The organism is Chitinophaga cymbidii (assembly GCF_007992715.1).
Taxonomy (GTDB): Bacteria; Bacteroidota; Bacteroidia; order Chitinophagales; family Chitinophagaceae; genus Chitinophaga; species Chitinophaga cymbidii.
Genome location: NZ_BKAU01000004.1, coordinates 1 through 115,343 on the forward strand (window position 1 = coordinate 1; position 115,343 = coordinate 115,343).

Consider the following 115,343-nt stretch of genomic DNA (forward strand, 5'->3'; position numbering starts at 1 on the left):
ACCGTGTAGGAGATATTATCAGAAGTTTGCAGATTGCTCAGGGTAGCATTGGTAGCGGTGAAATCCGTTAATGCAAAACCTGTTACCGCTTCACTGAACGTAACTGTCAGTGTGAACGGTGCGTTGGTTGACGGTGTGCCGGAAAGCACAACGGTAGGGGCAGTAGTATTGACGAATACGCCGCTGGTGTTGCCAGGGTTATTCAATGCGGGCAGTGCGTTGTTGCCCACTGCATCCTGCACAGTACCGCCGGCCAGCTCTACATTTCCGCCTAACGCAATGCCGTCCATGTCCAGATCACCATTTTGCACTGTATAGCTGAACGTCAGCTCATTGCCCGTAGAACCGCTGGTGTAAGTTGCCTGCCGGGTCACGGCGCCAATAGTAACTTCGATGTAAGGGGGGCCTGTCACTATCACATTTTCACTGTAAACAACTTCAAAGGTCAGCACGTCATTGGCTTTATAGTAGCCGTTGGCGGGGACGGTCACCGAGTTCACTACAGGGGCAGTGGCATCTACCAATACACCGGAGGTTGGCTGTATGCCCGCGAGTGTAAGGGAGGCGTCGTTGCCAGCCGCATCGCGCAGGGTGGCTCCGGCCGCCTGAAGCTGCGCGCCAACGGCTACACCGTTGGCATCCTGTTCACCATTTTGTATAGTGTAAGCGAAGGTAAGCGCAGTGGAGCCTGACCCTCCCGTGTACAACGCCTGTACAGTTGTACTCCCGATAGTGATGGGCAGTGATGGTGTACCGCCCGCTACTGTTACCGCCTCGTTGTAGTTGACGGTAAATGTTAACACCTCGCTGCTTACATAAGTCTTATTGGCCGGTACATTTACCGTAGTGATGGCAGGCGCGGTTTGATCATATGTAAGGTTGAGCGTATTGGAGGCAGCGTTGCCGTTGTTCCCGATATTTTGCGCCGCGTCGGCAGGCAATGACAGGGTGATGGCGCCATCAGCAGACGGGGTTACCGTAATTGTGTAAGTAATGTTGTCTGTTGTAGACAGACTGCTCAGGGTGGCATTTGCGATGGAGAAGTCCCCCAGCGTCAAACCTGTTACCGCTTCGCTGAAAATAATAGTGACCGGGAACGGCTGGTTCACGGGCGAGGAAGCGGTGGTGGATAATGTAACGGAGGGGGATGATGTGTTCACAAACACACTGTTGGTGGACGCTACGTTCTGCAATGCGGGCTGCGCATCGTTGCCCGCCAGGTCCCGCATGGTACCGCCGTTCAGCATAATATTGCTGCCCAGCGCAATACCGTCCATATCCGTATCTCCCGCCTGTACGGTGTAAGAGAATGTATGCGTATCTGTTCCGCTTCCGGCCGTGTGCGCCGCCTGTACGGTAGCGCTGCCAAGTATCAGTTCCACGTAGGGCGTTCCGGTCACAACTACATCTTCACCAAACTGCACGGAAAAGGTAAGCGTAGTTCCCTGGTTATAGTATCCGTTGGCCGGCACGCTCACGGTGCTGACGGCCGGTGCGGTAAGGTCTATCGTCCAGTTAAAGCTGGCGGGTGCAGCATCTATGTTGCCGGCAGCGTCTACAGCCCTTACGGTGAAGGTATGCGGGCCTTCGGCCATACCTGTGAACGTAAGCGGGGTAGTTGCCGGCGTAAAGGCGCCACCGTCCAGTTGAGCTTGAAAGATAGCGGGCGTTTCGCTGGATGTGAAGGTGAAAGTAGCGTTCGCACTGTTGGTGAGGACGGGCGGGCTTGTTACGATGGTAGTGTTTGGCGCGGTTGCATCCAGTGTTACCTGGTCTTGCAGCGGTGTTATATTTCCCGCAGCATCCCTTAACCGCATGTACACGGTTTTGGTCCCGTCTCCGGCAGCGAGCGTCCACGGGGTGCTGGCGGCCAGCGGCGTGTAGGCGCTCCAGGTAACGTTGTCATTCGAAAAGCTGGTGGTATAGGCGGGTGCGGTACCATCCGCGGTAATAGTAAGCGTTACGTCGGGATCGTTGGTAGCGGCTGCGCCGCCATTAATGGACAAGGTGCCGGTGGGAGCCGTTTTGTCAATCGTATAAGTTTCACCGTTAGTAAACGGAGCATTGGTTATTATACTGCTGATACCACTACCCGTTACATTCAGCCGCAGTGTACCGTCGCCGGTACCCGTATTAACGGTGACGGTATAGGAGGCGCCGCTTCCGGCTACGCTGGCAACGCTGGCGCCGCTGACGGTACCGGTGGCGGTAAGGGAGAAAGCGGCAGGGGTAACGTTGCTGACGGCACTGCTGAAAGTAACTGTGTAATCTACCCCGGTTGCGTTGGTAGGATTTGCATCAGCCCTTGTCACGCTCTGAACGGAAATTCCCGGTGGGCTGAGTTTAACCAGGCGGCCGCCGGTAGGAGAGCTGCCGTCACCAATAAATACCTCTCCCTTGCTGTTAACAGCCAGCCCCCAGGGTACAGCCAACCCGTCTATACTCATGCCGCTCAGCAGCACATCGCCTGCCGGTTGTGTTATATCCGCGCGTTTCACTACGCGGTAATCAGTACCATTGTATTCCGTCGTATAGAAGTTGCCGTCGCCATCAATGGCAATTGCGCTGTAAAACCCTCCGGAGGCCACAACAGTAGAGGTGGCATAGCCGCCAGCTGCGTTCATGCGTATGATCTGGCCGTCATTGTTCTCATGAAGGTCGAGAACATAATAGTTATTTGCCCCATCTATAGCTACTCCCCAGGGCCAGGTCGATGTGGCGCCGGGGTGAACTGTTATGGGAAGCGTCAGCCAGGTGCCAGACTGATCTTCCTGGCCTTCAGGCCAGCTCCTCAGGCGGTGCCTGTCCGGTGCAAAAACATATTCTATCGTCATCAGGGTATTGTCAGACTGCATGCCAAGCGCTGAAAACCATGCACCGCTTTGTATCATCTGGGGCGTATAAGTACCACCTGCTCCAGGGGTTAGTTTGATGATCTCCCAATTGTTGGACGGGTTGGGGTTGGTCACGAACACCACGCCGGCGGCATTTACAGCAAGGCCCCAGGGCAGCCTGCCCGGCCCGAAGGCCAGCCCGCTATAGATGACGGTAGGCGTGCCTGTACCGTTGGTATATTTGGCTATTTCGCAACTAGTACCGTTGTAACGTACCACGTAAACATTATCATCAATATCGCAGGCCACCGCGGAATAATATCCGCCGGTCTCCATCGTTGTCATGGTATATTGCGCCCTGGCGCCCGCGCCACCCAGCAGGGAAGCGAATGTAAGCAATAATAGTAGCCTGGTGTACCGGGTAAAAATATGCTGCATAGAATTTTGTTAAATACAGAGAAAAGGATTTTGCCATCCTGACACGCTGCCGTTGTGTATCTCCTCCAATTCCTTCGCATCGAAGCGCATGCCTTGTCCCTGGTCAAGAATGATCTTATGTATTTGATTATTGGTAGTAGTTATCTTAATAATGTTGGGTGCCGGTAATGCAAAACCGGAAGCGGGGTAGAAATTCTTTTCCCCGCAAGGGCCGCTGATGATGCCGGTACGCAGTTGCTGCTTCACCGCATCCCAGTCTTTTTTCTGCGCATGTGGTAATAGCTCTTTCCAAATCAGACCGGCCTCATATCCCATCAATGCATAGATATTGGCGGGTTGCTGCGCCAGTTGCTCAAATTGCTGAACAAAGGTGCGGTTGATCTTGTTCTCGTCTTCCCGCATCCACAACCGGGATGTATATATTTCGAGGTTGATATGCCTGATATCGTCCAGGATATCATCATATGCCATTGTTTCGTGTACAAGCAGCGGGATTTTCTTATGAAAACCGCTGGCGATCCATTTTTGGAAGAAGAGCCGGCCCATGCTGCCGCAGAAGATGGCGTGCACATACGGGGGATGCTCTTTTGCAAGGGATGCAAAAAAGCTGTCCAGTTCCATTTTGTAAGGATCGCTTTCGTCAAAAGGAAGTACGGTGAGCTTTAATTCCTGTCCGCCAACGGAAATAGCGCCCTGCCGGAAGGTGCTGTTGAAGTGATAACCCGCTTCGTACACCGGCATGATCATATGGCCGCCGCCGCCAAAGGTTCTTTCCGCCCAGCGGCCAAGTGCGTACTGGGATTGCCACAATTGGTGAGAGGCGTAAAATACGTCTGGACTGAGATAGGGGAAATGCGGCACGTATTCTCCCATATCAAAAAAGAATGCCGGCCGCCGCTCTTTTTCAATAAGTGGTATCATACCCGGCATAGCTTTGTAGCTGATGAGGCCGGACAGGATGTCTACACGGTTAAAAAAGAGCAGCTTGCGGGCTGCAGCTTCCGAAGCCTTCATGCTACCCATTTCCGTATATTCCTGCACAAACCGCACGGTATTTTGCCGCGCAGGATCAAGTCCCATGCCCAGCAGCCATCCTGTGAAGAGGTGCTGGGCATAGTATGGATAAATGCCGGAATAAGGGCTCAGAAAGCCAACGGTAATGGGAGTGATCATGAAATGCAGATCTTGGTGGTTCGTGCGATACGTTATATGATCAGCTTCTGGAAGGGAAAATGCCTTCCGTGGCGATCAGGTAATTCATTGCCAGGTACGGGTTCTGGATGCTGAACGGCTGGGTGCCGCCGGTCATGCCGATAACAACTGAACCGGTTACCTTACCAGGTGCCAGCGTGGTAGTGTTATCCTGTTTCCCGTAAGCGTTCATTGTTATGGCGCTGGGACCGCTGCCCGCAGGGGGCACCTGGGCGGGCACCAGGTCTATCGCCGGAATGTTGGTAGTGCCATTGGCAGTACTGGCGGATGGTACGGCGGCAAGCCCGCTGGAATCCGCGATATGGGTATGCGCGGGCATGTTGGGGATCAGCAGCGTGGTGCTTGTTGTTCCGGCCATCTGGCCGAGCACGTAGTTGGGAAGACCGGGGCCCTGACCCATGCCAATAGGTGCACGGCCCCTGAGGTCCGGCAATCCGAAAGTAGTTTGACCGTTACCGCCATAGGTAGTACCGAGCAGGGAGAACAAAGCTGTGTTCTGGGCAATGGACATGATCTGCCCCTGGCAGAAAGCCCAGCCTCTGATAGCGAAATTTCCACCGAAAATGCAAATTAGCGCGAGGTAAGGTTCCATAGATTACACTGGTTTAGGATTAAACAATATTTTAGGATAATGATTGTTTTGCTTTAATTATTTCAGTTAAAGACATCCTGGAAGACTGTTACAGACAAAGCATAAGCGCCTTTGCCGGGAATTTGACAATAATTTTCAAAAGGTTACTGGGCAACCGGGAAAACATTAGGACTTCGCAAGGGTCGAGTTGTGAAACGATGTTCAAATATAGGGTATATCTTCTTTTTTCAGGGAAAAATATTTCTTCCATACGGCGGCGGTTGCAAATGGGGGGATCGCGCAGCCGGAAATGCTCTTGTTTTGTTACGCTGCAAATCATTACCTTCATCATCAATTTAAATACCTATGAAAGAACGCAATCAGGGTAAGTGGATGATCGTTATCTTTAAACAAGAAACCCGCGTAAATTAAGGCTTACGCGGGTTTCTTTATTTTGACGTCGCTTCATCCATTTACCACACCACTTTCAACTCCGAACGCCTGTTCTGCCGGTATTCATCTTCATCACACGGAACCCCGTCCTTACACCCGTTCACCGGTTCCGTTTCGCCTTTGTTGGCATAATACAGCCGTTTCGGATCGATGTCTTTTCCGGCGAGGTAATCGATCACGGACAGGCAGCGCAGGGCGGACAGATAGGTGTTGTACTGGTCCGTGCCGCGGTTGTCCGCATAAGACGAGATAATGATCTTCCAGTCTTGCCGGCGTTTCATCACTTCCGCCGCTTTGTCGAGTATCTGCCGTGATTCCGCCAGCAGGCGGGCGCTGTTGTAATCGTACAGGAATTTCAGCTGTTCCAGGTTTTGTTTATCTGCTTCCTCTTCGGCGGTGAGCTGCCTCGGTGTGCCTGGCTGATGAGTAGCAACGCCCGGCGCGTGATGATTTTCGCCGTTTGCCGGCGGCCGCACGCTGTGATCGGTCACTTCCGGAGATTGGATGCCGTTCAGCCTGTTAAAGAGGTCTATGTCAACGAAACGATAGATGTCATCGCTGCCCATGCCGCCGTCCCTGTTGGAAGCAAAGTAACCTTCCGGCCCGTTGTTGTTCAGCACAAAACTGATATCGTCCGCACCGGAGTTGAAGGGCGCTTTCATATTCATGGGTGTTTCCCAGCTGCTCTTTTCTCCTTTAACGCGGAAGATATCATACCCCCCGAGGCCGGGATGGCCTTTGCTGGAGAAGTAGAGCACGTCGTCTTCATTCATTGTCGGGAATGATTCAGCGGCAACGGTGTTGATCTTGCCGCCACAATTCACGGGTGTACCCCAGCTGCCGTCAGCCTGCTTTTCACAATACCAGATATCTGTCTGTCCAGCGCCGCCGGGGCGGTTGGATACAAAATACAGGATATTGCCGGCGGCATTCAGTACGGCGTGGCTGGATGAATGGTGCGCCACGTTGATGCCGGGCAGCAATACCGGTTCGGTCCATTTACCGTCTTTTTTCACCGACTGAAATATCTGTAGCTGGCGCACTCCGTTCACAGGGCCTTTGCCGGTGAATGGCACATCTTTGCCTTGTATGTTGATGGTAGCATACAGCGTATCCTGGTGACTGCTCATGCAAACCGGCCCGATGTGGTAATCGTATTGGCCGAGCAGGGCAGGGGCCAGTTCTTCGAGGAACATCGTGGGGTTTCCCTGTTTGTTTTGCCGGTAGGCGTAGGCGTTATAGTAGGGTTGCTGTGTACGGAGGTCTTTTTCTCCGTTTCCTTCCCTCAGCAGCCGGTGATAGCCGCTGGACATCAGCAGCAGTTCTCCGCCGTTCATACCGGTAACAATGTCCGAACTGCGGGTATTCAGTTCCTTTACCGGGTTCATCTGCAGGGAAGCGGGAGCTTGCAGCCACAGCGCGGCGCTGTCGCAGCTTTGAAGCGCGATTGCTTTCAGCTGCAGGCTGTCTGCATGAGCAGTGTTGAACAGGTTGTATTGCTGCCTGGCGGAATCGTATTGTTCCAGCTGCCGCAGCGCTTCACCATAGGCGAAATAAGCGGAAGCGGGATGGTCCGGCCGCGTGACGATCTGCTGGTAGACGCCGGCGGCTTCCCGGAAGTTGCCTGTTTCCTGGAAACTGCGGGCCATTTTCATCAGCAGCGTCACCGGCGTTTTATCCCCTTTGCTGCGGGCCTGCCGTTTGTAGAGCGCGCCGGCTACCGCGTATTCTTCCCTTGCATATGCTTCTTCAGCCAGTTTCAGCACGCTTTTCTGCTCCTGTGCAAACAGGCTGCCGCCAAGCATCGTCAATAAGGCAATAGATAAACTGCGTTGTATCATACTGTTGAATGTATGTGTTTAAAAATAGCGTGGGTTTTGTAAGGAGAATTTTTTGGACGGGAACAGGATGCCGAGGGATATCTCATGAGAGCCGCCCTGGTAGCCGGCCAGCTTGTTCACGTTCAAATCGTAGGCATAACCGATGCGCAGCTTCGGCGTAGCGAAAAACTCCACCATGGCGCTGGCGGCATTCTGCTCTTCCAGGTCGCGCTGCAGGGCGGTCTTCTTCCACAGGTTCACGCCGGTGCGGTAGGAGCCGCCTACCCACAGCCTTTCACCGATCAGCAGGAAGGCGTTCAGGTCCACGTTAGTCGGACCTTTAAAATCTTCCTTGATAAGGATGGAGGGTTTCAGCTGCAGGTTTTCATTCAGCGTGAACATGGCGCCGGTGGTGAGATACATGTGCTGCGTTTTACGGATCGTGGCGTAGTTGTTTCCTTTCCAGCTGTAGCGCGTGGCGTCTGAATAAAGGGAGAACAGGTCCATCACGGAAACGCCGGCGTAAAAGCGCGATGTGTAATAGTAAATGCCGAAGCGCGCATCAGGCACCCAGGTGCTTTGTTTCCCGGTGGGGATGGCCACGTCGTCGTTATCGGTATACTGCAGCATCGTGCCATCAACGGAGTATTGGGAAACCCCACCGCCGATGCCAATGCAAAGGCGGCGGGTATTTTCTGCGTCCAGCGGAATGCGGTAGGAGTAGGAAGCGTAGAATGACAATGCTTCCTGCGGCCCCAGCTTGTCGAACATCATCTGAAGCCCGAGCCCCACTTTGTTCCCGCTGGCGGGCGTCACACCGTCTATCGATACGCTGCCGGTCTTTGGCGCGCCGGGGAAGCCCGCCCACTGATGCCGGTACGTCGCATTCAGGTAAAGGTCTTCCTTATAACCCGCATAAGCAGGGTTCACACTGAGCCCGTTGAAAACGTACTGGCTGAACTGTATATTCTGCTGCGCCATTGCGCGGCTTCCTGAAACGAGGAGCAAGATCATGATCCCTGCCCTGAGTATTTTTTTCATCTTTTTACTTTTAAGATCAGCAGATGATATTTTAGGTCTATCGGGTGATAAATACCCATCCTTTATAAATCTTCACGCCATCCGGTTTTCTCACTTCCAGTATGTAGTAGTAGGTGCTTTCCGTGAGGTCCGAACCATTCCAGTCGTTGCGGTAATCGTTCGACCGGTATACCTGGCCGCCCCAGCGGTTGAACACCTGTAGCTTCGAGCCGGGATATTTTTCCAGCCCGCCGATCACGAACCTTTCGTTCTTACCGTCGCCGTTCGGCGTGAATACGTTCGGGAAGCTGAGGTCCTGACCTTCTATCTGCAATCTCATTTCCGCCTTGTTATTGGTCAGATCCGGATCCGCCGAACCGCTGGTAACATCCGCTTCGGCCACCAGCTCGCCGCCTTCGGTGATCCGGCAACGTATTTCCAGCTGCACGGCATCTCCCGGCAGCATGTCGCCGATAGTCCAGAGTACCAGTTTATTGGCGGTGGCAACATCTACCTGTCCTCTTCCCGCGTTGGTGCTGGTGGGCAGCGCAAGCTGTACCGGAAGGGTGTCTTTCACGGCTACGCCGCTGGCGAGGCCGTTTCCAACGTTTCTCACCGTGATGCGGTAAGTGATCTCCTGGCCCAGGCGGTAAGGCCCGGTTACCGGCTGCACGATCTCTTTGGTGATCATCAGGTCGCCGACCGCAACATCTTCACTGGTGATGGTAACGGTAGCCTGACTGGCCGCGCCGATGGCCCAGGTGAAGCGGGTGGATTGCCCGCCGGTAATGGTGAGGGACACGGTTTCCGGATCTTCCACAAAGATGTCGTCCAGCACCTGTACCGGAACGGTTACGCTGTTTTCGCCCGCGGGGATCGTAATGGCCCCGGCGATAGCCTCGTAATCCGCGTCCGGCGTAGCCGATCCGCTGACCGTGTACTGGATGGTAACGGGCTCGGATGTACGTTTGCCTTCCGCGATGCTGATGGTGAATTCTCCGTTTGTAGTGGGTTCGGCTGCATTCGCGCGGCTGGCCGTTATTTCAAGACGGAGGTCGTTGTTATCATTGTCCGCGATGGTAGCCGTTGCGCTGCCGTTGCCCGTAAAGGCGCCGCCGGTGCTGGTGCCGCCTGTTAGCGTCACGATCACGGTTTCATCACCTTCTATCACGTCATCATCCGTTACGGTTACGGGAACGGCTACACTGCGGTCGCCTGCCGGAATGATGGCGGTGCCTGTGAGTGCTGTGTAATCCGTGCCTGCCGTGGCCGTGCCTGATACGGTGTAGGTTACGGTAACAGGGTGGGCGGCCGTGATGTCCTGCGGCAGCGATATGCTGAAGCCGCCGTTGGTGGCGGGCTCTGCCGCATCGCCAGTTTTACTGATCGTAAGTTCCATGTTCGCGGGGATATTGTCATCGTCCGCAATTTCCACGGTGGCGTTACTGGTGGAGGTGAAGGCGAAGTTGGTGCTGGTACCTCCGGTGAGTGTAACGATCACTGTTTCGGCGCCTTCAATGATGTCGTCATCAATAACGGTCACCGGTATGCTTACGCCAGGCTCTCCGGCCGGGATCACTACCGTGCCGCTCAGCGCCGTATAGTCTGCTCCGGAAGCCGTACCGCCAATGGTATAATTGACGGTGATGTCTTCGGATACGGTGATATCATCCGGCAGGCTGACGGTAAAGCTGCCGTTCGTGCCAGGCTCCGCGGCATCGCTGCCTTTGGTGACTTTCAGATCGAGATTGGCGGGCAGGGTGCTTTCGTTGTCCGCGATATTCACCGTTGCGTCGCCCGTGCCGGTGAAAGTGAAGCTGGTGCTGGTACCGCCGTTGAGCGTCATGACAACGGTTTCCAGCGGCTCTATCACCTGGTCGTCCGTTACAGTAACAGGTACGGTTACACTATGTTCTCCCGCCGCAATCGTTGCGGTGCCGGTAAGCGCGGTGTAGTCGTCTCCTGCCGTAGCCGTGCCGCCGATGGTGTAGTTCACGGTGATGTTTTCGGTGGTGATCAGGTTGCCGGGCAGGCTGATCAGGAAGCTGCCGTTAGTGCCTGGTTCCGCCGCATCGCCGCCTTTGGTGATGATCAGACCGAGATTGGCAGGTACGGTGCTTTCATCGTCGGTAATGTTAACCGTTGCGCTGCCGGTGGCGGTGAGCGTGAAGTTCGCGCTGCTGCCGCCGGTAAGGGTAGCTATTACCGTTTCTGTTGTTTCGATGAGGTCGTCGTCCGCAACGGTTACCAGTACGTCCACGCTGCTTTGTCCTGCGGGGAGCACTACGGTGCCGGTGAGGGCGGTGTAGTCATATCCCGCGGCAGCCGTGCCGCTTACGGTGTAGGTTACCGTTATGTCTTCTACGGACTGAACGCCGGAGGGCAGGCTGATGGTGAAGCTGCCGTTGGTGCCGGGTTCCGCGCCGTCTGCGTTTTTAGTGATGTTCAATACCAGTTTGGACGAATCAACATCATCATCCGTGATATCGATGGACGCCGTTTTATCCGGGCCCGGATCGAGGTTGAGGCTGGTACTGGAACCGTCTGTGATTTCCAGTGTAACGGTTTCCGTGCCTTCGATAAGGTCGTCGTCCTGGACGGATACCGGTACGTCCACGCTGTTATCACCCGCGGGGATAACAACCAGGCCGGGAAGCAGGCTGTAGTCGTCGCCGGCCGCGGCGGTACCGCTTATTGCATAAGTAACCGTAATGTTCTCTGTAGCGGTGATGCCATCCGGGAGAGCGATCGTAAAGCTGCCCGGTGTGCCTGGCTCGGCTGCGGGCGTAGTGCTGGTAATGTTCAACACCAGGTTGGCCGGCGTATTATCATCGTCCGATATGTCTACCGTTACATTGCCGGCGCCGGTGAAGGTAAAGTTGGTACTGTTGCCGCCGGTGAGCGTGAGCGCTACTGTTTCCAGCGGCTCTATCACCTGGTCGTCTATTACGGAAACCGGCACCATTACGCTGTTTTGACCCGCAGTGATCACGGCTGAGCCTGTCAGTGCCGCATAATCCGCGTCAGCGGTCGCGCTGCCTGCAACGGTGTAGTTAACGGTGATGTCTTCCGCGGCGGTAACGTCCGTAGGCAGGGCAATATTCACGCGGCCCGCTGAGCCCGGCTCGGAGGCATCGTTCAGCTTGGTGATGCTCAGCGTAAGGTTGGCCGGCGTGTTGTCGTTATCCGCAATATTCACCGTAGCGGCGGCGGTGCCGGTGAAAGTAAAGTTTGTGCTGCTGCCGCCGGTGAGGGTAGCTACTACGGTTTCGGTCGTTTCTATGATATCATCATCCGCAACGGTAACCGGAACGGATATACTGTTCTGTCCCTGCGGGATCACCACGGTGCCGGTAAGGGCCGTGTAGTCATCGCCAGCTGCGGCCGTGCCGCTCACGGTGTAGTTTACCGTCACGTCTTCCGAAGCAAAGACCGAGGGAGCCAGGCTGATGGTAAAGCTGCCATTGGCGCCAGCTTCCGCACCATCCGCATTTTTCGTGATGTTCAGTGTGAGGTTGGCCGGCAGGGCGCTTTCATCGTCCGCAATATTCACCGTGGCATTGCCGGTTCCGGTGAAAGTAAAGTTGGCGCTCGTGCCGCCGGTGAGCGTAGCGCGTACGGTTTCTGTTACTTCTATCAGCTGATCATCGCTGACGGTAACAGGAACGCTTACACTGTTCTGCCCCGCGGGGATCACAACACTGCCGCTGAGCGCAATATAATCATCGCCTGCAGTGGCCGTGCCGTCAACCGTATAAGTCACCGTTATATCTTCCGGCGCAAGGATGCCCAAAGGCAGGCTGATGGTGAAGCTGCCGTTAGTGCCCGGTTCCTCGCCGTCCGCACCTTTGGCGATCGTAAGCACCCTGTTGGCCGGGATGCCGCTGTCATCATCGGTGATGTTCGCGGTGGCGTTGCCGGTACCGGTGAAAGTAAAGCTGGTGCTTGTTCCGCCGGAAAGCGTCACGGTCACCGTTTCTGATGTTTCGATCTGCGGATCGTCCATTACGGTTACCGGCAGGTCCACGCCGTTCTGACCGGCGGGAATGATCACGGAGCCTGTGAGCGCTGCGTAATCAGCACCCGGGGTAGCGGTGCCGCCGGCGGAGTAAGTTACCGTTACGTCTTCCGAAGTAAGGATGCTGCCGGGCAGCTTGATGCGGAAGTTGCCGTTTGTAACGGGTTCCGCCGCATCGGTTGTTTTAGTGATCGTCAGCGCGAGGTTGGCCGGTGTGTTCTCGTCGTCGAGAATGTTGACGGTTGCGCTGGCCGTACCGGTAAAGGTAAAGCTGGCGGAGCTGCCGCCCGCAAGCGTGAGCATCACTGTTTCCGTGGGTTCCAGCAACTGGTCATTGAGTACAGCCGCGCTGACGGTTGTGCTATGCTGGCCGGCGGGGATCACCACGGTGCCGGAGAGGGCGGCATAGTCGTCGCCGGCGGTGGCCGTGCCGCTTACCGTGTAAGACACGTTGATGTCTTCCGAACTGGCGATAGCGGTCCCGGGCAGGCTGATCGTAAACTCAGCCGGAGCGGCGGAGCCTTCCGTTACATCGGCGCCGGCTGTTATGCTCAGTGTGCGGTTAGCTGGCACATCGTCGTCGTCCAGTATCAATACGGAAGCTGTTTCGCTGCCGGCGGCAGGGGTGTAGGGCGTTGTATTGGCGGGCCCGCCTGTGCCGCCGGTGATGGTAAGTTCGATGGTTTCTGTTTGTTCGATGATGTCGTCATCTTTTATCGTTACCGGTACCTCTACTTCGTTGAACCCGGCAGGAATAACCGCCGTGCCGGTGAATGCATCGTAATCCAGGCCGTCTGTGGCAGTACCGCCGCTTACGGTATAGCTGACGGTAATGTCGTGCGCCGCGGTAACACCGGCCGGCAATTTGATCTTCACTGCACCGTCCGTTCCCGGCTCACTGGAATTGAGATGCGTGGAAATACTCAGCACGCGGTTGGCCGGTATATCGTCGTCGTCCGCGATGTTAACAGTGGCCTCGTCCCCGGCCGGGTCAGCGGAGTAAGGGAAAGCGTTGCCGTCCGTCCCCCCTGTGAGATTGTAGGTGGCCGTTTCCGTTCCTTCGATGATCAGGTCGTTCAGTACACTGACAGGGATGGTCACACTGTTTTTGAAGGCAGGCAGCTCGAAGATGGGTACCTGGTAATCCGTGGCCAGGGTGGCCGTGCCGCTCATGTTATAGGAGAGCGTTATGACGGAGGCGGAAGTGTAGCCGTCCGGCAGGCTGACAGTAAATGCGCCATTGGTGCCCGGCTCGGCGCCATCCGCTGCAGGGGCCACTGTCAGCACCTGGTTGGCGGAGGTGGCGTCATTATCGGCAATGTTTACCGTGATGTTGCTAAAAACCGGGTCCGGCGGGAAAATATAGGCATTGCTGCCGTCTGTGGCACTTCCGGAAAGCAGGGTAAAGGTCATTGTTTCATCCGGTTCAATGATCTGATCATCGATGACGTTCAGGTTGACAACGATACTGTTTGTACTCGCCGGAATGACGATCGTGCCGAAGCTCTGGTAATCCTCTCCGGACACGGCGGTGCCGCTAAGCATGTACCCCACGGTAACCGGCCATGCGGAAGTAGATCCGGCGGCCAGCTGGAGGGTAAATGAACCATTGGCGGACGGTTCTTCGGCATCCGCTCCGCCTGTCACCTGCAAAGGCGTAGTGCTGGCGGCATTGGCATCGATGATGGTTACTGTGGCGCCGTTGCCGGATGGATCTATAGTGTAAGGGTGTGAAGCGGATGATGCGCCATCGAGGGTGAGAATTACACTTTCCGGCCCTTCGATGATGCCATCGTTAGAGGCATCCACATCAATGATCACAAAGTTGTCACCTGCGGGTATCACGATGTTGCCCCCGATGAGTCCTGTCAGATCATAATCGTTTTCAGGCGGAGTTTCCTTGGCGGTACCACTTAAAGTAAATTCTATCGTTACGTCTTCCGAACTGGCAACGCCCGGTGGGAAGGAAATCCTGTATTTCCCGTTGGTGCCGCCTTCAATAGCATCTGAAACCTTTGTAAGCAATACGATCCTGCTGCCGGTCATAGCATCATCGTCCGCAATGCTGGCGGTTGCGCTGCCGGCGGTGGGGCTGACGGTGTAAGCGAAATTTGCCGAGGAGCCACCCGAAAGGTTGAAAATTACTGTTTCGGAGCTCTCTATAATATCGTCGTCTGTTACATTCAACGGAACTACCACTGCATTTTCACCCGCAGGGATGATAACGGAGCCGGTTATCGCCGTATAGTCCGCCGCGGGAGTTGCCGTGCCTGCAATTGTATAGGCAATCGTAATGTTTTCCGCCGCCAGGATGCCCGTGGGCAGGCTGATGGTGAAAGAACCCGATGTGGCGGGCTCCGCGGCGTTTTGCGCGCTCACGGAAAGCGTCAGGTTAGCGCCGGTATTTTCATCGTCGTTGATGTTCACCGTTGCAGTCCCCGCCGCGGGATCAGGCGACAATGTAAACACGGCAGTACCGCCTTCACTGGCAACACCGTTCGTGATATCCAGTATCACCGTTTCCACCGGCTCAATGGCATTGTCATCGTCAACATTCACCGGAACGGTGACGCTGGGCTGACCGGCGGGTATGACAGCAGTGGTGGAAGGCCCGTTATAATCCACGCCGTTCGTAGCCGTACCGGCGATCGTATAGGTTACCGTAATGGGCAGGTAAGCAGTATATCCCGCGGGCAGGCTGATGGTGAAGCTGCTGTTCGTGCCAGGCTCGCTGGCGTCGCCGTTACCTGTTACGGAAAGCAGCCTGTTGGCGGTGACATAGTCGTTATCCTGCTGGTTGAGCACGGCCGTAGCCTGTGTAGTGCTTATCGTAAAGCTGCCCGAGGCCGGCGTACTGGCGCCCGTTAGCGTCAGCTCAATGGTCTCGGTCTTTTCCATGATCTGGTCGTCGATGGCCGTTACGTCGATCACCACTTTATTCTGACCGGCAGGGATCACGATGGAAACGGGGAAGGTTTCATAATCTACCCCGTTGGTGGCCGTGCCGCCGAGCGTGAAGGTCACGGTGATGTCTTCAGGTGCCAGCGTACTGCCGGGCAGACCTACAGTAAAGGTGCCGGTATTGGTGGGCTCCGAAGCGTTCAGTTGAGCTGTTACGCTCACCACGCGGTTAGCGGGCGTATCGTCGTCGTCCGCGATCTCTGCGGTGGCGTTGTCCGCAGCACCGTCGATCGTGTACGTATAATTAGTGGAAGTGCCGGCGGATAAAGTCACGATCACGGTTTCCGCGCTTTCGATCAATGCGTCGTTCTGCACGGTTACCGGAAGCGTTACGCTGCTTTCACCGGCTGCGATCACCGCTGTGCCGCTCAGTGCCGTATAATCGGCCGGCGCGGTGGCGGTACCGCCGATGGTGTAAGTGATGGTAATATTTTCCACGGCCACAGCACCTGCGGGCAGGCTGATGGAGAATCCGCCGTTGGTGGCCGGTTCTGCGGCATCCGCCGTTTTTGTTACTGACAGCACACGTTTGGCCGGGGAGAATCCATCTACCGTTACGGTAACGGTTTGGGCGGACGTACAGCCGTTTACGTTGGTCACCGTATAGGTGATGTCCGCCGTGCCGCCGCTTACACCGGTTACAATGCCACCGGCATCTACAGTAGCTACGGCAGTGTTGCTGCTGGACCATGTGCCGCCGGGCGTGGTATTGGAAAGGGTAGTGGTGCCGCCTTCAAACAGGTCTAGCGTACCCGTGATGGCAGGTACAACCGGCAGCGCATTCACCGTTACAGCGAGCGTTTGGGTGCCCGTACAGCCGTCGCCGTTAGTCAGGGTGTAGGTGATGGTGGCCGTGCCGGGAGCAACGCCGGTGACTACGCCTGTGGCGTTCACGGAGGCAATGGCGGCATCGCTGCTGCTCCATGTGCCGCCGGGCGTGATGGTGGCGAGGGTAGTGGTGCTGCCTTCGCAGACATTACCGGTGCCGGTGATGGGATCGATCACTACATCGCTGCGGGTGATAATGATATCGTCCGTACGGGTACAACCGTCAGGGTAACTCACCGTTACACTGTAGGTACCGGGCCCGCTGGCTGCCAGCGTTTTCCCCGTGCTGCCGTCGTTCCAGGAGAACGATGCCAGTGGCGAAGCGAAGAATCCGTTCGTGTTCAGTGTATGGGGGAATTCATCCGCGCAAAGCGTGATATCCGGCCCGAGGCCGAGGATGGGCGTTGAACCGTTGTACGGCGCAATGTCCCAGTTCGTATTGCCGCCGAGGTCTTCACTGTGTTCCAGTGCTTTGAACGGCGTAATGCCCGCCGCGGTAACGCCGCGCAGCCGCACGTAGTCAAACTCCACTTCTCCCGCTGTTTTTGTAACGGTAAAGGGGCCGGTGGATGACCTGGTGATCTCCGTCAGGTTACAGGGCGTACCGCTGCCGAACCATTCTTTTGTAATGGTGGTGTTGGAGCCGCTCAGGAAAGTATACGTTTTGCCGGGGGAAAATATCAGCGTATCGATCGTGTTGTCTGTACCGTTGATAAGTCCTTTTCCTTTAAATTCAAGGCGGCCGATGGTATTGCCAAGTGCTATGTAAGCCTGGGATGCAGTGGAGGTATTGCTGAACAGAAGATCCGCAATAGTTGCGTCCCTGATGCCAATATTCTGTGAGGAGCCGGTAGTTACGTCAACTTTGTTGTATACATTGCCGACGATTTTGAAAACCGGTGCCGTTATATGAGAACCGGATGCCTGCAGGGTACCGTTGCTGTAAATATATTGCCACCTGCTGGTAATGTTCGCATTCCTGATATCAAGACTCGTAGGGTTGTTGGCAGCATCGTCGGTGATTACACTTGCCACGATCGTGCGGCCGCTCAGATTCAGGCCGCCGCTTTTCAGCAACATTATCGAGTTGGCATTGTTGTAATTTCCAAGGAATGTAAGCGTGCTGCCGGCGGGCTTGTTGATTTCCATGCTAAAGGTGCCCAGGCTGGCGTTGTTGGGGGTCAGGGTGGTATTGGCGGGGCCTGTAAAGGTCACCCTGGCATTGGAGGTTACAGCCGGGTTCATTACCAGGTTCCCCCATATTTCCAGTGTAAGCGTTTCTGTTTTCGTGAACGTTGGAGCATTTGTGGCTCCCGTCCAGTCCATATTCCGGCAATAAGCGTTGCCCTGCGAGATGGTAACGGTGCTGCTGCCTGTTGTAAAGCTGCCGGCATCGAAGAATACGTCGTTGCTGACCGTTGGCACGCAGGCGCCGCCGGGGCCGCCGCTGGTAGTGCTCCAGTGCGCGGATTCGTTCCAGTCGCCTGAACCACCTACCCAGTAGCGCGGGCCTCCTGCTGAGGGTGTGATGTTAAAACCGGTATTGCCGCCAGCATCGGCGCCTGATACTGAAATAGGAACGCCGCTGCCCGTGGCGGTTATATTCTGCAGGTAAACATTGTCAAAGTCACGTGTGGAAGAAGGCGCAAAGTTAAGTGTTGCGCCCGTGCCCTGGAAATCCCTCAATTCGCCGAGACCGCTGCAATCAGGGTTATTGAAGCGGAAAAGGCCGGTGATGGTCTGCGTGCCCCGGAAAAAATAAGTCCGCGCGGGAGTCAGTAGCAGGTTGGTGATCGTATTATTGCCTCGAACGTGTACGCCGCCGCAGCGGATGTCCAGCGTGCCGATGGTATTGTTGCCGTTCAGCGCAATGAGGTCGTTTGTGTTAGGATTGGTATTGGTGAACACCAGTTCGCCGATGTTGGTGCCGCCGGAGATGTTCACCGTGTTCTGGAAGGCATCGCTATGTACTTTCGAGTAAGCAAGGCCATTCGCGGAAAAGAGGGCCTTGGAAGTGACAAACGAGCCGGCGCCATTGTTCACGGAAGTGCAGTTCCTTGCATCCATCGCCCAGTCATTCACGGTGATGGTGGCGTTGCTGATATCTATCGTACGTACGGTATTGGTCTGGCTTCTGATTTCGGCAATGTTTATTGTACGTCCGGGCAGCAGGAACTTCCCACTGGCCACTCTCAGGCTGCAGGCCGGGAATGCAATGTCGTCGGTGATGGTAATCCCGCCGTCCGTGCCGGTTTTTTCGATATTGAACAAAGGGTTGCCCAGGTTGCATCCATTGAAGGTGAATGTGGATGCTTCGGTACCTTTCAGTCTTATCACATCTCTTACGTAGGTGGTATGTACCGCTTGCAGGGTGAGGGTGGGGTCTAACACCACAGAGCCCCAAATTTCCAGCGGGTATCCGCCCGTCGCTAAAATGGGTGAATTGGCCACGTTCGTCCAGGTCATATTATGACACCAGCTGGTATTGGTTAAACTAACTGTCTTGCTTGCGCTGGTAAAACCGCTATTGGCGTCGAACACCACATCGTCTGTCATAAACGGCACGCAGGCGCCGCCCGGCCCGCCGGTGGTAAAGCTCCAATGGGCTTTGTCGTTCCATTCACCGCCGCCGCCTACCCAGTACAGGGTGGCGTTGCCGGCAGCCCGCGGCTGAATGTTCCAGCCGGTATTGTCGCCGCCGTCTACACCCACCGCCGTGATCGGAGTGATGCTGCCCGCAGCGGTGAGGCTGGTGATCAGAACGTTCCTGACATCGGCCGTTGCACCCGCCCCGAAGGTGAGAATGGCATTAGCATCCGCGCCCCTCAGTTCACCCAGCGCCTCACAGTCCGGCGTATTCGCCTGCATTAAAGTATTGATCGTGTTATTACCATGGAAAATGTAACCTTTCCCCGGCGCCAGTATAAGCTCATCGATCACGTTGCCCCCGCCTCTAAGACGCCCGCCTCCCTTAAATTCCAGGCGGCCGATCGTATTGTCCGATCCTATCCGCAGGGTCCCTGTATTTGCCGCCGCGTTGGTGAACGTCAGCTCCTCGAAGGTGTTGCCGTTGATATTCATATCGGGGTTGTTCCTGCCCGGGAACACTTTCGAGAACGTAAGGCCCGTGGAGTGGAACATATCCGAAGTAACGGAGGAACCTGCAGCACTGAGCGTCATATTGGAGCCCTGGGTATCCCAGCCCTGCGTTAATATGATCGTGGCATTGGTGATGTCCAGGCTCCTGACAGTAGCACCATTCCCCGTAAAGTTGGCGAATTCGTGGGTCTGCCCCGACAGGTTCAGGGTTCCGGCAGTCAGCACCAGGTTCTGCACCGCCAGGCCGGCAACGATCCCGTCCAGCAATGTGAGCGAGCCTCCGGGCTTGTTCACGATAAACGAGTTGTAAAGCCCAACGGTAGGAATCCTTACGGCCCCGTTCGTGCGGTAGGTAGCATTGCCGCTGCCGGTAAAGTTGATGGCCATAATAGCATAACGCACCGTGCCGGAAAGCTCCAGGTTGCCATACACATGCAACTGGTAGGAGGTATTATTCCTGAACATGGCGGCGGTAGTAACGCCCGCCCACGACATGTTCCGGCAGTAGGCATGGCCGGTGGTGGGCATGGTCACAACAGAATTGGCGACCAGGCCGCTATTCGCGTCGAAATACACATCGTCACCGGTGCCGGGAACGATCGATTTGTCGGCCGCGCCGCCTGAAGTGGAGGCCCAGTGGTTGAGATCGCTCCAGCTGCCCGCGCCGCCTACCCAATAGTAGTCATCGGCGTACGAACGGGACACAAATAATGCAAGAATGCTGAACAGAATTAGCTTTTTCATTCTAATACGGATATGAAAGGGGACAAAGAAATAGCCTGCCATCCTGCAATTTGCAGGTGGCAATAGATACGGGCTTGTTATGTTTCCGGGAAAAGTAAATTTTCTCTACATAGGACCTGGGTTTGATTTATAGGTTATGGTTTACTGACAAATTCGTATGAAAGCGGTAAAAGTAAATGTTGTGCTCCGGATTTCTTGTAGTAGTATTTCGACATGCGCCGCTTTCCATTCCTTTCAATCCTGCCATACCCCAAATTATTTTTTCTTTCGTTTGCTTTTAAATCTGGATTATATTCTTTACTTTTTGTTAAAACCCAACAACACCAAAATCCAGATCGTTATGAAAAGAACATTGCTACTCCACAGCCCGCCGGACTGAAGAACCGCGTATTGCAGGGAAGGAATACGGTCATTGTTCAACAGGTTCTTCAGATTATGAATTTGTTAATTGCGTGTTTCGCGAATGCACTTCTAGCCGGAATTTTTCAATTTTATCCCGCCGCACGACTTCTTGTATGATTCTCGGGAATGCAGCCGCCAGTGCGGCATGGCGGAGCTATGTCAATACATTTCGTCTATACGTTGTTGCCTGTCATTATTATTTACGTGAAAACCAATTTCTCATCATCAAAATCTACTTTATGCATTGCTCCAAAAACAGCGTTCATCTGCCGGGCCACCTCCTGCAAAAAGCACTGGCCTGCGTTGCGTTGATCTTTTTGGGTGGCGGCGCCGGCTGGGCGAAAGCCGGCATCCATGCGCCGCACCTGAACGCCATCGCTCCGGTGGCCGAACACCGGGTATCGGGCCGTGTTACCAACGGCGCTACCGGCGAGGGCTTGCCGGGCGTAAGCGTCGCCATCAAAGGTACCCGCACCGGCACGCTCACAGACGCCAACGGGAATTACGCCATCACTGTTCCGAATGAGGAGGCCATACTGGTATTTTCCTATATCGGTTTCCTCAGCCAGGAAGTGAACCCCCGCCAGCGCGGTACCGTTAACGTACAGCTGGAGGCAGACACAAAATCGCTCACCGCGGTAGTAGTAGTAGGCTACGGCACGCAGAAGAAAGTGAACCTTACCGGAGCGGTAGACCAGGTAGGCCCCGAAGTATTCCAGAACCGGCCGGTGCCGAACCTGGCGCAGGGGCTCGTTGGCGTAGTGCCTAACCTGAACCTCAAGATGCTGGACGGAAAACCTACGCAGTCACCTTCCTTCAACATCCGCGGTACTACCTCGGTGGGGCAGGGCGGTAGCGCACTGGTGCTGATCGACGGGGTGGAAGGCGACCCCCGCATGCTCAACCCCAACGACATCGAAAGCATCTCCGTACTGAAAGACGCGGCATCCGCATCCATCTACGGCGCCCGCGCGGCTTTCGGCGTAGTGCTCATCACCACCAAGACAGCAAAGGGCGGAAAAACCAACGTTACCTATTCCGCCAACTACGCCATCAAATCACCCACCGAAGTGCCGGACAACATCACCGAATCCTACCCCTGGGCCCAGGGGTTCAGCGATGCATGGTCCCGGTGGAACGACAACGGCAACACGCCTACGGCCGTCAACAAAACCATCAGCTTTTCTCCCGCCTACCTCGCGGAGATCAAAAGAAGATGGGAAGATCCCTCGCTGCCGAGAGTGGAAGTAAACCCCACTACCGGTGACTACGAATACTACTACAGCACCGACTGGTACCGGGAACTATATAAAAGGAACTTTGGCGCGCACGACCATAACCTCTCCGTTTCCGGCGGCAGCGACAAGGCTGCTTTTTACCTCAGCGGCCGGTTCAACGGGCAGGATGGTTTATTCCGCTACAACAGCGACGAATTCAAGGCGCACAATCTGCGGGCGAAAGGCAGCATACAGGTCACACCCTGGCTGACGGTGGAGAACAACACCGAGTATTCCGTTCAGAAATACCACCAGCCGCTGAACGTAGGCGAGGGAAGCGGGATTTACCGCAACATCGCGGACGAAGGCCATCCGCTGGCGCCGCTGCTGAACCCGGACGGCACGCTGTCGTTCTCAGCGGCCTATACGGTGGGTGATTATTACATCGGCCGGAACGCGATAGACAATACGCAGCGTTTCCTGAAAAACAAGATCGGCGCCAAGGCGCAGTTCTTCGATAATAAACTGACCGTCCGCTCGGACTTCACTTTCCAGACCACAGACATCGCTTCGCAGCAGAACCGCGTGCAGGTGCCATACAGCCGGACGAAAGACGTGATCGGTTATACCGGCACCAACACCAACGACCTGCAGGAGCGGAGAAGAACGACCAATTACCTCGCCACCAACTTTTATGCGGACTATGCAATGCAGCTCACCGGCGGGCATAACTTTAATTTCCTGGCGGGTTTCAACTATGAACAATCGCATTATACCAACCTGACGGCGCAGCGGAACGGTATTGTTTATGCGGATGCGGACGATATCAGCCTGGCGCTCGGCCAGCAGATCACCACTACCGGCGGCAACCAGAAATGGGCGATCGCGGGCGGTTTCTACCGTATCAACTACAACTTTCGCGAACGCTACCTGCTGGAAGTGAACGGGCGTTATGATGGTTCTTCCAAGTTCCCTACAGACCAGCAATGGGCGTTCTTCCCCTCGGCGTCGGTGGGTTGGAGAGTGTCTGAAGAGCCGTTCTGGAACGTGAGCCCGAAAGCATTGTCCAATGTAAAACTGCGGGCGTCGTACGGTTCCCTGGGTAATGGTAACATCGATCCGTATTCCTACAACGAAAAGTTCAGTATCAGGCAGTCCGGCCGCATCATCAACGGCATCCGGCCGCAAATGACCAGCCAGCCAGGCGTGGTGCCCGCGGGGCTTACCTGGGAAACTTCCACTACGGCCAACATTGGTCTGGATTTCTCCAGCCTGAACAACCGCCTGACGTTTACCGGCGATGTTTACCGCCGCTGGACGAAAGATATGTTCACCGAAGGCCCTACAGTGCCGGAAGTATTTGGTACCACGGTGCCGAAGGGGAACTATGCGGACCTCGAGACCACCGGCTGGGAGCTGTCCATTAACTGGTCAGACCAGTTCGAGATGGCGTCGAAACCCTTCCGGTACGGTGTCCGGTTTACGTTAGCGGATTCATGGGCATACATTACCAAATTCGACAACAACGAGGAGAAAAGGCTGACCGACTATTATGTAGGCCAGCGTATCGGAGAGATCTGGGGTTACCGGGTAGAGGGCCTGTTCAGGTCGGCTGACGAAATTTCAAAGTCACCTTCGCAATCCAATATTCCCAACACCAACACCCGTAAAAACTACCCGGGCGACCTCAAGTTCAAAAACCTGGATGGCGACAACGTGATCTACCAGGGCCTTAACCAGGTGGGCAACTCCGGCGATAAAACCATTATCGGCAACTCCGAGCCGCGCTATGTGTACGGTCTGACGCTTTCCGGCGACTGGAGCGGATTTTTCCTGTCCGCTTTCTTCCAGGGAGTGATGAAACAGGACTGGTATCCCTCGTCTGAAGCGCGCTTCTGGGGCCAGTATAACCGTCCATATAACGCATACCCGAGCTGGCATGAAAACAATATGTTCCGCGAAGAGCTGGGCAATTTTGACGCCTACCTGCCACGCCTCGTAGGGTATGTAGCCCAGGGCTCCGGCCGCGCGTTACAGGTGGCCAACGACCGCTTCCTGCAAAATGCGGCTTACATCCGGCTGAGAAACATACAGATCGGGTATACGCTTCCGCAACGCCTGGTATCCAGGATACACGCCCGCGACCTGAAAGTATATGTGTCGGGAGAAAACCTCTGGACGTGGTCGCCCTTATACAAGTGGACCCGCGATACGGACATCACCAGCATTTACGGCTCTGACCGGGACCTGAGCGGAGGCACCAGCGGCGATGGCTACAACTATCCCATGCTGAAAGCGGTATCAATTGGTTTGACCCTTAATTTTTAAATCATGAAGACTGGAAAAATATTCAACTACACCCTCGCATTGACGATGCTGTTGTCAGCCAGCTCCTGCGACCTGAAAGAGGAACCGGTAGACACAGCCACCAATGCCGCTGTTTTCGGGTCGGAAAGTGGCCTGGAATTATATACGAACTCGTTTTATGACCTGCTGCCGGGAACGGACGTAGGCGTATTCCAGGGGGATGACAATTCGGACCTGGTAGCCCGCAATGGCGTGGATAACTACCTGGCCGTGGGCGCTCTTTCCCCCATCACCAGTTCCGGCTGGAGCTGGACGGACCTGCGCAACATCAACTACTTCATTGAAAACGCCGAAAAGAGCACGGTGGCTACCAAAGGGCATTACCTTGGCCTGGCGCACTTCTTCCGCGCCCTGTTCTATTTCGAGAAAGTAAAAAGGTTTGGTGATGTGCCCTGGATCGATAAACCGATCGATATTACCGATGTTGAAAAGCTGAATGCGCCGCGTGATGACCGGTTTGAAGTGATGGACAAAGTGCTGGCGGACCTGAACTACGCGATCGAAAACATCAGCAGCACGCCCGCTGTTGATCCTACCTGCACCCGCATCACCCAGAACGTGGCCCGCGCATACAAAACAAGGATCTGCCTGTTTGAAGCGTCGTTCCGCAAATACCATACGGAATACAACCAGCAGGCTACGGCTGCCGCCTGGTACGGGGAAGTGGTAACGGAAGCGAACGCGATCAAAGGCTACTCGCTGCATGAAGGCGCGGCGCCGGACAGGGGCTACCGGGAGCTGTTCATCACCCGGTCGCCCTTCAACGATGAAACCATCCTCGCTGTGGCGCTGAGCAGCAACCTGCAGGTTTTCAGCTCCGCCAACCGCCGGTTCATCAGTCCCACCTACGGCAACCGTCCCAGCCTTACCCGCCGCTTCGTGAATACCTATCTCAATCTTGATGGAACACCTTTCACCAGCAACCCCGGGTACGCCACAACGCCGTTCGTGGACGAAGTGAAGGACCGCGATCTCCGGCTTAAACAAACGATCCGCCTCGGCGACTACCGCAGAACGGAAAACGGTCTTCCTGTTATTGCCCCGCCGAATTTTAGCCAGACCGTCACCGGCTACCAGCCCATCAAATGGTGTTACGACGAACGTTACCCGTATGATGACGAAAGCCGTAACGACAACGCCCATATCATCATGCGCTGGGCGGAAGTGCTGCTCAACAAAGCGGAAGCACTGGCGGAGCTTGGCACCATGACCGCCGGAGACTGGGCGGCCACCATCGGCGCGCTGCGCGAAAGAGCGGGCATCACCGGCCCCACGCTGACTACATTGCCAACGGTGGCGGACCCGTACATGCTCGCGTTCTTCGACAATAAATTCACGAATCCCGTGCTGCTGGAAGTGCTGCGTGAAAGAGGTGTGGAGATGATCTTTGAAGGTCTTCGTCCGGATGATCTGCGGCGCTGGAAACTCGGTGAGCTATTTGAAGACGCGCCGATGAACGGGATGTATGTTCCCGCATTGGGCGAGCATGATCTGAACGGCGACGGCATCATGGACGTGGTTTTCTATCAGGGCACCAAGCCGCCTTCCACCACGCCCGGTATTGCATTTGTGGATGTAAGCCCCTCCACCGCGGTGGGCCGTATACAACTGTCAAACGGTACTTCCGGTGAAGTGATGTGGAACCCCGGGGCCAGGGAATGGATAGACGCCAAATATCTCTACCCGATCCCGCAAACGGTGCGGGAGAGGAATCCCGCACTGGGACAAAATCCCGGTTGGCAATAAACAAAAATGGCCGGTCAGGGTAATGGCCGGCCATTTTTGTAAATACTGGCATTATTCTTTGGTCACCAGAAAATTTCCCGAATCCGGGATCTCTTTTCCATATCCCCAGTTGCCGGATAATTTCTTCTTCGCTCCATCCAGCTTTGCTGTTAAATTCATATAAGCATCCTGATCATGATAAACCGCCTTGAACACATCTTTGTTCAGGCTCCAGGTGCCGGGCATTACATACGGGTCGGCCGGATTTCCTGACTTGACCTGCAGGGTGCCATCGCGATGAATGACCAGCTCAAAGTAAAAGGCAGGGTCATCATTATCCTCGGCATACAGGCCATTCCAGTTCCCTTCCATTATTTCTCCGGGAGCGGGGCCATCTTTATCTTTTTTGCAGGAAACAAACGTGCAGGCTGCGATCAGTATGGCAGCCAGCAGCGATGAAATGTTGAACGGTTTCATAATTGCTGTTTTTACAACGTAAAGTTGCACTTCCGCGGAAGACAAAAAACGGCAGTTTAATGAACAGGGTATTTCAGTTAACCGATCATCGCGTTATTTGAAGTTGAACTTTGCCAGCGGTTCGTTACATATCTGCCGGGGCCGGAATACGAAACAACTTTTGCCGGAACGCCCACGGCGGTGGCGTTATCGGGAATGTCTTTCACCACAACGGCTCCCGCGCCAATAGATACATTGTCGCCGATCTTCACATCCTCCACAATACAAACAGACGGGCCAATGTAAACATTGTCACCTATAACAGCGGCTTTCCCGTGATTTGATCCGATAGTGGTGAACTGGCTTAAATTGCAGTTATTCCCGATAATTGCCGTCGGGTTAACGACGATGCCGATCCCGTGGCCGATAAACAGGCCATATCCTATTGAGGTATTACTGGGTATCTGGATGCCATATCTGACGGCGTATCTCCGCAGCATGAATTTCGCCGGTAACCGGAAGATGTTCTTCCGTGAGCTAAGCCGGAACCAGATGGAATAACGGAGGCAATGATTACCGCTCCAGATCAGCACTCCCAGGATTTTTGGAATACTGGGCGTCATATTATACCGGGTGCAGTCACTTTTAATGTATTCGAAGACGGCTTTTAAATCATTACCCATTTGATTTTTACTTTGACAGGTGTATAGGGATGTATCGGCAAATGACATCAAATATACACAAGAAAAGCCTTCAGGCCGCAAAACCTGAAGGCTTTCCCACGTCCTTACGCATTCTCCAGCGCGCTGATATCGAACTTTTTCATTTTCATATACGCCTCCATTACTTTCTGCGCTTTGTCCGGGTTGCTGAGCAATTTGGGCAGAATGGTGGGCACCACCTGCCAGGATATGCCGAACTTGTCTTTCAGCCAGCCGCAGCTGCTTTCGCTGCCGCCGTCGGCTGTGAGCTTTTCCCAGTAGTAGTCGATATCTTCCTGCGTTTCGCAGTCTATTACAAAGGAAACCGCTTCATTGAATTTGAACTGCGGGCCGCCGTTCAGGCCGATGAACTTTTTGCCGTCAAGCTCAAATTCCACCACCATCTGGTTGTCTGCTTTGATCTTTGAATTCCTGAAAATGGAGCAGTAGAACTTTGCTGCTGCCTGGGCCTGCCCGTCAAACCAGAGGCAGGGATAGATGTTGTTTGTCATGTTGATTATTTTTATTGATACCTCAAAATTATTCACATCCGCAACGGTGAAATAGAACGAAACTGACAAAATCACCAGGCCAGGTACTGGCTGGGCGTCATGGAAGTAAATTCTTTGAACGCGCGGATGAAGTGGCTCTGGTCTGCATAACCGTTGCTGTAGGAAATATCGGTAAGGCTTTTGAACCGGCGTGTGTTGAGCTGGCGGAAGGCGGCATTGAACTGGCTGATCCTTCTGAACTGTGTGGGAATAATGCCGATATTCTTTTCGAACAGGCGCTGGAACGTGCGCCCGGTCATATAGAGGTCCTGCTGCACTTCCACCAGGTTCTTTTTGGAAGGCGCCCCGGCGATCTTCTCAACGGCATACCTGATGACGCGCATATCCGTTTTGATCTTCGTCGTGAGGCGGAAGATATAGTTGTCCAGCAGCGAGATCATTTCGCTGCTGGAAGATGCGTTCAGCAATTGTTCCTGCAGGCCGGTTCTCACGGATGCCGGCAGCAGGTTGAGATCAACCGGACTGTCCGTCAGCTCCTGCGCGGACACGCCAAACAGCGCGTTCAGGGCGTATGGCTTGAAGAAATAGGCGATAAGGGTGAAGTGCTCGCTGATGGTAAGCGTATCCGGGAATACCGTTTGCCCGAATAACGTAAGGTTGTTGGTGGCGTTCCCTATCTTTCCTTTAGCCGTCTGGAAAAGCAGGGTAGGCATGCCATTGGGGAAAAGCGGCAATACAAAAGGCGTCGTTACCCGGAAATGCTCGATGACAAGTATTTCCTGCACATATTCCGCAATGCCCGGCGCCGGGGGAAGATAGGTTGCTTTCATATGCCAAAATTAGCGGATGGGCGCGTTTCTTCGGGGGTGAAACGCGACAATAACAGGGGGTATTTGTCTGCTTACCGGCAGAAACAGTGCTGATTTGCGGTGAGCTTTTAAAGAATGAGAAGTCAGCGGCATTTACTACCGGTATTCATCAGCCCATAAAGACGTTCAGCGTCTTCTTTGTTGCAAAGTGCTGTACCGGGATTAAGGGTTGCGGCTGTTCCGCAGGCTATCCCGAATCGTGCCGCCGCGTGGATATCCTGTCCGCGTTGCAGGGCCAGCACGATGCCCGCCACCATCGAGTCTCCGGCGCCTATCGTGCTCACCCGCTTCACTATAGGAGCGGGGATCTTTTCCGATATATCTGCGGTGACCAGTAATGCCCCCGCTTCTCCCATTGAAATGACGAACACCTGGCAGCTGCCTTGTCGTATCAGGCCGCGGGCGGCTGATACGGCGTCTGCTTCCAGCAAAGTTTCACAGCCGGTCAATGCAGCGAGTTCGCCCAGGTTGGGTTTTACGAGGTATATGCCGGCTTCTAATGCTTCCCGCAGGCCCTCTCCGGAAGTGTCGGCTAATAGCCTGACCTTTTTTTGCATCGCGGTTTCCGCGAGCGTTTTAAATATTCCCTGGCTTCCGTTCGGGGGCAGACTCCCGCTGAAGACGAGGTATTCAGTGTTGTCCATTTCAGCCTGAGCAGCCTGCATCAAGGACAGGTATTCGGCGCTGCTGACCGTGGGGCCCGGCATAATGAACCGGTATTGCCGTCCGGTAGACCGGTCGGTGATATTCAAATTTTCACGGGTTTCCCCGTGGATCTCCACCGGCAGGCCCGTAATATCTTCTTCCGCCAGCAACGCTGTAAGCCGCTTCCCGGAATTACCTCCCGAGAAGTAGAGAGGTAAGGCACGGCCGCCCAGGCGGTTAATGACCCTCGCTACGTTGATACCACCTCCGCCGGGCTCGAATACAGGCGCCGAGCACCGCAGCTTTTTTTCAGGTTGAAGGGAGCCTACTGAAGATGTTTCATCTACGGCCGGGTTCAGGGTGATGGTAAGGATGCGCTTCATACTGTGCTCAGTTGTACGCCAGCCGCTGTTGCTGTATCGCTTTGCCAACCAGGTACAGGAACTGCGGCTCGAAGTCCTTCTGATGATTCATCGGCCGCAAGCCATTATGATCGTCCCGGGCAAAACTCACTTCAGTGCCGTCGATATCAACGCAGATCTTGTAAAAGAAGCCTTCATGAATGATCCGTACCGGTAATTGCAGGACCTTGCCTGCATAGGTGATGTTAATCAGATATTGTTCGGTAGTCATTGTCATAAAATTTTGAAAGAATGTTAGCAGAGATTCATAATGAATATTTCGTAGAGCTTCAACAACGTCCAGATCAGTAGTTCACGCAGAAAGGGAAGGCCCAGATAAGCCAGCAAAAGCGTAATGCTCCAGGCTATTTCAGCGGAAGTAAGTACCGGTCTGATACGTTGCCGGGCGGCGGTGTGAGGATGAGCAGTTTGCATAACCTACAGTTTAAAAGTGAAATGTTCATGCTGTAAATCTCGTATAAACAGTAGCTGTTTGCAATGACGGTCAGAAGCCATTCCGGTGATGCCTGTCATCCATATCCATGGCATGGGTCATTTTGCGCCACTGGTAATAGCGGTGCACCGCATTTCCCGCACCGGTATTTGTAGCGGCGGTCTGCATGGTAATCCTTTTAAAATGGAATACAGCAGGAACGGTAAAACGCCGGAAGGAGCGGATGGTCATTTAAGTTGCAGGTTCCGCATTTCCTGCAGCAAGCGGGGGCCGTTCCAGTTGCCATTCACCATGAGGCGTCTAACGGTAAATTGAGGAAACTTGCTCGTGCTGCGGCCGGATAGCTGAAAGGCAATTTTAAACCCGTTTTCCTGTAGCTGTTTCACTATTGCTTCATTCCATTTCCCGAAGGGATACGCAAAGCTGGTGACTGCCGAGCCGGTGATCTTTTCCAGCGTTTCCCTGGACTGGTAAAGCTGCCGTTCTGCGCCTGGCAGGCCCTGATCACCGGAAGCCCGCGGATGATCCCAGGTATGACAGCCAATCGTATGACCTCGTGCATGCAGCTCATCCGGACAGATACTGTGATACCCGCTGTCTGATAATGTTCGCATTTGACCGAGCAGCTCATTTTCGCTTATATAGAGTGAAGATGATGCATGTGCGTGCCCGGCAGTGATATTATGATAACACAAAACGGGCACGCTGACGGGCTGCGGCGCAGCCCTGAGGAAAATCAGCATGATGAAGAGATGCAGCATTCCGGTAACTATGAACGGTGAGCAATGAATAGCGGCAGCTTGTGTTCGTTGATGATCTCTGCCGCAAAGCTGCGCCTGAACATCATGGACAGGTCAGAGCGCCCATAGGAACCGGTGACCATAATGGGGGCCCGCAATTCCCCCAGCAGCTTGCTGAAGTGATGTTTGGGCGTATTCTCCAGCTTCCTCACGGTCAGGCGGGGGAAATGCCGGGCAGTCAGCTCGGTGATAAGGTCTTTGTCGGGCAGCTCCACATGCTTTTTTTCCGTGGCATATACCAGCGTAGTTTCCAGCTTGGCCAATAAAGGGAACAGGCAGGCAAATTGTTTGATGGCAAATACTGAATCTTCGCTTCCGTCGTAAGCCAACACAACATTTTGTGGAATGGGGCAATTTTCAGGAACGGCGATTACAGGGCATTCCGAGTCCTGCACCATCATCCGGAGGTACTCATTTGGCGTTTCAAAGCCAAGCTGATGATAGAAAGATTCGCTGCCAAGTATCAGCACATCTGCGAAGCGGCTTTCCTTTCGAAGTTCCGGGATCGCCATATCGTAACGGCTTTTGTGAATCCTGTATTCAATCCCGTACCGCTGGCAATCGGATTCAAAAAGCTTTATGTTCTCCTCAATCACTGTTGCGCTGAATTCTTCCTGCAGGGGCATTGTAGCGGCAAAACGGCCGGTATTATAACTCCAGCTGGAAGAAATGTCTATTTGCGGAAGGAATGAACCGATGAGCAATAAAGGTTCGAGCTGGTTCAGGCGGCGGGCGAATGTAAACGCCCCTTTTGAATAATTGGTGCCGTCGAAGGCAAGGAGTACTTTTTTCATGGTGAATTTTTTTAGAATGAAAAGTGAATTTTCACCGGACAACAAGGGGCAGCTATTGATACTGGATGTAAACAGGAGAGGGGTATAACCTTAGCACTTCCTCCGGCTGCATCAGCCGTCCTCCGGTACGCACGTCGTTCCTGTAAAACAGTTTGAAACCGGTGAACTGTACCGGCTGTCCGGCTATCCAGGCATTGTAGGAATCTTTTTTCTTAGCCACGCCGCCAAAGCCGTCCATGTTCATCACGATCTGCACTTCCGGCCGCAGCTGAATGGATCTGTAGTTGGTCACCATTGCCTGTGTAAAGCGGTGCACAACCAGTATTTTCGGCGGAAGTTCGTAACGCTGTACCAGTTCGGCCAGGAACGCCGATACTTCATTAATATCCGCCGCATCCATGGTGCCGATCACGGAACATGGCACCTCCCCGTTTTTCATATTGTATTCCGGATCAATGCCAAGGTGAACATCCGGCTGCATGAGATATTCCGCTAAGGCCTTTGCTTCCACGATGGCGGCGCTGTGACCGGTCTGGATATCCAGGAATACGATGGCTTTCGCGGATCTTGCCATTTCAAGGGCTTTGTCGATTTCGGAGAAGGGCATCCGCAACCGGTATTGCCGGCTGTTGCCCGGAAGGCGCTGGGCGGTGACCGCAACGTAATGTAATGCGGGCAATACGGGAAGCAGGCTGTCTGCAGCCTCCCATTTCCTGGCTTCTTCCTTCAGCCTGCTCAACATCGTATCCCGCTGAAGCGCCCCAAGGATACCCATCTGCGCGGAATAGAGGTTACCGTAATATGCTACTACGCGGTGATAAGGCAACAAAGCGCCGGGAAGCGGCGTATCTGTTTGCACAGGCCATTTTGACAACTGGCCGTGCAGCAGGTGCCGCATGATGTCAGTATATTGAAGCCTCTCCGGTGGCAGGGAATCTTCCGGGGGGATTTTTCCCGGCGGGATCACAATGTGCCCCTCGATCCCGGCGGCATTATATTGTACTTTTTCACGGGAACAGGCAAGTACAAAAAGAAGATGGATGAAAAACGCAAGCAGTATAATTTTCCGGCGTGTCATAACAGGAAGTTTGACATCATGAAATCATGCAGGAGCGGCAGGCGGACTATCTAAAAGCCCGGCGCATTGGCATGCCGGGCTTTTAGGCCGGGGGAAAGCCATCCGTTATTGTACCGTTATCTGCCGGTCGGCTGTGGCTTTCAGGGCTTCTTCCTTTTTGGGCAGCGTAAGCAGAAGTACGCCGTCTGCATAAGCCGCGTCGATCTTGTCTGACAAAACGCTTTCCGGCAAGTCAAAAGAGCGGGAGAAACTGCTGTAGTTATATTCCTGCCGGGTAAACTTTTTCCCTTTCTCTTCCCTGGATGATGTGGTTTCCGCGCTGATCGTAAGCAGGCTGCCGGTCACATTGATGTTGAAGTCTTCTTTTTTCAGGCCGGGCGCCGCCAGCGTAATTTTGAAGTGGTCTTTTTCTTCGCTGATATTCACAGCGGGAACCGTCAGGAACGGCGTATTTTTTTTACCGTTAAAATCCAGCCATCCGGGGAAAAGTTCATCCCAGAAAGCGGGAAGCAGGCTGCCTCCCTTTGATAATGAAAGTGGTTGCATTGTACTCGTAATTTAAAGATGATAGGATAAAATTTATTGTTCGAATTTAGCTTTACAACTTCCCGGAAAAAATGATCCTCATACGGTCCGGGAATGATGGTGATCAGCGTGCCCCGGCTTACCGGCATCCTGCAGATTTTCTTCCGCCTCCCGGATAGTCTTTATGCCTTTTATCAACGCATCGGGGTTGAACGAAATGCTGTTGATGCCCAATGAAACAAGAAACGATGCGTAGCCGGGAATGTCGCTGGGCGCCTGCCCGCAGAACCCTACCGGTACGCCGGCGCGGCCGGCTTCCCGGATCATCTGAGAGATCATGAGCTTGCAGGCGGGGTCTTCTTCCGAATACAAGCCGGCAAGAATGGAAGAATCGCGGTCCACACCCAGCACCAGCTGCGTAAGATCATTGGAGCCGATGGAAAAGCCGTCGAATATCTCCGCAAAACCGGCGGCATTGACGACATTGGAAGGGATCTCCGCCATCACATACACCTCCAGCCCGTTTTCCCGTTGGCTCAGGCCATAAGAACGCATTACTTCCAGTACCTTGCGTCCTTCCTGCACCGTCCGGCAGAAGGGGATCATCACTTTTACGTTCGTAAGTCCCATTTCATCCCGTACTTTTTTTACGGCCTGGCATTCGAGCCCGAAACCTTCCCGGTACAAAGGATGATAATACCGCGATGCGCCGCGGAAGCCAAGCATGGGGTTCTCTTCTTCCGGCTCGAATGTTTTGCCGCCGGTCAGCTGCGCATATTCATTTGTTTTAAAATCGCTCATTCTCACGATCACATTCCGGGGATAAAATGCGGCGGCCACCATGGCAATGCCTGAAGACAGCCTGTCAATAAAGTATTGCTTTTTATCGCGGTAGCCCTGTGTCAATATTTCTATCTGGCGGCGCGCGGCATCGTCTTCCAGCACGTCAAAGTTTACCAGGGCCATGGGATGCACCTTCACGGTATGCGTGATAATGAATTCCATTCGCAGCAAGCCTACACCGTCACCGGGTCCGGCGGCGAGTCTGAATGCCTGGTCCGGGTCGCTCAGTATAAGTGTTACTTCGGTGCCGTCCGGCATCATCAGGCCGTTTCCCGCTTTACTGAGCACTTCGAAGGAAATCTTGCCCGGATATACAAAACCGGTTTTACCCTCGCTGCAGGATATGGTGACGGCGCTGCCGTCCCTGATGGCGGCGGTGGCGTTGCCGGTGCCAACAATGGCAGGAATGCCCGTTTCACGCGCAACAATAGCAGCGTGGCTCGTTCTGCCCCCGGAGTCGGTCACAATACCGCCTGCTTTTTTCAGCAGCGGGTCCCAGTCCGGCGTAGTGTTCGCGGTAATGATAATATCGCCTGGCTGCAGGGTTTCCGCTTCCAGCGGTGAATGAAGCAGGCGCGCGATGCCGGCTGCAATACCGTTGCCAACAGCTTCGCCTTTTACGATGGCTTCCGCGCGTTCCAGCAAGCGGTAATCTTTTTCCTCACTTTTATCCGCACGGGAATGCACCGTTTCCGGGCGAGCCTGAAGGATATAGATATCACCGGCGGAACCGTCTTTTGCCCATTCAATGTCCATCGGGCAGCGGTAATGCGTTTCAATGGCCAGCGACCAGTTGGCCAGCATGGTTATTTCCCCGCTTTCGAGAACGGGTGTCATCCTTTTGTCTTCCGGTGTATCCACGCGTTCAAGTGCCGGGCTGTCTTTCGCATAACGGAGGATGGTTTCTTTTCTACCCGTTTTCTGCATGATGATGGCTTGTTTACCCATCCGGAGCGAGGGTTTGAACACATAATATTCATCCGGTTCTACAGTGCCCTGCACAATATTTTCGCCGAGGCCCCAAACACCGGTGATCAGTATGATATTCCCGCAGCCGCTTTCAGGTTCGAGGGTAAAGCAGACGCCGGAGCAACCGGTGTCCGCTGCTACCATTTTTTGAACACCCACGGAGATGGCCACCGCAGCATGTCCGATCTTTCGTTCTTCCCGGTATTTAATTGCCCTGTCAGTAAACAAAGAGGCATAGCATTGTACAACAGCATGCAGCAGATCCTTTATGCCGGTAATGTGGAGAAAGGAATCGTGCTGGCCGGCAAAACTGGCGTCGGGCATATCCTCGGCGGTGGCGCTGCTGCGTACCGCTACAGACAGTGGCGTACCGGCGGACAGCTTTACATATGCCTGCACGATCTGTGCGGTAACAGGCTCCGGCAACCTGCCTTCCAGTATCCTTGAACGGATCGCGGCGCCGGTTTCATGCAGGTTCGCGTAGTTCTCACGGTCCAGCTGATCCAGCAGGTTAAAACAGTCCCGCAGCTTGTTGGCATCCATGAAATCCCTGAATGCCGCTGTTGTAACAGCAAAACCTTCAGGAACGCGGATACCGGTACGGGACATGGCTACGGTCATTTCACCGAGGGACGCATTTTTGCCTCCTACCTCCGGAACATCTGCAAGCCTGATGTTGGAGAAATCCATGATATAATTTTCCATGATAATGAATTGACGGTGTATCAAATCGGAGGGTTCCGGGATAGCAGCATCCGGAGGCCCTTCCAGTCATTCATATGGTCTGCCACGATCTTGAGTATGGCTACAAAGGGAATGAACAGCACCATGCCTGCCATACCCCAGATAATGCTCCCCGCGAGAATGGCTACCAGCGTTGCCCATGTACTGACGTTCAGTTGTACCGCTACCACTTTCGGAAAAATAACATTCGCTTCCAGGTATTGCACAAAAGAGAATACGCCGATCACTCCAAGCGGATACCAGATGGACTCATGGGTGGCCCAGGCGGCGGAAACCGGTAACATCGCACTGATGATGATGCCGAAATAGGGTATAATGGTCATGATCGCGGTAAGCATGCCGAATAATATGGCGTGAGGGATGCCCAGCGCCATCAATCCAAGGCTGTTCAATATGCCCACGATGATATATACCATGATCATTCCTTTGATATACCTGAAATAGGTGCCGATCACCTGTTGTATTATCTGTTCCAGCCGGCCTTCATACCGGGGGCCGAAAAACTGCCGGAGGAACCTGACGAACACCTGGCGGTGATAAAGGAATAAAGCCGCAAAAACGGGGATCATGAACAGCATGAACAAGGTATTGGCCGATACATTCACCATGCCTCTCAGCGCCGGGGCCAGAAAACTGACGAGGTTGCCGGCATGGTTCTGAAGCCATCCATCCTGTACTTCCGTTGTCAACTGGAAATTTTTCGCCAGCCACAGCTGGACTTGCCGGAAGACCTCTTCCAGCTTATGCGCGACCATTGGCCAATCCCGTATAAAGGTCCGCATCTGCCAGAGCAGGAGACCGATCAAAGCTGCAAAAATGACGGCAACAATGGTGATGCAAAAGGTGACGGAAATGATCTTTGTTACGCCTTTATTTTCCAGGCGCCGGGCTATGGGGTACATGACCATGGCGATCAGCAGGCCCATGAAAAGCGGAATGAAGAGCGTTTTCCCGAAATATAAGGCAGCGCTGCCCAGCACGGCGATCTGCAGATATTTGAGAACGTTTGTAATATTTCGGGTGGATGATATCATGGTGTTGATATAACTTGACAACCCGAATTTCTGATGGATACAATGAAAAAAGAATGATGGTGGTGACGGGTGGGGATGATGTACGTCATTGAAAGGCGAATCCGGCGGGAGCGGCCGGTGTTATTTTATTTTCCTGCCTTTCCCGGCTGAAACCTGATCTCGTCCGCATACCAGTTGATTCCCTTCCCGCGGCGCACCGGTATCACTGTAAACATCCATTTGGGTGGTACCTGCCAGTCCAGGTCAGGATCGAAGGCGCTCATCGGAAGTTTCACCAGCACGGTATTCCATCCCTTTTGAACTTTCACGGCGCGGGGCGGGCGGTAGTAAAATCCTTCATCGGTCATGGGCTCTTCCAGCCTGCCGGAGGAACGGCCGGGGTGCGCCCATTGCGGAGGCGCTATCACTTCCCCGTTGATCCATAACCTGCTTTTCATATAATCCCATTCGCCTTTGGGTGGCGTGGCATCGGCGCCTGAGCGGGAAAGATCTTTAAAGTTCAGCCACATTTGCATCACCGCATCAGCATCGCTCCAGAACCGCGTATAGGCATACCAGGTAGTGTTTTCTTCCGGCGTCGGAAGCCAGGCTTTAACGGGAGGGCCATGCGTATGCCACAACCATACTGTGCCACCGGTGGCCTGTACGGCAGGGGTGGAGTCCTGCGGCGAGGCGGTTTTCATTTCCGGCCAGTAGGATGCGCTTAGATCGCCGTTGTTATCGAAAGGGCCAAATAAATTCCATTTGATATGGGTTTGTTTCACATAAACAAACGGCAGCGTGGTAAAATATTTCCGTTTATGGTCTGTTAACCGTTTTTCGAATTGCGTAAATGCCTGCGCCCTGTCCGCCGAATCGGGACCTATGCTGAATACCACGCCGGGATAGCCTTCGCCTCTCCAGCTGCGTTCGGAAAAAGCCAGCATAGCAGGGTAAACAGGGTTCATGGTGATGAGGTCGGATTCCTGCCGTACTTTCCGGTCGTTCCACAGGCAAAATTCCGCGCCCAGTAAGCTGGAATCACCATAGGACTTTCCGCCCATCTGCCGGTTAAAAATGGTCACCACGCTGTTGAGCGGGTCAAAGTCGCTGATGTACAGGAAGCGGGAATCTATATACCGGGTGCCGCCTTTAACGTCTTCCGGCTTCCATAGCTGGTGGATCGTGCGATCGTCGTAATTGCCGCCGGGCGCCCATCCCACCACTTCCTTTTTATATTCCCGGATGATCCTTGTGATCTCCGGCAGGAACTGTTCGTTCGTTATTTTCACCTCGTCAGCGCCAATGTGCAGATAAGAGATGTCATAAGTGCTGCACACCTCGCGGATGATATCTGTTATGATGCCTACACCCCGCGGGCTTTGCATATCCACTCCCATGGCACGGGTGAATGCTTTGCTGTGCCCCGGCATATCTATTTCCGGCACCAGCATAATATACCTGTCCTTACAATACCGGATCAGCTCCTTCATCTGATCGATACCGTAAAATGATCCCTTATTGCGTAACATGTTTTTCGCCGCCGTCAGCTGCGGGTATTTTTTTATCTGCAACCGCCAGGCAACATCTTCCGTCAGGTGAAAGTGAAAAACATTCAGCTTGTAGCGGGCCATGATGTCTATCTGCTGCTTTAGCAGGGCAGGGGACTGGTAATTCCGGCCTACATCCACCATATATCCCCGCCATGCGAATGCAGGATAATCGGTAATGCGGCAGCCTTGCACAAATCCGTTACCGTCCGTCAGCTGGGAGAGTGTTTGCAGTCCGTTGAATATGCCGTGAGGAGTGTTGGCGGTGAGGATGATGGCGTTGCGGCTGACTTCCAGCCGGTAAGCTTCCGCGGCCAATCTGCCTGCCTTTACCGTATCCAGTTTTAGTGTGATGGAAAGCTTTTCCGCTGCGCTGGCCTCAACAATGCTTACAGTATGCGCCTTTTCAGCGATCATCTGTTGCAGGTGTACCGCTTCTTTTTTTAACGAAGGATGTGTTATGACGATAGCCCTGCATTTTTCCAGTGCAAACTGATCCGTGTTCCATTGTAACGATTGTGGTAATGGAATGACAGATGGCCGTTGGGCATTTGCGCAGACGGTGCTGAAACAGAGCAGTGCGGCCAGTAGGGTGCTTTTCATGTTCATACGATAGTACATTTTTGTACCTGTTTTCAAAAGGAGAATACTTTCCGATACAGAACGAACAAGCGCCCATAACTAGTCGTGCAAAATTCGTTTATCGAATATAAAAATACATAAACGTGACATTTTAGGAGAAGTTCTTTTGTTTATATTCGAAATAGTTTGTACTTAAAATCCCACTATTTCCATGAAGAAAATTTTATCATAATGATACCCAATTATCCCGGTAGTTTTGGCGCGAGTGGACATGTGAATGCAGTTTATTTTTGAGAACTTCACTAATTTTTAAAAAATGCGATATTTTAAACTGGTCTTATTGGCAATATGTTTTTTTTATGGGTGTGCCTCTCAAAAGCGCCAGCCACAGAAGGAAGTATGGACGGACACGTACAAAAACATAGTAGCTATTTCCGCTATTAAACAATCGAAGCCACAAGTCGATTCTAATGATGTTTCGCCGGCAATAAATTTCGACTTGATCGGGCACGATGATTTTGCAAAAGAGGCAGATAGCGTAGGGAAGGCATTTTATCAAAGTATTCTTCCGCCAACTGTGTACAGGGAAGAAGGCTTAAAGGCAGTCTTAAATCGAACTTTGTTGTATTATAAAAGCAAGGAGCTCGATAGGCTCGCTAAGTCCGCTTATAAACGCTATAAAGAAGTTCAAAAGAGAAATCAGAAAGACAATTAAGGTTCCAAACGTACACCACTTATACTTCCTGCAAGGCAGCCTTACAGGAAGTATAAGGCATTTATCACAACCGCGGCTCATTCTCAGATCAAATCTCCAACTGCATAAAAGTATTTTTTATCCCTCGTTGATAGGAGGTCTGGTAACGTTCTTTTATTTGTGTTATATTTACAATAACCAAAACAATCGCTTTATGGCTACGCAAACATCTTTGTTCACCTTCACGGGGAAAGCCGCCAACATGATCGGCTATTACCGCGATGGTAAACATTATTTCCGCAGCATGCCGGCCTCCGTCCGGCAGACCAAAGCCACTAAACGCGCCGCCCTGCGCTTCGGTGCAGCCAGCAAAAAAGGGCGCCTCATCCGCAGCGCTTTCGCTGATGCGCTGGATATTCCTTACGACGGCAGTCATATCAACCGGCTGAACAGGCTGCTGATCAAAGCCGGCAGGGAGAACAACGCCGCGCTGGCGGGCTTCCGGTTTAATCAGCACACGGGAACAGACCGGTTCTTCTGCATGGACCCCACACTCTCTGAAGACGGCGTATTGCATATTCCCGCGCAGGAGCTGCCGCAGTTCAAAGGTATCACCGCGTTTGAAGTAAAAGTGATCGCCACCCGCATCAGTTTTACAGAGCGCCGCGTAGTACGTACAGATACTGCCATGATCATGCTCAACACCCGCGAATCTTTCGCAGGTGCCGCACTGGATGTGGATGTACCGGGCAAGGGCACATTAATAGTGACTTTGCAGGTAAGAGGCATGAACGGCAACGCTCCCTCCAATAACAGGAAATACCTTGCGGCAGACATCATCGCCGTAAGAGAACCGGAAACAGCACAGGTCTTTCACAAGCCCTCACACGGGCAGCAGACCGCTTTACAGCAACGGTTACAAGCAATACTGGATGCATCAACCCCAATGCAGGCACGGCAAGAGCAGCAATCACAAGCGAATCATCCCCGGCATGTTATCCAAAGGGAATAGGTCTTCACCCGGCCAGAGCGCAATATTTTGGTGAACATCCGTTGAACGTTACAACCCACACCTTCACAAAAACATCGAAACCTCCATCTTTTCCTGCAATCTCCATCTTGCGGGAAGATTCTCCATGCCCTGGAAACACTGTCCCCCGCATTCTTCTACTGCAAATCAAAACCGTATCATCACCACATCAAGTCCACCTTGCCTTCAGCGATCTTTCGGTGTTCCCATACTGATCCCATACCGCCGCAGCATGGTAGCAGCAGAAAGAAAGATACGTTAACCCAAACCCCCGTTCCGTTAAAACCATCAGCGCCTGCGTCCCCGGCCACACTACCTTGCACGCATAAACCTCAAAAAAATCTAACGAAAATGAAAACTATGATCAAAACAGCCGCTATCGGGCTGGCCCTCACCGGAGCAGTTATTTCCGGTTGTAAAAAAATCGATGATTTTGTAAACAAAGGCTTCGACGCCGAACTGTTCCGCAAAAACCTCAAAGCTGCCTGCGACGGCAAAACGGTCGGTTATTCTTTTGCGATCAGCCAGAACGGCAAGATCGTGAAATACGATTTCGGTGGTGAAGCCCGCAACCCCAAAGACGGAGAAGTAGACTACGAGATACTGACCCGCCAGGGCACCGGCAGCTGTTCAAAAACGATCACCGCCTTCGCGATCCTGCAGGCGCTGGAAGACAAAGGCCAGAATGAAAAAGCACGCCTCGTTGACCTGTTGCCTGCATGGTGGAACATCCCTGAAGAGAACAATCCGCTGACTGTGGCTCTGTTGCTACAGCATTACGCCGGCCTTCAGCACGTAGGCGATGGCGATTACCAGGCCATACGCGCCACCATGCAGCAGCCCACAACAGGCTACGGCAAAGCCGCTTACGTTTACCGCAATGGCAACTATTCAATTTGCCGTGTACTGCTCTATTGCATCGTTAACGGCACCAAGGGCCTGGAAGGTCTGAGCGATGCGGCGGCGGACGAGGTGGTATCGCAATTCCACCGCACCTACGTACGTGAAAAGATCTTCAAGAAGGCGGGCATCCCGGACTGGTCAAAGATCAACGTAGGCCCCTGGAACGAATCCGGTACGATCACTCCGAAGAACATGGACAGAAGGATGACGCTCTATTACAATTTCAAACAACCCGGTCTGTCCGGCATCACAACCTACACCACTTACCTGGAAGCCGGTCCCGGTGGCTGGTACATGAACAGCCCCGAAATGGCAGCCGTGCTGGCGGCAGGAGAGGAAGGCAAGCTGGTGAGCGATACGATGATGAAAAAGATGAAAGAAGATTTTATGGGTTACGACAGAACGATCACCGGCAAACATGGTGCTTACTATTACAAAAACGGCGTGTGGGCTGATAGCCTGACGAGGGGCGTGTATACCGTAGTAATGCATTTCCCCAATAACGTACAGGTAGCATGGCACAGCAATGCCCGCAATACAAACCTGGGATCACCCGAAGCGCTGATCAAAAATGCGTATGACGACGCATGGCGCTGATGACAGTTATGGGAGGGGCTGCCATCGAGTTACTTTTGAGGCGGCCCCTTTAACTTTATATCCGTACCATGAAATGCTGGAAGGCTCTTGATTTAAACCTGTTGCACCGGCAGGGTAAATTCTTTCACTGTTTCCCCCAGATCATATACGCTGGTTTTGCCGCGCAACACTTCCGCCATGATGCTGCTTCCGGCAGCGCTGCGGTAGCCTCCCGCACAATGCACGACCACCGGTTTTTCTTCTGGTACTTCGCCTGCTCTTTCCTTGAGCTCATGGAGCGGGATGTGCAATGCATCCCTGAACACAGGCATGGCAGCTACTTCAGCCGCATTGCGGATGTCGAGGATCGTATAAGCAGCCTCGTTCAGTTTGAAATCCGCGATATCCAGCTGTTCCATTTTAACCGGGCCTTCCTTTAGTACAAATGCCCCTTTTATGAACGGCTCGTACCCGATCTTCGCAACCCGTGCGGCAAGCACGGAAAATTTTTCCGGATTTTCAGCAACGAGATAAAAGGTTTCACCGGGTTTCACCAGTGTTCCCAGCCAGGTTTCAAAGGCATTGCCTTCCTGCAGGTTAACCGACCCCGGCAGGGCGCCACTTTTGAAAATACCGGCAGGCCGCGCGTCGATAATGAGCGCACCCGGCTCCGGCACAACAGGCGTACTGGAAGTGCTGACCTTCGCGAGCGCATCTTGCAGGGTATCGGCACCTTTCCGGTTTACCTCCACATCATATCCGAAATAAGGAGGAATAAACGGCTGGTCGCTGATCAGTGCTGCAATAAACTGATCTTCCGTCATCTCTTGCAATGACCAGTTGGAACGCTTTTCATCGCCTATGGTGCTGCTGCTTTCCTGGCTGAGGGATTTCCCGCAAAGGGAGCCTGCGCCATGTGCGGGGTATACTTTCACGGCATCGTTCAGCGTGCCCAGCTTGTTGCGGAGCGAATGATACATTTGCCTGGCGAGCACCTCACGTGCCGCCATGATGCTTCCCGCATGCTCACGCAGGTCCGGGCGGCCGCAATCGCCCACGAACAGTGTATCGCCGGTAAACACCGCTTTGTCCGTTCCTTCATGCTCCAGTACGATGCTGATGCTGTCAGGAGAATGCCCCGGCGTATTCAGCGCCCTTAGTTTCACTTTTCCCAGTACGATCTCGTCCCCATCGTCAAAACCCGTATGCGGATAATACGCGCCCAGCAGCCGGGAACAGTAAACCGTGGCGCCGGTATGGCGGTGCAGTTCAAGGTGGCTGCTTACAAAGTCGGCATGCGGATGCGTTTCTATCACGCCTGTTATCCTGGCGTTGTGATTCCGCGCAAACTCCAGATAAGGCGTTATGTCCCGGGCGGGATCGATCAATATTATTTCCGATACGCTTTCATCAAGAACCGCGTAGGAATAATGCGCCAGCGGCCGGTCTTCGAATTGCTGTATTTTCATTATCTGATCATTTTAATCTGTATGCAAATTAGTACGATGATGGGAGGGAAACGGTGACCTCAGTCACCAAAAGCGGTGATGATTGTTTCATCAATGCGGCAGTTTTTCACGGTACCGGCCGTATACCCAGGTACCCGTAACCGCGCTCAGCAAAGTGACAGTTACCACGGTGGCGCCTGTGCCTATCTGGGCAAACAGCGGGCCGGGGCAGGCGCCGGTCAGCGCCCAGCCCAAACCGAATAGCAAACCGCCGAAGACCTGCCCTCTATGAAATTTTTTCTTTTGAAAAGTGATCTGTTCCCCGTTCATGGCCCGCCATCTGAATTTTTTGATCAACCAGACGGACAGCATGCCTGTAAGCACCGCGCTGCCGATTACGCCGTACATGTGGAAAGATTGGAACCGGAACATTTCCTGGATGCGGTACCAGCTGATAATTTCCGCTTTTACGAATACGATCCCGAACAGGAGGCCAACCAATGCATATCTGAACAAATAATACCATTTTTGTCCGGACCATTTTTCTGTGAGGCCCGCATAAACCGGTACAGGTATTTTCTGATGCTTCATCATATTTTCAGCAGTTTTTTTTAAAGAGAAAGAATAAGCGGCAGCAGCCAGTTCGTCATCAGCAGCCCGCCCGCCATGAAGCAGCAGGTCGCCACCAGCGAAGGCCATTGAAGCGTTGACAGGCCCATAATGGCATGCCCGCTTGTACAGCCTCCGGCATACCTGGCCCCGAAGCCCACCAGGAAGCCTCCGCCCGCTATTATTAGCAACCCCCGAAAACTGAAAAGCGATTGCCAGCTGAACAGGTCTTCCGGCATCAGCCCGCCGGTACCAATCCCGTAGCCAGCCAGTTCTTTGACCAGCGCAGGGTTCACCTCTACGGCGCCGGGAGCAGTTAGCCAGAAGGCTGATACAATGCCGCCCAGGAATATTCCCGCTACAAAGAACAGGTTCCAGGCTTCGCTTTTCCAGTCGTAATTAAAAAATGGAATTCGCGGAGAACAGGCCGCGCACATATGCCGGAGGGAAGAGCTGATGCCAAAGGATTTGTTGCCGAGCAGCAACAGGGCCGGCATCGTAAGACCTATTAAGGGGCCAGCCACATACCAGGGCCAGGGCTGCAGCAAAGCCGCAGCCAGATAACCAATGATCATTGCATGGATGTTTTAATAATGCAAAACTCATCCATGCCGCGGCCAAAATTGGTGACTTTGGTTACACAGGGAAATTTATTTCCACTGCATTGCGGTGAAGGCTTACCAGGCCCCGCTGCTCCATCTTTTTCAGCAGCCGGGAAACAACTTCGCGGGAAGAATTAAGATCGGTGGCTATTTCCTGGTGGGTCAGTTGTAATATGCTGTTGCCAAGCTTTGCAGATTGTTTGGCAAGGTAAAGCTGCAAACGTTCGTCCATACTGTGAAATGCTATGCTGTCCAGTACTTCCAGCAATTCCTCGAAACGGCTCCGGTAAGATTCTACCACAAAGCGGTACCAGCTTTTGTATTCACGCATCAGGTTTTCCATTTCCTCAATGGGCAGCATAACAACAACGGCATCGGTTTCCGCTTTTCCCATCACTTTGCTTTCCTTTGCGGACGCCGCGCAGATCATGGACAATGCGCAGGCGCTGCCTGGTTCAAGATCATACATGAATATTTCTCCTTCCGTTTCTCCTTCACGGTATACCCGTATGCGGCCTTCCGCCACCAGCATCGTATACTTCAGGAACTGCCCGCTGCGCATGAGTGTTTCGCCCGCGGGCACTTCACGGAGCATGCCGGTACGGGCGATGGCTTCGCGCAGGGAAGGTTCCAGGTCGGGGAAATGCAATTTCATATATCCGGCTATATCCGTTGTTTGCATGGGTTTAACGAATTTGCCCAAAAGTATGAAAAAAGGATGTCCAGGCAGCAACCACGCGCATTCTGCAAGCGGCCCCGGCTCCGTTATCCTTATAGATAACTTCTTTTCTTATGGGTACGCAGGCATCCAAAAAAAAGAATTAACAGAAATTTGTTTTTCTCCAAAACTTTAGTATGTTTGAACATTCATACATGAGTTTGAAGATAGACCATAAAAGCAAATTACCGCTCCACATACAGGTGGAAGAACTGCTGCGGGACCTGATCAGCCAGCCGGAATATCAGAACGGCTCCTTCCTGCCGAAGGAAGTGGAGCTGGCCAACCGGCTCGGCGTTTCCAGGAACACCATCAGGCAGGCCACCAACAAGCTGGAATACGAAGGTTTGCTCGCCCGGAAAAAGGGTGTGGGCACAAAAGTGGCGCAACGGCAGCTTTCCACCAGCCTGCAGGACTGGCAAAGCTTCACCAAGGAGATGTCCAAACGCGGTATCATCACCTCCAACCTGTTGCTGACGCTGGAAAAAGTAAAAGCCGATGAAAAGCTCGCCGGCTTTTTCAATATTGCGCTCAACACGCCCGTCTGCAAACTCAGTAAACTCAAAGGCGTAAACGGCGAACCGATCGTTTACTTCGAAAGTTACTTCCATCCACGTATCACCCTTACAGCAAATGACGACCTGAACCGGCCGTTGTATCAATTGTTGTCCGAAAAATTCGATATCGTTGTCGTGCGTTCCAGCGAACATATCAGTGCGCTGATGGCCGGCAATGTGGCTAAAAAGCTGCAGGTAGACCCTAAGTGCCCCGTGCTCTTCAGGGAACGCTTCGTGTACGATCCGGGCGACAGACCAGTGGAATACAATGTCGGCTTCTACAGGTCCGACAAATTCACTTATTCGATTGAAATCAGATCAGAAAGCTGATCCGTTATGACCTCCTTTTTTTGCTCCACGCAGGAAAAGGAGAATTTTTTTCTTCATTCTTAATATGTTCAAACATATGAACAATAATTATGTGATCGGTGCGGATATTGGTGGTTCCCACATTACGGCGGCTTTGGTAGATCTTGCCAATGGCGCGGTAGTCGATGAATCCAAGTACAAGGAACCCGTGAATGCCGGCGCCGGCGCAGAAGATATCCTTTCCCGGTGGACGGCCGCTATCGAGCATGTGCTCTCCGCCGCCAACAAGGAAGTGGCCGCCATCGGCATCGCCATGCCGGGGCCTTTCGATTATCCCGGTGGCATATCGCTGATCAAAGGTGTCGCCAAATACGAATCTCTTTATGGGCTTAATATCCGCACGGCACTGGAAGCGTCCCTGCAGTTTGAGAAAGGCATCTATTTCGAAAACGATGCCTCCTGTTTCGCCCTCGGCGAAGCCTGGGCGGGAGAAGGCGCCGGCTGCAGCCGGATGGTGGCGGTTACGCTGGGTACCGGTCTTGGCGGAACTTTCCTGCGGGATAACATCATCGTTCACGAAGGAAAAGGCGTGCCGCCGGAAGGATACATCTATCATCTGCCTTACCGCTCCGGCATTGCGGAAGATTATATCTCCTCCCGCTGGCTGCTGAACGAATATCAACAGCGCACCGGGCAGCGCCTGAGCGAAGTGAAAAGCATCGGGGAGCTGGCGGAGAAGGAGGATGCCACGGCATTGGCGCTGTTCACGGAACTGGGCCACGCTTTAGGCGAAGTATTATCTCCCTGGCTGCGGGATTTTGAAGCGGAGCGGCTGGTGATCGGCGGCAATATCCGCAAGGCACACCCTTACTTCCTGCCCGCACTGCAGGCTAGTCTGCGGAAAAACAGCATACAGACAAGCGTGCATATTTCCGGCCGCGGTGAAAACTCCGCGCTGTCCGGCGCCGCGTGGTTATGCAAATCCATACTCGGTCACGACAATAACAATGCGCGATAGAAAATGAACACTATGATGAATTGGAGAAAAACAACCCAACCCCTGCTGCCGGCTACAACGGCAGAAAAACAGCTTCCCCCGGCGGGTACGTACGACATGTACCCTTTCGCCCGGCTGGAAGCAGGCAGGATCCGGAGCGGATATGCCAGCCTTGCTGACTGGATGACCGGCCGTAATGTTATTTTGATTGACGGATATATCGGTAACGACTGGGAGTATATGGGCAGCTCCCTCGAGCGGGAGCTGACGGCTGCCGGCGTAGCCGTGAACCTCGTATACACCTCCACACTCATGAAATCTTCCGGTGAAATAGAAACGCTGGTAGCGCCTTTCCTCGGGGAGAAAGGAACGGTATGGGGGAGAAGGGCTTCCATTACTTTAAAAGACTTTTTCGATAACGAAAAATTACAAAATATACAGCCCGCCGCTGAAGGCATCACCCTTGTTATTGGCGTGGGCGCGGCACTCGCGGCGCTGCAGGCGCCGGTGGTGTATGTGGATCTTCCCAAGAACGAATTGCAATACCGCATGCGCGCCCGTACGGCCAACAACCTCGGCAAGCAGCATTGGGACGATAACCAGGAAACCTACAAGCGTTTCTACTTCGTTGACTGGGTGCTGCTCAATGCGCACAAGCAGCAGATACTGTCCCGCATCGAAGTGATCGCGGACGGTCAGTGGAAAGAAAAGATCAGCTGGGCCAGTCACGCCCACATCAGCGAAGGGCTGCAATACCTCTCCCGCAACGCTTTCCGCGTACGACCCTGGTTCGAGGCCGGCGCATGGGGCGGTGACTGGATGAAGGAAAAAATTCCCGGCCTCAACAAGGAAGAAGTGAACTATGCCTGGTCTTTTGAAATGATCGTTCCGGAAAACGGGCTGGTGTTTGAAAGCGATGGCAACCTGCTCGAAATAGCTTTCGACTGGCTGATGATGGAGCATTCAAAGGAAGTGCTCGGACAGGATCAGCAACGCTTCGGCATTGATTTTCCCATCCGCTTCGATTTCCTGGACACCTTCGATGGCGGTAACCTCTCCATCCAGTGCCACCCCCGTGTGCAGTACATACAGGAGCAGTTCGGTGAAACCATCACGCAGGACGAAACCTATTACATGCTGGATTGCAAAAAGGGCGCAAAGGTATACCTGGGCTTCCAGGACGATATCGATCCCGCCGCTTTCCGCCAGGCGCTGGAAGAAAGCGTAGCCGCTAACCAGGCGATCGACATTGAAAAGTATGTGCAGGTGCATGAGGCGAACAAACACGACTTTTTCCTGATCCCCAACGGCACGGTGCACAGCTCCGGGAAAGACAACCTGGTGCTGGAAGTCAGCGCCACGCCCTACATCTTCACCTTTAAAATGTACGACTGGGTGCGGCTGGACCTCAACGGCAAGCCAAGGCCCATCAACATCGATCACGCTTTCAAAAACCTCGACTTCAGCCGCAAAGGCGCGAAGGTAAAGGAAGAGCTGATCTCGAAACAGCAGGTGATAGATAAGGGAGCAGACTGGCAACTGGTGCACGCACCTACCCACGCGGAACATTTTTATGATCTGCACCGGATAGAATTTGCCAGCAGCGTTAAGGTGGAAACCGGCAACAAATGCCATGTGCTGATGCTGGTGGAAGGCCAATCCATACTCGTAGAAACCGCCAATGGATTCCGGCAGCGGTACAGCTACGCGGAAACATTTGCGATACCTGCCGCGGCAGGGTCTTACAGGATCATCAACGAAGGCGATGCTACCGCGAAGGTGGTAAAGGCTTTTGTAAAATAAAACGGAACAGTCCGGGGTATATATATACTCCGGACTTTCATCATCACAAAACAATTAAGGTATGAGAAAGGTAAATTGGATGCTCTGGTTGTTGCTGCTGGTTACAGTATCTCATCTCAGTGCGCAGGAAAGGAAAGATCTCGTCAGTTATGTAGATCCGCTGATCGGTACGGCGCATTGCCGCTGGTTCCATTTTGCGCCCGGCGCATCGCCATTCGGTATGGCAAAGCCGGGCCCGTCCACCAACGGGCATTATGGAAACCCCAACGGCTGGGAAGCCGTGGGATACGACTACAGGCACACCTCCATTGAAGGGTTCCCCAATTTCCACGAGTTCCAGGTAGGCGGCGTTTCACTGATGCCCACGAAAGGACAGCTCATTACCATCCCCGGCAAGCTGGAAGACTCTTTATCCGGCTACCGCTCCGCTTTTGACCGCGCGGACGAACATGCCACCGCGGGCTATTATTCCGTATTACTCAAACGTTACGGCATCAAGGCGGAAGTAACCTCCACCGAGCGCGTGGCCTTTCAACGCTTTACCTTTCCCGCCGGCGAAGATGCCCATATCCTTTTCGATATCGGCAACAAGCAGGGCGAAAGCGGCGAAGTGAAAGATGCGCGCGTTTACCTCACGCCCGACGGCCGCATTGAAGGCTACGTGATCACCCTGCCCGAGTACGTGCAGAAGTATCAGCGCGGCGCAGAGGTAGCCATGTACTTTTCCGCGGAGGTAGACAAAAAGCCCGCCTCCTTCGGTACGTTCTGCGGTGAAACGCAGAACGCCGGGGAAACAGCGATCAGCGGAAAAGGAGCGGGGCTGTACCTGACCTTTGCCACCAAAGACCGGGAAGCCGTTACCGTGCGCCTCGGCCTTTCCTATACCTCCATCAAAAATGCCCGCCTCAACCTGCAGGCAGAAGCCATTTCCCTGAACTTTGATCAGGCGCAGCAGCAGGCCCGCAAAAAATGGAACGACTACCTCGGCCGCATCACCGTAACCGGTGGCGCGGAAGCTGACCATGTGAAATTCTACACCGGCCTGTATCACGCGGTGCTGGGCCGCGGCCTCGCCAGCGATGTGAACGGCGCTTATCCGAAAAACACCGGCGGCGTGGGGCAGATCCCCCTGAACGCACAAGGTGTTCCCTTACATAACCATTACAACACAGACGCCGTATGGGGCGCTTTCTGGAACCTGACGCCCCTCTGGGCGCTGGCCTATCCCGAATATTATTCCGACTTCGTCAGCAGCCAGCTGCTGGTATACAACGACGCCGGCTGGCTGGGTGATGGCATTGCCTCCAGCAAATATGTGTCCGGCGTAGGCACCAACTTCGTGAGCCTCGTGATGGCGGGCGCGTATAACTACGGCATCCGTGATTTTGACGTGGCCAAAGCGTACGCCGCATCGCTGAAGAACGAGATCGGTTATGAAAACCGGCCGGAAGGTGCGGGTAAAGACGATGTGGAGCGCTTCCGGAAATACGGCTATGTGGACCATATCGATCCGGCTCCCGGCCAGTGGTGCTTCTCCGGCTCGCACACGCTGGAATATTCCTTCAGCGCTTTTGCCGTGGCCCAATGGGCAAAGAAGCTCGGGAAGAAAAGCGATTACGCCACTTTGCTGAAGCTCTCGAAAAGCTGGGAAAATATCTTTGACCCGTCAACAAAATATATGCGTCCCCGTTACGCCGACGGCCGCTTCGCAGACAATTTCAAACCCACCGAGCCCTGGCGCGGCTTCCAGGAAGGGAATGCGGGGCAGTACTCTTTTTACGTACCGCACGACCCGCAGGGCCTGATCAAAAAAATGGGCAAGGCGGAATTCAACAAGCGGCTGGACAGCATCTTCACCGCGGCGCAAAAAACAACTTTCGGCGGCGGTACTACCATCGATGCTTTCTCCGGCCTCAGCGCTCCTTACAACCACGGCAACCAGCCCTGCCTGCAGATGTCCTGGATGTTCAACTACTCCGGCAAACCGCATCTTACCCAGAAGTGGGTGAGGGCCATCTGCAACGAGTTCTACGGCACCGAGGGCATTCATGGGTACGGTTACGGGCAGGATGAAGACCAGGGTCAGCTGGGCGCATGGTACGTGCTGAGCGCCATCGGCCTCTTCGATGTACAGGGCGGCGCGGCAGCCAAACCGGAAATGCAGATCGGCTCCTCCCTGTTCAACAAGGTGGAGATCAAACTGAATAAAAAATATTACAAGGGCGACAAGATAGCGATCGTAACGCGCAATAACGGCGCGGAGAATATCTATCTGCACCGGCCCACATTCAACGGTAAAAAACTGCGGCGCAACGCCATTCCCTTCGAACTGCTGACGCAGGGAGGAACGCTGGAGTATGAACTGTCAGACAAACCCGCTGCGTTTTAATGCTGTGGGCTTTATATAAAAATCATTCCACTCTGATCAAAAAAATTATAGCCTATGCTATCACACAAAATCAAGCGCCCGCTTATGGTGCTGCTGCTGTTACTGGCAATAGTCAACAGCGCTTATTCGCAGGAATCTCGTACGATTACCGGCCGCGTTACCGATGAACAAACGAAGCAGCCGATACCCGGCGTATCCATTTCGCTCAAAGGCAGCGGTATTGGTACCGCCACAACTGCCGAAGGTAACTTCTCATTAAAGATCCCGGCGGGGAGCAACCAGTTGCTGGTATTCTCTTCCATCGGTTATGCCAGCCGGGAAGTAGCCGTTACCGATGCCGCCCAGCTGAACATATCGCTGAAACAATCCAGCAGCGTTTTGTCGGATGTGGTAGTGGTAGGCTATGGCACGCAAAAACGCACGAGCCTCACCGGCGCCGTGAGCGTGGTAACGGCAAAAGACCTGGAAGGGAAGCCTGTTACCAATGCCGTACAGGCGCTGCAGGGCGCCGCGCCTAACCTGATCATCCAGCAGAACGCCACGGAACCGGGCGCCGCCATGAACATCAACGTGCGCGGTGTAAGTACCGTCAACAATTCCAGCCCCCTGGTGCTGGTAGACGGTGTGCCGGGCTCGCTGGAACTGATCAATCCCAACGACATTGAAAGCGTCAGCGTACTGAAAGATGCGGCTTCTTCCGCGATCTACGGCTCCCGCGCCGCGAACGGCGTGATCCTCGTCACCACCAAAAAAGGAAAGCTCAACAAAGTGCCCCGCATTACCTACAACGGTTTCGCCGGTGCGCAGCAGCCTACCTTCCTCATCAAACCGGTAAGCGGCGTGGAATATATGCAGCTCAAAAATGAAGCGCTGATCAATTCCGGTCAGTCCGCGCAGTTCTCTCCCGCGCAGATCCGCGAGCAGGGTGAAAAAGGTACGGAGAAATGGTGGATGGACGAAGTGATGCGCCCCGCCGCGCTTCAGCATAATCATAACCTGGGCGTAACTGGCGCCGTTGGTAAGGTATCCTACCTTGTTTCCGGCGGGTACCTCGACCAGAACAGCCTTTACCGCGGGCCGGATTACGGCTATCAGCGCTATAACGGCCGCGCCAACCTTAGCACCCAACTGGGCAAATTGAAGCTGGGCGGTAACTTTGCTTATGCGAAGCAAAAGATCTGGGAGCATGCCTATTATTCCGACTGGCTGATCTCCACCGCCATCCGCATCCCCACCATCTATCCCATTAAGGATGCGGACGGCCATTACTTCCTCGCGCCCACCGCTTCCAACAACCCGCTCGCGCAACTGGAACAGGGCGGACGCCGGTTGTACAACAACGATAGCTACAACTATATGGCTAACGCGGAATACGCGCTTACCAGCCATTTGTCCGCCAAAGTGGTGTATGGTGCGGACATCCGCGTGAATAACATGGATGAGTTCCGCAAGTCCATCGACTACACGCCTTACTCCGGTTCAGACAACCAGAGCGCCAGAACGGTCAACCATGCCAGAAGCATACAGGACAACTTCCAGGCGCTCCTGAACTACGACCGCACTTTCAACAAAGTGCACGAAGTAAAAGGTTTGCTGGGGTATGCGACGGAAGGATGGAAGAACGAGTACAGCCAGACGCGCCGGCTCAACGTGGATAACGTAACAGGTGATTCCACCGCCGGCACCGAAACACTCACCGGCTTCAACGATACTTACGGTACCCGCGTGGACCGCTGGGCGCTCAACTCCGCATTCGGCCGGTTCAACTACGCCTACGACAACAAATATTATTTCGAGTTCAATTTCCGTTACGATGCTTCCAGCCGCTTTGCCAAAGGGCACCGCGGCGCTTTCTTCCCGTCGTTCTCCGCCGCATGGCGCATCACGGACGAGCCTTTCATGGAAACAGTGAAGCAGAAGGTCGGCGATCTGAAGCTGCGCGGTTCATGGGGACAGCTGGGTAACCAGCAGATCATTTCCAACTATGGCTACCTGAACGTATACACGACGGTGAGCAATATGTACGGCTTCAACAACCTGCCGCAATCAGGCTCTTCCTTTGCGGTAGGCAACCCGGTGATCACCTGGGAGTCCGCCAACTCCGCCAACATCGGTTTCGACCTCTCCATGCTGGACAACCGGCTGACCATCAGCTACGATTACTTCCATAAAATAACAGACAACATCCTGCTGCAACTGCCCGCCCCCGGCCTGTACGGCGCTACGCCGGCATTCCAGAACGCGGGCAAGGTGAAGAACCAGGGCTTTGAGCTGGCCGTGAACTACCGTGCAAAGACCGGGGAGTTCAACCATACCATCGGCGCCAGTCTTGCCGATAACCTCAACGAGATCGTAGACTTCAAGGGAAGGACCTTTATACAGGAAGGCGATGTGACCTATATCAACCGCGAAGGATTCCCGATCAGTTCTTACTACGGGTACCAGGCAGACGGCTTTTACCAGAGCCTTGAAGATATCAAGAACAGTCCCAAGCCTACTTTCGTGAACCAGGTAAAACCCGGTGACATCAAATATGTAGACCGCAATGGTGATGGCAAGATCGACAACAACGACCGTTTCGTGATGGGCAATCCATTCCCGCGCTACACCTTCGGGCTGAACTACAGCGTGACCTGGAAAGGTTTTGACGCCAGCATTTTCATACAGGGCGTTGGTAAAAGGAATGTATACCTGCGTGGTGAAGGCGTGGAAGCTTTCCACAACAACTGGGATAACGTATACTCACAGCACATCGACCGGTGGACGCCGAACAATCCGCATGCATCCTATCCGCGCCTGACCATCGGCACGGAATCCGTTAACAATGCGGCCAACTCTACCTTCTGGCTCACCAATGCTTCTTATGCGAGGCTGAAGAACGCGCAGCTCGGTTATACGCTGCCCGCCAGCCTCACCAACAGGGCGAAGATCCAGAAAGTGAGAGTATACCTCACCGGGCAGAACCTGATCACGCTTACAGGCATGAAGAACGGCATGGACCCGGAGCTGACGGAGTTTAACAGTACCCTCAACCTGAACCAGCTGAGCAGCGCCACCAGCGGCCGCATCTACCCGGTTCAGAAAGTATGGGCGGTAGGGCTGGATATCAACTTTTAACCACGTTTAAATGATCGCATTATGAGGATAAGCATATTTTGTTCAATTGTGATGGGGGCGCTGCTGCTCGGAGCGGCAGGGTGCAAGAAGCTCGACCTCGGGCCTTCCTACCAGGACACAGACCTGACCTTCTGGGAAAACCCGGATGCGGCGGAGCAGATCCTGAATAACTGTTACGCCGGTATGTATTCGGATGACTATTATTTCTTCAACGAAAGTCTGAGTGATAATTCCTTCAACTCCAGCTCCGTGAATGGCGGCGCCGTGCGCAGCATTGCCGCGGGCGCTTACGATGGCCGTACAAGCCGGATCGCGGGGGAGTGGAGCTATCACTTCGGCGGCATCCGCAACGTCAATAACCTGCTGGCGAACATAGACCGGGTGCCCAACCTGGATGGCAGCCTGAAGGCGCGCTACCTCGCGGAAGCCCGCTTTATCCGCGCCTTCCATTATTTCCATCTCGTTAACTGGTACGGCGATGTGCCGCTGATCAAACACGAGATCTCTTACGATGAAAGTTTCCAGATCGCCCGCACCGCCAAAGCGGAAGTGCTCAGCTTTATCCTCACAGAGCTGGATGAAGTGACCGCCACCTTGCCGCTGAACAGCGAATACGGCGACAGCGATAAAGGCCGTATCACCAAAGGCGCCGCCGCGGCCCTGAAAGCCAAGGTGCTGCTGTACGAAAGCAAGTGGAGCGATGCTGCCGAAGTGCTGGACGAATTCATGAAGGGCACTTATGGCGTATACACCCTGTTCCCTTCTTTTTCAGGCATCTTCCAGCCGGAAAATGAAAATAACAGCGAAGTAATTCTCAACATGGAATTTGTGCCCGTGCAGCGCACACAATCCATGCAACGTTTCTTTATTCCTTTTACCGAAGGCACCCTGATCACCGGTATGGCTCCCTCGCAGTCACTGGTAGATGATTTCATCATGACGAACGGAAAGGGCATCAGGGAAACCGGCTCCGGGTACAACGAGAACACGCCGTACGTGAACCGTGATCCGCGGCTCGAAGCCACCATTATCCATGATGGCTCTTCCTTCGTCACTAAAAAAGGGGAGACCGTTACCATCCGTACCGCGCCCGGCACCGGGGATAACGCGATAGACAAGGCGGACGCTTCCCAGACCGGTTATTACTTCCGCAAGTATTACGACCGCACGGCGGACGGTAATAACAACTCAGGTCTGAACCTGATCCTGATCCGTTATGCGGACGTTTTGCTGATGTATGCGGAAGCAAAAACAATGATGGGGCAGATGGATGAGGACACCTGGAATAAAACGATCAAAGCGCTCCGGCAGCGCGCGGGGTTCACCGATCCCGCCGCCCTGAATTTCTCCAACTATTCCGGCCTCGGCACTCCGGGCATGACAGACCTCGTGCGCCGAGAGCGCAGAACGGAACTGGCGCTCGAAAGCCAGCGGATATTCGATATCCGCCGCTGGAAAATTGCGGAAACGGTGATGAACGGCAACCTCTACGGCATGAAGGTAGGCAACAGCCACGTAGTGGTGGACCGCCGCGTGTTCGACGCCAGCAAACATTACCTGTGGCCGGTACCGCAGGCTGACATTGAAATGAACAATAACCTGCTGCCGAACAACGCCGGCTGGTGACCGTTCGCTTGCATAACCTATATCAACACTCATCAAAAGAAACTATCATGACACATACTTTCAAACTCAGGATATATAGCATGATGGCCGCAGTACTGGCCATCGGCACATTCGCTTCCTGCGAAAAAGAAGACACCATCAACAGCAATATTTCCACTGTGAAAGAATTGTATTACCCCGAAACGGGCAAGTACTACAAGCTGCAACCCGCCACCAACGCCGTGGTGACCTTTGAATGGAGTCCCGCCAAGGCCGAAGACGGCAGCCTGGTGATGTATGAAGTGGCCTTTGATACCGTAGGCGGAGACTTTACGCGCCCCATCTATACCATCGCCTCCAACGGCAACGGTGTGCAGAACTCCCTGTCGCTTTCCCACAAAGTGCTGAACTCTGTAGCCAGCAAAGCGGGCATTCAGCCTTCCACCTCCGGTTCCCTGCAATGGACGGTGATCGCCAGCAAAGGGCTCAATGAAAAGCGCGCGGATTCTTCGAGAGTGATCGTGATAGAAAGACCGGCCGGCTTTACCGAAATTCCCGCCAATGTTTTCATCACCGGTGAAGCCACCGAAGGCGGCGCGGACCTGGCTGCCGCCAAAGCCATGAAACTGGGCGCCGATGGCGTATTTGAAATATTTACCCGCCTGAAAGACGGTGCGTACACCTTTGTGGACCGCAACAGCGGCACGCCGGTGACCTATTCTATTCAGGGCCCCAGGTTGCAGGAAGGCGGAGAAAACCAGCAGACCGGTGAAAAGATCTACCGCATCCGCCTGGACTTTGCCAATGCCGCCGCTGAAATGATAGAGATCACCGATGCGGGCGTTTTCGCATCCGCCTACAATAAAGTGATCGGAAAGCTCACCTATGCCGGCGACGGCACCTGGGCCGCGCAGAACGTAGCCATCGCGTACTATGACTTCGGCAGCTGGAAAGACGACCGTTTCAAATTCCAGTTCACCACCGCGGATGCCAGCGGAACGCCCGGCGCCATGTACTACGGCAGCGTGAACCAGTCCAACTCCACGCCACCGGACGCCAACACGCCGGAGGCTTACTACACCGTAGTGGCCGTGGATAATTCACAGTGGGATTACACCTACAAATACCCGGCGGGAGCAGACGGAAAAACAGGGGACTTTACCCTGCAACTGAACGCACAGGGAGAATACTCCTACGAACTGACCGTGCATTAATTGCTGAATCATTAAAGTCATTTACATGAGATCGATCATTTTAGTTATAGCAGTCGCGGCGGTTTCCCTTGCAGGATGCTACAAGGAGCGGGAAGATGTACCGGTGAAGGTGGAGGGAGATACCACCACCGTGGAACTCACCTACAAGCTCAAGGCACGCCAGGCGCTCGATGACATATACAAAAACTACGGTATCAGCGGCAGCAACTACGTAAAGGAAAGCTTCCCCGCGCAGCCCGGCGATCCTAAGTATGCTTACCTCTGGCCGTATTCCGCCATGTTCACCGGCGCTACGCTGCTGAAGCAACTGGGTTATACGGACGCAACCGCGCAGGGTTATTACACCAGCACCCTGGCCGGCATGGCTGGTTACCTGGACGCTTCCAGAACGCCCGCCGCCTACCAGTCCGTTCCCGTGAGCGAAGGACTGGCGGATCGGTTCTATGATGATAACGCCATCACCGGCATCGACATGCTGGAAGCCTTCAAGGTTACCGGCGACGCGCAACTGCTCGGCAATGCGAAGCTCTGTTACACGTTCTGTGCCTCCGGTGAAAGCCCGGAAGCCGGCGGCGGCCTGTACTGGAACGAAGGCGTGATGGGCAATCCGGACGATCCCAATTACATCAAGGCCACCAATGTGACCGCGCTTTCTGCTACGCTGGCCCTGCAATTGTACCAGCAGGAAAAGAACGACACCTATCTTGAGTCCGGCAAACGCTGGTATAACTGGGTAAAGCAATACATGCTGGATCCCGTGGATAAGGCTTTCTGGAACTCCATCTGGATAAAGGACGGCAGCATCAACTATGCGAAATGGACTTACAATTCCGGCGCCATGATACAGAACGCAGCCCTGCTGTACAAGATCACCGGCGAAGAAGCATACCTCGCGGACGCGAAAGCATGGGCGCAGGCGTCTTACAACGTCTTCACCCGCGAAGTGCCCCAGGGACGGTTCTTTGTACCGCATGACCCCTGGTTCACCGCGGTGTTATTGCGCGGCTACCTGGAACTGTATGAGCTGGACGAGAACGCCACCTACATCAACACGCTGGTGCACAATGTGGACTACGCCTGGCAGCACGCCCGGCTGCCGGAAACGTTCCAGTTTTATGAAGACTGGTCCGGCTCCGACCTCGGAAGATATTATTCACTGCTGACGCATATTGGAATGGTAGAGATCTACGCCAGGATCTCGATATGGAAAAATGAACAATAATGAAGAGGACGTTATTCAGTATAGCCCTGACCGTTATAGTGATGTCGGCCGCCGCGCAGCAGGTGCAGACGGCGGATGAATACAAGCGGCGGGCGGAGGAAATGTTCCATCGCGTATGGACCCTGTACCGGGTGCCGCAGCACGGGCTTTTCTCCGAGTACTACCCGCAGCAGTTCAAGGATTCCCTCACCTATATGCAGGACGGCAATGTGCAGTCGAAGGAGGTGAGCTACCTGTGGCCGCTCAGCGGTGTAGTGTCTTCCGCCAATCTCATGGTGCGGCTGCCGGATGAAAAGGCTGCTTATCAACCTTACCTGGATTCGGTGATGACGGCGATGTACGCATACCGCGATACCACGCGCACACCCGCCGGTTACCAGGCCTACCCCTCGAAGTTCGAAAAGGTAGACCGGTATTATGACGATAACGGGCTGGTAGCCATCGATTATGCGGAAGCATACGAAAATACGGGCAACCCGGTTTATCTTGCCAGGGCGAAGGAGGTATTTGCCTTTATCATGAGCGGGTGGACGAGCGTGCTGGGTGGCGGGGTGACCTGGCTGGAAGGGCACGGAGATCAGAAGCCCGCCTGCAGCAACGGCATGGCTACACTCTCCGCCCTCAAGCTGTATCAGGCCACGAAGGACCCTTATTACCTGCAGCAGGGCATCCTGTTCTACGAATGGATGAACACGCATCTGCGCGATTCCGCCGGCCTGTACGTGAATGATATTAAAACCGCTACCGGCGCCATCAACCCGACTTATTACACCTATAATTCCGGGGCGATGCTGGAAGCGGCGGTGATGCTCTACGGGTTTACACGGGAGAAAAAGTACCTCCGCGATGCCAGGGAAACCGCTGTATCCGCTTACCATTATTTCGGCAAGCCGCAGAAAGACATGCGCAGCGAATTCTGCGATCTTCCCTGGTTTGCCACGGTACTGTTCCGCGGATACAGCGCACTCTATGCGGTAGACAAAGATCCGGTGTACCTGAAAGCCATCATCGCGCGGGTAGACCATGCATGGAACAACAAGGACCGGTACGGCCTGCTGAACCATAACTGGAGCGATCCGCGGGACGAAGCAGGCAAGCCCAAATGGCTGCTGGATGAATCCTGCATTGCGGAGCTGTACGCACGTATGGCGCTGCTGAACTTAAAATAATTACAATGTCAAGCAACATGAGCGTATTACGGCTGGCCCCCATTTTATTCGGCTTCTTCATCATGGGCTTTGTAGACGTAGTGGGCATTGCCACCAACTACGTGAAGAAAGACTTCGCGTTGTCGGACACCTTGTCCAACCTGCTGCCCATGGCGGTTTTTCTCTGGTTCCTGATCTTTTCCGTACCCACGGGCATGCTCATGAACAGGATAGGCCGCAAACGCACGGTGCAGCTGGGTTTGCTGGTGACGGGGCTGGGACTGCTGGTGCCGATGGTATCCTATACCTTGCCGGTGGTGCTCACGGCCTTCGCGCTGATCGGCATCGGGAACACGCTGCTGCAGGTGGCGCTCAACCCGCTGCTGACCAATGTGGTGAGCAAGGAAAGGCTCACCAGCAGCCTGACGGTCGGCCAGTTCATTAAAGCCGTATCGTCTTTCCTCGGCCCGATCATCGCGGCTTTTGCCGTTACCCGTTTTCATAACTGGCAATGGCTCTTCCCGGTATTTGCCGGCATCACGTTGCTGTCGCTCATTTGGCTGACGGTTACTTCGCTGCATGAAGACGGCCGTAAGGAAAATACTTCCACGATCGCGGATTGCTTCGCGCTGCTGGGAGACCGCGCCATCTTCCTGTATTTCCTCGGCATTCTTACGCTGGTGGGCATCGATGTAGGATTGAATGTTTCCGCGCCCAAGATATTGATGGAAAGAACGGGCATGGCCCTCGAGGCGGCAGGATATGTGGCGAGCGTTTATTTTGTTTTCAAAACCGCGGGTGCTTTCCTCGGCGCTATTTTGCTGGCTAAACTGTCCGCCAAACGCTTCTACCTGGTATCCGGCATAGCCGCCGTCGCCGCGATGATCGTATTACTGTTCGCGCGCGATGCCGGCATTATCTATGCGGGTGTTGCACTGGCGGGTTTTGCCTGCGCGAATATCTTTTCCATATTGTTCTCCTTTGCTTTACAGCGGATGCCCGAAAGGTCCAACGAAGTATCGGGCCTGCTGATCATGGGCGTTTCAGGGGGCGCCATTTTCCCGTTCCTGATGGGTGTGGCCTCCGATGCCGCCGGTGCGCAATGGGGCGCCGTGGCCGTGCTGCTCGTTTGCTGCCTGTATCACTGGATGCTCGCGGCGCGGCAAATGCGGTAGGTGCTTCTAACATTGCCTTCTGCGCCATTTTTCCGGTGACGGTCACCGTAGGAAGTGCTGAATTATATGATCCCGTGCAATACGCCGCCCTTTTTACCCATCTCGTCTACCCGCGCTTCCACAGCAGCGTCTTTGATCAGTGGCGGCGCATGATGGGGTTTGATGCGGGCATCCAGAATTATAGGCCCGTGGCATCCCCAGTGCTTGTGTTGTGTAAAGCTGTTAACGCCGTGTATATCATGCGAGGGATTACTGCGGGTAAATGTCACCCAAACGAAATTGGAAATGTTGTCCGCCGTGAAACCCGCATCATCACATAACACCATCAGCGGCAAGCCGTCCAGCTTTTCATTTTTGAGCGCTTCGTGGAGGATATTTATTTCGTTTGCGGTATGCGCCTCGCTGGCGTAGGATGGCGCTTCCACCGCCAGTACGCCCGGCATCACCATCTTATACTGGTGGAACGGGCGCGGCAGGCTGAACGTGGATGGCAGTTCCCGCCACAGCTCGCGGCGTTTTTCCCCCGCCGCGGCGATCGCTACCTTGCTGCCCGCATTCAGGCCGCTGCCGGTATAATCCAGCGTATCGATGGTCGTGTTGGTATAAAAGTGCAGGTCGCGCGCCGGATCGATGCGTTCCAGCATATGCGTCAGGAACCGCGCCACATCATGCACATGCAGCGAAGGATCATCTTCCTTCGCGCAGATGAACAGGTATTTGGCCAGGCTCAGCTGGTTGCTGCCCAGGATGTGATTGGCGATGGTCAGGATCTCCTGCGGCCTGCGTTCTTGCAGGTAAGGCGTATAACGCTCGCTGCCGATGGCGAACAGTAACGGATGTACGCCCGCGGCGTCTACCGCATGGATCTCGTGCACGCCGGGAATTTCTTTCGGGATGGCCGTGCCCGTGATCTCATGGATCAGCGCGCCGAAGCTGGTGTCTTCCTGCGGCGGTCTTCCCACTACGGTAAACGACCAGACCGGATTTTTTTTATGATATACCCGGCTTACTTTCATTAACGGGAAAGGATGGGTGAGGCTGTAATAACCAAGATGATCGCCAAACGGGCCTTCCGGTTTGTTCTCATGCGGCATTACCGTACCGGTGATCACAAAATCTGCATCGGCGGATATGCAATAACCTTCATCGTCATAAAAATACCGGAACCTGCGGTTGCCCAGTGCGCCGGCAAAAGTCAATTCGGACAATCCTTCCGGCAACGGCATCACTGCCGCCAGCGGATGGGCGGGAGGCCCCCCAACGAATATGCTTACTTTAAGCGGCAGCCCCTTTGCATTCGCTTTGGCCTGATGGATGCCTATGCCGCGGTGGATCTGGTAATGCAGGCCGATCTCCTCGTCCGGGATATAATCGTTGCCCCCCAGCTGAATGCGGTACATGCCAAGGTTGGCGTTCATTACGCCCGGCTTGTCCGCATCTTCCGTATACACCTGCGGCATGGTCACGAACGGCCCGCCGTCCATCGGCCAGTTCACGATCTGCGGCAGCGCGCTGACCTTCGTGCGGCCAAAATTAATGGGGGCGCCTTTGCCGCTTTTCATGGGCAGGGCGGACAGCGCCGTGGCTGCTACGTTCAGGTACCGGAAAGGGTGTTTGATGGCTTTTACAGGGTCGCCTTTGATGTCTACCAGCACCTTGATCTTTTCCAGCGTATCACGGAACATGAATTTCGACCGTTCCAGCGTGCCGAACAGGTTGGAAACCGCGGGGAACGGGCTGCCCTTCACATTTTCGAAGAGGAGGGCGGGGCCTTCGTGTTCATATACCCGCATGTGGATGGCCGCCATTTCGAGATAGGGATCTGTTTCCTGTTTGATGCGGATGAGATGACCATGCTGTTCCAGATCATTGATACAGTCTTGTAAGCTATTGTAACCCATTGTGCCGTTGGAATGTTGAACGGGTCAAAATTAGCTTATCTTTGGCAGATGTTTACCACCTATACCTGCCGCCGGCCAACGAATATCCGGCGCTTTTCGAACAGGGCCGTTTTCCTGCTGGTCCTGCTCACACAATCCCTGCTCTCCAATGCCCAGCACAATAACAGATCGAATTACCAGCTGCTCTGGCGCATCACCGGCCCCGGCATGCAGGAACCGTCTTACCTCTTCGGCACCATGCACCTGAAAGACAGCCGCGTGTTCGAATTCAGCGACTCCGTGCTCACCGCCCTGCGCAATACCCGCTCGTTTGCCATGGAAGTAGATATGGATTCCATCATGACCTTTATGCTGTCGCCAGGCGGGCCTTTGCTGGATACGGTGAACCATATGCGGCGTTTGCTGAATGCGGATGAATATCATTATGTGGACAGCCTGGTGCAGAAAAAGACCGGGGCGCCGCTGGATAAATTGAACCTGAAAAGATTGTGGTTCATAGAAAAGCTGCTCATCGACGAGGAAGAAGCGCTCAGTAAAAATGCGGGGCCTTCGCAAAAGCCGGAAAACATTTTCCTGGACGCATGGTTCCACCAGAAATCCACCGGCCTCGGCAAGCCCGTACACAGCCTCGAAAAGCTGCAAAACCAGCTGGGCATCTTCAGCGCCGATGCCACGGAAGTACAGAAGGAGGTATTCCTGTGGAGTATCGGTTATAGCAAGGATACCGGCAGAATGGAGGCCGATGAAGAGATACTGGACAGGAGAGTGGCTTTCCTCGATGCCCTGGTGAACCTTTATTATGACGGCGATCTGCAGGAGATCACCAATGTGGTAAGCAGCTGGGAAAACGACGGGGAAGATCTTCACCTGGAATCCCGCAACCACGAAATGGCCGCCAACCTCGCCCGGCTGATCGGCAAAGGCAGCGTTTTCGCCGCGGTGGGCGTGGCCCATTTACCCGGCAAGAACGGCATGCTCTCCCTGCTGAAGAACAAAGGCTTTACCGTTACGCCCGTAGCCGCCACGTTCACGGGCGTCACCAAACGCGAACGCAAGCGCCTGGACAGCCTGAAAGGATACCCGCTGAACAGGATCGCGGAAGGGTATAGCGTGGTATTGCCCGGCAACCCGATATCTTACCCGCTGCCCAATATGAACCGGAACATGTATACCGGTGGTAATGATAGTGAAGTAGGTTTCGCTTTTTGTATGGACATCCCGCAGCTGGCTGCCGACAGAAAAGAACTGGTAAACGCTATGATCAACAACATGGCCACGCAGGGCAATGCCGAACTGCAAAAGTCCTACCCGGTCACCTACCGCAATATGCCCGGTACAGAGGCGGTGATGCGGCAGCAGAAAATGCTGTTCTTCCTGCGCGTGTTCATTCACAATAACAGGGTCTTCCTGTTCATGCATACCGGCAGCGTGGCAGACAGCAGCAGCCGGAAAGACTTTTTCCAGTCCGTCCGTTTCTACGATATCGTAAGGCCCGTGACGAAGTACGACACGCTATCCCGTCCCCAGCTGGGGTTCTCAGCCATATTGCCTTCAGATGCCAGCCGGATGATCCTCGGCAGCGACACTGAACGCCCCGAAGAAGCCTATTCCGCGCTGGACAATGCCAATCATATTTCCTACGTATTCCGGACGGTGAAGATGCAGAGAGGATATTACAACACCAGCGACAAAGCCCTGCTCAACGGTCTGCAGACCGTGCTGGCTAAACAGGACAGCACCATGCATGCCGTAGATTCGTTGGTAACCAGTCTGGACGGCCTGCCGCGGTACCAGTACACCTACCGGCACGGTAACGGTTACACGTCCCGCCTGCACTTCATACCGCGCGGCAACCTGGCTTACTGCCTGTTCTGCACATATGACGACGCCCGCACGGACAGCAGCTACTGGCAGCGGTTCCTGAGCTCGCTGCACTTGCTTCCCCTGCACGCAAAGGCGCTATCGGTGCCGTTTGTATCGGAAGACAGCAGCTTTACCATAGCAGGACCGGAGCGCTTTACCGGTAATCCGCTGGAACACGGATATGGGTCGCAGGTGGAGAAAGGGCATATTTACAGCGCGATGGACAGCGCTTCCTACTCCATGTATATCATCGAGGAAAACAAATACGCACAATATTATCATATCGAGCCGGATTCGCTCGTAAAACCATTCGTTCATCCTTCCGACAGTACTTTTAAAGAAACCGACCACCGCCAGTATGCGGACGGCAACATGAAAGTTTATGAAACGGAGTTGAAAGGTCTGGAGAACGGCTTGCGCTGGTACCGGAAAGCAGTGGTCGCCGGTCATACTGTATATTGCCTGTCCGCCATACTGCCGGAGGAACTGGCATCCGCGAAGCTGGCCGCGCAATTCTTCGCTTCTTTCCGCCCCGGCACGAAAGAACAGGCAGATACTTTAAGATTGCAGCAAAAGAAACTCCATGTGTTGCTGAACGATCTCCAAAGCAGCGATACAGCGGTATTCCGCCGGGCGAACGCTTATCTGTTCCACCTGGCGCCGGACAGCACGGATGTGGAGCCGGTATTGAACGCCCTCAGCAAACCATTCCCCGCGGACACCGGCAATACCTATGCAAAAGTGAAGCTATTGTACAGGCTCGATAAAAAGGCCGGCAACGATGTATTGCATGCAGCGGAGAAATTGTTTGAAGTCACGCCGGATAGTGACCAGCGGAGAAATATCCTGCGGTATATCAACGGCATTGCTACCGATTCCGCCGTTCGTGTTTTCCTGCGGCTGGCCCCGCAACTGCCGGCAACGGGGGCTCCCGGCTACGGTACTTTCAATTATACTTTCCGGCAGGACAGCCTGTTCTACCGTTACATGCCCGAGATGATCGCCACTGCCGCGCGTTCGGAAAGCTTCCTGCAGGCGTTCACCACATTTACCTATAGTGACTCCATCTGGCTCGCCCCGAAGTTCGGTCAGTACAAGCTGGAAAGCCTGATACCGGGCATAGAGCGGACGTTCAAAAAGAAATTGCACGAATGGAAAAGTAAAAGGAATGATGAAGACAGTACCTGGATGTGGCAAAGCAGCCTGCTGACCACAGGCTATGTACTTGCATTGCCGGGAGTACCTTCCACCGTTGAAGGCAGCTTCCGCGAGCTGCTGGGGGACAGCGTTATATCACTCCGCGCCCTCGGCGCGCGCGGGCTGATAAGCCGCGGCATCAAGGTGCATGACAAGGCGCTCAAAAGCATCCTGGCGGACTACGAAATGGCGTATCCGTTCATCACCACCCTCAACGACCAGCAACAGCTGTCGCATATCCGCCACCTGCTGAACCAGGAACTGATCAGCCGCAGCTACGTGACTTCGTACCTCGCGGAAGAGTACGGCGTGAGCGACATCCGGCAGGTGTCCCGCATAAAGGTCCGGCATGGAAAAAAGCCCGCCGAATGGCTGACATTATATCGCTATAAAATGGATGAAGAAGAAGAATGGGAATATATCCTGAACGGCCCCCAGCCGCTGGACGCTTCGAAGCTGAACTTTGAACCGGCGCTGCTGGAATGGATCGAAAAGGATGTTGCGGAAGATGAAACGAAGCTGCAGGCCGCGGCGCAGAAAATTTACGAAAGCCATCAGGAGGAAGGCGGGGAATAAGCCCGCTTATAACCTTTGTATCCTTCAAACCAGATGACCGTTCCAAAAGCTACTGCCACGCAAAGCAAAATATCGGAAAAGGTCAATGGCAATAGTCCGAACAGTTCCCTTGCCATGGGAACGAAAAGTATAATGGCGCTAAACAACAGCGAGCTTATCAGCACCCAGGGCGCCAGTTTGTTTTTATACCGGAGGGTAGTGAAAAGGCTGTCTCTGAAAGACCGGTTGGTGAAAGTGAGGAGAACATTTGCCGCCAGCAGGGTGGAGAACACCAGCGTCCGGATCTTTTCCAGCGGCATATTCGTGCTTATGCCGGAATAGTAAAGTCCGAGTACGCCCATAGTGATCGTCAGGCCCAGGCATACACTGATGATCAGCTCTTCTTTTGTGAAAATGCCTGCGTCGCGCTTGCGCGGCGGCAACTTCATTGCGCTTTCCTCTACAGGTTCCCGTTCAAAAAAGATGGAGCAGGTGGGGCCCATGATCAGTTCCAGGAAGATGATGTGCACAGGACTGAATATATTCGGATACTTCCACCCCAGCAACACGGGCACAGAGGCTGTCAGGATAATGGGAATATGAATGGAAATAATATACCGCACCGATTTTTTCAGGTTGATGAATATTTTCCGGCCTTGCCGTACCGCTTCCATTATTCTCGCCAGGTTGTCGTCCGTTATCACCAGGTCCGCCGCTCCCCGGGCCATTTCCGTACCTTTTTGTCCCATCGCAATGCCAATATCGGCCGCTTTGAGGGCGGGAGCGTCGTTCACCCCGTCGCCGGTCATGGCCACTACTGCTCCGTTTGCCTGGAGGCTTCTGATCACTTTCTCCTTCGCCTCCGGGAACATCCGTGCGAATATGCTGGTGTGCCGCACGGCGGCGGCCAGCTCTTCCTGTGTTTGGGCCATGACATCATTACCCGTAAGGCAATTGCCTGTTATGTGGATGCCCACCTGCCTGGCTATGGTGACGGCGGTTTCCATGAAATCGCCGGTAAGCAGCTTTACATCGATCTGTGCATCATGCAGCGCCGAAATGGCGGCTTTTGCATTTTTGCGGGGAGGGTCATAAAGGCAAATGATCCCTGCCAGCTTCCATGCAAAATCATCTTGCCGCTCAGGCAGCGCTCCCTCCGGGCAAACGGCGCTTGCCACCCCGAGGATACGGTATCCGAGCGCAGCCTCCCGCCTGATCAGGTCACGCATGTTTGCCGCGGCTTCGTCAGCTATTCCGCAAACCCGCAAAATGCGCTCGGCGGCGCCCTTTGCGGCGGCAATGCGTTGAGCCCCTTCCCGGAATATATGCGTCATCATAGGAGGGTTTCCTTCCAGGGGGTATTCATCGACCTGTATCAACCCTGTCAACGGAAAATTTTCCGCAACAGGTGCAAATGCCATGAGAATGGCTTTTTCCATGGCGTCGAAAGGCGACTGTTCACTGGCCAGCGTGGCGAGGCCGAGCACTTCCGCAGCGGCAGGCGTGGAGGCTTCCTTTAATACCAGCATGCCATCTTCAAACCGGAAAACTGATTTTACTTCCATCCGGTTTTCCGTAATGGTGCCCGTTTTGTCCAGGCAAACAACGCTGACCGCGCCAAGGTTCTCTATCACCTGCGGGCTCCGGGAAATAATTCCCAACCTGCCGAGATGATAGGCGCCCAACGCCATGAACGAAGAAAATGCAACAGGTATTTCTTCCGGTATTGCAGCCATCGCAAGCGTCAACCCGAACAGCAAACTCTCCGCAAGTCCTCCGCTTCTGACGTAATTAGCGAGCCAGATCAGCACAAAAGCGCTGAGCCCGAACAGCGCCAGCCGTTTGACATAACGGCCGATCTGTTGCTGCAATACTGTTTGCGTGTAAGTATAGGCCGATACGGCTTTGCCTATTTTTCCCAGCGCCGTCCTGTTGCCAATAGCCGTGATCCTGGCGTAACACCGCCCGCTGTTGACGACCGTGCCGTGGTATAGAAGATCTTCGCCCGCCTGCGTGCTCTTTTTTACCGGGAAAGATTCTCCCGTTAGGATGGATTCATCTACCGAGAGGTCATTTTGCTGTACAACCCGGGCGTCCGCAGGCACAATATTCCCTTCCGCCAATATAACAATGTCGCCGGGCACCAGGTCCTGCGGAATGACGGAAATTTCCCGGCCGTCTCTCAACACTAGTGTCTTTTGCTGCGTAAACGTTTTCAATGCTTCGAGCGCGCGGTTACTGCGTAATTCCTGGTATACGGATATGGCGGTTACCAGCATAATGGCCGTTACCGTCATGTAACCTTCCGCCGGCTGCCCCAGCACAAAGTATAATACACCGGCAATGATCAGCAGGATGAACATCGGCTCCCTTACAACGGAAGCGATCACATGCCTCATATTCCCGGTCCGGCCGGTATATATGATGTTTTTCCCCTCGCTGGCTTGCAAAGCAGCGGCCTCGGCCTGGCTGATCCCTTTCAGGTGATCTGTTGGTATGACTTTGTCCGGCATAATGGATGATTCTTCCGGTAAAGATAACCGTAAAATGAAACAAGAGGGGATGACCACAGTCATCCCGGACAGGCACCACCGTCATTTTCAGGCGGCATGCATCGTCCTAATTTGCATGAAAACATTCGGTCATGAAAAAGGTAATCGCCGCGGTAGACGCGTTCAATTTTACCGAACAGGAGCTGAGGAGTTACAAGTACCTCGCGGAGAAAGCCCGGGGTGAACTCACCATCCTGTTCCTCGAAAACATCCTGGGTGAATCTGTTGTATTCGCAAATGCCAATGCGGAAAGCGGGTATTTTGACTATGATTCCCTGTTCGGAGAGGAGATCAGGGCGAGAGGGCTGAAAGCCGAAGCCAACAAACAAAAGTTGAAAGACTTTTATCGCGATAACGGAATGGACGTAGTAGTTCGTGAGCTAACCGGCGCGCCCGCCGCGGAAACGATAGCCGAAAGTCAGTTTGCAGACCTGCTGCTGATACGGAACACTACTTCCTTCGCTGTGCTCAGGGACTCCAACCCGCCCCGTTTCGTCAGGGACCTTCTCGCGGATGCGCATTGTCCCGTTATGATCATCCCTGAAAATGTACACTACATCAGGGAGATCGTTTTTTCCTACAATGGTTCGTTATCATCTTCGTATGCGATCCGCCAGTTTACGCTGTTATTCGGAGAACTAAGTGAAACGCCGGTGAAAGTTGTATATGTGGTGGAAAACGACGAAAAGCGGATACCCAAAGGGAAGCTGCTGAAAGAATATCTCAATCATCATTACGAGGAAGTTTCCTACGAATCTTTTACCGGCACGCCGTCCGCCGAGCTGATGGGGCTGCTGCTGCATGCGAAGAACAGCGTTGTCACATTCGGCGCATACGGCAGGAGCCGGACCTCCCGGTTCTTTCACCGGAGCGACGCGGACAGCCTGCTCCGCATCGGCAACGTTCCGGTTTTTATCACACATCCTTAAACCTTTGTTGTATGAACGGACTGATGCTTTACAAAGGAAAATACGGCGCCACGATGCAGTATGCCATGTGGGCCGCGGATGCGCTGAAGATCAGGATCGTCAGCGCTGACGACGCCAGGGAAGCGGATTTTGAAGGGATAGACTATGTGATCATCGGCACCAGTGTATATATAGGCAAGCTGCAAATAGCAGCATGGCTGGAGAAAAATGGACACTGGCTGAAAGACAGAAAGCTGATCTTTTTTATTGTTGCCGGCACGCCTGTAAGTCAGACCGCAACGCTGACAGGCTATTTCGTCAAAGGAGTGCCTGAAAAGCTGCGCGATGGCGCCAGCTGCTTTTTCCTGCCGGGACGCCTGCATTTTAAAGGACTTTCCCTGTGGGACAAGATATTGCTCTCCCTTGGCGCCCGTCTTACTGCTAAAGAAAAAGTAACGATCAGCCTGAAAGATTATAATGATGTAAAGAAAGAACACCTGGAGCCCTTGCTGCAGGAAACCCGTCACCTCGAAAACTGTCTGTCATGAAAGTATTTATCACGGAGGAATTCCTGATCAGTTCCATACAGAACGAATTCAGCGCTATCTATCCTCATCTGAAACTGAAATTTTACGTAAACCCGCACGGGATCTACGAAGGGTCCGCAAAAAATGAAGAACTCGCCCCGTCTACGCCCATCGACGAGATACGCAACATCCATACGGCGGCGTGGATAGACATGGGTAAAAACCAAACAGCAGCCGGCCTCGAAAGCGAGTTCGCCCGCTTGCTCGGGCTTAACGCCCAGGTATTCAGAAAATCGGGTAACGTATGGCTGGAAACCACCGCTACGGACGGCCGCACGCTCGGCGAACTGGAAGCATCCGCGGCCGGTTCTCAATTTGTTACCGCATTACCGGAAACAGATCAAAACGATATGTCATGAGAATCCTGCTCTTGCTGATCCCGGCCGCGCTGTTGCTGCCCGGATGCTATTCGATGCGCCTCACCGGAGCCTGGGAAGCGCCTCATCCTCCGCCCCGTAAATATCAAAAGGTCTTTGTACTCGGTATGATGCCGGATACCGCGTTGCGCCGGCGGATGGAGCTGCATGTGGCCGGAGACCTTGCCCGCCGGGGAATACAGGCTTTTACGGCCAGCCAGGATTTTGACCCCTTCGCATTCACGGCTACAGAAGACAAAGACCCGATGCAGCAATTCAGGGCGCGGGGGTACGACGGCGTATTGACCATTACCCTCCTGCATCAGTTCAACGAAGGATTTTTTCTGCCAGGCAGCCTGTATTACCTTTTATGCGATCAGTATGCAAAAGACTATTTAAGGCTTTATGCCCCGGAGTTTTACCGCGAGGCGGAGCAATATTCCTGGGAAAGCAATTTCTACGATGTGCGCGAAGGCACGCGGGTCCTGGCCTTGCAGACATACTCATTCAACCCCGGATCACTGGATAAAATGGCTCACCAGAACGGGAAGCTGATCACCAGGCAATTGTTCCGGCGCAACATATTATCCCGGCGCTAAGGCCGGGATAATCCGCCGTTATTCTCCCAGGAAAATGAATTTCCGGTAGATCTTTTTTCTTTTCGCGCGATATTTGAGCGCCGCGAATTTCTCCAGGTGCTTCAGCGCTTCGCCGGTATCATCGGTGATCAGGATATATTGCAGGTCTTCCGGAGAGATCATATGTTCGCTCAGCATTACCGTCAGCATATCTGAAACAGGTTCCCAGTATGTTTTGCCCATCAGTACGATCGGAAAATCAGGAATTTTTTGTGTCTGTATCAATGTAAACGCTTCATAGAATTCATCAAGCGTGCCAATGCCGCCGGGCATGATAACGAAGCCATATGAATATTTGAACATCAATACTTTCCTCACAAAGAAAAACCGGCAGTTGAAATAGGTATCCATCCAGGGATTCGGTTGCTGCTCGCGCGGCAGCCGGATGTTGCAGCCAACAGCCTTTCCGCCGCCTTCAAATGCTCCCCGGCTGGCGGCTTCCATGATGCCAGGGCCGCCTCCGGTCATCACCGCAAATCCAAGGTTGGCTATTCCACGGCCCATTTCCCGGGCGCTTTCGTAAAACTTTGAGCCAGGGCGTACACGCGCCGATCCGAAAACGGCGATGCATGGCGGAGCAAAGTGAAAGACCCTGAATCCGCGGATGAATTCACCCATTACTTTTAACAGGAAGAAGAATTCCCGCACTCTCGAACGGGGCCCTTCGAGAAAGTATTTTTCTTCGCGGAGCGGTGCTTCTTCCCTGGGCGTTGGTGGAACGGCAGTTTGTAACAGATCTGAGGGCATAACGGGTGTTTTTTGCAAAATCCGAAAGAATGTCCGGCAAGCCAATGGCTGCCATCATACCTTGTGATGACGGTCATCAGCCGTTCCGGCAGCCATATGATGCCCGTCATGCCCGCGGCTTCCGGCAGTCATTGTGAAGCTGACGCCATTTTATGAACTTCATACCAGTATGAAATATTTGTTTTGCATAACCTTTAAATTCTTTTTTATGAAAACCGAGGAATACAATATCAGTTTTTCATACCAGGATAAAGCCTGGCGGCTTCCGGTCAGGATCATTCGTCAGGGAGCAGATTACAAGATCAGTGTAAACATAGAAGGGAAGGAAGTTTGCTTTGCCAGAGACCCGCATAACGGACTTAGGCCGCTGAACCATCACAATGATTTTGAAGCGCAATTGCTATACCTGATCGGGCAGGAGGTGGAACAGCAACATTCAGCTTCGTTGTTGTAACCGGCGGCACACTTATTTTTTGGTTGGATACACCTATGGACCAATAACGGGCAGCTGTCAACTACCATGCTCATCATAGTGCTTTTCAGGGTAATTTCAGTGTACCAATAAGCTTATTGTTAACCAAAGACAAATTTATCCACCCACAAAACCCTTTTTTTATGAGATTAACCCGCTATTGCCGGACTGGAATAGTCCTGATGCTTATGATAGCCGCTTCCTGTACAAAAGAACAGAAGGTCACATCCCCCGACGGTAAGGTCACAAATGAAAATGATGTTGGTAAGAACGCGCAGATGATGGCATGTATGTATGGCATGGTAGGCTACTATGCCAATAGCAGCGGCGTGACGGATACCGTATGGGAGCATGCGTATGTAACGGATGGCGTGGCCCGCCTGGGCAGCAGTCCGTTCTTCGGAACGTACTGGACGAGCCTGCACACCTGGAGTTCTATTCCCTGGTACTGTTATCTGCTTCCCAACACGGTCGGCGATACCCTGGCCTTTTCCGTGCGGTTAAAAAATCCCACGACCGGAAGCGGCTCCGTTTCAGCCTGGGATGTTGGATTGTTTATGGTCGGGGACCAAAACACCGCCGGCGTTTCGCTGATCGGTAACACGCTGAACCAACACTACACCTATCTGCGGGTTGGTTCGGAAGACGTGGTCAATCAGGCTTCCCTGGTACGGACATTCGATAACTGGACGGTCGTAAAGCTGCAGGCGGTTAAAATTCCCGGCAGCACGCTGCATACGTTGAGCGTTTCGCTGGACGGCACCATTATTCAAAGTATCAACTATGATCCGGTCGCTGACGGCATCGGGCAGATCAGCAGGTTTGAAATTTCCTTTAAAGGATCGGGGAGTGTGGACTGGTTCCGGGTGTCTGGTTCCGGTTCCGGCACGGGTCTTTTAAGGAACGAGTTTGATGATATGTCGTTCTGGAGCGGCCTTGAATGGTACTGAAGATTTTACCGCATAGTAATGAAAGCGCCCTCAAAAGCTTGTAAGCTTCTGAGGGCGCTGCATGTTATCAAACATAGCGCAGGTTTTTTGCTGTACGGATGTCCATATCCGGACACTTTCATTCGGAAGCGAACATTTTTTACCCGAAACAGGAAAAACAAAGATTGATTTTCAGATATTTAATATCTGGCACTCTCTTCGCGGCCGGAATCGTAACTCAAAAAGCTATGATCAACAGCTATTTCAAAATCGCTTTCCGGAATCTGTGGCGGCACAGGATATTTTCCCTCATCAACATCCTGGGACTGGCTACGGGTATGACGGCCTGTTTCCTCATTTACCTGTATGTGAACTTTGAACTGAGCTATGATTCGTTTCACAGCAAGGCCGATCGCATCTACCGCATTGTCGCCGATATCAAAATGCCATCCGGCATGATTGATGACGACGGCCCCGCCTGGGCCGTGCCGCCTCATATCAAAAGCGAGTTTCCGGAGGTAGCCGACTTTGTCCGTATATCCAGCTGGGACAACATATCCGTGAGAAAGGACGATAAAAGATTCGTTGAAAAGAGCATCAACTGGGCGGATTCGGCTTTTTTTGAAGTGTTCGACTTCCGCTTGCTGAAAGGCGATCCGCGTACCGCCCTGAAAGAGCCCTACAGTATTGTGCTGTCCGAAACAGCCGCGGAAAAATATTTCGGTAACGAAGAACCCCTGGGCCAGACCCTGCTGCTGGCGGACGACGAGCTTGTTGTAAAGGTGACCGGCGTGATGAAAGACATCCCGGAGAACTCGCAGATAAAAGCATCGCTGATCATTTCGATGTCTACCATGACCTCACAGCCCGATGCGGGGCTGGATAACAACTGGAACGGTTACGGGGCCTTTGCCTATTTGCTGCTGAACCCGGGAACAGATGCAAAGGCGCTGGAACAAAAGCTCCCCGCTTTCCTCGAAAAGCGGAACGGCGCGGAAATGAAGCAGCTGCAGATGTACCCCACGCTGATACTTGAACCATTGAGAGATGTATACCTGTGGTCTACCCGCGAAGGGCAGCAGAAAGCGAATATCGTCAACGTATATATTTTCTCCGTCATTGCCATATTCATCCTGCTGATCGCCGGTTTCAACTTTATCAACCTCTCTACCGCCCGGTCTGCGGACAGAGCGCGGGAAGTAGGCATCCGCAAGGCAGTTGTGCGGAAAGGTGGCAGCTCATCCGGCAGTTTACAGGCGAATCCATGATCATCTGCGGTATCGCCTTTTTACTGGCCCTCGTTTTTTCCTCGATGTTGCTTCCCATGTTCAACCAGCTGGCCGGTAAAACGATCAGCCAGGGCATCTCCGGCGGCTTCCGGCACGTTTTGGCGCTGTTCTTCGCGGCCGCGGTGCTGGGTTTGCTGACCGGCCTTTACCCCGCACTGGTGCTGTCATCTTTCAAACCTGTTACCGTACTGAAAGGAAAGCTCCCCGCCGGCGGCAGCGCCCTGCTGCTAAGGAAGGCGCTCGTGGTATCGCAGTTCGCGATATCCACCGGACTGATCATTGCAACGATCATTGTATACAACCAGATGCGCTACATGCGTACCCGTAACCTGGGCTTCAATAAAGACCAGATACTGGTAATGGACACCTATGGCGATCCCGCCAAAAATGCGTTTAAACAGGCGCTCGCAGGGATTCCCGCGGTGAAGTCGGTAGCCATGTCCGGCAGCGTTCCCGGAAGCGGCCATGCCAGCGCCCATTCCGAGATCGAAGGTCTGCATGGCGATTTTCAGACCACCGCACTCAACCTGTATTTTGTTGATTTTGATTACATCCGCCAGTTCGGGATAGCGATGGCCGCCGGCAGAAGCTTCTCCCGTGACTTCAGCACAGACAGCACCAGGGCCATGTTGCTGAACGAAGCTGCGGTAAAGATGTTAGGCTTCGCCTCCCCGCAGCAGGCCATTGGCAAGCGCTTCCGGCAGTGGGGCGCGGAAGGTACGGTCATCGGCGTGATAAAGGATTTTCATTTTCATGCTTTGCAGCAACCGATCAAGCCGTTAAGCATGCGCTTCAGCCCGGAATATTTCCATCTTGTATCCGTGAACATCGCGCCGGAAAACCGGCCGGCGACCATAGCAGCCATTGAAAAGCTGTGGAAAGAGATGATCCCCGCGCGGCCTTTTAATTATTACTTTATAGATGAGTACTTCAACAGGCAATACCACAGCGAGGAGCAATTCGGGAAGCTGGTGCTGAACTTTGCTGTCCTGGCCGTTTTTATATCCTGCCTTGGCTTACTTGGACTGGCCGCCTACGCCACGATGCAGCGTACAAGGGAGATTGGCATACGTAAGGTACTGGGGGCTTCGGTGCGGGATATAGTAGGTCTTTTGTCAAGGGATTTTTTAAGGCTGGTAGCCATCGCCGCTGTGATCGCTTTTCCGTTGGCCTGGTTTGTGATGAACAGGTGGCTGCAGGATTTTGCATACCGTACGGGAATATCATGGTGGGTGTTTGTAGTGGCGGGGATGCTGGCGGCGCTGGTTGCTTTGTTCACTATCTGTTCCCAGGCTGTAAGGGCGGCTGTGGCCAATCCGGTGGAAAGTCTGAAGGTAGAGTAGTGTTACTGCTCTTCTTCCCTGATCTTCCGGATTTTTTCCAGTTCGATTACGTCCACCTGGTCTTTCGGGCGGTTCACTACTTTTTTATTCTGAATGAGATGATTGATATGCAGGAAAGGGATCGTAACATCTTCCAGGCTGGCAACAGAAGCCATTTGTAAACATTCATCAAAGGATAACTGTTCCAGTCCTTTCATTTCGCCAAGGATGTCCAGTTCGATTCCTCCACTGATTGTTATAGTTGAAAAGCCAGGTACAAAAGGTATTCTTTCCAAAGGTTCCAAATCACCATATCCTAGTTGCCGGAATGTTTCTCTCAGTCTTTTTCTATTTTCCGGGGTATCTTCCAGCCACATATCCAGGTCGTCTGTACTTCTGTTGAATCCATGAAAACGGATGGCAAATCCACCGACCATGATATACCGGACCTTATGCTCGTTTAAGGTCCGCCAAAACTTTATCAATTCCTCATCCAGAATATCCATCTATTTATGAACAACTTTTACTTTCTTAAATAAAGCGTTTACCCGTAACATCTGCGTAAAAAGATGCAGCTTCTCCATATCCGGACGATATATATCTTGCCGGAGGCGCTCCGCCTCGTTAGTAAAAGATACCCTGGACATTGAAGCGGATAATGGAGTGCTTTGTTTCTTTGTTGACATTAAATACGATTTTGACAATGCGATACCCAAATATAAAGAAAATATCAGGCTTGTTGTGCCTGGTCCGGCAGCAGGAAGTTCAAAAGCCCCCAGGCACAGAATCCTGGAGGCTTTCCAAACAAAACAGTCATCTTATTTCTTTGCCTTGAACGTATCCTCATTCTCCTTCTTCCTGAACGCAATGAGCCGCTCAATAAAATCCACCGGCAGCGGCTCGTTGTTCGGCAACTGGATCGCCGATTTACTGACCTTGTATTTTTTCAGCTCCTTCGAGAATTTTTCAAGGAGGGCTTCGCTGAACGGATGGGAAAGCGAAATATGTTTGGCATATGCCGAATAGTAGATCAGGTAACCTTTGTACTTGAAGCAGGGGATCTGGTAGCTGATCACTTCCTCCGCCTCCGGCGCCACTTTGTGAACGATCTCTCGGATGGCCTGCATTCTTTCCTGCAGCTCCGCGGGGAAGACGCTTTGATACTCGTCTATCGTTTTATAATCTGTTTTTGCCATGGGGGTAGTTATTTGGTTAATTTCAGTAAAAGTTCGTCCAGCCTTGTCAGCGTAGCCTTCAGGCCCTCTTCCATGCCCATCTGGATAACGGTTTCCAGCTCGGAGAGGGAGTTATAGGAAACGATGGTTTGCACCAGGGCATTGTCTCCCTTGTCGGAAAAAGTAACGTCCCAGGCCGCGCGGGGAAGTTCCTCGTTCAGCACGCCGTTTTCGTCGCAGAAGCCGTCCAGCGCCGTATAGGCGTCGATAGGCCGGATCTTCAGGTAGTCCATGCGGTTCCAGTACTCCGGGCCGGAAGGATCTACCATCACATATAACCAGTGACCGCCTTCCCGGAAGTCCATAAACTTCGTTTTGGTAGTAAATGGGGCAGGGGCGAACCATTGGTCCAGCAATTCCTGCTTCGTATAGGCATCCCATACCAGCTGGCGGTTTGCCAGGAATTCGCGCTTGATGGTGATCGTGTTCTTGTCCTTATCGACCAGGAAGTCGAATTGCAGATTGATCGGCATTGTTACTTGTTTTTTATAGTTAGGAGTAAGTTGTCAAGTTGCTTAAAACGGCCTTCCCATATCTTTCTGAACTGCTCCAGCCATTTATCGATCTCCTTCATCTTACTGACCTCAAGCTGGTAATAAATTTCCCTGCCGCGGTGCTCCTGCTTTACCAGCTCACATTCCGTGAGTATGCGCAGATGTTTGGAAACCGCCTGCCGCGTGGTATCAAAATGCTCGGCAATGGCATTCGGCGTCATCGCCTGTAAAGCAATCAGCGCAATGATCGCCCGCCGCGTAGGGTCGGCAATCGCCTGGAAAACATCTCTTCTCATTGCTGAACTTATTTATGAAATCGTTCGGTTGCGAATATATGTGCAACTTTTCGGTTTCGCAAATTTATTTTGACAGGGCTTAGGACCGCGGGTATACCGTTATTTTCGGCGGCGGCCCCCAGGACAGGAACGTTGCGCTTGTGAGGATATCAAACGGCGCGCAGGTGCCGCCCAGCTCGCCCGCTGTTTTGGCAAAGACCACTTCCGATATCTTATGATGCCGGATCACGTAGGAGCACAGGATGCAGGGCTCCACATTGGAATACAGCACAGCGCCGGAGAGGTCTGTGGTATTTTTCAGCGCATCGAGAATAGCTACGGTTTCGGCATGCCGGGTAACGTCTTTCAACTGGCGGCTCTTTTCGTACCCTTCACCGATGATCTTTCCATCCTTTACGATCACACAGCCTACAGGGCTTTCCCCTTCGTCCAACGCTTTCTGGGAAAGCGTAAGGCATCGTTTCATGTATTCCTTATGTTCATCCATGCGAACAAAATTACTGAATTGACGGGGATCACAAACCTGTCATGATATGCAGCGAACGCGCCGTACCGGCTTTCAGGATTCCTCAAATAGCCGCAATATTTTCCCCGTGCATTAACGATTTAGCAGTATGTTTGCAGTGCACAGTCTTTATATCTGATGTTTTTATTAGGTTAATATTTACGTCGATGGGACTCAAAGATCTACAATCATACGGCGACCACGCGCTGCTACAGTTATTACAGGAAGGTGATCATCAGGCTTTCCGGGAGATTTACAGAAGGTATTGGGATAAGCTTTTTTACTTAGCGGGAAAGAAACTCGGGGATCTTGCCGAGGCGGAGAGTATCGTGCAGGACGTATTCGTGGACCTCTGGCAGCGGCGTGAAACGCTGGCGGTGCAGCAGGGGCTTGACGGTTACCTTGTGGTGGCCGTCCGGTACCGCATGCTGAATTTTCTCGCGCGGCAGCATCGTGCGGACGAATACCGCCGTCACAATGCTCAACGGTTATCTGCCGGGGACCAGTCCACCGAAGAATGGCTTGGCTTCGAAGAGCTGCGCGGCTGGCTGGAAAAAATGGTGGCCGGTCTACCCGAGAAATGCCGCCTGGCCTACCGCCTGCGGGGCGAAGGCTATAGCCAGCGGGAGATCGCGCGGCACATGAACGTATCGGAAAAAACAGTGGAAACCCATATCAGCCGCGCGCTGAAAATATTACGGAGCGGATTGGGACAGCTGATGTCCAGGATGTGGACGCTGTTCTGAAATTTTTTTTATCCCGGTTCAGGGAAAGGTCTTTTTCGATTGACCTTGTATCAGATCGTAAGACTGATGCAAAATAATTCCACAAACGAACGCTACCAGGAGCTGGCCCGGAAACGGCTGTCAGGCGCCATTTCCCCGGAAGAAGCCGGGGAACTGGCGGAATGGCTTGCGCGTGATGACGGCCATCCGCTCGAAGTACCGCCGGAGGTAGCGGAGGATTTTGCACGGCATGAGAAAAAAATACGCGCCGGCATCGAAAAGCGCATCGGCAGAAAAAGCCCCGTCGTCCGCGCATTGCGTCTGACCGCCGCCGCAGCGGCCGTGCTGCTCATCATTACATCAGGCTACTGGTATTTCCAATCCGGCAAGCCTGTTCATCCACCTGCAATAACTGTAAAAAGCAATGACCGTCTGCCTGGCGGCAACAAAGCAGTGCTCACGCTCGGCAATGGCCGGCAGATCGTGCTGGACAGCGCCGCTGTGGGCACCCTCTACAACCAGGGCGGCATCCAGGCGGTGAAGCTGGACAGTGGCTGCCTCGCTTTCAACCAGGATGTTTCCGCATCGCCGTTACAGTTTCATACCCTCAGCACTCCCGTCGGCGGGCAATACCGGATCGTGCTGGAAGACGGCACCGGCGTATGGCTCAATGCCGCGTCTTCCCTGCGGTTTCCCTCGTCGTTCATGGGGAACGAGCGTGTTGTTGAAATTACAGGGGAAGCCTATTTCGAAGTGGCAAAAGATGTATCCCGGCCCTTCAGGGTCAACTTTAACGGCAACACCGTGGAAGTGCTGGGCACCCACTTCAACATCATGGCCTACCCCGATGAAGAAAAAAGCAAAGTGACCCTGCTGGAAGGCAAAGTGGCCGTCAGCAACCCTGCCGGCCGGCGCTTGTTGCAGCCGGGCATGCAGGCGCTGATAGGCAGCACCATATCTACCCGCCGGGCCAACGTAGAAGACGCGGTGGCCTGGAAGAACGGCTATTTTATTTTTGATAACGAAGACATCCACAGTATTGTACGCAAGCTGGCCCGTTGGTACGATGTAAAACCCGCGTACCAGGGAGACCTGACGGGCCTCACATTTTCCGGGACCATATCACGTTACGAAAATGTTTCCGGCGTGCTCAGCATGCTGGAGCTGACGGAAAGCGTCCGGTTTGAACTGACGAATGACGCCCTGCGGGTGTCCCGCTAAATAAACCGTTGAACAAACTGTTGAACGACCGCTGAACAAACCACTGAAAGACTGCTAAATCGAAGCTAAACGACTATATGCCATTTATTGTAAACCACCGCAATCAAGATCTATGCAACGGTTCCACCACTACCGGTTCCTCCTTTATGGAAAACTGACCTTCGCATTATGCATTATCGCGTTCATCCAGGTGCAGGCATCGGCCTACGCGCAAAAGATCACCCTGAACGTCACGGACGCGCCTGTTGAGCAGGTGTTGCAGGAGCTGAAAAGACAGAGCGGTTATAAGTTGTTGTACAACGATGCGCAGTTGGCCACCGCCCGGCCGGTCAGCATTTCGGTGAAAGACGCCACACTCGAGGAAGTGCTGCGGCTGTGCTTCGCGGGGCAGCCGCTGGATTATACCATCCGCGAGAACACCATCGTGATCAAGCCCCGCAGCGGCCCCGTGCAGCAAGCCTTTTCGGTGAAGGGAAAAGTAACCGGCGAAAATAACGAGCCGCTGCCCGGTGTGAACGTTGCCGTGAAAGGCACCACCAAAGGCACCGCCACCCGGGAAGACGGCAGCTATGTGCTCTCGGTGCCCGAAGGAACGGAAACGCTCGTGTTCACCTATATCGGTTATGCATCACAGGAGATACCCATCCAGAAAAGAGCCACCGTTGACGTGAAAATGGCGGTGGAGAACAAATCGCTCTCCACATTGGTAGTCGTTGGATATGGCGTGCAGAAAAAAGCAACGCTCACCGGCTCGGTGTCCGCCGTCAACAACGCGGAGATCGTTACCACCAAGAACGAAAGCGTGATGAACATGCTCACGGGCAAAGTGCCGGGCCTGCGCATCGTGCAGAACAGCAGTGAGCCGGGCTCGTTCGATAATAACTTCGACATCCGCGGCCTCGGATCACCGCTCATGATCATTGACGGTATTCCGCGCGACAATATCGCCCGCCTCGACCCGAACGACATTGAAAATATTTCCGTGTTAAAAGATGCATCCGCTGCCGTGTACGGTGTACGCGCGGCAAACGGCGTGATCCTCGTCACTACAAAAAAAGGCAAGACCGGCAGGAACCTCACCTACAACGGCACCTACACCTGGCAAACGCCCGCCGGCCTTCCCCGCTCGCTGGACGCCATCGGCTACATGACGCTCGTGAACGAGAAGCTGATGCACAATGTGAACGGCGGCCGCCTGGCCTACACCGACGCTGATTTCGAAGCCTACCGCAACGGCAGCAAAGTGAGCACGGACTGGTATACGCCCACCATCAAGGACGTAGTGCCGCAGATGCAGCACAACCTCAGCGCATCCGGCGGCGGCGAGAACGTGAACTATTACCTCAGCCTGGGATACATGGAGCAGGAAGGGTTTTTGAGAAGCAAGGACCTCAACTACAAACGGTATAACGTGCGCTCCAACATCAGCGGCAAGGTAACCTCCGATATCACCGTTGATCTCAGCATGAACGCCATACTCGACCAGAAGAACCAGCCTTACCAGGATTCCTGGTGGATCATCCGTTCCTTCTGGCGGCAGAACCCGCTGGAGCCGGTCTATGCCAACAACAACCCGGCCTACCTCGCCCATACGCCGGTGGACGGCACCAACCCGGTAGCGATGTCAGACAAGTCCATCGCCGGTTACAAGATCTTCATGAACCGCTGGTTCCAGTCCTCCGTATCCGCCACCTACCAGGCGCCGTTCCTGGACGGGCTGAAGTTCAAAGGCATGTACAGTTACGACTTCAATACTTACACCTACAAGGAATACAAGCAGCAGTACAACCAGTACACCTACGACGCGGCGTCCGACACCTACACCGCCAGGCCGCAACAATCGCCGTCCAGCCTCCGCCGCGAATATTTCGAACGGCCGAACACCCTCTTCCAGCTGTCCGCTACGTTCGACCGGAAATTCAACGGAACGGAACACGAAGTGAGCGCATTGCTGCTGTATGAGAACCAGGTGCGTTCCAGCGATAACTTTTATGCGCTGCGCGAGCTGTCCCTCGCCGTAGATCAATTGATGGCGGGCAACAGCAGCAATCAGCAGGGCAATATGTCCTCCGATTTGAACGACCTGTACCGGAATGCGAACCGCGCGCTGGTAGGCAGGCTGAACTACGCCTTCCGGTCGAAATATTTGCTGGAAGCCAGCTTCCGCCGGGACGGATCTTCCAAGTTCCCGGAAAATAAACAGTTCGGTTTCTTTCCCGGTATTTCAGTCGGATGGCGCATTTCCGAAGAGGACTTCTGGAAAGGTTCTGGCAAGCTCGGCTTTATCAATAACCTGAAGCTCCGTGCGTCTTACGGTGAAATGGGGGATGATGGCGCGGTGGCTTACCAGTTCATTTCTGGTTACACCTATCCCGCTTCGGGCAGCTACAACGAGTTGCCGCCGGGCGCTGTGTTCGACCGGGAGTTCATCAACTCCCTGCAAAGCAAGGGCATTCCCAATCCCTTCATCACCTGGTATGTGGCAAAGACCATGAACGTGGGTATTGATATCGATGCATGGCGGGGACTATTGGGCGCCACCGTGGAGATATTCCGCCGCGACCGCACCGGCCTGCTCACCACCCGCGCGCAAAGCCTGCCCGGCGTGGTAGGCGCCAACCTGCCGCAGGAAAACCTGAACAGCGACCGCTCGCAGGGCATCGATATAGAGATCAACCACGGGAACAAGATCGGGGAGTTCACCTACTACGCGAAAGCGATCTATTCGTACACCCGTACCCGTAACAGGTTTGTGGAACGCTCACAGGCCGGCAATTCCTACGAGAACTGGCGGCAGAATTCCAACGACCGCTTCAACAATGCCCGCTGGGGGCTGGGCGCCGGCGGACGGTTTTCCTCTTATGAAGATATCATCAAGAGCCCCACCTATGTTGGCAGAGGTACCGTCCCCGGCGATTATGCGTATGAAGACTGGAACGGGGACGGGATGATCAGCGACCTGGACGTGCATCCCATCGCTTACAACGGCATTCCGCTTATCAACTACGGCCTTACCCTCGGCGGTTCCTGGAAAGGGATCGACCTGAACCTGCTGATACAGGGCACCAATATGGTGAACATCGGCTACAATGAACAGCTGCGCGAATCCCTCTGGGGCGGCGGCAGCGGCCTGGCGTTGTTCCTGGACAGATGGCATCCCGCAGATCCTACGGCGGACCCTTATGATCCGAACACGGTATGGGTTCCGGGCAAGTACGCTTACACCGGTACGGTGCCCGATGAAAACTCCGCCTTCAACGTGCAGGACGCATCGTACATCCGCCTGAAGAGCGCGGAGATCGGATATACCTTATCGGAAAGACTGGCGGGAAAGGTAGGACTGAAAGGCGTGCGGGCGTTCGTGAACGGCTACAACCTAATCACCATTACTGATATCAAGTATGTAGACCCGGAGCATCCCGCCACTTTGTACAGCTACCTGTATCCGTTGAACCGTACCTTCTCTGTTGGCCTGAACGTTAAATTCTAGTGTTATGAAACCGCAAGGTTCCATCTGCCCTGTAAAAATTAAAAACTGAACAGATGAAAAAGATATTGCAACTTTCCATCGCCTGCATGATCGGCCTCGCCGCCTGCACGGACCTGGACATACCGCCCATGAACGTGATACAGGACAAGGACGTTTTCACCACGGAAGGCGGCATCAAAATATACATGGCGCGCTGCTACAGCGAGCTGCCTTTTGAAGACTTCCGGTATTCGCCCACCAGGGGCACCAATCACTTCTGGATCATTAATCCCACCAGCGCCAATACCGGCGAAGCATTGAGCCGCGATCTCACCAGCGCCACCGCGGAGCAGTTCAATTTCTGGGAACGCGCTTACCCGCTGATCCGGGAAGCCAATTATTTTCTGCAAACGCTGCCGGAATATGCCAATAACTTCCCGGAGGCGGACGTGAACCACTGGCTGGGGGAAGCGCGCTTCGTTCGCGCCGTCACCTACATGGCGCTTGTGAAAAGATACGGCGGGGTGCCGATCGTAGACAAGGTGCTCAACTATCCGGAACAAAGCATTGAGGAACTAAAGACGCCCCGCGCATCCGAAGAAGCGGTGTACGACTTCATTGCGGCGGACCTCGATTTTGCATACAACAATATGAAAGAAACGAGCGAACTGGGCCGCGCGAACAAATATGCGGCGGCGGCCTTCAAGTCCCGCGCCATGCTGTACGCCGGCTCCATCGCAAAATATAACCAGGTGCAGTTGTTCGACGGCAGCCAGAACCGCCTTTGCGGTATTCCCGCTGCAAAAGCCAATACGTACTTTAAAGCCGCGCACGATGCCGCCATGCTGCTCGAAGGCAAATACAGCCTTTATAAAAAGACCTGGGCGGCGGGCGATAAGGAAGCGCAGATGCAGAATTACATCAATCTCTTTTTTGATGAATCCAGCCCGGAAAATATCCTCATCAAAGGTTACAAATACCCTGAATCCGTTCACGGCTACGACGCTTACAACGTGCCCCGCCAGCTGATGGGCGGCAACGGTTATTCGTCGGAAGTCAATCCTACGCTGAACCTCGTGGAGCTGTTCGACGGCTTTCCCAAGAACGCGGACGGCACCATCATGACGCTGGACGCTTCCGGCAAATACATCCTGTACGACAACCTCCCCGATATCTTCGCCAATGCGGAGCCGCGCCTCCGCGCCACCGTGATCGTGCCGGGCGACATGTTCAAGAATGAAAGCATCGAGATATGGCGCGGCATTTATACCAGCAGCGTAGCGGGCGGCATCAGCCGCTTGCTGCCTGAAGGTTCCACCGCTCCTTATCCGTCCACGAACATCGTTTCTTCCCCCAACGCGCAGCAAACGCCGTACACGCTGCCCAACGGAGATAAAATGAATCCCGCCGGCAGAAGCGGCGTGTTCACGGCGGACGGCACCTGCGCCGTATCCGGTTTCTCAGTACGCAAATACCTCGTGCCGGACAAACCCACGGCGGAAGTGCTGGAAAACCGCGCCGACCAGACCTGGATCGAAATGAGATACGCGGAAGTACTGCTGAACCGCGCGGAAGCCGCTTATGAGCTGCACCTGGCAGGGCAGGGCGGTAACTATTTGCAGGACGCCTTCACCGTCATCAACGAAATACGCGAAAGGGCGGGCGCCGGTCTGCTGCCTTCCGCGGCCGCGCTGGACGATATCACCATCGTGCGGAACGAACGCAGAAAAGAGCTGGCGTTCGAGAACAAGATCTGGTGGGACCTTAAAAGGTGGCGCATCCTGGACAAGGAACAGAACGGCACGGTGTACAGAACGCTGATGCCTTTCTATGCGGCACAGGCCGGTAAATGGTTCTTCGATGCGCGTCCGGATGAAAGAAACGCCCGCTACACCTTTGACACCCGCTGGTATTACCAGGAAATTCCCGGTGGCGAGATATCCAAAAGCCAGAACCTGATACAGAATCCGGGTTATTAATGATTAAAAAGCAAGCCATGAAAAATTCGATCTATCATACCGCGTTATTCATTTTACTGCTGGCCAGCGCCTGCACAAGGGAGTATGACGACTACCCCGAACCCTCGGAAACGCTCGCCGGCAACATCCTGGACGCCGCCTCCAAAAAGAATGTACAGTCCGAAGCCGGAGACAGGGGCATGCGCCTCGTACTGGAAGAGCTGAGCTGGAGCGATACGCCCACGCCGTACTATTTCTTCGCCATGCAGGACGGCACTTTCCGGAACACGAAGATCTTCAAAGGCAATTACCGCATTTCCGTGGAAGGTCCCTTTGTGCCGCTGGTGCAGTACGACGGATCGGGGAATATTACGGTGGATAAACGGAAGACGATGGATATTGCCGGTACTTCCAATGTGGACTTTGAAGTAGAGCCGTTCCTGAATGTGGAATGGGTGGGAGAACCGGTTTACAACAGCACGGACCAGACGGTGAGCATACAGGTACGTTTTACGCGGGGCACCGCCAACACAGGCTTCCATCAGAATATCACCGACGTGTTCCTGTTCGTGAGCCCGAATACCTACGTGGGCAACAATAATTACGACAACAAATATTCCGCGCAGGTGAACTACAATGGTACGGACGGAAACGCCCAGCTGGGGCAAACGATCACCATCACCACGAAAGACAGGCTGCCGGGCAAACGCACCTGGTATCTTCGTGTAGGCGCGAGAGTAGATTACGGATTAAAGTATTATAATTATACTGACATCAAACCCATTATTATACCATGATAAAAAAAGCCATCACCATTGCCTGTTACCTCTGCTTTCCCGCGATCGCATCCGCGCAGCAAAAAACAGCATTCCAGACCAGTAGTCCCTGGATACCGGAAATAGATGTCCGGGCCGATATTGCTATCGTCTACGGCGCGAACGACCGCCGCGGAATGACGTTTGAGCAGCGCGTGCGGTCGTGGCGGGAACGCGGGTACCAGACGCATTTTATGACCGGCATCGCCTGGGGGCAGTACGCGGATTTCTTTACCGGCAAATGGGACGGCAAGAACCATTTCGGCATCGGACAGGTGGAGCGGGACGGTGATACGATCTGGCATGGCCGGAATGTGCCGTATGTGGTGCCGGACAGCAGCTTCATTGCCTACATGAAAGAAGCGGTCGTTAAAAAGGTGATCGACGCGGGCATCAGCCATATTCACCTGGAAGAGCCGGAATTCTGGGCGCGGGCGGGGTACAGCGGGGCGTTCAAAAAAGAATGGCAGCGTTATTACGGCGCGCCCTGGCAGCCGCAGCATACGTCGCCGGAAAACACCTATCTGTCCAGCAAGTTGAAATATCATCTCTATTTCAACGCTATTAAAGAAGTATCCACCTACGCGAAGGCATATGGTAAACAAAAGGGGATGGACGTAAAGGTGTATATCCCCACGCATTCACTGGTGAACTATTCCTCCTGGCGGATCGTGAGCCCGGAAGCAAGCCTGGCATCGCTTCCCAGCATTGACGGATATATTGCGCAGGTCTGGACCGGCACCTCCCGCGAACCCACCTTTTATAACGCGGTACGCAAAGAGCGGGTGTTTGAAAATGCATTTCTGGAATACGGATCGATGATCTCAATGACGGCGCCAACGGGTCGCAAAATATTCCTGCTGACCGATCCGATCGAAGACTGGCCGCGGGACTGGGGCGATTACAAACGCAACTACGAAGCTACTTTCACCGCCAAGCTGCTGTACCCGATGGTGGCCAACTATGAAGTGATGCCCTGGCCGGAACGCATCTACACGCGCCCGTACAAGCTGCCGGACAGCGATTCCAGCATCCTCATCCCGAAATACTATTCCACCCAGATGCAGGTGATGATCAACGCGCTGAACAGCATGCCGGTATCAGAGAGCCGCGTGTCCGGCGTAAACGGCATCGGGGTGCTGATGGGCAATTCCATGATGTTCCAGCGGTTCCCCACCCACCAGGGTTACGAAGATCCGCAGTTCTCTAACTTCTACGGCCAAACGCTGCCGCTGCTGAAGCTGGGCATTCCCGTGCAAACCGTGCATATGGAAAACCTGTCCTTTGCCCCCACGCTGAAAGACATCAAAGTGCTGGTGATGAGCTATTCCAACATGAAACCGATGAGCCCCGACGTGCACCGGCACCTTTCAGACTGGGTGAAAAAAGGGGGCGTGCTGATCTATTGCGGCCGCGATGATGATCCTTACCAGTCCGTGCAGGAATGGTGGAACACCAAAGGCAATACCTTCAAAGCGCCGTCTGAGCACCTGTTCCGCCAGCTGGGCATTAAAGGGGAAAGCAGTCTCTCCCGCGTAGGAAAGGGAAAAGTGTATATCATCCGCCGCGATCCGAAGACGTTCGTGATGGAAGCGGGCGGCGCCGCGGATTATGTGGAGGTGGTGAAAAAAGCCTACGAGGGAAACGCCGGAACACTGACGATGAAAAACAGCCTCTACGTGGCGAGAGGGCCTTATGACATTGTAGCCGTAATGGATGAAAGCACAGACCAGGCGCCGTACGTGGTCAAAGGCCCCGTGATCGACCTGTTCGATCCGGCATTGCCGGTGCTGGACAGCAAGTCCGTAGCCCCCGGAGCGCAGGCCCTGCTGCTGAACATCCCGAGAGTGCCGGAGCCGGGCACGCCTAAAGTACTGGCCGCCGCCGCGCGGGTGTACCAGGAGGAAAGAAGCGCGGGGCACTACCGCTTCGTTGTCAAAAGTCCCGCCCGCACCATCAACGCCATGCGCATCCAGCTGCCGGCGGAACCGGAAGAAACGGTGCTCACGGGGCATGACGGCCAGCGGATAACGCCCGCCGCATCCACCTGGGACGCGAAGTCCCGCACCTGTTTTTTGCAGTTCGATAACAGCCCGGAAGGAGTAACGGTAGATATCCGGTGGAGAAAATAACCGGCAGCGTTGTCAAAATCGGCCCCGGAAATTGTCCCAATTGCACGCTGTAATATTGAAGTTTCCAGCGTAAGTTTGCCTTCCCAAAATTGAAGGGAAACCATATGCAGACTTCCAAAAAAGCAGCCTTAGGCTTTATTTTCGTAACATTATTGATCGACGTGATGGGGTGGGGGCTGATCATCCCCGTGATGGCGGACCTCATTGCGGAGCTGAAAGGCATCCCGGTGAATGAGGCCAGCACGTACGGCGCGTATCTGCTGTCCACATTCGCCATCATGCAGTTCGTGTGCGCCCCGGTGATCGGCAACCTCAGCGACCGGTTTGGCCGCCGCCCGGTGCTTTTACTTTCGTTGCTGGGTTTCGGGATCGATTATATCATCCTGGCGCTGGCCCCGACTTACGGCTGGCTGTTTCTCGGCAGGATCATCGCCGGCATTACGGGCGCGAGCTTTACCACCGCCACCGCTTACATTGCTGATGTAAGTACGGACGAAACTACCCGCGCGAAGAACTTCGGGATGATCGGCGCCGCTTTCGGGCTTGGCTTTGTGCTCGGTCCCGCCCTCGGCGGACTGCTCGCGAAGTTCGGCATCCGCGCGCCATTCTACGCCGCGGCCGGGCTGTGCCTGCTGAACTGCCTCTACGGCTATTTCATCTTGCCGGAATCATTGGGCAAGGAGAACCGCCGGTCTTTTGAATGGCGCCGCGCCAATCCTATAGGCTCCCTGTTGTTCCTGAAAAAGCATCCCGAGATAGGCGGGCTGGCTTTCAGCTTCTTCCTGATATACCTCGGCGCACAGGCCGTGCAGGGCAACTGGAACTTCTTTACCATCTACCGGTTCAACTGGAGCGAGGAAATGGTCGGTTATTCGCTGGCCGTGGTAGGTGTGCTGGTAGGCGGGGTGCAGGCAGGGCTTACCCGCGTGGTGAATCCCCGCATCGGTAACGAGAAAAGCATTTACCTCGGGCTTGGACTATATGTAGTGGCGATGGTGCTCTTCGCCTTCGCCACAAAAAGCTGGATGATGTTCGCTTTCCTGATTCCGTATTGCCTGGGCGGGATATCCGGTCCCTCTTTGCAATCTGTTATATCCGGACATGTATTGCCTAACCAGCAGGGCGAGCTGCAAGGTTCGCTGACCAGCCTCATGAGCCTGACAACCATTTTCGGGCCGCTGCTCATGAACGGCTCCTTCGCCTATTTCACCTCGCCATCCGCTCCATTCCATTTCCCCGGCATACACTTCCTGTTAGGCGCGGTCTGCATGCTGCTGGGCCTCCTGATCGTCAACAGGGTGTTCAACCGCGAGAAGCGGGAAAAACCGGAACTGATCGAAGTGATACAGGGCACGGGGCCGGTGAGTGATGTGCTGCAAAACCCCTAACTTTATTCAAATGGTGACTATGAAAACACCCGTCCTTGCCATACTGGCGCTATTATCATCCGTGACCATGCATGCCCAGCAACATAGCAACCATCTCATTCCGGTAGCAGAATTCGGCAGCTCCCGCGCCATCGGCGTAGGTGTTTCTTCCGGTAACCGCGTGTTCGTGTCTTTCCCGGCTCCCGGCAAGGATAATCAATACGGCCTGACGGAGATCATCAAGGGCAAGGCAGTTCCCTTCCCGGACGAAGCCATCAGCAAACAATTTGTAAGCGTGCAGGACCTGTTTGTGGATGCGGCGGATAACCTGTGGGTACTGGACCCGCGGCCATTCAAGCTGTACAAAATAAATCTCGCGGGCAACAAGGTGGAAAAGATCTACACCTTTGATGATCTGGATAAAACACATTCCGGCCTCAACGATGTGCGCGTGGATACCGAAAAACAACTCGCCTATCTGTCCGATCCGGGAGCGGCCGCCATCGTGGTGCTGAATTTGCAAACCGGCAAAACACGCACCGTACTGCGTCATCATTCATCAACACAGGCCGATACCAGCGTCATTCTCACTTATGATGGCAAACAGATGCGCAACGCCGCCGGAAAGCCTTTCGTTTCCAACGTGAATGGTATCGCGCTCACGAAAGACAACCGCTATTTCTATTATAAGCCCATCAACAAACGTAACATCTACCGCATCGCTACAAAATACCTGGCCGATGCATCCATCAGTGAACAGGAGCTGGCCGCTAAAGTGGAAGAGATGAGCGAAGTAGGCGTTACGCATGGGCTGGAAGCGGATCGGAAAGGAAATATCCTGCTGAGCACATCCACTGACTACAGCATTAAATATTTAAGTCCTGACGGAAAGGTACACACCCTCGTGCAGGACGCCCGCCTGCTCTGGCCGGATTCCTTCGGCATCGGGGCTGACGGTTATCTCTATCTTTCCTGTGCGCAATTGCAGCGTGATCCGCAGTGGAACAATGGTGTGGACAAAACCGAACTGCCCTATACCTTGTTCAAAGTGAAACTCCCCTGAGAAAAATATCGAACTATTAACTCAACCGGCGCATTCGTTAATCCGCCCCACTTTCTGCGCGCTGCATTTCGATATTTGTGCTGTAATCAAATTCATTCATTTCAAAACAAACCTCATGAAAAAAGTAATCTTCTCTTTTGCATTGTTGCTGACAAGTGTAAGCCTGTTCGCGCAAAGAGAAACGCCGGCGGTGATAGAAGTTACCGCGGAAGTGACCGATGGTCAGAATACGATCAGGATTCCGGAAGAAAGGGCTCGCATCCAGTTTACCAAACGCGGTGACCGGATCTTCAATGTTGTATTATCCACCGATGATGGCGGAGTGCTTCGCCTCGAACAAAGTGAGGATGAGGGCGGCATTTGTTTCAGCAATCCCGAGAACCAGGAATCAGCGGTATGTTTTTGTGAAATAACAAACATACCGGGAGATAGCAGCACTTTAATCAAAGGAAAAGTGATAAAAAGAGCGATCCTGACCTGCCGGAAAGCAGGAGGAACGCAGCAGGAGTACTAGATGCTATAAAAGCCGGGCAAGCGCCCGGCTTTTATATACTTTACAGCAAAACGAAGCCCGCCAGCCGGCAGGCTCCGTTGCTGCGGGGTCTATCCTTCTGATTTACTTCTTAATTGCGTCGTACGAATGGCGGATGACTGCAATGCCGGAAGGTTGCTCGAAGGAGTGGCAAGATAAAAGTATGCGGTGGCGGACACATCGTCGGAACGATAGAAGTTCGTCCAGCCTTCGGGTAAAGACGGATCATCCAGCGATACCACGCTGTCTTTGCTGAACAAAAGATTCGATTTCGCGTAATCACCGCCGATGGTTACTGGTATCAGCTTCGCTTTCCCGGCCTGTTGTATCGGCAGCACGTTCTTTTTAAAATCACCCCCGATCTGCTGGATGGTCACCCGGCAATCCTGCGCAAAAAATACGGGGTCGGGTATATGAAAACGGTAGAACGCCCATTGTTTGTTCGGCCAGTCGTCAACAAGACAACCGGAATACCGGTTGCAGAACCAGCCCTGTGACCAGGCGGTGCCGATATAGTCTTCCGTACCCGTTCCCGCCAGTGTAGGCAGATCCTTATCGCCATCGAGGAACATTTTCACTTCTCCTTCGCCCCACCAGGTCATGTTATAGGCAGGGTTCGCATTCACGCCAATGCTCACGCCAAGGAAACGGCCTTTCCCTTTCACCGCTGGTAACAGTTCAAAATCTTTCCCTACGGTAGTGGCCGTATCGCGGTGCCAGTACGCATGGAAATACATGAACCGCTCGTCCCAGTGTTCCAGGAGCTGAAAGTTCACATCGAAAAAAATGTGGCTGAGCTTTTTACCGGATTCGTTCGTTACCACGATCTTCGCCGCTTTGCGGAAGGGCATGGGAATGTAGCAGAGAAAAGAACGGCCTTCCGGACTGGCGAACAGCGCATTTTCAAACGTAGCCATCCGTCCGAGGCCCACGCCGAAGAAATCTCCCAGCGGGGCGGTGACAGCGGGTTTGGTTTCATTGTCCCAGTACATTTCTAGCTTCAGCGAGCGCAGCATTTCCGGGGAGCGGTCGTTGATCGTGATCCAGATGCGGTTGATGATCCCCTGGCCCTGCACGTCCAGCAGCACTTTAGACGCCCCGCTGTTGATGCTGTCGTACGGATGGCCTTTTGCGCCGTGGTTGGCGGTAGCGCCTTTCCCTTTTTCGGCGTTGATGTTTTCCGGGCTGCTCCAGCGGGTCTGTGCGCCTTCCATATACGTGAAGATGTTATCCGGGTAGGCGTTGTGCTGCCGCGCCGGCTGCTGGTTGCAGGCCAGCATGCCGAGCGACAGCGTGCATAAAACAGTGACTACTCTCATAATATGGTAATGGTTTGCGTGATGGTGCTCCGTTGCGCTTCGCCGGTGATCCCTTCCACCGTCAGCGTTACGTCGTAATCACCCGCGGCGGTGTAGGTATGTTCAGGGCTCCGTTCGGTGGAAGTACCGCCGTCCCCGAAATCCCAGCTGTATGTCAGCGCGTGTGTAGCCTGACCGGAAAAGCGAATTTTCTTCGGATCGCCGTCTACTGCTGTGTGCTGGAAAGCCGCTGTTGGCAATAGTATCGCGGGATCGATAATGAGTATCAGCTTGTCCATTGCCGGGTTAGTGCTCACGCTGCTGCCGCTGATCCGCAGGCAGAGCGCCTTGGGCTTGCCGGCATTGGCGAGCAGGTAATCGAGATTGATGCTCACGGCGAACGGCGCCAGCTCCTGGCCGTTGGCGATCTGCAGGAAGTCCGGCATATCATACTGATGTGCGGGCAGCAGCTCCGTGTTCTGCAGCGTGCCGTCGGTGATCAGGCCGTTGATCGTATCATTATCCACCTGGATGTTCACATCGATGTTGCCTGTATTTCTCACGGCGCCGCGGAAAACGCTGAGCGGAACGTTCAGCCGGCCGCTGCCCGCAACATATTCGTAGCGGTACGGCTTGCCGGGTTCGGCAACGCTGTTGATCACGAAGCGGCCTTCTCTTGCCGCGGGGAAGTATACCTTCTGGTCGAGATAGCTGGCCTCCACGATCTCTTCATATTTGCAGGACGCCGCGCCCGCCAGGAGCCCGCAGAGCAGCGCCAGTTTACAGATATTTCTCATTGCTTGCATTTTAAAGTTTACCATAACGGGTTCTGCACAAGTTTTGGCGAGATGAACAATTCTCCCTGCGGGATGGGATAGAGGTACATTTTCGGTTCAAACACCCGTTGTTCCACGATCACCGGCGCGTATGCAAATGTGCCGTCCGTGTTGCGGGTGATGTTCACGCCGCGCAGCGGCGTACCGAAATATTGCGGTCCCTGCATCCAGCGGCGCACGTCCCATGCGCGGTGATCCTCAAACGCAAACTCCACACGCCGCTCATTGCGTATCCGTTCCCGCATCTGGGCCTGCGTAAGGCCGGCAGGCAGGGGCGGCATGCCGATGGTGGTGCGGCCGCGCACGTAGTTGACGTAGGTGGCAATGTCAGGATTGCCCGGATCGTATTCATTCAGGGCTTCCGCGTAGTTGAGGAATATTTCCGCCACGCGGATCAGTATCCAGCTATGCACGCTGGTCCTGTTCTGCAGCAGGTCCGTATTTTCGCCCAGGTATTTTTTCAGGTAGTAACCTGTTTTGCTGGCCAGCGGAATGCCGTTACCATCGCGGCCGCCCGTCCACAGCTCCACATTGCGGTTATAGAACCAGGTGTTGTTGGTGATGATGCTGAGGCCAAGGCGCGGATCGCGGTTGGCGTAAGGATCGGCGGCATGCGCGGGATTGTTCCAGTTGAAGGGTGTTCCGTCCGTCATTTCATACGCATCCACCAGGTTCTGCGAAGGCGTGTTGCCACTTTCTCCCAGGTCGAAGCCGATGGGAAAGTTCGCTTTTTCGAACTCGTTGCTTGGCCCGTTCCTGCGCGTGAGGATGATCTCGGGAGAGTTGTACGTATTGAAAAGCGGGCGGTATTCCCAGTGTATCCAGTAACCGGCCTCCGCTATTTCCAGTACGGCTTTGGCCGCGTTGGCCGCGGCTTCCCATTTGTCCCTGCGGTTGCCGGTGACAGATATCAGTTCGGGATTGCCGTATCCGCCGGCCCAGGAAGGATCATTAAAGAGATCGCTGGCGGCATAAAGCAGCGCGCGGCTTTTCAATGCAAGGGCCGCGCCTTTGGTGGCCCTGCCCAGGTCCGCATCGCCGTATTTGGGCGGCAGCCCCACCGCCGTTTCATCGCATTCCTTTACGATAAAATCAATGCACTCCTGCAACGTATTCCGTTCCACGTCCGCAAAATTATCCTGCACGCCAAGCTCGGCTGTGAAGATGGGAACGCCGCCGTAGCGCTTCACCAGTTCAAAATAAAAGAACGCCCGGAGGAACCTTGCTTCCAGTTTCCAACGCACGATCTCCGCGGAGCGTGTTTGGTAGATCTGCTGGTCGGACGGGTCATCGCTGAGGCGGTAGGTGTCCAGGTTGATGCTGTCAGACGACACCAGGAACTGGTTCACCTTCCGGATAGCTTTGTAATATTTGCCCCATGCATTGTCCGGGTTATCGTAGGTATTCCAGGAGCCGTTATTGAATTTCTGCACGGTGCCGTTTTCGCGCGTGTATTCCGCTTCATCGGTGGCGGAAGCCATCATGGCCCTGTCCACCTGCAAAAAGCCCTCCGGCAGCTCCGTGTAAAGGGCCGCCTGCCTGTAACCGGTATATTGGTAGGATTCCGTCACCTGTTTTTCCGTGATGTTCGTAAGCACTTCACGGTCCAGCTTCTCACAGCCGCTCAGCAGGAAGAGCGCCGCCACACCGGATAGTAGAATATTGTGTTTCATCCGTAATGTTTTAAATGTTATAACTCTATCCTGAAGCCCACGGAAAATGTGCGCAGCGCGGGATAGCCGATCGTCAGCGTTTCGGGATCAAGATCCCCTTCGATATCATCTATCGAGAACAGGTTGTTGCCGTTGAGGAATACCCTCGCGCTGTTCAGCTTCACTTTGGCAATGGTCCGTTGCGGCAGCGAATAGCCCAGCTCCAGGCTCCGCAACTTGAGATAGCCGCCGTTACGTTGCCAGAAGGAGGAATACCGGTAGTTGTTCAGGTTGTTCTCGGAAGACAGCCGCGGATAGGTGGCGGACGATGCGGTCGCCTGCGTCCACCGGCCTTTGGCCATTTCCGGCGCGTTGCCGTTGTTCTGGAAAGCGAAGAACTGGTTGCCGAGTGAAACGCTGTTGCCGCTCACGCCCTGGAAGAATACGTCCAGGTCAAAACCCTTGTACTGCACGCCGGCATGCAGGCCGTAGTTAAGCGTAGGGAGGTAGGTTTTGCCGATCGGGAAGGCATCATTCTGATCGATGATGTTATCGCCGTTCTGATCTTTGTATTTGATATCACCCGCCTGTACGGTGGTGAAGATCTGGCGTGGACTGGCATCAATGTCCGCCTGGTCGCGGAAGAAGCCGATGGCTTCGAGGCCGAAAGGCTGGCCTACCGGTTGCCCGGTGAGGTAGAGGTATGTGTCCTCCTGCACAGCTTCCGCGTTATACACGATCTTGTTTTTGGCGTATGCCGCATTGCCTTCCACAAACCATTGTACCCCTGCATCCGGCGCGTTGCGGTAGCCGATGACGGCTTCCAGCCCTTTGTTGTCCACCTTGCCCACGTTGAGGAAGGGAAGGTCTACCCCCACATACTGCGGAACCGTGAAGAAAGGCTGCGCCAGGATGTGTTTGCGTTTGTTTTTGAATACATCCAGCTGGAACGTAAGGCGGTCGATGAAAGTAGCTTCCAGGCCGATGTTCATCTTCGTTTCCTTTTCCCAGGTCACATCGGGATTGGCGGGCGTGCCTTCGGAAAGGCCGCCGGTGCTGTTATTGCCGGTGCCGAAGTAGGGCGATGCGCCGAAGGGGAACAGCTGGTCGAACATAAAGCGCGGGCCGCCGATCAGGTCATTGCCGGTGAGGCCGTAAGATGCGCGCAGCTTCAGGAAGCTGATCACCCGATTGTCTTCCAGGAAATTTTCATTGGAGGCGATCCATCCGGCGGACACGGCGGGGAAGTATCCGAAGCGTTTTCCTTTCGGGAAATTTTCGGAGCCCATGTAAGACATGTTCACTTCACCGATGTACCGCTCGTCGTATGCATAGGTCACGCGCGCACCGCCGTTGACGTGCTTGTACGGCAGGTTGCCGCCGGTGATATTGTAGCTGTCCTGGTTATACATCAGCATCGCGGAAACGTTGTGTACGCCAAAGCTGCGGTCATAATTCAGGAAGCCCTGCAGCGCATAGTTGCGCCACTGGTCCGAGCGGCTTTCATCACCCGCCAGCGAGGTTTTCTGGCCGAAGCGGGTGATCACCGTATCGCCCGCGCCGTTGCGGGAGATGGAAAAACGTTCGTATTGTTTCGTTTTGTTGGAATAGCTGGTAAACCAGGTGTTGAGCGCCAGCGCGCCGGATATGCTCAATCCTTCGGTGATAAAATCCAGCTGCTGCGTGAGCTTCAACGATCCCTGCAAGGTCCTGCCGTTGGAGGTGTAGGAACCTGTTTGCAGCACATTCCCGAGGGGATTAGCGTAGAGCGCATTGCCGCCGAAGCTGCCGTCCGGTAAATAAACCGGGAAAGCATTCGAAGGAATGGAAGCCGCCAGCCCGAAGAGCGAAGCGGTGGTATTGCCTGCCGGATTGGCCTTGTCTTCTACGGTACCGCCGAGCCGGATGGCGGCGGTGAGCTTTTTGGTGATGTTGATGTCTATATTCGAGCGGAAGTTGTAACGCTGGAATTTGGCGTTACTGCTTTCCTCTTCCTGGTCGCCCGCTTTGATCAGCAGGCCCTGGCTGGTCAGCGCATTCAGCGCCACGAAATAGCGCACCGTTTCATTGCCGCCGTTGAAGGTCAGGTTGTAGTTGCTCTGGGGCGCCGCCTTGCGGAGTATCTGGTCGTACCAGTTCACATCCGGGTGGAAGTAGGGATCGTTGCCGCTGCGGTAAGCTTCGAGCGCGGTGTTGCTGTACATGGGCGCCTTGCCGTCGTTCTGCAATGCTTCGTTGTACAGCGTGGCGTAGTCGTATGCCCGCAGGTTTTTGGGCAGGCCCACCGGTTTGTTAAACCCGAACTGCACGCCGAACCCTACTTTCAGCGGGCCCTGCACGCCTTTCTTCGTGGTCACCAGCATAACGCCATTGGCCCCTCTGCTGCCGTAAAGCGCGGTGGCGGCGGCGTCTTTCAGGATGGTGATGGTGGCGATCTCATCCGGCACCAGCTGTGCGAAGGTGCTTTCAAATCCATCCACCAGTACCAGTATTTTGGTATCCGCGGCGCCGAAGGTGCCTACGCCCCTGATCACCATGCCGGGCGTGTTCACGCCGTTCTCGCTGCTGCCCGCCTGTACGGTCAGTCCCGGCAGGCGTCCGTAGAGCGTGTTGCCGAGATTGGTGTTAAACGTTTTCTTCAGCCCGGCGCCCTGCACGGTGGAAACGGCGCCGGTCACCATCCACGCGGGTTGTACGCCGTAGGCGATCTCCGTAGTGCCGGAGGAATCGGTGCGGACGGCCTGCGCGGAAGCGTTCCATCCCGTGGCGCAAGCGAGGGCCGCGGCGATGAACCGTTTTCCGGCCCGTCCTGTAAAGCGATGATATATGTTTGATTTCATGTGATGCTTTTTACGATAGACGAATACATTTACCAGCCGGGGTTTTGAGCGATGTGGCCTTTGTTCACTTCAGACAGTATGAAGGGGTGCAGGTACATCTTGCGCAGGAAAGTGCGCTGCTCGAAAATGAAGGGCGTAAATCTGATCTCCGTGCTGTTGGGTATGGCGGCCAGCTTCAGTCCCCAGAAATCCCCCCGCATCACGCCGTTCTCCTCCGCGATCATCCAGCGGCGGATGTCCCAGAAACGGTGATCTTCAAAAGCCAGCTCCACCGCTCTTTCATTCCGCACCCGCGCACGGAATGCATCTTTGGAAAGATTGTCCGGAAGGTCCGGCATGCCGGAGCGGCGGCGGATCACGTTCACCGCTTCGTATGCGTCGGAAGGCGGTACATCGTAATATTCATTCAGCGCCTCCGCGTAGTTGAGATATGCCTCCGCCAGCCGGAATATCTGCCAGTTGGGGATCTGCGCCGCGCCGTTATGCAGCTCCTCGGGGATCAGCTTGTGCATCCAGTGGCCGAGGGCGCTGTTCATGCAGTTGAACTGCGGGTCTTCCCGGTTCCAGTAGGAGTTGTGATAGGCCACCGTTTGCTTGAAGCGCGGGTCCAGCTCGTCGTACTTCTCGAAGAGGTTGTTGCCGCCGGCTTCGGGCCAGGTTTGCGGGGTGCCGTCTTTCTTTTCGTATTTCCGGATGAAGTTCATGGTCACCATGGCGCCGCCCCATCCGGAGTGGGTGAGGGTGTTCGGTTTCATGGTAGCCCAGGGAATTTCCCAGTTGTTACGAAGACCGTATATTTTGGCGGCGAGGATGATCTCCGGGTTGTCGTTCGTCGTCCATTGGTATTTGTAATTCGCGGTCACGCCCCGGTCCGTGATCAGGCGGGTGCCTGCGGAGGGCGCCTGGTCGATCACCGCTTTGGCGGCATCCGCCGCCAGCTTCCAGCGTTCCTTGTCGAAGTTGCCGTAACAGATCAGGTTGTTCTTGTCGCCAAAGTTGAGATAAGGCTGGGCGGCATTGAAAAGCGGGCTCGCGGCGTACAGCAGCGTTCTGGCTTTCAGCATAAGCGCGGCGCCTTTGGTGGCGCGGCCGCGCATATTGCTCGGATAGCTGGGCGGCAGCTTGGCCGCTGCGTCGGTTGCATCGCTCACAATGAAGTTGATGCATTCTTCCAGCGTGTTCCTGCCGATGGCAAGATCGTCCGTCAGCTGAAACCTTTTATCCGCAATAGGCACGCCGCCGTAGCGTTTCACCATCTCGAAATAATTCAGCGCGCGGATGAACCTGGCCTCACCATATACCTGGTCGCGGTAAACGGCCGTGAGGTTCGGCACTTCATCCAGTCTTTCCATGATGATATTGGCCATGCGGATCGCCGTCCACCGAAGAAAAAACCGGTAATCTTCCAGGTTCACGATGTCGCTGGCGGTGATGCTGGCGTTGTTCCAGCGCTGGGAGGTCATCCAGCCTACTGCGTATTCCACCTCGTCCGTAGCGCCGGCGGAAATATCGTACGTTGCGGCGTTGGTAAGACTTCTGTCTTCCGTCGGAAAGCCGTGATGGATGCCGTGCCGGTAAAGGCTGGCCACATACATTTCCAGTTCTGTTTGCGAAGAGAACATGGTGTTTTCCGTAACGTCCACACCGGGGGCCTTGTCCAGGAACTTCTTCTCGCAGGAGACAGAAAGGATGCTGCACAGGCCCAGTATATAAAGTGCATGTAATTTTTTCATCGGTTTCATGCCATCAGAATTTAAGATTAAGGCCGAAGTTGATCGTTTTCACAAGCGGGTAAGGCTCTGCGCCGTTGCTGTTGCCGTCCCATACGCCTACCGGCTGTTCCGGGTCGATGCCCGGCGGCAGGTCGTGCCAGGTCAGCAGGTTATTGCCGTTCAGATAGAAACGCGCGGCGCTGATGCCGATCCTTCTCAGGGCGCTGGCCGTGAGGGAATAACCGATCTCTACGTTCTTGAGGCGCACATAGCTCGCATCCCTGATCCAGTAGCTGGATTCCTTGTAGTTATGTTGTTGCGCATCGGTGCCGATGGCGAGGTGCGGATAGGAGATAGGCAGTCCCGCATCATAACGTTCCTGTGACCAGCTTTCGAGCAGGCCCCGGTACGCGCCGATGTCCAGCGGAAAAGCGATCTTGGCGCGGGAAGGGAGGTCTGTGCTGACCTTTGTGGCGCCCTGGAAGAGCACGGAAATATCAAACCCCCTGTAACTTGCACCTAATGAAAGGCCGTACAATTGTTCCGGGAAATTGGAGTAGCCGATGGGCACATAATCTTCTTCGGAAATAAGTCCGTCGCCGTTCACATCCTTGTACCGGATATCGCCGGGCTGGATCTTGTTGTTGTTCCATTGCGATGCGGGCCTTTTCGCGTCGTTCACTTCATCCCATGAATTATACAATCCTTCCGCGATCAAACCGAAGTACTGCCCCACACGATGTCCGGTGCGCTGCTGGTAAGGCATGGGTTGGGGAATTTCATCCATCTCCAGGATCTTGTTGCGCGCGAACGTAAACGTTCCTTTCACCCAGTACTGCACATTCCCGATGTTGTCGTTAAAAGAGATATCGCCATCAATGCCGCGGTTCTGCATCTTGCCGAAGTTGTACGGCGGGAAGTTGGCGCCGGTGATCACAGGCGTGGTCTGCCGGGTGGCGAGGATGTTGTTGCGCATTTCGGAGAAGTAGTCCGCCGTTATCGCGAACTTGTCTTTCCAAAACCGCATTTCCAGCCCTACGTTCTGCTTCACCGCTCTTTCCCAGGTGAGCAGCTCGTTGCCGAGCGCGCCTTCCACGGGAGTGGTGTAGATCGAATAGTTGACGCCGGCTTCGCCGAAATAGTAGCCGGTGGAATAAGTGTAGGAAGTGGGACGGTAGAGGAAGCGGGCATTGTTGAGCTTGTCGTTGCCCACTTCACCATAAGAAGCCCTGATCTTCAGGAAGGTCAGCACGTCGTTCTTCGGGAAGAACGGTTCCATCGAGGGTATCCAGCCAATGGAGTAGGCGGGGAAGAAGCCGAAGCGCCGGCCTTCCGCAAAGTTTTCCGTGCCGTTATAGCCCGCGTTGAACTCGGCCATGTAACGGTCTTTGTATGCATAGGTCACACGTCCCACCACGCCCTGGTAACCGTTCGGCACCAGGAAGGCCAGGTTGGGATCGAAAAGTTTTGTCTGGTTGTATAGTACGAGGCCGGTAACGGCATGATCACCGAAAGTGCGGTTGTAGTTGATGCCCGCTTCCGCATAGGTGCGCCGGTTCTTGGCGATGGCCTCGGCGTAGCCGAAAGGCTCTTCCAGGCTCTGCGGGCGGAATTGCAGCGATCCGTCCGGTAATCGTTTAACCGAGTACGTTACCACGTTCTTGCTGTAGGTATCGCGCTTGCTGTTGAAGTTCTGGTAGGAGATTTTTCCGTGGATGGACAAGCCTTCGGTGATGAAGTCCAGCGCATAATCCGCTCTCACGGTACCGTTGAGGTAGCTGCGGAATTCCTTGGAGTAGCCGGAGCCGAGCAGGTTCACGATGGGACTCACCGGCTGGCTGTAGCCCTGTGTAACGATCTTGTTGTCCACAATGCCCGGCGATTGCCATGGTGGTGCGTCGCCGATGGCCTGTATGATGCGGTTGGTATTCCAGTTGGAGCCGCGCCGGTTTTCGTTTTGCATGGAAAGGTCCAGCGCGATCTTCAGTCTTTTTGTAACGTCGAAGTTAAAGTTGGAGCGGAAGTTATAGCGCTTGAATTTGATCTGCGCGTCCCATCCGGGGTCCAGCGTAGTTTGTTTGAAAAGCGCTTCCTGGTTGAACAGGCCGCCGGATATGAAGTACTTTGTTTTTTCAGTGCCTCCGCTGATGGTGAGGTTTTGCTGCGTTTGTACGGAGGTCTTTTTCAGCAGCATGTCGTAATAGTTGGTGCTGGGGTACATAATGGGATCTTCGCCGGATTCGTACTTGGCGATGTCCGCATCACTGAAGCGCGGTGTGTAAACGGCGCCGGTGATATAGCTGTCGTATTTCCTGGCCGCATTGTACGAGCGGGTGTATTCCGCGCTGTTCATCGGTTCGCGAAGGTCCACGAAGCTGTTGAGCGCCACGTTGGTGGTCAGGTTCAGTTGCGGTTTGCCTTCCTTGCCGCGGCGGGTGGTGATGAGCAATACGCCGTTGGCGCCGCGTACGCCGTATATGGCGGTGGAGGAGGCATCTTTCAGGATGGTCACGCTTTCGATCTCGTTCGGATCGATGTTGTTGTAGTTGGATACTTCAATACCGTCTACCATGATCAGCGGCTCCTGTGAACCGGTGAACGTGCCGATGCCCCTGATCCTGAGCGTGGAGGCGTCCTGCCCCGGCTCGCCGCTGGATTGCCGGGCCAGCAGGCCGGACATGCGGCCGGCCAGCGAGTTGCTGATGTTGGCAACGGGCGATTGCAACAGGTCTTTGGTGGTCACAGAAGAGATGGCGCCCGTTACGGAAACTTTCTTCTGCGTGCCGTAACCCACCACGATCACTTCTCCCAGGTTTTCGGAAGAAGTGGGCATCGTTACGTTGAGCGTGTTGTTGTTGCCCACGCTGCGTTCCTGCGTAACGTACCCCATGAAAGTGAAGACCAGCACTACGTTGCGGTCCGGCACCTTCAGGGTGAATCTTCCGGATTCATTGGTAATGGCTGCGATGGTTTGGTCTTTGACGCGCACCGTTACACCGGGGAGCAGCTCTCCCTTTTCGTCCTTAACGGTGCCGGTGATGGTGGTTTCCGCCTGGAAAGCGGCCTCCGGAGGCATGGTAGGGCTGTGACCAGCCGCTGTTCCCCCGGCGAACAGTGCGCCGGAGGAAAGGCATGGGATCATGCACAGCAGTGATAGAAATTTTTTCATGACATGCGATTTTTAACTTTCTACATACTTGAACAGATGCTTATTTCTTCAGGAGAATATAGGCAGGGCCTTCGCCGATAGTAAGACTGATAGAGTGGTCGCCCTGCTGTTCCCAGGCAGCGTCCGGGGCTTCGCCCGCGGCGGTGGACATAGCTTTTACGCTGACGGCTTTGCCGGGCATGTCTGTCAGCGTGACTCTGGCTTCGCGTGGCTGGTAGCCGTCTTTTTCGTGGGACTTCACGCCGGTGGGGGACCAGGCCACCCAGATGATGTTATTCGCATCGCTGCCGTGTTTGAACTCGTACACATACAGCTGCCCGTAATCTTCTTTCACGATGCGGCTGAAACGGTAATTGCCCAGTGTTTCATACAGCTGCCGCACAGCGTGGAAAGACATCTTCGGCTCAAACTTCCGGGTAAGGCCGGATGCCGCATGGAAAGACGCTTCATCATCATCGTTATAATAATACAGGTATGCGCGCTCTATATCCATTTTGGCAAACGCGAGGAAAGACCGCACGAGGTATTGCGCCTGCTGCAGGTCGGTATGCCCCTGCCAGTCCAGCTTCTCCCACCAGTCTTTCCGGTGCTGCATGGCGCCCGGTGTGCAGGCATCATAACCGAATTCCGTTACCCATACTTCTTTGCCGGGTGCGGTGCTGTTGCGCCAGTCGATCGTTTCCTGCACTACTTTCTGATAGATAGCGGTGGTGTCTTCCGGCCAGGTGCGGTTCCAGGAATTGGGATTATTGCCGGATTTCGGGAGGGTGGCGTAGGTGTGCACGTTCAGTACATCGTAGAGCGGCAGTACGTCCGCATCCGCATAGAAGGAATGCACGTCCTGCGAATAGTCGTCCGCTGTGCGGGCGTGTACGGTAGGCGTAACGATCTTTGCCTTGGGATCGCCGTCGCGGAGGCCCTTGGCCATTTGTACGAAGAGGTTGCGGAATACGGGAAGGTCCACCCGGCGGCCCGGCTCATTATCGATCTCGAAAGATGTGGCGAGCTTCTCCGTGCCGGAGGGGCCGTAATACGCCGCCATGGCTTTGGCATAATTATAGCTCCATTGTTCCTGCCCCTTCCATTTTTCGATGAAACCATCATGCCCGCCGCCGAATTTTGCGAACTGCATGCAGATGTCGGTTTCAAAGCCGCCCTGCTTCCAGGGCCCGTATACATCCCTTTTCCAGTTGATGTTGTTGATCGTATTGGGAATGGTGATGGAATCCCCGGGCTTGTTTACATCCCAGTCTATATTGTGATAATTCCGCACGAGGCGGCATACCTGTCCGTATAAAGCCGGTTTGAAATGGAAATGTCCGTTAATGCCCATGAAGTCTTTCATCAGCGGTTTGTTGCTGGCCGAATCTTCCGTTCCGGCTGCTGTTTTCTCCTTGTTGTCCGGCGTTTTACAGGACAGGAAGGAAAGCGTGGAAATGGAAATAAGCCCCAATACAATTTTTTTCATATTGATCTTTGTTTAATGATTTTTTGTGAAAAGCGCGCGGGCGGTCGGTTGCATGCATTCCCGCAAAGTCCGGTCAGACACCGGTTCCCGTCATTCGATGATATTGGTCAATTGAAGTGTTGCAGCACGTGCTGAAGAGAAATTGGTAATCTCTGAACGTGGAAAATTGAGTAATGGAATGCTGCCAATTCCGTGTAAGTTGACAACAAGGTAGAAATTAATTTTAAATAACTGTTTCTTTAACAATTAAAATTTTTTTATCCTGATAATCTTTCCGTTTTTTCTTTTCATGATAATTATTTCGCGCCGGTTCAATTGTAATTGCTTCAAAACCAGCTGCTATGGCGGTGTTTGGGCGATGATGGCGGGCGGGTAAAATTTGTAGCCTTATTATTTATACTGCAAAAAGCGGGGTGGAAGTACAATCGTATAAGTCGCGTCCGTTCAAATAATTTTAGCAGGCATTTAAATTGAATTTTTTATTTTTAAATAATAAATGTTCCCTTTACAATTAACGTTTTTCCACTTTATTCCACCGTTTCAACCAATCACTGTTTGCAAGAGGGACTTTACATACAGGAATTTCAGAGAGGCGATCACCATGCCTTTGCTACTTGCTTCGACCGGTATCATGCAGCCCTGTGCTATTTTGCGAGGGGATTTTTACCGGATTCACCGGTGATAGCGGCGGATGTGGTGCAGGATGCTTTTGAGCGGCTGTGGGAGCGGCATGCGGATTTCGCGCATGAAGCGGCTATCCGTTCTTTCCTGTATGTGACGGTGAAAAACGCGATCCTGGACATGCAGAAGCATGACAAAGTGGTGCGTAAATACTCCGCGATGCAGCGCACGGAGGCGGACATGCAGGATACCATGCTGGAGCGGATGATAGAGGCGGAGGCGCTGGCGGATGTGCACCGCGCCCTGCAAAAGCTGCCCGAAGGTTGCCGCAGCGTGCTCAATCTCGGGTATTTCCAGGGGTTGCGGAACGCGGAGATCGCGCGGCAGCTGCAGGTTTCCGTGAATACTGTAAAGTCCCAGAAGATGCGCGCCATCAAGCTGCTGAAAGAGCTGTTCGCCGGCTCCGCCAATACCAGCCTGATGGTTGCGCTGGTGCATATGGCGGCGCTGTTCCGTTAATTTTTTTTCTTCCTCTTCCATCCTTTCCGTCCGTGTAGTCGTTTTATTGTGCATGATGCAGCACGAAGATTCGCATTTTGAAATTTCGCACCTCCTCGCGCGGCTGATCGAAGGAACGATCACGCCGGAAGAATCAGCGCGGCTGGAGGCATGGCGGCAGGAAAGCCCGGCCAACGAACAGTTGTATCGCCGCATGACAGATCCTGCGTACATCGCGGCGCAGCTGCGGGACTGGGAGGATGAGCATCATGTGCGCACAAGAGAGCTGCTGGTGAAAAAAGCGCGCGGTACCGGGAAGATCAGGATGTTCCTGCGGTATGCCGCCGCGGCTGTAGTGCTGATGCTGCTGGGCGGCGGCATTGTGTACCTGTTACAGCGGGATGCCCGGCTTTCCGCGCCGGCACAGGCGACGGAACAGCGAAACAATACGCCGGTCCCCCGCGGAAATGTGGCGAAGCTGATCATGAGCAACGGGAATGAGGTGCTGCTGCAGGGCAATGTGCTGCAGGAGTTCGAGGAAGCGGACGGTACGCGCATGCGGAACGGCGACAGCGTTCTGCGTTATAACGCCTATGCCGCGGCAGACGCCACGCCGGTTTACCATACGCTGAAAACCCCCAAAGGCGGCGAGTACGCGGTAATACTGGCGGACGGCACCACCGCCTGGCTGAATGCCGCGTCGTCACTACGGTTCCCTACACACTTTGAAGGAAAGGAAAGAGTGGTGGAGCTTTCCGGCGAGGCTTACTTTGAAGTTTCCGGAGACTCCAGGCGCCCTTTCATCGTGAAGACCGGCCGCTCCCGCGTGCGGGTACTCGGCACGGCATTTAACGTAAATGCCTATACGGACATGCCCGAAGAACGCACCACGCTGGCCAGCGGCGCCGTGCGGGTCAGTCCCCTGAAACAGGGCGCCGGCGTTGTGCTGCAACCCGGTTACCAGGCTAAGGTACAGCCGGGTGAAACGGTGAAGGTTTCCCGCGCGGACATGGAAGAGGCGCTGGCCTGGAAGAACGGGCTTTTTGTTTTCAACGCCGCTTCCCTGGGCGAGATCCTCGGCCAGATAGAGCGTTGGTATGATGTAGATATAAACTGCGAAAGCGGCATGGAACGGAAGTTCCATTTCACGGGCCGCATCCATCGTTATGAAGATATCACCGGTGTGCTGGAATTGCTGGAAATGACAGGAAAAGTAAAGTTCACGCTCGAAGGGCGCACCCTTAGCGTAACACCGGCCAAAGCAAGGAAATCCTGATTGCCGTAAGTAAACCAAAAAACAATCGTTATGTAGAAATTCGCCAGTTACAAAGGAAGCCGGGAAGGCTGCCACCTCCGGGCTTTTGAAGTGTAATCGTATTTATTCCGAAATGCCGGTTCCATGTAAGTTATGAAAATCATCTTTCCGATGGGGGAAGGTATGCTTTGCCGTTCCACCACCGGATCAATCCTTCGTGTATGCGAAACATCACCTTTCTCATGCTGGCATGCCTGTTGCAGGCATCTGCCGGCTATTCGCAGGATGTGCGCCTCTCGCTGGACCTGAAGGATGCCAATTTGTCCCGCTTGTTCGGCATCATTCAGCAGCAGAGCGACTATAAATTCCTGTACAACCTGGAAGATGTCAACAATGCGCCGCCGTTGAACATCCGCATGAAAGACGCCACCATCCCGGAAATACTGGCCGCATGTTTCAAGGATTATCCGCTCGGCTACCGCATCTCCAACAAAACCGTGGTAGTGGTGCCCCGCGAGGACGCACCCGCGCCCGCGCCGGAAACGCCCGTTAAAAAAAGTACCGCCATCACCGTCAAAGGCACGGTCACGGACGACAAGGGGCAACCGCTGCCGGGCGTGACCATTTCACTGAAACAAAGCACGCTGGGCACCACCAGCAACACCGAAGGAAATTATTCCATCACGCTGCCGGACGGCAACGGAACGCTGATATTTTCCTATCTCGGGTTTGTAAAGCAGGAAGTATCCGTGAGCGGCCGCACCGCTATTTCCGTGCGCCTGGTGAGAGATGTAACCGGTTTGCAGGAGGCCGTGGTAATCGGCTACGGCACCTCGCGGCGGGCGGACCTTACGGGCGCCATCGCCACCGTATCCGCCGCTTCCTTTGAAAAGCAGCCCATCATCCGGGTGGAAGATGCATTGAAAGGCCGCGCCCCCGGCGTGCTGGTGCAGAAGCCGAACGGCACACCCGGCGCGGGCATGAAGATCCGCATCCGCGGCGGCAACTCCATCACAGGCAACAGCGATCCGCTGTACGTGATAGACGGGATCATCGGCGGAGATATCAGAACGCTGAACCCTAACGACATCGCATCGATGGACATTCTCAAAGACGCTTCCTCCACCGCCATCTACGGCTCGCGCGGAGCCAACGGCGTGGTGATGATCACCACCAGGAGCGGCAAACCGGGACGCAATGTGCTTTCTTTCGATGCTTTTTACAGCATGGATAAGGTCAGTAAAAAATATGACCTGCTCAACGCCGCGGAATATATGGAAGTAGCAAATGTAAAGCAGGATGTGGACGGGCTGAGCCCCTTGTTCACGCCCGCGCAGATCGAGGAAGCGCGCCGTAACGGAGGCACGGACTGGCAGGACGAGATATTGCGCACCGGCGGAACACAGAACTACCAGCTGTCCTTCAGCGGCGGGAGCGACAACACCCGCTATTATATTTCCGGCAACCTCGCCGATCAGAAAGGCATTGTGGAGAATTCTTCCTACAGGCGCTACGGCCTCCGCGCAAATGTGCAGTCGAAGATGGGCAAGCGGCTGGACTTCAATCTGAACCTCTACGGCACCTTTGAAAAATCCCGGAACACTTATAGCTACGATGGCCGCAACACCGCGCTCGGAAGCGCGCTGATATTTTCACCCAACGTTCCCGTATGGGATACCGCCACAAAAGATTATACCCGTTCTCCTTCTTACGGGCCGATCACTTCCAACCCGGTGTTTTCCACCGATGCCTGGATATTCGATGCCAACGTATTGAATGTGCTCGCCAGCACACAGCTTAATTACCGCATCACGGATGAGCTGTCCGTATCCATCAGCGGCGGCGTGAACGGCAACAATTACAACAACCCCTACCTGAAAAGATATCTGCCCGGCAATAACCTGTCCAGCACGGAAGCCGGTTACGACAACGGCTTCACCTGGACCCTGCAGAACACCAACATGCTCAACTATGCCAAAGTCTTTAACACTATTCACTCGCTGAAGGTCACGGCGGGTTATGAGCAGCAACTCAGCACCTCGAAATACAGCACAGCCTGGGCTACGGGGTTTCCGTCCATTGCACTCGGGTATAACGATCTTTCCCTGGGCGCCACGCGCAGGGTGGGCTCCGGTTATTCGCAATGGTCCCTGCAATCTTACCTCGGCCGCGTCAATTATACGTTGAAAGACCGGTACCTGTTCACCGCAACTTTTCGCGCGGACGGCTCCTCCAAATTCAAAGGGGATAACCGGTACGGTTACTTTCCTTCCGGCGCCTTCGCCTGGCGGATGTCTGAAGAACCTTTCATCCGCAACCTGAACGTCTTCAGCGATCTGAAGCTGCGAAGCAGCTACGGGCTGACCGGCAACCAGGCTATCGGTCCGTATAAAACACTCAACCTGCTGCAAACATTCGAAAGAGGCTATCCTTTCGACGGCAACAATTTGTCCGTGGGCATCGGCCCCGGTACGCCCGCCAATCCCGATCTGAAATGGGAAACCACCGCGCAGCTGGATATCGGTATCGACTTCGGTTTTTTCGGCGGCCGGCTGAGCGGCGCGCTGGATTATTATCATAAAAAAACAACCGACCTGCTGCTGGACGTGAACATCCCGGATTACAACGGCGGCGGCACGCGCACGAGCAACGTAGGCTCCTTGCAGAACAAAGGCATTGAACTGATGCTCAACGGCGTGGTGATCGAAAAAGAAAACCTGCGGCTGCAAACCGGTTTTAACATCAGCGCGAACCGCAGCAAGGTGCTGGACCTCGGCGGCGCCACGGAGATATATACCAACGGCGGTTATAACGTCGGCCTCAATCCGTTCATCGTAAAAGTAGGAGAGCCGCTGGGGCAGTTCAGGGGATATGTGTACCAGGGCGTATGGAAAACCGCCGAAGCGGCGGAAGCCGCCAAAGTGCAGCGGCAACCCGGTGATGCGCATTACCTGAATGTAAATGGCGACGGAGAGATCAGCGGGCCGGACATGATGAAGATCGGCAGCGCCATCCCTGATTTTACCTGGGGCTGGAACACCACGCTGGAGTGGAAAGATTTTGATCTCAACCTGCTTTTGAACGGCATGCAGGGAAACGATGTCTGGAACTTTACCCGCTGGCTGCCCATGAGCTTCAGCACGGATGCGCGTTATGCCACGGCGCGGGAAGTGCTGCGCAGATGGACGCCGCATAACGAAAATACAGACATCCCCGGCATCACCACTTCCACCAACACGCTGCAACAAACCAGCCAGTTCGTGGAAGACGGGAGCTTCATCCGGCTGTCCAACCTCACACTTGGCTACAACCTGCCGCTGCCGCTCATGAAAAGCATGAAGATCAGCCAGGCAAGGTTTTATGTAAGCGGACAAAACCTTTTTGTGATCACGAAATATAAAGGATTCGACCCGGAGCTGTCCACCACGCCCAACACCTCTGATGTGGCCGTGGGAATAGACAACAGCACCTATCCGGCGTTCCGGACCTTTACCATAGGCGTAAGGCTTGTACTTTGAAAAATTGCAGGACCATGAAAAAACTGAAAATATTCGCCGTTGGCATGCTGTTATTGTCCGGCTCCTGCCAGAAGCTGGATGAGAACCTGCAAGGCTCTCTCGTGAACGAGGTGTTCTTTCAGACGGAATCCGACCTGGATGCAGCCGTCACGGCCATCTACAGCCGGCTGGTCAGCGATCCCTGGAATGGCTTCGGATCTACGCGGGTGTGGGTGCCGCTGATGGGAGCGGATGACCTCACCACTTTGTCCGGCGGCAACAAGCAGGACTTCAAGGAGTTCGACCTCTTTGCCGGCACCTCCCAGAACGGCGCGATGCGCAGCTCCGGCTGGCGCATTCCTTACTCCGTGATCTACGCCGCCAATAACGTGATACAGAACTATGAGAAGGTCAATGCCTCCAACCCTGACAATGTAAACAAACTCGTTGCGCAGGCCCGTTTCCTGCGCGCTTTTTCCTATTTCTGGATCGTGCGGATCTTTGGCGATATCCCGCTGATCACATCTGTCGAGATGGATTATAATGCAGAAAAATCTTCCGTGAAGGACGTGTACGATCTCATCGTGGCGGACCTTCGGTTTGCGGAAGACCACCTTCCGCCAGAATGGCCCGGCAACCCTGGCAGGCCCACGGTGTGGGCAGCCAGGTCTTTGCTGGCGCAGGTATACCTGACCATGGCCGGATGGCCGCTGAAAGATGAAACGAAGTACGCATTGGCCGCCGCGGAAGCGAAGGATGTGATCGATCATTCACCGCATGACATCCTGGACAATTTTGCCGACATCTGGCTGCTGAGCAATGAGAACAACGAGGAAATTGTGTGGGCCATACAATTCTGTTCGGTGGAAAAGTGCAACAGCCCTTATTACATGACGCAGGGCGGCTACACCACCATGCCATCGGAAGAATCCGGCTGGGACGATGTGTTCTTTGAACTCGGGTTCTATAAAAGATTTCCCGCCGGTTTGCGGAAAGATGCTACTTTTCATACGCAGTTCACCAACGGCATCAGCTTTGAGCAGAGCAGCACCAAACATCCCTACATTGCGAAATACAGGGATGGCGCGGAGAAAGGGAAGGCTTCCTATGAAAACGACTACATGACTTCCCGGAATATGAACTACCTGCGTTTTGCCGAAGTGTTGCTGATCTATGCGGAAGCGCAGGCGATGGCGGACGGAACGCCTGACAGCGAAGCCTATAAGGCCATCAACCGCGTGCGTGACCGCGCGGGACTGGATGACCTGACGCCGGGCCTCGGCAAGATGGCCTTCCGGGATTCCGTGATAGCGGAACGCGGATGGGAGCTGGCTGCGGAATTTTCCCGCTGGTTCGATCTTGTGCGGACGGAAAAAGTAGAAACGATAAAAAGCCTCAAAGATCCGCTGGACATGCAGCCGGTGGTAGAGGTTACCAAAAAACAATATCATTCACCGATCCCTGATTATGATGTATTGCTGAACCCGAACCTCGCAAAATAGGATAGGAACTAATGTCCGAAGATGGGCATCAACAGGAAGTTTTTAAATGGACATGATAAAAATGAATGTATTTACAAGGATATGCCTGTTTTGCCTTTGCGCCTTTTTTCAAGCGCAGGCACAGCAGGCCGCATGGACCTATACAGATGGCGGCCTGCATTTTGAATGGAATATTACGGACGATCATGCCAAACTTTCGGAAAAGCCCGGTGGTGCTGTAACCTGGCAGGGCGGGCTGCTACCTTCGTTCTGGATAAAGGACGGCAAGGGGCAGTTCCGCTATCTGAAAGCCCGCGTGCGGGGAACGCTTCCCCCGCTCAGCGGCAAGGTGACAACAGTGCCGCTGGAGCTGGGAAACGCCGGTACCGGTACGCTGTTGCTGGAGCGCGCCCCCTGGGGCATCCGCATCAGCAGGCTGGAGATCAGCTGGCGGGGCAAAGTGCCGCAGATCGTTGAAATGTATATCGGGGCCACAACCATTCCCGCTAACGCGGTGAACGTTAAACCCGTATGGGACCGGCCTTTTCTGCCCGGCTGGCAGTCGATGGGCTATTGTGTGCCCGGTGCGAAAGCCGGAACGGTGCAGAGTTATTTTCGGATGTGGGATTTCGGGCAGCCGGATATTGCGCTCGGCAATTTCGGGCCTTCTATGAGCACGCCGTATGGCGCCGCTTTCCCGCGCCCTGTGTTGTTTGCAGCGATGGGCAACGGCCACGCATGGATCAGCATCGGCGCCGGCAGCGTGCCGGACGGCGCCATGACGCTGCAAATACGCGGCAGCCGCGGCTGCTTTCAGTACCTCTGCCGGGAAGACCTGTGGGGCGCGCCTCCTTCACAGAGCCGCACCTGGAACGATCTGCTGCGAATCACCATAGACACCTCCGCCATCGGCGCGTTCCATAAATACTACGCTTCCTTTCCGGTTGACCCGGATAAAAAAGTAGCACCGGTATCATCCGTGTGGAACACCTGGGGCATGTGGCGGCTGAAGAAATACCCGATCCGGCCCATCGCGGACTTTATGGAAAATATGAGCAACGAAATGATGGTGCTCGACGATCCCTGGGAAACATCGCAGGGCTCCGGCCAGCCGAACCTTCAGAAGTTCCCCGATTTTTTTGCGGACGTGGATTATATCCGTCGGAAGAACACGGAGATCGGAATCTGGGAAACGGTGGGATGGATAAAAGATACGGCCGCGGCGGGGCTTGGCGTGCATGATCTCATTGTGGATACGGCAGGAAAACCCTGCCTGGCCAATTGGAATTTTGATCCTTCCGGCGATGCCTATTATTGTCTGGATGTCAGCTCACCCCGCACCCGCGCTTTTTTACAGGAAAGAACGCGGAAGGTGATGCGTACCCTGAAGCCGCGGCTGATCAAGCTCGATTTCGGATATGGCATGCCTAACCCGAACATGGGCGCGCCGAGAGACCCGAAGTACCGCGGCGAGCGCTCTTCCTGGGAAATGGTGCGGCTCATTGCGGAAGCGGCAAAAAGCATCGATCCGGAAGTTATCATCCTGTATTACGGCATCAGCCCGCTATGGGCGCCGCTGGTAGACATGGTGTCACTCGACGACCAGGGCGACCTGTGGTACGATACCCGCCAGGGTCATGCCGAATGGAGCATGTGGGCTTCATTGTTGTCGCAGCAGAACGTGGCCATCAGCGGTTCTTCTTCTTACGAATGGAGAACGGACGATGAAGTACTGATGAATACCATTATTCTTGGATCGCCCGGCGCGGTGCTGCCCACAGAGCTCGAAAACGGCGATCCCGTTCCGGACCGCTTCCTGAACCGCCGGCTGGCGGTGAATAAATGGTACCGCCGTACTATCCTGTGGAAACCCGCATGGCTCAACAGTCACACCGGCAGTATGGAAGCCCCGCCGCGCCTTCGCTGCTGGGGCAGGCTGGAACATTTCGCCGGAAAAGATGTGCTCACGGCATTGACGTTAAGGGAAGATGATCATAAACAGTTGGCAGACATCCAGTGGTCCGGCAACTGGGGCCTCGTTGCGCAGGATGACCGGGCGGTGACCGCTTCGGCGCGGCTGGCCGTGATCCCTTTCAGTGAAGGAAAGCTGAACATACCCTGTGCCCGCAAACCTTCGAAAGTAACGAAACTCAATATGCAGGGCACTACGTCCGCGGATAACTGGTCATGGTCGCAAGGCCGACTCACCATTACCGTAACGGCGGCACAACTGGATAATACCGCCGGGTTTCTCGTAGAAAGCGAAATTGTTGAACGATGAGATTATTCTTGCTGATGGCCGGCCTGTGCCTGCTCATAACGGACGTAACAGGGCAACAACCGCCTTACCGCGACCTGACCCACAACAGCCGCGTATTCGGTCATCCCAAAACATACCGTTTATACCTGCCTGAAGGTTATGATGCGGATAACCGGCGCTATCCCGTCGTTTATTTTTTTCATGGATGGGGCGGCAGGCATTTTAAGGATGATAACGCCAAACTGGATTATACCGCCTTACAGCGGTTAGTGAATAAATACCGTGTGATCATGGTGATGTGGGATGGGAATATCGATGAAAGCGAGCCGCGCCCGTACAATATCGGGAATCATGAGGATGTGAAGTTCCGCGTGCAGATGAAAGATTATTTTCCCGAACTGACCGCGCATATCGATAGCACTTTCCGTACGTTGACGGACAGGCAGCACCGCGGGATCATCGGTTTCAGCATGGGCGGGATCATGTCTTTATACCTCGGTGGTAAATACCCGGACGACGTGAGCGCCATCGTCAGCATCATGGGCAGTCCCGAATTTTTTATCGGCTATCCTGAACGGCATACCCTGTACCCGGTCCGTTACACCTTCGGTAACCTCGAAGGCGTGCGGGTGCGCATACATACCAGTCCAACCGACATCCTGTACTGGCTGAACGAAGAAGTGCGCGCGGGAGCGGCGTGGGAGGGAGGCGTGCAGCCCGATTATCAGTCTTTCGAAGGCGGGCATATGGTGGATCATGCGGGAGAAACAAAAGTGTTTGAAAGCGCGCTCCGCTTTGTGGCGGAGGGGTTTAAGCATCCATTGCCGCTTCCCGCCGTATGGTCGCATTACGATCTGTATCCCGCTT

79 protein-coding genes (1 of these 79 running past the window's edge) are annotated in these 115,343 nt (G+C 54.1%); 39 read left to right on the top strand and 40 right to left on the bottom strand.

Going from position 1 to position 115,343, the window contains the following annotated elements; all coding sequences use genetic code 11:
* From CCY01nite_RS16405 to CCY01nite_RS16430, 6 genes are all read right to left on the bottom strand, one after another.
* Positions 1-3,272, bottom strand: a 3,272-nt coding sequence (locus tag CCY01nite_RS16405) for an Ig-like domain-containing protein (RefSeq protein WP_146864111.1), incomplete at its 3' end; no start/stop codon positions are given.
* A gap of 9 nt (positions 3,273-3,281) precedes the next feature.
* Positions 3,282-4,445: an ABC transporter substrate-binding protein gene (locus tag CCY01nite_RS16410; RefSeq protein ID WP_146864114.1), complete on the bottom strand. Its 1,164-nt coding sequence runs from the start codon at positions 4,443-4,445 to the stop codon at positions 3,282-3,284.
* Between the two features lie 40 nt (positions 4,446-4,485).
* Positions 4,486-5,076 carry a phage tail protein gene (locus CCY01nite_RS16415; protein WP_146864117.1) on the bottom strand — a complete coding sequence of 197 codons (591 nt, stop codon included), beginning with the start codon at positions 5,074-5,076 and terminating at the stop codon, positions 4,486-4,488.
* A 452-nt stretch (positions 5,077-5,528) separates the two neighbouring features.
* On the bottom strand, positions 5,529-7,349 hold the full coding sequence (locus tag CCY01nite_RS16420) for an OmpA family protein (protein ID WP_146864119.1): 1,821 nt from the start codon (positions 7,347-7,349) through the stop codon (positions 5,529-5,531).
* Positions 7,350-7,367: 18 nt separating this feature from the next.
* Entirely contained in the window at positions 7,368-8,369 is a 1,002-nt protein-coding gene (locus tag CCY01nite_RS16425) for a PorP/SprF family type IX secretion system membrane protein (protein ID WP_146864122.1), read from the bottom strand.
* 37 nt (positions 8,370-8,406) lie between these two features.
* On the bottom strand, positions 8,407-19,998 hold the full coding sequence (locus CCY01nite_RS16430; protein ID WP_186831095.1) for a Calx-beta domain-containing protein: 11,592 nt from the start codon (positions 19,996-19,998) through the stop codon (positions 8,407-8,409).
* 641 nt (positions 19,999-20,639) lie between these two features.
* On the opposite strand from CCY01nite_RS16430, the gene CCY01nite_RS16435 reads away from it, so the two are divergent.
* Both CCY01nite_RS16435 and CCY01nite_RS16440 read left to right on the top strand, forming a co-directional pair.
* Positions 20,640-23,945 carry a SusC/RagA family TonB-linked outer membrane protein gene (locus tag CCY01nite_RS16435; protein ID WP_146864128.1) on the top strand — a complete coding sequence of 1,102 codons (3,306 nt, stop codon included), beginning with the start codon at positions 20,640-20,642 and terminating at the stop codon, positions 23,943-23,945.
* A gap of 3 nt (positions 23,946-23,948) precedes the next feature.
* Positions 23,949-25,730 carry a RagB/SusD family nutrient uptake outer membrane protein gene (locus tag CCY01nite_RS16440; RefSeq protein ID WP_146864131.1) on the top strand — a complete coding sequence of 594 codons (1,782 nt, stop codon included), beginning with the start codon at positions 23,949-23,951 and terminating at the stop codon, positions 25,728-25,730.
* Positions 25,731-25,781: 51 nt separating this feature from the next.
* Here CCY01nite_RS16440 and CCY01nite_RS16445 read toward each other — a convergent pair whose 3' ends face one another.
* From CCY01nite_RS16445 to CCY01nite_RS16515, 15 genes are all read right to left on the bottom strand, one after another.
* Positions 25,782-26,186 carry a hypothetical protein gene (locus CCY01nite_RS16445; RefSeq protein ID WP_146864134.1) on the bottom strand — a complete coding sequence of 135 codons (405 nt, stop codon included), beginning with the start codon at positions 26,184-26,186 and terminating at the stop codon, positions 25,782-25,784.
* A 77-nt stretch (positions 26,187-26,263) separates the two neighbouring features.
* Positions 26,264-26,758 (bottom strand): serine O-acetyltransferase, encoded by a 495-nt coding sequence (locus CCY01nite_RS16450; RefSeq protein ID WP_222614419.1) that lies wholly within the window; start codon positions 26,756-26,758, stop codon positions 26,264-26,266.
* Positions 26,759-26,952: 194 nt separating this feature from the next.
* Positions 26,953-27,378, bottom strand: coding sequence for a VOC family protein (locus CCY01nite_RS16455; protein ID WP_146864137.1), 426 nt, complete (start codon positions 27,376-27,378; stop codon positions 26,953-26,955).
* A 71-nt stretch (positions 27,379-27,449) separates the two neighbouring features.
* Positions 27,450-28,208, bottom strand: coding sequence for a helix-turn-helix domain-containing protein (locus tag CCY01nite_RS16460; protein WP_146864140.1), 759 nt, complete (start codon positions 28,206-28,208; stop codon positions 27,450-27,452).
* 122 nt (positions 28,209-28,330) lie between these two features.
* Positions 28,331-29,275, bottom strand: coding sequence for a 1-phosphofructokinase family hexose kinase (locus CCY01nite_RS16465; RefSeq protein ID WP_146864143.1), 945 nt, complete (start codon positions 29,273-29,275; stop codon positions 28,331-28,333).
* 7 nt (positions 29,276-29,282) lie between these two features.
* Positions 29,283-29,525, bottom strand: a complete 243-nt coding sequence (locus CCY01nite_RS16470) for a hypothetical protein (RefSeq protein WP_146864146.1) — start codon at positions 29,523-29,525, stop codon at positions 29,283-29,285.
* 23 nt (positions 29,526-29,548) lie between these two features.
* Complete coding sequence (locus CCY01nite_RS16475; protein WP_146864149.1) at positions 29,549-29,728, bottom strand: hypothetical protein; 180 nt, start codon at positions 29,726-29,728, stop codon at positions 29,549-29,551.
* Positions 29,729-29,798: 70 nt separating this feature from the next.
* Entirely contained in the window at positions 29,799-29,978 is a 180-nt protein-coding gene (locus CCY01nite_RS16480; protein WP_146864152.1) for a hypothetical protein, read from the bottom strand.
* Positions 29,975-30,361, bottom strand: coding sequence for a polysaccharide deacetylase family protein (locus CCY01nite_RS16485; RefSeq protein ID WP_186831096.1), 387 nt, complete (start codon positions 30,359-30,361; stop codon positions 29,975-29,977). The genes CCY01nite_RS16480 and CCY01nite_RS16485 overlap by 4 nt, the downstream gene beginning before the upstream one ends.
* A 155-nt stretch (positions 30,362-30,516) precedes the next feature.
* The gene (locus tag CCY01nite_RS16490; protein ID WP_146864158.1) at positions 30,517-31,341 is read right to left on the bottom strand and encodes an adenine nucleotide alpha hydrolase family protein; all 825 of its coding nucleotides are present in this window, start codon (positions 31,339-31,341) and stop codon (positions 30,517-30,519) included.
* A 52-nt stretch (positions 31,342-31,393) separates the two neighbouring features.
* Complete coding sequence (locus CCY01nite_RS16495) at positions 31,394-32,419, bottom strand: hypothetical protein (RefSeq protein WP_146864161.1); 1,026 nt, start codon at positions 32,417-32,419, stop codon at positions 31,394-31,396.
* 105 nt (positions 32,420-32,524) lie between these two features.
* A complete protein-coding gene (locus CCY01nite_RS16500; RefSeq protein WP_146864163.1) occupies positions 32,525-32,965 on the bottom strand; it encodes an Hsp20/alpha crystallin family protein in 441 nt (146 codons plus the stop codon).
* Between the two features lie 78 nt (positions 32,966-33,043).
* Positions 33,044-35,461, bottom strand: a complete 2,418-nt coding sequence (ppsA, locus tag CCY01nite_RS16505; RefSeq protein WP_146864166.1) for a phosphoenolpyruvate synthase — start codon at positions 35,459-35,461, stop codon at positions 33,044-33,046.
* Positions 35,462-35,481: 20 nt separating this feature from the next.
* A complete protein-coding gene (locus CCY01nite_RS16510) occupies positions 35,482-36,534 on the bottom strand; it encodes an AI-2E family transporter (protein WP_246129961.1) in 1,053 nt (350 codons plus the stop codon).
* 125 nt (positions 36,535-36,659) lie between these two features.
* Complete coding sequence (locus tag CCY01nite_RS16515; protein WP_186831097.1) at positions 36,660-38,666, bottom strand: beta-N-acetylhexosaminidase; 2,007 nt, start codon at positions 38,664-38,666, stop codon at positions 36,660-36,662.
* A 295-nt stretch (positions 38,667-38,961) separates the two neighbouring features.
* On the opposite strand from CCY01nite_RS16515, the gene CCY01nite_RS16520 reads away from it, so the two are divergent.
* The 3 genes from CCY01nite_RS16520 (at position 38,962) to CCY01nite_RS16530 (ending at position 41,869) form a co-directional block, all read left to right on the top strand.
* A complete protein-coding gene (locus CCY01nite_RS16520) occupies positions 38,962-39,360 on the top strand; it encodes a hypothetical protein (RefSeq protein ID WP_146864170.1) in 399 nt (132 codons plus the stop codon).
* A 193-nt stretch (positions 39,361-39,553) separates the two neighbouring features.
* Complete coding sequence (locus CCY01nite_RS16525; protein WP_186831098.1) at positions 39,554-40,351, top strand: hypothetical protein; 798 nt, start codon at positions 39,554-39,556, stop codon at positions 40,349-40,351.
* Positions 40,352-40,720: 369 nt separating this feature from the next.
* The gene (locus tag CCY01nite_RS16530; RefSeq protein ID WP_146864172.1) at positions 40,721-41,869 is read left to right on the top strand and encodes a serine hydrolase domain-containing protein; all 1,149 of its coding nucleotides are present in this window, start codon (positions 40,721-40,723) and stop codon (positions 41,867-41,869) included.
* A gap of 92 nt (positions 41,870-41,961) precedes the next feature.
* On the opposite strand, the gene CCY01nite_RS16535 is transcribed toward CCY01nite_RS16530, so the two are convergent.
* From CCY01nite_RS16535 to CCY01nite_RS16550, 4 genes are all read right to left on the bottom strand, one after another.
* Positions 41,962-43,317: an MBL fold metallo-hydrolase gene (locus CCY01nite_RS16535; protein ID WP_146864173.1), complete on the bottom strand. Its 1,356-nt coding sequence runs from the start codon at positions 43,315-43,317 to the stop codon at positions 41,962-41,964.
* A 90-nt stretch (positions 43,318-43,407) separates the two neighbouring features.
* Positions 43,408-43,890 carry a DUF6691 family protein gene (locus CCY01nite_RS16540; protein ID WP_146864175.1) on the bottom strand — a complete coding sequence of 161 codons (483 nt, stop codon included), beginning with the start codon at positions 43,888-43,890 and terminating at the stop codon, positions 43,408-43,410.
* A 17-nt stretch (positions 43,891-43,907) separates the two neighbouring features.
* On the bottom strand, positions 43,908-44,480 hold the full coding sequence (locus tag CCY01nite_RS16545) for a YeeE/YedE family protein (RefSeq protein WP_186831099.1): 573 nt from the start codon (positions 44,478-44,480) through the stop codon (positions 43,908-43,910).
* Positions 44,481-44,541: 61 nt separating this feature from the next.
* On the bottom strand, positions 44,542-45,162 hold the full coding sequence (locus CCY01nite_RS16550; protein WP_246129962.1) for a Crp/Fnr family transcriptional regulator: 621 nt from the start codon (positions 45,160-45,162) through the stop codon (positions 44,542-44,544).
* A 218-nt stretch (positions 45,163-45,380) separates the two neighbouring features.
* Between CCY01nite_RS16550 and CCY01nite_RS16555 the strand changes: the two genes are divergently transcribed.
* From CCY01nite_RS16555 to CCY01nite_RS16600, 10 genes are all read left to right on the top strand, one after another.
* Positions 45,381-46,112, top strand: a complete 732-nt coding sequence (locus CCY01nite_RS16555) for a GntR family transcriptional regulator (RefSeq protein WP_146864180.1) — start codon at positions 45,381-45,383, stop codon at positions 46,110-46,112.
* Positions 46,113-46,188: 76 nt separating this feature from the next.
* Positions 46,189-47,109, top strand: a complete 921-nt coding sequence (locus CCY01nite_RS16560; RefSeq protein ID WP_186831100.1) for an ROK family protein — start codon at positions 46,189-46,191, stop codon at positions 47,107-47,109.
* Between the two features lie 12 nt (positions 47,110-47,121).
* Complete coding sequence (locus CCY01nite_RS16565) at positions 47,122-48,891, top strand: class I mannose-6-phosphate isomerase (protein WP_146864184.1); 1,770 nt, start codon at positions 47,122-47,124, stop codon at positions 48,889-48,891.
* Between the two features lie 61 nt (positions 48,892-48,952).
* Positions 48,953-51,280 (top strand): GH92 family glycosyl hydrolase, encoded by a 2,328-nt coding sequence (locus CCY01nite_RS16570; RefSeq protein ID WP_146864185.1) that lies wholly within the window; start codon positions 48,953-48,955, stop codon positions 51,278-51,280.
* Between the two features lie 54 nt (positions 51,281-51,334).
* Positions 51,335-54,397 carry a SusC/RagA family TonB-linked outer membrane protein gene (locus CCY01nite_RS16575; RefSeq protein WP_146864187.1) on the top strand — a complete coding sequence of 1,021 codons (3,063 nt, stop codon included), beginning with the start codon at positions 51,335-51,337 and terminating at the stop codon, positions 54,395-54,397.
* Between the two features lie 21 nt (positions 54,398-54,418).
* Positions 54,419-56,023 carry a RagB/SusD family nutrient uptake outer membrane protein gene (locus CCY01nite_RS16580; RefSeq protein WP_146864189.1) on the top strand — a complete coding sequence of 535 codons (1,605 nt, stop codon included), beginning with the start codon at positions 54,419-54,421 and terminating at the stop codon, positions 56,021-56,023.
* Positions 56,024-56,070: 47 nt separating this feature from the next.
* Entirely contained in the window at positions 56,071-57,216 is a 1,146-nt protein-coding gene (locus CCY01nite_RS16585) for a SusE domain-containing protein (protein WP_146864191.1), read from the top strand.
* A 25-nt stretch (positions 57,217-57,241) separates the two neighbouring features.
* Positions 57,242-58,438, top strand: coding sequence for a glycoside hydrolase family 76 protein (locus tag CCY01nite_RS16590; protein ID WP_146864193.1), 1,197 nt, complete (start codon positions 57,242-57,244; stop codon positions 58,436-58,438).
* Complete coding sequence (locus tag CCY01nite_RS16595) at positions 58,438-59,607, top strand: glycoside hydrolase family 76 protein (RefSeq protein ID WP_146864195.1); 1,170 nt, start codon at positions 58,438-58,440, stop codon at positions 59,605-59,607. The genes CCY01nite_RS16590 and CCY01nite_RS16595 overlap by 1 nt, the downstream gene beginning before the upstream one ends.
* Before the next feature lie 5 nt (positions 59,608-59,612).
* Entirely contained in the window at positions 59,613-60,761 is a 1,149-nt protein-coding gene (locus CCY01nite_RS16600) for an MFS transporter (protein WP_222614421.1), read from the top strand.
* 62 nt (positions 60,762-60,823) lie between these two features.
* Here the strand turns inward: CCY01nite_RS16600 and CCY01nite_RS16605 are convergent, their stop codons facing one another.
* Positions 60,824-62,662, bottom strand: a complete 1,839-nt coding sequence (locus tag CCY01nite_RS16605; RefSeq protein WP_146864197.1) for a UbiD family decarboxylase — start codon at positions 62,660-62,662, stop codon at positions 60,824-60,826.
* A gap of 48 nt (positions 62,663-62,710) precedes the next feature.
* On the opposite strand from CCY01nite_RS16605, the gene CCY01nite_RS16610 reads away from it, so the two are divergent.
* Positions 62,711-66,298: a TraB/GumN family protein gene (locus CCY01nite_RS16610; RefSeq protein WP_186831101.1), complete on the top strand. Its 3,588-nt coding sequence runs from the start codon at positions 62,711-62,713 to the stop codon at positions 66,296-66,298.
* Here CCY01nite_RS16610 and CCY01nite_RS16615 read toward each other — a convergent pair.
* Positions 66,277-68,790, bottom strand: a complete 2,514-nt coding sequence (locus CCY01nite_RS16615) for a cation-translocating P-type ATPase (protein WP_186831102.1) — start codon at positions 68,788-68,790, stop codon at positions 66,277-66,279. The two genes, CCY01nite_RS16610 and CCY01nite_RS16615, sit on opposite strands and share 22 nt — an antisense overlap.
* A 131-nt stretch (positions 68,791-68,921) precedes the next feature.
* Between CCY01nite_RS16615 and CCY01nite_RS16620 the strand changes: the two genes are divergently transcribed.
* The 4 genes from CCY01nite_RS16620 to CCY01nite_RS16635 are packed head-to-tail and all read left to right on the top strand — an operon-like array spanning position 68,922 to position 71,279.
* The gene (locus CCY01nite_RS16620; RefSeq protein ID WP_146864202.1) at positions 68,922-69,758 is read left to right on the top strand and encodes a putative universal stress family protein; all 837 of its coding nucleotides are present in this window, start codon (positions 68,922-68,924) and stop codon (positions 69,756-69,758) included.
* A gap of 11 nt (positions 69,759-69,769) precedes the next feature.
* On the top strand, positions 69,770-70,285 hold the full coding sequence (locus tag CCY01nite_RS16625) for a flavodoxin domain-containing protein (protein ID WP_146864204.1): 516 nt from the start codon (positions 69,770-69,772) through the stop codon (positions 70,283-70,285).
* Positions 70,282-70,683, top strand: a complete 402-nt coding sequence (locus CCY01nite_RS16630; protein ID WP_146864206.1) for a hypothetical protein — start codon at positions 70,282-70,284, stop codon at positions 70,681-70,683. The genes CCY01nite_RS16625 and CCY01nite_RS16630 overlap by 4 nt, the downstream gene beginning before the upstream one ends.
* Entirely contained in the window at positions 70,680-71,279 is a 600-nt protein-coding gene (locus tag CCY01nite_RS16635; protein WP_146864208.1) for a hypothetical protein, read from the top strand. Before CCY01nite_RS16630 ends, CCY01nite_RS16635 begins: the two co-directional genes overlap by 4 nt.
* Before the next feature lie 18 nt (positions 71,280-71,297).
* Here the strand turns inward: CCY01nite_RS16635 and CCY01nite_RS16640 are convergent, their stop codons facing one another.
* Positions 71,298-72,065, bottom strand: coding sequence for an LOG family protein (locus CCY01nite_RS16640; protein ID WP_146864210.1), 768 nt, complete (start codon positions 72,063-72,065; stop codon positions 71,298-71,300).
* A gap of 208 nt (positions 72,066-72,273) precedes the next feature.
* Here CCY01nite_RS16640 and CCY01nite_RS16645 point away from each other — a divergent pair, with 208 nt between their 5' ends.
* From CCY01nite_RS16645 to CCY01nite_RS26900, 4 genes are all read left to right on the top strand, one after another.
* A complete protein-coding gene (locus tag CCY01nite_RS16645) occupies positions 72,274-72,519 on the top strand; it encodes a hypothetical protein (RefSeq protein ID WP_146864212.1) in 246 nt (81 codons plus the stop codon).
* Between the two features lie 296 nt (positions 72,520-72,815).
* Positions 72,816-73,487, top strand: a complete 672-nt coding sequence (locus tag CCY01nite_RS16650; protein WP_186831103.1) for a hypothetical protein — start codon at positions 72,816-72,818, stop codon at positions 73,485-73,487.
* 227 nt (positions 73,488-73,714) lie between these two features.
* On the top strand, positions 73,715-74,734 hold the full coding sequence (locus tag CCY01nite_RS26895; protein WP_246129963.1) for an ABC transporter permease: 1,020 nt from the start codon (positions 73,715-73,717) through the stop codon (positions 74,732-74,734).
* Positions 74,731-76,098, top strand: a complete 1,368-nt coding sequence (locus CCY01nite_RS26900) for an ABC transporter permease (protein WP_246129964.1) — start codon at positions 74,731-74,733, stop codon at positions 76,096-76,098. Before CCY01nite_RS26895 ends, CCY01nite_RS26900 begins: the two co-directional genes overlap by 4 nt.
* Before the next feature lie 2 nt (positions 76,099-76,100).
* Here CCY01nite_RS26900 and CCY01nite_RS16660 read toward each other — a convergent pair whose 3' ends face one another.
* The 5 genes from CCY01nite_RS16660 to CCY01nite_RS16680 form a co-directional block, all read right to left on the bottom strand.
* Complete coding sequence (locus tag CCY01nite_RS16660; protein ID WP_146864216.1) at positions 76,101-76,583, bottom strand: hypothetical protein; 483 nt, start codon at positions 76,581-76,583, stop codon at positions 76,101-76,103.
* A gap of 312 nt (positions 76,584-76,895) precedes the next feature.
* Entirely contained in the window at positions 76,896-77,273 is a 378-nt protein-coding gene (locus CCY01nite_RS16665) for an iron chaperone (RefSeq protein WP_146864218.1), read from the bottom strand.
* Between the two features lie 8 nt (positions 77,274-77,281).
* Positions 77,282-77,785: an SRPBCC family protein gene (locus tag CCY01nite_RS16670; protein WP_146864220.1), complete on the bottom strand. Its 504-nt coding sequence runs from the start codon at positions 77,783-77,785 to the stop codon at positions 77,282-77,284.
* Between the two features lie 2 nt (positions 77,786-77,787).
* Entirely contained in the window at positions 77,788-78,102 is a 315-nt protein-coding gene (locus tag CCY01nite_RS16675) for an ArsR/SmtB family transcription factor (RefSeq protein WP_146864222.1), read from the bottom strand.
* A gap of 79 nt (positions 78,103-78,181) precedes the next feature.
* On the bottom strand, positions 78,182-78,589 hold the full coding sequence (locus tag CCY01nite_RS16680) for a nucleoside deaminase (protein WP_146864224.1): 408 nt from the start codon (positions 78,587-78,589) through the stop codon (positions 78,182-78,184).
* A 185-nt stretch (positions 78,590-78,774) separates the two neighbouring features.
* On the opposite strand from CCY01nite_RS16680, the gene CCY01nite_RS16685 reads away from it, so the two are divergent.
* From CCY01nite_RS16685 to CCY01nite_RS16725, 9 genes are all read left to right on the top strand, one after another.
* The gene (locus CCY01nite_RS16685) at positions 78,775-79,353 is read left to right on the top strand and encodes an RNA polymerase sigma-70 factor (protein ID WP_186831104.1); all 579 of its coding nucleotides are present in this window, start codon (positions 78,775-78,777) and stop codon (positions 79,351-79,353) included.
* A gap of 66 nt (positions 79,354-79,419) precedes the next feature.
* Positions 79,420-80,553: a FecR family protein gene (locus CCY01nite_RS16690; RefSeq protein ID WP_146864229.1), complete on the top strand. Its 1,134-nt coding sequence runs from the start codon at positions 79,420-79,422 to the stop codon at positions 80,551-80,553.
* A gap of 112 nt (positions 80,554-80,665) precedes the next feature.
* On the top strand, positions 80,666-84,043 hold the full coding sequence (locus tag CCY01nite_RS16695) for a TonB-dependent receptor (RefSeq protein ID WP_146864231.1): 3,378 nt from the start codon (positions 80,666-80,668) through the stop codon (positions 84,041-84,043).
* Positions 84,044-84,096: 53 nt separating this feature from the next.
* A complete protein-coding gene (locus CCY01nite_RS16700) occupies positions 84,097-86,001 on the top strand; it encodes a RagB/SusD family nutrient uptake outer membrane protein (protein WP_146864233.1) in 1,905 nt (634 codons plus the stop codon).
* Positions 86,002-86,018: 17 nt separating this feature from the next.
* Positions 86,019-86,777: a DUF3823 domain-containing protein gene (locus CCY01nite_RS16705; RefSeq protein ID WP_186831105.1), complete on the top strand. Its 759-nt coding sequence runs from the start codon at positions 86,019-86,021 to the stop codon at positions 86,775-86,777.
* Positions 86,774-88,927, top strand: coding sequence for a hypothetical protein (locus CCY01nite_RS16710; RefSeq protein WP_146864237.1), 2,154 nt, complete (start codon positions 86,774-86,776; stop codon positions 88,925-88,927). The genes CCY01nite_RS16705 and CCY01nite_RS16710 overlap by 4 nt, the downstream gene beginning before the upstream one ends.
* A 104-nt stretch (positions 88,928-89,031) precedes the next feature.
* Positions 89,032-90,315: a TCR/Tet family MFS transporter gene (locus tag CCY01nite_RS16715; protein WP_146864239.1), complete on the top strand. Its 1,284-nt coding sequence runs from the start codon at positions 89,032-89,034 to the stop codon at positions 90,313-90,315.
* A 19-nt stretch (positions 90,316-90,334) separates the two neighbouring features.
* Complete coding sequence (locus tag CCY01nite_RS16720; protein WP_146864241.1) at positions 90,335-91,357, top strand: SMP-30/gluconolactonase/LRE family protein; 1,023 nt, start codon at positions 90,335-90,337, stop codon at positions 91,355-91,357.
* Between the two features lie 115 nt (positions 91,358-91,472).
* Positions 91,473-91,871 (top strand): hypothetical protein, encoded by a 399-nt coding sequence (locus CCY01nite_RS16725; protein WP_146864243.1) that lies wholly within the window; start codon positions 91,473-91,475, stop codon positions 91,869-91,871.
* 89 nt (positions 91,872-91,960) lie between these two features.
* Here the strand turns inward: CCY01nite_RS16725 and CCY01nite_RS16730 are convergent, their stop codons facing one another.
* The 7 genes from CCY01nite_RS16730 to CCY01nite_RS16760 are packed head-to-tail and all read right to left on the bottom strand — an operon-like array spanning position 91,961 to position 104,864.
* Entirely contained in the window at positions 91,961-93,208 is a 1,248-nt protein-coding gene (locus CCY01nite_RS16730) for a glycoside hydrolase family 172 protein (protein WP_222614422.1), read from the bottom strand.
* Positions 93,205-93,984, bottom strand: a complete 780-nt coding sequence (locus CCY01nite_RS16735) for a PKD domain-containing protein (RefSeq protein WP_186831106.1) — start codon at positions 93,982-93,984, stop codon at positions 93,205-93,207. The genes CCY01nite_RS16730 and CCY01nite_RS16735 overlap by 4 nt, the downstream gene beginning before the upstream one ends.
* Positions 93,985-94,001: 17 nt before the next feature.
* Entirely contained in the window at positions 94,002-95,696 is a 1,695-nt protein-coding gene (locus CCY01nite_RS16740; protein ID WP_146864247.1) for a RagB/SusD family nutrient uptake outer membrane protein, read from the bottom strand.
* A gap of 17 nt (positions 95,697-95,713) precedes the next feature.
* Positions 95,714-98,515, bottom strand: coding sequence for a SusC/RagA family TonB-linked outer membrane protein (locus tag CCY01nite_RS16745; protein ID WP_146864249.1), 2,802 nt, complete (start codon positions 98,513-98,515; stop codon positions 95,714-95,716).
* A gap of 29 nt (positions 98,516-98,544) precedes the next feature.
* A complete protein-coding gene (locus tag CCY01nite_RS16750) occupies positions 98,545-100,257 on the bottom strand; it encodes a RagB/SusD family nutrient uptake outer membrane protein (RefSeq protein ID WP_222614423.1) in 1,713 nt (570 codons plus the stop codon).
* A 4-nt stretch (positions 100,258-100,261) separates the two neighbouring features.
* Entirely contained in the window at positions 100,262-103,396 is a 3,135-nt protein-coding gene (locus tag CCY01nite_RS16755) for a SusC/RagA family TonB-linked outer membrane protein (RefSeq protein ID WP_146864251.1), read from the bottom strand.
* Between the two features lie 40 nt (positions 103,397-103,436).
* Positions 103,437-104,864: a glycoside hydrolase family 5 protein gene (locus tag CCY01nite_RS16760; RefSeq protein ID WP_146864253.1), complete on the bottom strand. Its 1,428-nt coding sequence runs from the start codon at positions 104,862-104,864 to the stop codon at positions 103,437-103,439.
* Between the two features lie 555 nt (positions 104,865-105,419).
* On the opposite strand from CCY01nite_RS16760, the gene CCY01nite_RS16765 reads away from it, so the two are divergent.
* From CCY01nite_RS16765 to CCY01nite_RS16790, 6 genes are all read left to right on the top strand, one after another.
* Positions 105,420-106,004, top strand: coding sequence for an RNA polymerase sigma-70 factor (locus CCY01nite_RS16765; RefSeq protein WP_186831107.1), 585 nt, complete (start codon positions 105,420-105,422; stop codon positions 106,002-106,004).
* A gap of 55 nt (positions 106,005-106,059) precedes the next feature.
* Positions 106,060-107,259, top strand: coding sequence for a FecR family protein (locus CCY01nite_RS16770; protein WP_186831108.1), 1,200 nt, complete (start codon positions 106,060-106,062; stop codon positions 107,257-107,259).
* Positions 107,260-107,459: 200 nt separating this feature from the next.
* Entirely contained in the window at positions 107,460-110,756 is a 3,297-nt protein-coding gene (locus CCY01nite_RS16775; RefSeq protein WP_146864259.1) for a TonB-dependent receptor, read from the top strand.
* 14 nt (positions 110,757-110,770) lie between these two features.
* Positions 110,771-112,237 carry a RagB/SusD family nutrient uptake outer membrane protein gene (locus CCY01nite_RS16780; protein WP_146864261.1) on the top strand — a complete coding sequence of 489 codons (1,467 nt, stop codon included), beginning with the start codon at positions 110,771-110,773 and terminating at the stop codon, positions 112,235-112,237.
* 61 nt (positions 112,238-112,298) lie between these two features.
* Positions 112,299-114,497 carry an alpha-amylase family protein gene (locus CCY01nite_RS16785; RefSeq protein WP_146864263.1) on the top strand — a complete coding sequence of 733 codons (2,199 nt, stop codon included), beginning with the start codon at positions 112,299-112,301 and terminating at the stop codon, positions 114,495-114,497.
* Positions 114,494-115,343: the 5' portion of an alpha/beta hydrolase gene (locus CCY01nite_RS16790; RefSeq protein WP_146864265.1), read on the top strand. Its footprint extends 1,085 nt past the window's final position; 850 of the gene's 1,935 nt are visible here — the first part of the coding sequence; its start codon is at positions 114,494-114,496; its stop codon lies off the right edge, out of view. The genes CCY01nite_RS16785 and CCY01nite_RS16790 overlap by 4 nt, the downstream gene beginning before the upstream one ends.

What these genes read in the sequence shown, in the direction of transcription:
- CCY01nite_RS16550 (WP_246129962.1), bottom strand. Translation starts at nt 45,162, where the DNA reads ATGAAATTGCATTTCCCCGACCTGGAACCTTCCCTGCGCGAAGCCATC.
- CCY01nite_RS16545 (WP_186831099.1), bottom strand. Translation starts at nt 44,480, where the DNA reads ATGATCATTGGTTATCTGGCTGCGGCTTTGCTGCAGCCCTGGCCCTGG.
- CCY01nite_RS16485 (WP_186831096.1), bottom strand. Translation starts at nt 30,361, where the DNA reads ATGCGAACATTATCAGACAGCGGGTATCACAGTATCTGTCCGGATGAG.
- CCY01nite_RS16650 (WP_186831103.1), top strand. Translation starts at nt 72,816, where the DNA reads ATGATGGCATGTATGTATGGCATGGTAGGCTACTATGCCAATAGCAGC.
- CCY01nite_RS16740 (WP_146864247.1), bottom strand. Translation starts at nt 95,696, where the DNA reads ATGAAACACAATATTCTACTATCCGGTGTGGCGGCGCTCTTCCTGCTG.
- CCY01nite_RS16705 (WP_186831105.1), top strand. Translation starts at nt 86,019, where the DNA reads ATGAAAAATTCGATCTATCATACCGCGTTATTCATTTTACTGCTGGCC.
- CCY01nite_RS16610 (WP_186831101.1), top strand. Translation starts at nt 62,711, where the DNA reads ATGTTTACCACCTATACCTGCCGCCGGCCAACGAATATCCGGCGCTTT.
- CCY01nite_RS16535 (WP_146864173.1), bottom strand. Translation starts at nt 43,317, where the DNA reads ATGAAAATACAGCAATTCGAAGACCGGCCGCTGGCGCATTATTCCTAC.
- CCY01nite_RS26900 (WP_246129964.1), top strand. Translation starts at nt 74,731, where the DNA reads ATGATCATCTGCGGTATCGCCTTTTTACTGGCCCTCGTTTTTTCCTCG.
- CCY01nite_RS16645 (WP_146864212.1), top strand. Translation starts at nt 72,274, where the DNA reads ATGAAAACCGAGGAATACAATATCAGTTTTTCATACCAGGATAAAGCC.
- CCY01nite_RS16665 (WP_146864218.1), bottom strand. Translation starts at nt 77,273, where the DNA reads ATGGCAAAAACAGATTATAAAACGATAGACGAGTATCAAAGCGTCTTC.
- CCY01nite_RS16670 (WP_146864220.1), bottom strand. Translation starts at nt 77,785, where the DNA reads ATGCCGATCAATCTGCAATTCGACTTCCTGGTCGATAAGGACAAGAAC.
- CCY01nite_RS16685 (WP_186831104.1), top strand. Translation starts at nt 78,775, where the DNA reads ATGGGACTCAAAGATCTACAATCATACGGCGACCACGCGCTGCTACAG.
- CCY01nite_RS16785 (WP_146864263.1), top strand. Translation starts at nt 112,299, where the DNA reads ATGAATGTATTTACAAGGATATGCCTGTTTTGCCTTTGCGCCTTTTTT.
- CCY01nite_RS16775 (WP_146864259.1), top strand. Translation starts at nt 107,460, where the DNA reads ATGCGAAACATCACCTTTCTCATGCTGGCATGCCTGTTGCAGGCATCT.
- CCY01nite_RS16460 (WP_146864140.1), bottom strand. Translation starts at nt 28,208, where the DNA reads ATGAAAGCAACCTATCTTCCCCCGGCGCCGGGCATTGCGGAATATGTG.
- CCY01nite_RS16615 (WP_186831102.1), bottom strand. Translation starts at nt 68,790, where the DNA reads ATGCCGGACAAAGTCATACCAACAGATCACCTGAAAGGGATCAGCCAG.
- CCY01nite_RS16660 (WP_146864216.1), bottom strand. Translation starts at nt 76,583, where the DNA reads ATGGATATTCTGGATGAGGAATTGATAAAGTTTTGGCGGACCTTAAAC.
- CCY01nite_RS16735 (WP_186831106.1), bottom strand. Translation starts at nt 93,984, where the DNA reads ATGAGAAATATCTGTAAACTGGCGCTGCTCTGCGGGCTCCTGGCGGGC.
- CCY01nite_RS16410 (WP_146864114.1), bottom strand. Translation starts at nt 4,445, where the DNA reads ATGATCACTCCCATTACCGTTGGCTTTCTGAGCCCTTATTCCGGCATT.
- CCY01nite_RS16595 (WP_146864195.1), top strand. Translation starts at nt 58,438, where the DNA reads ATGAAGAGGACGTTATTCAGTATAGCCCTGACCGTTATAGTGATGTCG.
- CCY01nite_RS16465 (WP_146864143.1), bottom strand. Translation starts at nt 29,275, where the DNA reads ATGAAGCGCATCCTTACCATCACCCTGAACCCGGCCGTAGATGAAACA.
- CCY01nite_RS16555 (WP_146864180.1), top strand. Translation starts at nt 45,381, where the DNA reads ATGAGTTTGAAGATAGACCATAAAAGCAAATTACCGCTCCACATACAG.
- CCY01nite_RS16760 (WP_146864253.1), bottom strand. Translation starts at nt 104,864, where the DNA reads ATGAAAAAAATTGTATTGGGGCTTATTTCCATTTCCACGCTTTCCTTC.
- CCY01nite_RS16560 (WP_186831100.1), top strand. Translation starts at nt 46,189, where the DNA reads ATGAACAATAATTATGTGATCGGTGCGGATATTGGTGGTTCCCACATT.
- CCY01nite_RS16475 (WP_146864149.1), bottom strand. Translation starts at nt 29,728, where the DNA reads ATGCAAACTGCTCATCCTCACACCGCCGCCCGGCAACGTATCAGACCG.
- CCY01nite_RS16590 (WP_146864193.1), top strand. Translation starts at nt 57,242, where the DNA reads ATGAGATCGATCATTTTAGTTATAGCAGTCGCGGCGGTTTCCCTTGCA.
- CCY01nite_RS16510 (WP_246129961.1), bottom strand. Translation starts at nt 36,534, where the DNA reads ATGATATCATCCACCCGAAATATTACAAACGTTCTCAAATATCTGCAG.
- CCY01nite_RS16600 (WP_222614421.1), top strand. Translation starts at nt 59,613, where the DNA reads ATGTCAAGCAACATGAGCGTATTACGGCTGGCCCCCATTTTATTCGGC.
- CCY01nite_RS16445 (WP_146864134.1), bottom strand. Translation starts at nt 26,186, where the DNA reads ATGAAACCGTTCAACATTTCATCGCTGCTGGCTGCCATACTGATCGCA.
- CCY01nite_RS16480 (WP_146864152.1), bottom strand. Translation starts at nt 29,978, where the DNA reads ATGACCATCCGCTCCTTCCGGCGTTTTACCGTTCCTGCTGTATTCCAT.
- CCY01nite_RS16675 (WP_146864222.1), bottom strand. Translation starts at nt 78,102, where the DNA reads ATGAGAAGAGATGTTTTCCAGGCGATTGCCGACCCTACGCGGCGGGCG.
- CCY01nite_RS16515 (WP_186831097.1), bottom strand. Translation starts at nt 38,666, where the DNA reads ATGAAAAGCACCCTACTGGCCGCACTGCTCTGTTTCAGCACCGTCTGC.
- CCY01nite_RS16540 (WP_146864175.1), bottom strand. Translation starts at nt 43,890, where the DNA reads ATGATGAAGCATCAGAAAATACCTGTACCGGTTTATGCGGGCCTCACA.
- CCY01nite_RS16715 (WP_146864239.1), top strand. Translation starts at nt 89,032, where the DNA reads ATGCAGACTTCCAAAAAAGCAGCCTTAGGCTTTATTTTCGTAACATTA.
- CCY01nite_RS16570 (WP_146864185.1), top strand. Translation starts at nt 48,953, where the DNA reads ATGAGAAAGGTAAATTGGATGCTCTGGTTGTTGCTGCTGGTTACAGTA.
- CCY01nite_RS16420 (WP_146864119.1), bottom strand. Translation starts at nt 7,349, where the DNA reads ATGATACAACGCAGTTTATCTATTGCCTTATTGACGATGCTTGGCGGC.
- CCY01nite_RS16770 (WP_186831108.1), top strand. Translation starts at nt 106,060, where the DNA reads ATGCAGCACGAAGATTCGCATTTTGAAATTTCGCACCTCCTCGCGCGG.
- CCY01nite_RS16750 (WP_222614423.1), bottom strand. Translation starts at nt 100,257, where the DNA reads ATGAAACCGATGAAAAAATTACATGCACTTTATATACTGGGCCTGTGC.
- CCY01nite_RS16725 (WP_146864243.1), top strand. Translation starts at nt 91,473, where the DNA reads ATGAAAAAAGTAATCTTCTCTTTTGCATTGTTGCTGACAAGTGTAAGC.
- CCY01nite_RS16585 (WP_146864191.1), top strand. Translation starts at nt 56,071, where the DNA reads ATGACACATACTTTCAAACTCAGGATATATAGCATGATGGCCGCAGTA.
- CCY01nite_RS16425 (WP_146864122.1), bottom strand. Translation starts at nt 8,369, where the DNA reads ATGAAAAAAATACTCAGGGCAGGGATCATGATCTTGCTCCTCGTTTCA.
- ppsA (WP_146864166.1), bottom strand. Translation starts at nt 35,461, where the DNA reads ATGGAAAATTATATCATGGATTTCTCCAACATCAGGCTTGCAGATGTT.
- CCY01nite_RS16680 (WP_146864224.1), bottom strand. Translation starts at nt 78,589, where the DNA reads ATGGATGAACATAAGGAATACATGAAACGATGCCTTACGCTTTCCCAG.
- CCY01nite_RS16575 (WP_146864187.1), top strand. Translation starts at nt 51,335, where the DNA reads ATGCTATCACACAAAATCAAGCGCCCGCTTATGGTGCTGCTGCTGTTA.
- CCY01nite_RS26895 (WP_246129963.1), top strand. Translation starts at nt 73,715, where the DNA reads ATGATCAACAGCTATTTCAAAATCGCTTTCCGGAATCTGTGGCGGCAC.
- CCY01nite_RS16630 (WP_146864206.1), top strand. Translation starts at nt 70,282, where the DNA reads ATGAAAGTATTTATCACGGAGGAATTCCTGATCAGTTCCATACAGAAC.
- CCY01nite_RS16605 (WP_146864197.1), bottom strand. Translation starts at nt 62,662, where the DNA reads ATGGGTTACAATAGCTTACAAGACTGTATCAATGATCTGGAACAGCAT.
- CCY01nite_RS16525 (WP_186831098.1), top strand. Translation starts at nt 39,554, where the DNA reads ATGGCTACGCAAACATCTTTGTTCACCTTCACGGGGAAAGCCGCCAAC.
- CCY01nite_RS16755 (WP_146864251.1), bottom strand. Translation starts at nt 103,396, where the DNA reads ATGAAAAAATTTCTATCACTGCTGTGCATGATCCCATGCCTTTCCTCC.
- CCY01nite_RS16455 (WP_146864137.1), bottom strand. Translation starts at nt 27,378, where the DNA reads ATGACAAACAACATCTATCCCTGCCTCTGGTTTGACGGGCAGGCCCAG.
- CCY01nite_RS16710 (WP_146864237.1), top strand. Translation starts at nt 86,774, where the DNA reads ATGATAAAAAAAGCCATCACCATTGCCTGTTACCTCTGCTTTCCCGCG.
- CCY01nite_RS16430 (WP_186831095.1), bottom strand. Translation starts at nt 19,998, where the DNA reads ATGAAAAAGCTAATTCTGTTCAGCATTCTTGCATTATTTGTGTCCCGT.
- CCY01nite_RS16635 (WP_146864208.1), top strand. Translation starts at nt 70,680, where the DNA reads ATGAGAATCCTGCTCTTGCTGATCCCGGCCGCGCTGTTGCTGCCCGGA.
- CCY01nite_RS16435 (WP_146864128.1), top strand. Translation starts at nt 20,640, where the DNA reads ATGCATTGCTCCAAAAACAGCGTTCATCTGCCGGGCCACCTCCTGCAA.
- CCY01nite_RS16730 (WP_222614422.1), bottom strand. Translation starts at nt 93,208, where the DNA reads ATGAGAGTAGTCACTGTTTTATGCACGCTGTCGCTCGGCATGCTGGCC.
- CCY01nite_RS16500 (WP_146864163.1), bottom strand. Translation starts at nt 32,965, where the DNA reads ATGCAACCACTTTCATTATCAAAGGGAGGCAGCCTGCTTCCCGCTTTC.
- CCY01nite_RS16440 (WP_146864131.1), top strand. Translation starts at nt 23,949, where the DNA reads ATGAAGACTGGAAAAATATTCAACTACACCCTCGCATTGACGATGCTG.
- CCY01nite_RS16530 (WP_146864172.1), top strand. Translation starts at nt 40,721, where the DNA reads ATGAAAACTATGATCAAAACAGCCGCTATCGGGCTGGCCCTCACCGGA.
- CCY01nite_RS16520 (WP_146864170.1), top strand. Translation starts at nt 38,962, where the DNA reads ATGCGATATTTTAAACTGGTCTTATTGGCAATATGTTTTTTTTATGGG.
- CCY01nite_RS16470 (WP_146864146.1), bottom strand. Translation starts at nt 29,525, where the DNA reads ATGACTACCGAACAATATCTGATTAACATCACCTATGCAGGCAAGGTC.
- CCY01nite_RS16690 (WP_146864229.1), top strand. Translation starts at nt 79,420, where the DNA reads ATGCAAAATAATTCCACAAACGAACGCTACCAGGAGCTGGCCCGGAAA.
- CCY01nite_RS16625 (WP_146864204.1), top strand. Translation starts at nt 69,770, where the DNA reads ATGAACGGACTGATGCTTTACAAAGGAAAATACGGCGCCACGATGCAG.
- CCY01nite_RS16490 (WP_146864158.1), bottom strand. Translation starts at nt 31,341, where the DNA reads ATGAAAAAAGTACTCCTTGCCTTCGACGGCACCAATTATTCAAAAGGG.
- CCY01nite_RS16780 (WP_146864261.1), top strand. Translation starts at nt 110,771, where the DNA reads ATGAAAAAACTGAAAATATTCGCCGTTGGCATGCTGTTATTGTCCGGC.
- CCY01nite_RS16640 (WP_146864210.1), bottom strand. Translation starts at nt 72,065, where the DNA reads ATGCCCTCAGATCTGTTACAAACTGCCGTTCCACCAACGCCCAGGGAA.
- CCY01nite_RS16700 (WP_146864233.1), top strand. Translation starts at nt 84,097, where the DNA reads ATGAAAAAGATATTGCAACTTTCCATCGCCTGCATGATCGGCCTCGCC.
- CCY01nite_RS16695 (WP_146864231.1), top strand. Translation starts at nt 80,666, where the DNA reads ATGCAACGGTTCCACCACTACCGGTTCCTCCTTTATGGAAAACTGACC.
- CCY01nite_RS16415 (WP_146864117.1), bottom strand. Translation starts at nt 5,076, where the DNA reads ATGGAACCTTACCTCGCGCTAATTTGCATTTTCGGTGGAAATTTCGCT.
- CCY01nite_RS16580 (WP_146864189.1), top strand. Translation starts at nt 54,419, where the DNA reads ATGAGGATAAGCATATTTTGTTCAATTGTGATGGGGGCGCTGCTGCTC.
- CCY01nite_RS16620 (WP_146864202.1), top strand. Translation starts at nt 68,922, where the DNA reads ATGAAAAAGGTAATCGCCGCGGTAGACGCGTTCAATTTTACCGAACAG.
- CCY01nite_RS16565 (WP_146864184.1), top strand. Translation starts at nt 47,122, where the DNA reads ATGATGAATTGGAGAAAAACAACCCAACCCCTGCTGCCGGCTACAACG.
- CCY01nite_RS16720 (WP_146864241.1), top strand. Translation starts at nt 90,335, where the DNA reads ATGAAAACACCCGTCCTTGCCATACTGGCGCTATTATCATCCGTGACC.
- CCY01nite_RS16745 (WP_146864249.1), bottom strand. Translation starts at nt 98,515, where the DNA reads ATGAAATCAAACATATATCATCGCTTTACAGGACGGGCCGGAAAACGG.
- CCY01nite_RS16495 (WP_146864161.1), bottom strand. Translation starts at nt 32,419, where the DNA reads ATGACACGCCGGAAAATTATACTGCTTGCGTTTTTCATCCATCTTCTT.